The sequence below is a fragment of the Allobosea sp. CCNWLY174 genome (assembly GCF_037120455.1).
Lineage (GTDB): Bacteria > Pseudomonadota > Alphaproteobacteria > Rhizobiales > Beijerinckiaceae > Allobosea > Allobosea lupini.
On sequence record NZ_JBBBBQ010000013.1, the window covers coordinates 1 to 114,276 of the forward strand.

The 114,276-nt window shown below is 63.1% G+C and carries 104 protein-coding genes and 5 pseudogenes (1 of these 109 only partly in view); 56 read left to right on the forward strand and 53 right to left on the reverse strand.

The annotated features are described in order from the left end of the window. Positions 1-231: 231 nt before the first annotated feature. From V7S63_RS26180 to V7S63_RS26190, 3 genes are all read right to left on the reverse strand, one after another. A complete protein-coding gene (locus tag V7S63_RS26180; protein ID WP_336532449.1) occupies positions 232-858 on the reverse strand; it encodes an acyl-homoserine-lactone synthase in 627 nt (208 codons plus the stop codon). Positions 859-927: 69 nt separating this feature from the next. Continuing rightward, positions 928-1,656, reverse strand: a complete 729-nt coding sequence (locus V7S63_RS26185; RefSeq protein WP_336532450.1) for a helix-turn-helix transcriptional regulator — start codon at positions 1,654-1,656, stop codon at positions 928-930. 147 nt (positions 1,657-1,803) lie between these two features. Further along, the gene (locus V7S63_RS26190; protein ID WP_336532451.1) at positions 1,804-2,070 is read right to left on the reverse strand and encodes a helix-turn-helix domain-containing protein; all 267 of its coding nucleotides are present in this window, start codon (positions 2,068-2,070) and stop codon (positions 1,804-1,806) included. Positions 2,071-2,271: 201 nt separating this feature from the next. Between V7S63_RS26190 and V7S63_RS26195 the strand changes: the two genes are divergently transcribed. Further along, the gene (locus V7S63_RS26195; RefSeq protein WP_442896525.1) at positions 2,272-3,564 is read left to right on the forward strand and encodes a threonine synthase; all 1,293 of its coding nucleotides are present in this window, start codon (positions 2,272-2,274) and stop codon (positions 3,562-3,564) included. Positions 3,565-3,584: 20 nt separating this feature from the next. On the opposite strand, the gene V7S63_RS26200 is transcribed toward V7S63_RS26195, so the two are convergent. Further along, entirely contained in the window at positions 3,585-4,637 is a 1,053-nt protein-coding gene (locus V7S63_RS26200; RefSeq protein WP_336532452.1) for a PLP-dependent cysteine synthase family protein, read from the reverse strand. After that, positions 4,631-5,569 carry a GHMP family kinase ATP-binding protein gene (locus V7S63_RS26205; protein ID WP_336532453.1) on the reverse strand — a complete coding sequence of 313 codons (939 nt, stop codon included), beginning with the start codon at positions 5,567-5,569 and terminating at the stop codon, positions 4,631-4,633. Before V7S63_RS26205 ends, V7S63_RS26200 begins: the two co-directional genes overlap by 7 nt. A gap of 306 nt (positions 5,570-5,875) precedes the next feature. Between V7S63_RS26205 and V7S63_RS26210 the strand changes: the two genes are divergently transcribed. Beyond that, positions 5,876-6,193: a helix-turn-helix domain-containing protein gene (locus V7S63_RS26210; RefSeq protein ID WP_336532454.1), complete on the forward strand. Its 318-nt coding sequence runs from the start codon at positions 5,876-5,878 to the stop codon at positions 6,191-6,193. 409 nt (positions 6,194-6,602) lie between these two features. Here the strand turns inward: V7S63_RS26210 and V7S63_RS26215 are convergent, their stop codons facing one another. The 17 genes from V7S63_RS26215 to V7S63_RS26295 all read right to left on the reverse strand — a co-directional run bounded on the left by V7S63_RS26215 (position 6,603) and on the right by V7S63_RS26295 (position 21,445). Then, positions 6,603-7,100 carry an RES family NAD+ phosphorylase gene (locus tag V7S63_RS26215; protein ID WP_336532455.1) on the reverse strand — a complete coding sequence of 166 codons (498 nt, stop codon included), beginning with the start codon at positions 7,098-7,100 and terminating at the stop codon, positions 6,603-6,605. A gap of 10 nt (positions 7,101-7,110) precedes the next feature. Further along, positions 7,111-7,461, reverse strand: coding sequence for an antitoxin Xre/MbcA/ParS toxin-binding domain-containing protein (locus tag V7S63_RS26220; protein ID WP_336532456.1), 351 nt, complete (start codon positions 7,459-7,461; stop codon positions 7,111-7,113). A gap of 297 nt (positions 7,462-7,758) precedes the next feature. Next, the gene (locus V7S63_RS26225) at positions 7,759-8,715 is read right to left on the reverse strand and encodes an LPD7 domain-containing protein (protein WP_336532457.1); all 957 of its coding nucleotides are present in this window, start codon (positions 8,713-8,715) and stop codon (positions 7,759-7,761) included. After that, positions 8,705-10,543 (reverse strand): type IV secretory system conjugative DNA transfer family protein, encoded by a 1,839-nt coding sequence (locus V7S63_RS26230; protein ID WP_336532458.1) that lies wholly within the window; start codon positions 10,541-10,543, stop codon positions 8,705-8,707. Before V7S63_RS26230 ends, V7S63_RS26225 begins: the two co-directional genes overlap by 11 nt. A gap of 64 nt (positions 10,544-10,607) precedes the next feature. Further along, entirely contained in the window at positions 10,608-11,579 is a 972-nt protein-coding gene (gene virB11 / locus V7S63_RS26235; RefSeq protein WP_336532544.1) for a P-type DNA transfer ATPase VirB11, read from the reverse strand. A gap of 119 nt (positions 11,580-11,698) precedes the next feature. After that, positions 11,699-12,868 (reverse strand): type IV secretion system protein VirB10, encoded by a 1,170-nt coding sequence (virB10, locus tag V7S63_RS26240; protein WP_336532545.1) that lies wholly within the window; start codon positions 12,866-12,868, stop codon positions 11,699-11,701. A 10-nt stretch (positions 12,869-12,878) separates the two neighbouring features. Continuing rightward, complete coding sequence (virB9, locus tag V7S63_RS26245; protein ID WP_336532459.1) at positions 12,879-13,736, reverse strand: P-type conjugative transfer protein VirB9; 858 nt, start codon at positions 13,734-13,736, stop codon at positions 12,879-12,881. After that, positions 13,733-14,404 (reverse strand): VirB8 family type IV secretion system protein, encoded by a 672-nt coding sequence (locus V7S63_RS26250; protein WP_336532460.1) that lies wholly within the window; start codon positions 14,402-14,404, stop codon positions 13,733-13,735. Before V7S63_RS26250 ends, virB9 begins: the two co-directional genes overlap by 4 nt. After that, entirely contained in the window at positions 14,397-14,684 is a 288-nt protein-coding gene (locus V7S63_RS26255) for a type IV secretion pathway protein (protein ID WP_336532461.1), read from the reverse strand. The genes V7S63_RS26250 and V7S63_RS26255 overlap by 8 nt, the downstream gene beginning before the upstream one ends. Before the next feature lie 72 nt (positions 14,685-14,756). Next, positions 14,757-15,719, reverse strand: a complete 963-nt coding sequence (locus V7S63_RS26260; RefSeq protein ID WP_336532462.1) for a TrbL/VirB6 family protein — start codon at positions 15,717-15,719, stop codon at positions 14,757-14,759. Positions 15,720-15,725: 6 nt separating this feature from the next. Beyond that, on the reverse strand, positions 15,726-16,025 hold the full coding sequence (locus V7S63_RS26265; RefSeq protein WP_336532463.1) for a hypothetical protein: 300 nt from the start codon (positions 16,023-16,025) through the stop codon (positions 15,726-15,728). After that, a complete protein-coding gene (virB5, locus tag V7S63_RS26270) occupies positions 16,022-16,714 on the reverse strand; it encodes a P-type DNA transfer protein VirB5 (protein ID WP_336532464.1) in 693 nt (230 codons plus the stop codon). The genes V7S63_RS26265 and virB5 overlap by 4 nt, the downstream gene beginning before the upstream one ends. After that, on the reverse strand, positions 16,711-19,080 hold the full coding sequence (locus V7S63_RS26275) for a VirB4 family type IV secretion/conjugal transfer ATPase (RefSeq protein ID WP_336532465.1): 2,370 nt from the start codon (positions 19,078-19,080) through the stop codon (positions 16,711-16,713). Before V7S63_RS26275 ends, virB5 begins: the two co-directional genes overlap by 4 nt. After that, positions 19,073-19,414 (reverse strand): VirB3 family type IV secretion system protein, encoded by a 342-nt coding sequence (locus V7S63_RS26280; protein WP_091840149.1) that lies wholly within the window; start codon positions 19,412-19,414, stop codon positions 19,073-19,075. The genes V7S63_RS26275 and V7S63_RS26280 overlap by 8 nt, the downstream gene beginning before the upstream one ends. Positions 19,415-19,426: 12 nt before the next feature. Continuing rightward, complete coding sequence (locus V7S63_RS26285) at positions 19,427-19,723, reverse strand: TrbC/VirB2 family protein (protein ID WP_091840151.1); 297 nt, start codon at positions 19,721-19,723, stop codon at positions 19,427-19,429. 74 nt (positions 19,724-19,797) lie between these two features. Next, positions 19,798-20,355: a type IV secretion protein gene (locus tag V7S63_RS26290; protein ID WP_336532466.1), complete on the reverse strand. Its 558-nt coding sequence runs from the start codon at positions 20,353-20,355 to the stop codon at positions 19,798-19,800. Between the two features lie 454 nt (positions 20,356-20,809). Beyond that, positions 20,810-21,445, reverse strand: a complete 636-nt coding sequence (locus tag V7S63_RS26295) for an acyl-homoserine-lactone synthase (protein ID WP_336532467.1) — start codon at positions 21,443-21,445, stop codon at positions 20,810-20,812. A 206-nt stretch (positions 21,446-21,651) separates the two neighbouring features. On the opposite strand from V7S63_RS26295, the gene V7S63_RS26300 reads away from it, so the two are divergent. The 5 genes from V7S63_RS26300 to V7S63_RS26320 all read left to right on the forward strand — a co-directional run bounded on the left by V7S63_RS26300 (position 21,652) and on the right by V7S63_RS26320 (position 27,272). After that, positions 21,652-22,377, forward strand: a complete 726-nt coding sequence (locus V7S63_RS26300; RefSeq protein ID WP_091840159.1) for a helix-turn-helix transcriptional regulator — start codon at positions 21,652-21,654, stop codon at positions 22,375-22,377. An 871-nt stretch (positions 22,378-23,248) separates the two neighbouring features. After that, a complete protein-coding gene (gene repA / locus V7S63_RS26305; RefSeq protein WP_091840160.1) occupies positions 23,249-24,457 on the forward strand; it encodes a plasmid partitioning protein RepA in 1,209 nt (402 codons plus the stop codon). Then, a complete protein-coding gene (gene repB, locus V7S63_RS26310) occupies positions 24,454-25,455 on the forward strand; it encodes a plasmid partitioning protein RepB (protein ID WP_336532468.1) in 1,002 nt (333 codons plus the stop codon). The genes repA and repB overlap by 4 nt, the downstream gene beginning before the upstream one ends. A 213-nt stretch (positions 25,456-25,668) precedes the next feature. Further along, complete coding sequence (gene repC, locus V7S63_RS26315) at positions 25,669-26,898, forward strand: plasmid replication protein RepC (protein ID WP_336532469.1); 1,230 nt, start codon at positions 25,669-25,671, stop codon at positions 26,896-26,898. Further along, on the forward strand, positions 26,895-27,272 hold the full coding sequence (locus tag V7S63_RS26320; protein ID WP_336532470.1) for a hypothetical protein: 378 nt from the start codon (positions 26,895-26,897) through the stop codon (positions 27,270-27,272). Before repC ends, V7S63_RS26320 begins: the two co-directional genes overlap by 4 nt. Before the next feature lie 610 nt (positions 27,273-27,882). On the opposite strand, the gene V7S63_RS26325 is transcribed toward V7S63_RS26320, so the two are convergent. Then, a complete protein-coding gene (locus V7S63_RS26325; RefSeq protein WP_336532471.1) occupies positions 27,883-29,049 on the reverse strand; it encodes a tyrosine-type recombinase/integrase in 1,167 nt (388 codons plus the stop codon). A 96-nt stretch (positions 29,050-29,145) separates the two neighbouring features. On the opposite strand from V7S63_RS26325, the gene V7S63_RS26330 reads away from it, so the two are divergent. The 9 genes and pseudogenes from V7S63_RS26330 to V7S63_RS26370 all read left to right on the forward strand — a co-directional run bounded on the left by V7S63_RS26330 (position 29,146) and on the right by V7S63_RS26370 (position 36,411). After that, a complete protein-coding gene (locus V7S63_RS26330) occupies positions 29,146-29,442 on the forward strand; it encodes a nucleotidyltransferase family protein (protein ID WP_336532472.1) in 297 nt (98 codons plus the stop codon). Positions 29,443-29,474: 32 nt separating this feature from the next. Beyond that, positions 29,475-29,786, forward strand: a pseudogene (locus V7S63_RS26335) (HepT-like ribonuclease domain-containing protein). A 294-nt stretch (positions 29,787-30,080) separates the two neighbouring features. Next, positions 30,081-31,262, forward strand: a complete 1,182-nt coding sequence (locus V7S63_RS26340; protein ID WP_336532473.1) for an RHE_PE00001 family protein — start codon at positions 30,081-30,083, stop codon at positions 31,260-31,262. A gap of 161 nt (positions 31,263-31,423) precedes the next feature. Then, positions 31,424-31,855 (forward strand): DUF2384 domain-containing protein, encoded by a 432-nt coding sequence (locus tag V7S63_RS26345; protein ID WP_336532474.1) that lies wholly within the window; start codon positions 31,424-31,426, stop codon positions 31,853-31,855. Next, positions 31,852-32,334, forward strand: a complete 483-nt coding sequence (locus V7S63_RS26350; protein WP_336532475.1) for an RES family NAD+ phosphorylase — start codon at positions 31,852-31,854, stop codon at positions 32,332-32,334. The genes V7S63_RS26345 and V7S63_RS26350 overlap by 4 nt, the downstream gene beginning before the upstream one ends. Positions 32,335-32,892: 558 nt before the next feature. Further along, positions 32,893-34,218, forward strand: coding sequence for a PQQ-dependent sugar dehydrogenase (locus tag V7S63_RS26355; RefSeq protein WP_336532546.1), 1,326 nt, complete (start codon positions 32,893-32,895; stop codon positions 34,216-34,218). 100 nt (positions 34,219-34,318) lie between these two features. Next, complete coding sequence (locus V7S63_RS26360) at positions 34,319-35,317, forward strand: L,D-transpeptidase family protein (protein ID WP_336532476.1); 999 nt, start codon at positions 34,319-34,321, stop codon at positions 35,315-35,317. A 34-nt stretch (positions 35,318-35,351) separates the two neighbouring features. Next, a complete protein-coding gene (locus tag V7S63_RS26365) occupies positions 35,352-36,113 on the forward strand; it encodes an extensin-like domain-containing protein (protein WP_336532477.1) in 762 nt (253 codons plus the stop codon). Positions 36,114-36,249: 136 nt separating this feature from the next. After that, positions 36,250-36,411 (forward strand): hypothetical protein, encoded by a 162-nt coding sequence (locus V7S63_RS26370; RefSeq protein WP_336532478.1) that lies wholly within the window; start codon positions 36,250-36,252, stop codon positions 36,409-36,411. A gap of 18 nt (positions 36,412-36,429) precedes the next feature. Here the strand turns inward: V7S63_RS26370 and V7S63_RS26375 are convergent, their stop codons facing one another. After that, positions 36,430-37,710 carry a DUF763 domain-containing protein gene (locus tag V7S63_RS26375; protein WP_336532479.1) on the reverse strand — a complete coding sequence of 427 codons (1,281 nt, stop codon included), beginning with the start codon at positions 37,708-37,710 and terminating at the stop codon, positions 36,430-36,432. Positions 37,711-37,854: 144 nt separating this feature from the next. Here V7S63_RS26375 and V7S63_RS26380 point away from each other — a divergent pair, with 144 nt between their 5' ends. The 5 genes and pseudogenes from V7S63_RS26380 (at position 37,855) to V7S63_RS26400 (ending at position 40,009) form a co-directional block, all read left to right on the forward strand. After that, complete coding sequence (locus V7S63_RS26380) at positions 37,855-38,088, forward strand: DUF2171 domain-containing protein (protein WP_336532480.1); 234 nt, start codon at positions 37,855-37,857, stop codon at positions 38,086-38,088. A gap of 64 nt (positions 38,089-38,152) precedes the next feature. Further along, positions 38,153-38,422, forward strand: coding sequence for a GNAT family N-acetyltransferase (locus tag V7S63_RS26385; protein WP_336532481.1), 270 nt, complete (start codon positions 38,153-38,155; stop codon positions 38,420-38,422). Positions 38,423-38,479: 57 nt separating this feature from the next. Further along, positions 38,480-38,647: pseudogene (locus tag V7S63_RS26390) on the forward strand (DUF3008 family protein); the annotation flags it as partial. A gap of 484 nt (positions 38,648-39,131) precedes the next feature. After that, positions 39,132-39,719, forward strand: coding sequence for a hypothetical protein (locus tag V7S63_RS26395; RefSeq protein ID WP_336532482.1), 588 nt, complete (start codon positions 39,132-39,134; stop codon positions 39,717-39,719). A gap of 107 nt (positions 39,720-39,826) precedes the next feature. Beyond that, entirely contained in the window at positions 39,827-40,009 is a 183-nt protein-coding gene (locus tag V7S63_RS26400; protein ID WP_336532483.1) for a type II toxin-antitoxin system VapB family antitoxin, read from the forward strand. A 111-nt stretch (positions 40,010-40,120) separates the two neighbouring features. Here the strand turns inward: V7S63_RS26400 and V7S63_RS26405 are convergent, their stop codons facing one another. Next, the gene (locus V7S63_RS26405; protein ID WP_336532484.1) at positions 40,121-40,597 is read right to left on the reverse strand and encodes a type II toxin-antitoxin system VapC family toxin; all 477 of its coding nucleotides are present in this window, start codon (positions 40,595-40,597) and stop codon (positions 40,121-40,123) included. Further along, positions 40,594-40,860, reverse strand: coding sequence for a type II toxin-antitoxin system Phd/YefM family antitoxin (locus tag V7S63_RS26410; protein WP_091842642.1), 267 nt, complete (start codon positions 40,858-40,860; stop codon positions 40,594-40,596). Before V7S63_RS26410 ends, V7S63_RS26405 begins: the two co-directional genes overlap by 4 nt. Before the next feature lie 286 nt (positions 40,861-41,146). Here V7S63_RS26410 and V7S63_RS26415 point away from each other — a divergent pair, with 286 nt between their 5' ends. From V7S63_RS26415 to V7S63_RS26445, 7 genes are all read left to right on the forward strand, one after another. Then, on the forward strand, positions 41,147-42,073 hold the full coding sequence (locus tag V7S63_RS26415; RefSeq protein WP_336532485.1) for an ArdC family protein: 927 nt from the start codon (positions 41,147-41,149) through the stop codon (positions 42,071-42,073). A gap of 352 nt (positions 42,074-42,425) precedes the next feature. After that, positions 42,426-42,680: a DUF736 domain-containing protein gene (locus tag V7S63_RS26420; RefSeq protein WP_336532486.1), complete on the forward strand. Its 255-nt coding sequence runs from the start codon at positions 42,426-42,428 to the stop codon at positions 42,678-42,680. A gap of 534 nt (positions 42,681-43,214) precedes the next feature. Next, positions 43,215-43,421, forward strand: coding sequence for a hypothetical protein (locus V7S63_RS26425; RefSeq protein ID WP_091842635.1), 207 nt, complete (start codon positions 43,215-43,217; stop codon positions 43,419-43,421). A 209-nt stretch (positions 43,422-43,630) separates the two neighbouring features. Beyond that, positions 43,631-44,374, forward strand: a complete 744-nt coding sequence (locus V7S63_RS26430) for a ParA family protein (RefSeq protein WP_336532487.1) — start codon at positions 43,631-43,633, stop codon at positions 44,372-44,374. A 4-nt stretch (positions 44,375-44,378) separates the two neighbouring features. Then, entirely contained in the window at positions 44,379-45,329 is a 951-nt protein-coding gene (locus V7S63_RS26435) for a ParB/RepB/Spo0J family partition protein (protein WP_336532488.1), read from the forward strand. A 287-nt stretch (positions 45,330-45,616) separates the two neighbouring features. Continuing rightward, the gene (locus V7S63_RS26440) at positions 45,617-46,126 is read left to right on the forward strand and encodes a plasmid mobilization protein (RefSeq protein WP_336532489.1); all 510 of its coding nucleotides are present in this window, start codon (positions 45,617-45,619) and stop codon (positions 46,124-46,126) included. Further along, a complete protein-coding gene (locus V7S63_RS26445; protein ID WP_336532490.1) occupies positions 46,126-47,184 on the forward strand; it encodes a relaxase/mobilization nuclease domain-containing protein in 1,059 nt (352 codons plus the stop codon). Before V7S63_RS26440 ends, V7S63_RS26445 begins: the two co-directional genes overlap by 1 nt. Positions 47,185-47,196: 12 nt before the next feature. Here V7S63_RS26445 and V7S63_RS26450 read toward each other — a convergent pair whose 3' ends face one another. The 3 genes and pseudogenes from V7S63_RS26450 to V7S63_RS26460 form a co-directional block, all read right to left on the reverse strand. Then, positions 47,197-47,379: a hypothetical protein gene (locus V7S63_RS26450; protein ID WP_336532491.1), complete on the reverse strand. Its 183-nt coding sequence runs from the start codon at positions 47,377-47,379 to the stop codon at positions 47,197-47,199. A 25-nt stretch (positions 47,380-47,404) separates the two neighbouring features. Further along, positions 47,405-47,625, reverse strand: a pseudogene (locus V7S63_RS26455) (IS5/IS1182 family transposase); the annotation flags it as partial. A 54-nt stretch (positions 47,626-47,679) separates the two neighbouring features. Beyond that, entirely contained in the window at positions 47,680-48,189 is a 510-nt protein-coding gene (locus V7S63_RS26460; RefSeq protein ID WP_336532492.1) for a MarR family winged helix-turn-helix transcriptional regulator, read from the reverse strand. 145 nt (positions 48,190-48,334) lie between these two features. Here V7S63_RS26460 and V7S63_RS26465 point away from each other — a divergent pair, with 145 nt between their 5' ends. The 8 genes from V7S63_RS26465 to treZ all read left to right on the forward strand — a co-directional run bounded on the left by V7S63_RS26465 (position 48,335) and on the right by treZ (position 63,421). Beyond that, entirely contained in the window at positions 48,335-49,120 is a 786-nt protein-coding gene (locus V7S63_RS26465; protein ID WP_336532493.1) for an alpha/beta fold hydrolase, read from the forward strand. 60 nt (positions 49,121-49,180) lie between these two features. After that, the gene (locus V7S63_RS26470) at positions 49,181-50,797 is read left to right on the forward strand and encodes a GMC family oxidoreductase (protein WP_336532494.1); all 1,617 of its coding nucleotides are present in this window, start codon (positions 49,181-49,183) and stop codon (positions 50,795-50,797) included. Positions 50,798-51,399: 602 nt separating this feature from the next. Then, entirely contained in the window at positions 51,400-52,026 is a 627-nt protein-coding gene (locus tag V7S63_RS26475) for a hypothetical protein (protein WP_336532495.1), read from the forward strand. Between the two features lie 707 nt (positions 52,027-52,733). Next, on the forward strand, positions 52,734-52,970 hold the full coding sequence (locus V7S63_RS26480; protein ID WP_336532496.1) for a hypothetical protein: 237 nt from the start codon (positions 52,734-52,736) through the stop codon (positions 52,968-52,970). Next, entirely contained in the window at positions 52,957-56,166 is a 3,210-nt protein-coding gene (locus V7S63_RS26485; protein WP_336532497.1) for an alpha-1,4-glucan--maltose-1-phosphate maltosyltransferase, read from the forward strand. Before V7S63_RS26480 ends, V7S63_RS26485 begins: the two co-directional genes overlap by 14 nt. Before the next feature lie 14 nt (positions 56,167-56,180). Beyond that, entirely contained in the window at positions 56,181-59,444 is a 3,264-nt protein-coding gene (gene treS, locus V7S63_RS26490; protein ID WP_336532547.1) for a maltose alpha-D-glucosyltransferase, read from the forward strand. 16 nt (positions 59,445-59,460) lie between these two features. After that, positions 59,461-61,632, forward strand: a complete 2,172-nt coding sequence (gene glgB / locus V7S63_RS26495; RefSeq protein WP_336532498.1) for a 1,4-alpha-glucan branching protein GlgB — start codon at positions 59,461-59,463, stop codon at positions 61,630-61,632. 31 nt (positions 61,633-61,663) lie between these two features. After that, positions 61,664-63,421: a malto-oligosyltrehalose trehalohydrolase gene (treZ, locus tag V7S63_RS26500; protein WP_336532499.1), complete on the forward strand. Its 1,758-nt coding sequence runs from the start codon at positions 61,664-61,666 to the stop codon at positions 63,419-63,421. A gap of 5 nt (positions 63,422-63,426) precedes the next feature. Here treZ and treY read toward each other — a convergent pair whose 3' ends face one another. After that, positions 63,427-65,985: a malto-oligosyltrehalose synthase gene (gene treY, locus V7S63_RS26505; protein WP_336532548.1), complete on the reverse strand. Its 2,559-nt coding sequence runs from the start codon at positions 65,983-65,985 to the stop codon at positions 63,427-63,429. 171 nt (positions 65,986-66,156) lie between these two features. On the opposite strand from treY, the gene V7S63_RS26510 reads away from it, so the two are divergent. Beyond that, complete coding sequence (locus V7S63_RS26510; protein WP_336532500.1) at positions 66,157-66,363, forward strand: hypothetical protein; 207 nt, start codon at positions 66,157-66,159, stop codon at positions 66,361-66,363. 8 nt (positions 66,364-66,371) lie between these two features. On the opposite strand, the gene malQ is transcribed toward V7S63_RS26510, so the two are convergent. Further along, the gene (gene malQ, locus V7S63_RS26515; RefSeq protein WP_336532501.1) at positions 66,372-68,420 is read right to left on the reverse strand and encodes a 4-alpha-glucanotransferase; all 2,049 of its coding nucleotides are present in this window, start codon (positions 68,418-68,420) and stop codon (positions 66,372-66,374) included. A gap of 219 nt (positions 68,421-68,639) precedes the next feature. Here malQ and V7S63_RS26520 point away from each other — a divergent pair, with 219 nt between their 5' ends. Further along, positions 68,640-68,849, forward strand: coding sequence for a DUF2934 domain-containing protein (locus tag V7S63_RS26520; protein ID WP_336532502.1), 210 nt, complete (start codon positions 68,640-68,642; stop codon positions 68,847-68,849). A 74-nt stretch (positions 68,850-68,923) separates the two neighbouring features. Here V7S63_RS26520 and glgA read toward each other — a convergent pair whose 3' ends face one another. Next, positions 68,924-70,456, reverse strand: coding sequence for a glycogen synthase GlgA (gene glgA, locus V7S63_RS26525; RefSeq protein WP_336532503.1), 1,533 nt, complete (start codon positions 70,454-70,456; stop codon positions 68,924-68,926). Positions 70,457-70,651: 195 nt separating this feature from the next. On the opposite strand from glgA, the gene glgX (V7S63_RS26530) reads away from it, so the two are divergent. Further along, positions 70,652-72,730 carry a glycogen debranching protein GlgX gene (gene glgX, locus V7S63_RS26530; RefSeq protein ID WP_336532504.1) on the forward strand — a complete coding sequence of 693 codons (2,079 nt, stop codon included), beginning with the start codon at positions 70,652-70,654 and terminating at the stop codon, positions 72,728-72,730. Between the two features lie 19 nt (positions 72,731-72,749). On the opposite strand, the gene glgX (V7S63_RS26535) is transcribed toward glgX (V7S63_RS26530), so the two are convergent. The 4 genes from glgX (V7S63_RS26535) to V7S63_RS26550 all read right to left on the reverse strand — a co-directional run bounded on the left by glgX (V7S63_RS26535) (position 72,750) and on the right by V7S63_RS26550 (position 78,945). Further along, complete coding sequence (gene glgX, locus V7S63_RS26535) at positions 72,750-74,696, reverse strand: glycogen debranching protein GlgX (protein ID WP_336532505.1); 1,947 nt, start codon at positions 74,694-74,696, stop codon at positions 72,750-72,752. Between the two features lie 32 nt (positions 74,697-74,728). Then, positions 74,729-77,197, reverse strand: coding sequence for a glycogen/starch/alpha-glucan phosphorylase (locus V7S63_RS26540; protein ID WP_336532506.1), 2,469 nt, complete (start codon positions 77,195-77,197; stop codon positions 74,729-74,731). Positions 77,198-77,399: 202 nt separating this feature from the next. Further along, the gene (locus tag V7S63_RS26545) at positions 77,400-78,476 is read right to left on the reverse strand and encodes a 5-(carboxyamino)imidazole ribonucleotide synthase (protein WP_336532549.1); all 1,077 of its coding nucleotides are present in this window, start codon (positions 78,474-78,476) and stop codon (positions 77,400-77,402) included. Between the two features lie 214 nt (positions 78,477-78,690). Beyond that, the gene (locus tag V7S63_RS26550; RefSeq protein ID WP_336532507.1) at positions 78,691-78,945 is read right to left on the reverse strand and encodes a hypothetical protein; all 255 of its coding nucleotides are present in this window, start codon (positions 78,943-78,945) and stop codon (positions 78,691-78,693) included. A 218-nt stretch (positions 78,946-79,163) separates the two neighbouring features. Here V7S63_RS26550 and V7S63_RS26555 point away from each other — a divergent pair, with 218 nt between their 5' ends. Both V7S63_RS26555 and V7S63_RS26560 read left to right on the forward strand, forming a co-directional pair. After that, entirely contained in the window at positions 79,164-79,730 is a 567-nt protein-coding gene (locus V7S63_RS26555; protein ID WP_336532508.1) for a peptidase S14, read from the forward strand. A 212-nt stretch (positions 79,731-79,942) separates the two neighbouring features. Further along, positions 79,943-80,230 (forward strand): DUF6894 family protein, encoded by a 288-nt coding sequence (locus tag V7S63_RS26560; RefSeq protein ID WP_336532509.1) that lies wholly within the window; start codon positions 79,943-79,945, stop codon positions 80,228-80,230. Between the two features lie 695 nt (positions 80,231-80,925). Here the strand turns inward: V7S63_RS26560 and V7S63_RS26565 are convergent. The 3 genes from V7S63_RS26565 to V7S63_RS26575 all read right to left on the reverse strand — a co-directional run bounded on the left by V7S63_RS26565 (position 80,926) and on the right by V7S63_RS26575 (position 83,936). Next, positions 80,926-81,399: a hypothetical protein gene (locus V7S63_RS26565; RefSeq protein ID WP_336532550.1), complete on the reverse strand. Its 474-nt coding sequence runs from the start codon at positions 81,397-81,399 to the stop codon at positions 80,926-80,928. A gap of 144 nt (positions 81,400-81,543) precedes the next feature. Then, complete coding sequence (locus V7S63_RS26570; protein WP_336532510.1) at positions 81,544-83,043, reverse strand: MFS transporter; 1,500 nt, start codon at positions 83,041-83,043, stop codon at positions 81,544-81,546. Continuing rightward, positions 83,040-83,936: an oxidoreductase gene (locus tag V7S63_RS26575; protein ID WP_336532511.1), complete on the reverse strand. Its 897-nt coding sequence runs from the start codon at positions 83,934-83,936 to the stop codon at positions 83,040-83,042. The genes V7S63_RS26570 and V7S63_RS26575 overlap by 4 nt, the downstream gene beginning before the upstream one ends. 163 nt (positions 83,937-84,099) lie before the next feature. Here V7S63_RS26575 and V7S63_RS26580 point away from each other — a divergent pair, with 163 nt between their 5' ends. Further along, complete coding sequence (locus V7S63_RS26580) at positions 84,100-84,966, forward strand: LysR family transcriptional regulator (RefSeq protein WP_336532512.1); 867 nt, start codon at positions 84,100-84,102, stop codon at positions 84,964-84,966. Between the two features lie 403 nt (positions 84,967-85,369). Here the strand turns inward: V7S63_RS26580 and V7S63_RS26585 are convergent, their stop codons facing one another. After that, positions 85,370-86,539 (reverse strand): sugar ABC transporter substrate-binding protein, encoded by a 1,170-nt coding sequence (locus V7S63_RS26585; protein ID WP_336532513.1) that lies wholly within the window; start codon positions 86,537-86,539, stop codon positions 85,370-85,372. Beyond that, the gene (locus V7S63_RS26590) at positions 86,539-87,828 is read right to left on the reverse strand and encodes a sensor histidine kinase (protein ID WP_336532514.1); all 1,290 of its coding nucleotides are present in this window, start codon (positions 87,826-87,828) and stop codon (positions 86,539-86,541) included. Before V7S63_RS26590 ends, V7S63_RS26585 begins: the two co-directional genes overlap by 1 nt. Before the next feature lie 222 nt (positions 87,829-88,050). Here V7S63_RS26590 and bigR point away from each other — a divergent pair, with 222 nt between their 5' ends. The 10 genes and pseudogenes from bigR (at position 88,051) to V7S63_RS26640 (ending at position 96,490) form a co-directional block, all read left to right on the forward strand. Beyond that, the gene (bigR, locus tag V7S63_RS26595; RefSeq protein ID WP_336532515.1) at positions 88,051-88,383 is read left to right on the forward strand and encodes a sulfite-sensing transcriptional repressor BigR; all 333 of its coding nucleotides are present in this window, start codon (positions 88,051-88,053) and stop codon (positions 88,381-88,383) included. After that, the gene (locus V7S63_RS26600) at positions 88,380-88,790 is read left to right on the forward strand and encodes a YeeE/YedE family protein (RefSeq protein ID WP_336532516.1); all 411 of its coding nucleotides are present in this window, start codon (positions 88,380-88,382) and stop codon (positions 88,788-88,790) included. Before bigR ends, V7S63_RS26600 begins: the two co-directional genes overlap by 4 nt. Then, positions 88,787-89,240 (forward strand): annotated as a pseudogene (locus tag V7S63_RS26605) (DUF6691 family protein). Before V7S63_RS26600 ends, V7S63_RS26605 begins: the two are co-directional and overlap by 4 nt. 154 nt (positions 89,241-89,394) lie before the next feature. Continuing rightward, positions 89,395-89,730, forward strand: a complete 336-nt coding sequence (locus tag V7S63_RS26610) for a helix-turn-helix domain-containing protein (protein WP_336532517.1) — start codon at positions 89,395-89,397, stop codon at positions 89,728-89,730. After that, complete coding sequence (locus V7S63_RS26615; RefSeq protein WP_336532518.1) at positions 89,723-90,970, forward strand: type II toxin-antitoxin system HipA family toxin; 1,248 nt, start codon at positions 89,723-89,725, stop codon at positions 90,968-90,970. Before V7S63_RS26610 ends, V7S63_RS26615 begins: the two co-directional genes overlap by 8 nt. 129 nt (positions 90,971-91,099) lie before the next feature. Then, positions 91,100-91,312: a hypothetical protein gene (locus V7S63_RS26620; RefSeq protein WP_336532519.1), complete on the forward strand. Its 213-nt coding sequence runs from the start codon at positions 91,100-91,102 to the stop codon at positions 91,310-91,312. A gap of 881 nt (positions 91,313-92,193) precedes the next feature. After that, positions 92,194-92,915 (forward strand): annotated as a pseudogene (locus V7S63_RS26625) (IS5 family transposase). Between the two features lie 18 nt (positions 92,916-92,933). Further along, positions 92,934-93,452, forward strand: a complete 519-nt coding sequence (locus V7S63_RS26630; protein ID WP_336532520.1) for a DUF1697 domain-containing protein — start codon at positions 92,934-92,936, stop codon at positions 93,450-93,452. Between the two features lie 314 nt (positions 93,453-93,766). Further along, positions 93,767-95,413, forward strand: coding sequence for an ethylbenzene dehydrogenase-related protein (locus tag V7S63_RS26635; protein ID WP_336532521.1), 1,647 nt, complete (start codon positions 93,767-93,769; stop codon positions 95,411-95,413). Between the two features lie 36 nt (positions 95,414-95,449). Continuing rightward, entirely contained in the window at positions 95,450-96,490 is a 1,041-nt protein-coding gene (locus V7S63_RS26640; protein ID WP_336532522.1) for a 2Fe-2S iron-sulfur cluster-binding protein, read from the forward strand. A 9-nt stretch (positions 96,491-96,499) separates the two neighbouring features. Here the strand turns inward: V7S63_RS26640 and V7S63_RS26645 are convergent, their stop codons facing one another. Beyond that, positions 96,500-97,258 (reverse strand): PstS family phosphate ABC transporter substrate-binding protein, encoded by a 759-nt coding sequence (locus V7S63_RS26645; protein ID WP_244544026.1) that lies wholly within the window; start codon positions 97,256-97,258, stop codon positions 96,500-96,502. Positions 97,259-97,586: 328 nt separating this feature from the next. Here V7S63_RS26645 and V7S63_RS26650 point away from each other — a divergent pair, with 328 nt between their 5' ends. Next, positions 97,587-100,109: a putative bifunctional diguanylate cyclase/phosphodiesterase gene (locus V7S63_RS26650; RefSeq protein WP_336532523.1), complete on the forward strand. Its 2,523-nt coding sequence runs from the start codon at positions 97,587-97,589 to the stop codon at positions 100,107-100,109. Between the two features lie 41 nt (positions 100,110-100,150). Here V7S63_RS26650 and V7S63_RS28770 read toward each other — a convergent pair whose 3' ends face one another. The 7 genes from V7S63_RS28770 to V7S63_RS26680 all read right to left on the reverse strand — a co-directional run bounded on the left by V7S63_RS28770 (position 100,151) and on the right by V7S63_RS26680 (position 107,089). Continuing rightward, positions 100,151-100,546 (reverse strand): DJ-1/PfpI family protein, encoded by a 396-nt coding sequence (locus tag V7S63_RS28770; protein WP_442896526.1) that lies wholly within the window; start codon positions 100,544-100,546, stop codon positions 100,151-100,153. Between the two features lie 104 nt (positions 100,547-100,650). Next, entirely contained in the window at positions 100,651-102,882 is a 2,232-nt protein-coding gene (locus V7S63_RS26655) for a xanthine dehydrogenase family protein molybdopterin-binding subunit (RefSeq protein WP_336532524.1), read from the reverse strand. After that, positions 102,879-103,868 (reverse strand): FAD binding domain-containing protein, encoded by a 990-nt coding sequence (locus V7S63_RS26660; RefSeq protein WP_336532525.1) that lies wholly within the window; start codon positions 103,866-103,868, stop codon positions 102,879-102,881. The genes V7S63_RS26655 and V7S63_RS26660 overlap by 4 nt, the downstream gene beginning before the upstream one ends. After that, positions 103,865-104,407: a 2Fe-2S iron-sulfur cluster-binding protein gene (locus tag V7S63_RS26665; RefSeq protein WP_244544028.1), complete on the reverse strand. Its 543-nt coding sequence runs from the start codon at positions 104,405-104,407 to the stop codon at positions 103,865-103,867. The genes V7S63_RS26660 and V7S63_RS26665 overlap by 4 nt, the downstream gene beginning before the upstream one ends. Before the next feature lie 46 nt (positions 104,408-104,453). Continuing rightward, entirely contained in the window at positions 104,454-104,960 is a 507-nt protein-coding gene (locus V7S63_RS26670) for a nuclear transport factor 2 family protein (RefSeq protein WP_091841910.1), read from the reverse strand. Between the two features lie 104 nt (positions 104,961-105,064). After that, complete coding sequence (locus tag V7S63_RS26675; RefSeq protein ID WP_336532526.1) at positions 105,065-105,994, reverse strand: LysR family transcriptional regulator; 930 nt, start codon at positions 105,992-105,994, stop codon at positions 105,065-105,067. A 105-nt stretch (positions 105,995-106,099) separates the two neighbouring features. Then, positions 106,100-107,089 (reverse strand): aldo/keto reductase, encoded by a 990-nt coding sequence (locus V7S63_RS26680; RefSeq protein ID WP_336532527.1) that lies wholly within the window; start codon positions 107,087-107,089, stop codon positions 106,100-106,102. 145 nt (positions 107,090-107,234) lie between these two features. On the opposite strand from V7S63_RS26680, the gene V7S63_RS26685 reads away from it, so the two are divergent. After that, the gene (locus tag V7S63_RS26685) at positions 107,235-108,128 is read left to right on the forward strand and encodes a LysR family transcriptional regulator (RefSeq protein WP_336532528.1); all 894 of its coding nucleotides are present in this window, start codon (positions 107,235-107,237) and stop codon (positions 108,126-108,128) included. Positions 108,129-108,167: 39 nt separating this feature from the next. On the opposite strand, the gene V7S63_RS26690 is transcribed toward V7S63_RS26685, so the two are convergent. The 4 genes from V7S63_RS26690 to V7S63_RS26705 all read right to left on the reverse strand — a co-directional run bounded on the left by V7S63_RS26690 (position 108,168) and on the right by V7S63_RS26705 (position 113,376). Then, complete coding sequence (locus V7S63_RS26690; RefSeq protein WP_336532529.1) at positions 108,168-108,557, reverse strand: YciI-like protein; 390 nt, start codon at positions 108,555-108,557, stop codon at positions 108,168-108,170. Positions 108,558-108,866: 309 nt separating this feature from the next. Then, the gene (locus V7S63_RS26695) at positions 108,867-109,088 is read right to left on the reverse strand and encodes a cyclic nucleotide-binding domain-containing protein (RefSeq protein ID WP_336532530.1); all 222 of its coding nucleotides are present in this window, start codon (positions 109,086-109,088) and stop codon (positions 108,867-108,869) included. Further along, positions 109,088-112,255: an efflux RND transporter permease subunit gene (locus V7S63_RS26700; protein ID WP_336532531.1), complete on the reverse strand. Its 3,168-nt coding sequence runs from the start codon at positions 112,253-112,255 to the stop codon at positions 109,088-109,090. Before V7S63_RS26700 ends, V7S63_RS26695 begins: the two co-directional genes overlap by 1 nt. Beyond that, positions 112,252-113,376: an efflux RND transporter periplasmic adaptor subunit gene (locus tag V7S63_RS26705; RefSeq protein ID WP_336532551.1), complete on the reverse strand. Its 1,125-nt coding sequence runs from the start codon at positions 113,374-113,376 to the stop codon at positions 112,252-112,254. Before V7S63_RS26705 ends, V7S63_RS26700 begins: the two co-directional genes overlap by 4 nt. Positions 113,377-113,454: 78 nt before the next feature. On the opposite strand from V7S63_RS26705, the gene V7S63_RS26710 reads away from it, so the two are divergent. Both V7S63_RS26710 and V7S63_RS26715 read left to right on the forward strand, forming a co-directional pair. Continuing rightward, positions 113,455-114,063 carry a TetR/AcrR family transcriptional regulator gene (locus tag V7S63_RS26710; protein WP_091841995.1) on the forward strand — a complete coding sequence of 203 codons (609 nt, stop codon included), beginning with the start codon at positions 113,455-113,457 and terminating at the stop codon, positions 114,061-114,063. Continuing rightward, positions 114,060-114,276, forward strand: the 5' portion of a protein-coding gene (locus V7S63_RS26715) for a hypothetical protein (RefSeq protein WP_336532532.1). Its footprint extends 8 nt past the window's final position; 217 of the gene's 225 nt are visible here — the first part of the coding sequence; it begins with the start codon at positions 114,060-114,062; its stop codon lies off the right edge, out of view. The genes V7S63_RS26710 and V7S63_RS26715 overlap by 4 nt, the downstream gene beginning before the upstream one ends.

The window sequence follows — 114,276 nt, forward strand, 5'->3', positions numbered from 1 at the left end:
AACACCCGATTCCTGCTCCTTCAGGATCGCGATGATCTGTTCTTCCGAGAAGCGGCTGCGTTTCATGTCCTGGTCCTGTTGCGGGGCCAGAACGAACTTCGAACTGGATTAGGACCGAGGGGCAACGTCACCACCCGTCTCGCAGCGACCGGCGCTTGTGGCTTCAGGCTGACGATGGAATTCCGCAAGGGGACCAACCTACCGAGACGGTTGCCTGCGGAGCGCGACAAATCAGGCTGTCGTCGCGGCTTCAGCGAGTATCGGCTCCCGGATGCCATAGACGCGCCTGGTATTCGCGATCGCTTCCGGCGTGACGTCGATCAACAGCGCGATGACGTCGCCGTCCTCATGCTGTAGGACTTTCCCCAGTTCAGTAATGCTCCACCCAAACGCACGCAGGCGTTTTGGCCAGAATGTCTCACAGACGACGCTGATCTGCCGAATGCCGAGTTTGTGGGCAACCTCCAGCACGCCGCACAACAAGATGCCGGCAACCGGAGGCGATCTGCCGCCACGATGCAAAGCGGGGCTGATGAAGAAGCGCGTCCATTCGAAGATGTCTGGCGCCCGCGGGGGTCCGGCGGGCGCGAGCTCAGGAAATACGTTGCCGAGAAGGTGGGGCTGCAGCGTCGGGACAAGGCGCGACCCGCCGACGATTTTGCCGAGGCTGTCGAGTGCCAGCAAGTAGACGGCGTGCTCGGTGTCGAACGCATCCATCTCGATATTGATGGGCCGCGCCAGTGCGCGCCATTGACGCCGTCTGACGTAAATATCATAGCGGATACGAAAGTATCGCTCCAGCTTGAGTCTGAATTTTTTCCTGTCGGCCCAAGTGACCACCTGGATTTGGACAACCATGGTCCCTCCCTACAAGGCAGGAGGGTAGGTCAGCGCCAGCAGGCGCCGCGTGCCGAGATTCCGGTATTGTCAGATCTGAATCTCATCCCTGCGCAGAGCCTTCACAACAGCGTGGACGACGTTGATTGCGTCGAGCTTGTCGCGGATGTTGCGCTGGTGGCTCTCGACGGTATGGGTCGTGATCCCGAGAATGCAAGCGATGTCCTCTGTCGTTTTGCCCTGGGCGCTCCACTGCAACAGTTCGCGCTCCCGCGGGGTCAAAGGCGAGCCCTCCTCGCTGTCTGGGTTGTTCCCGAAGTTGCTGACCTTGCGATACACGTGGACACAGAGCGTTTCGATCAGGGGCATCGAACCGGGTGGAATCTCGATCCGGTCGCTCGCTGCCGTCACGACCGCTGGGCCGGCCAGCGGGACATGGATTGGCACACAGATTCCATCTTTCATGCCAAATTCGGCTGCCTCGTCCATGACGAGACGGGCACGCGGTGTCAAACCACCAGCGGGCAATTGATGCCAGAGAAACGGCTCTGCGCTAAGGCGGCTGCGTGCGGCGCAAGGATCGTGAGGAAAGTGCCCTTCTGACTCGTAGCGTGTGAACCACTCGCTCGCCCATCCGTCATGCAGGATCGCACGATGCCACTCGCTGTCGTGAGGGACCGGCAATCCCGTGATCAGAAAACTGTGCAGGCCAAAACGCTGGAGAATCCCTTCAAATATTTCGAGGGCGCGCTCAGACGAGCATGCGGCGTCGATGTCGGATATCGTCGCGAAAAGCTCCAGAACGGCAGCGTTCGTCATCCATAGACCTCGGCGGGTCCCTCCAGCGCCAAATTCAACCTAAGCGTGTTTCACAACGCGCTTCAATGCGCTGCACGCCGATTGTCTATCATAGGAGTCAGTGCTGGCTCCATTCCTGGGCCGACGGCAGATCGGAAAGACTGAAAGTCAGTCGGCTTGGGGCTGGGCGAGCCGCTTGGCTGAACGTCTAGGTCGTCGCTCCGCAGCCCTTCCAGTGATCAGATCCTCGGGCTCAACGCCCAGTGCTCGCGCAAAGATTTCCAACGTATCCAGCGTGGCGTTACGCCGTCCGGCTTCCACGCTGCTGATATACGCCCGCGTGCGCCCCGAGATGAACGACAACTGCTCCTGCGAGAGCTTTCTCTCCCTTCGGAGTCGCTGGACGTTCAGACCAAAAACAGCGCGAAGTTTCATCGTACGAACGGTGCGGCGATGTGCACTATAGTGCGACACACTTTAGTGCACATTCCGCATTGACAGGGCGGTCATCGACTGTTTGAACCGCATAGCGATCGAACGATCCTGCTCGGGGGAATTGCGATGGCCGGCCAACCTGTTAGCAGAGTCTCGGGAGGTTGCTTGGACCCGAGCTTTCACCATCGACCAAAGCTGGAGATCGAGCATGCGAAGCGGCCCGCAGGGTCGGGTGCTGCGACCCCTGTTGGGTTCACCTGCATCCGCTGCTGCGCGTCCTACCCGCCGAGCATCGCAATCGATTCCAGAGGCTGCCCGGCCTGCCGGGACGCTGCGCCCGCCAATTTCAAGCCTGTCTACGCTTCGCCCGTTGATCCGTGCTCGATCGCACCAAACGCGCCGCGATCCCTCTGGCGCTATGCCCACTCGCTACCATGCTCGCCAAAGAACGCCGTTTCGCTCGGCGAGGGGCAGACGCCGCTGGTCAAAGCTGCCCGGATCGGCCCTGCGTTGGGAACCCGAAACCTCTTCATCAAGGATGAGGGCCGAAACCCGACCTGGTCGCACAAGGACAGGTTCTCGACGGTTGCGGTGTCACTCGCGCGCTCGCAAGGGGCAAAGGTCGTGGCGACGGCCTCATCGGGCAATGCCGGAGCCTCCTTGGCCGCCTACGCCGCACGTGCGGGACTGGCCTGTGTTGTCGCCACGTTTGGCGGCTCGGCCACCGCGATGCTGGCCCAGATCCGGAAATACGGCGCAACCGTTTTGCCGCTGGCCAACAAAATGGAGCGCTGGACCCTGCTTGCCGAAGCCGCGACCCGTTATGGCTGGTTCGTCGCGTCGCCCTATCATGCGCCCGTCATTGGCAGTCACCCCCTTGCCATCGAGGGCTACAAGACCATCGCATATGAAATCGTGGAGCAGTCGGGCGGCATCGCTCCCGACTGGTGCATTTTGCCGGTCTGCTACGGCGACGCCCTGTTCGGTGTCTGGAGGGGGTTTCAGGACCTGTACGCGCATGGCGCGATCTCCCGACTGCCCAGGTTGGTGGCAGCCGAGGTGCATGGCTCGCTGGCACAGGCGCTCGTTACCGGCAGTGACACGCTCGAAGAGCGCAGCCCGGCATTCGACAGCCTCGCCGTCTCGATCGGCGCGCCACGCAGCACTTATCAGGCGCTGAAAGCTTTGCGCGAGTCCTCCGGCCGCGCCGTGCCGTTGAGCAATGACGGGCTTGTGGAGATGCAGGAGCGCCTTGCCCGTGATGAAGGGATTTTCGCCGAACTGGCGTCGGTCACACCGCTTCTCGCCCTGGCGCGACTGCGTGAAGAGGGCGTCATAGCGCCCGATGATCATGTGGTGGCAGTCGTTACCGCCAGCGGGTTGAAGGATCTGGATCGATCGGCCGGCAAAGTTGAACATGAGACGATCTTTCGTTCGACCGACGAGGCCTGGGACTGGCTTGGGCGCAACGCCGCCGCGGTGATGGTTCGGTGAAAGGTTCGCGGCCCTAGGGATCAGTGAGAGCCACCTTCAATCTCGACTTCGTCATGGACGATCTGGTTCAGGCTCCGCCTCGCCCATTTGAGCCATGTCCAGTCCGTCTCGGAGCCAGGCTTGACCCTCGTAAGTTCTCGGGGCTCGGACGGCGGCGAGCAGGGCCAGCCAGGTAACGAGGCAAGCCACGTATCATCGAAGACCGTCGCCGCGTAGCGGTGACCCTCGTCCGGCATGATGACCGCGATCCGGGCGCCGGGCCGAGAGCGCGCAGCCCATCTGCCAACCAAGGCCGCCGCCGCGCTGGTCGGCCCCTGAAAGATGCCATGCTCGCGAAGCATGCGGCGAGCCTCGCTGAATGCCGGATAGGCCCCGACCCAGTGGACTTCGTCGATCAGCTCGTGCTGGAGGTTGCCAGGCAGGATGCTGTTGCCGAGACCGCGCAACAACCGCTTGCCGGCAGGGTGTCCAAAAAGGACGCTTCTGTGCGTGTCGACCGCGATGACGACGAGATGCGGAAAGATGGTGCGTAGAAACAGTCCCGTCCCGCAAAGCGACCCGCCGCTTCCGACACAGCCGACAAGACAGTCGATCTCGCCGACCGTCTGAACGAGTTGCTCGGCCAGCCGGGCATAGGCGAGCGCGTTTCCCGGATTGTCATATTGCCGCGGCCAAAAGCAGTAGGGCTCCTCGCGGCGAATGTGCTCGAGCCGCTTTAGGCGGCCCGCTTGATCACCGTTGCCGGCACGGTCCTCCGTGATGATCAACTGCACGCCCAACCAATCGAGGCGCGCCTTATAGTTCGCGTCGATCAGGCTTGAGGCCGTGACCAGGGTGAGCCGGTATCCGCGCGCTGCCGACAGCAGGGCAAGAGCCATGCCGAATGTGCCGGATGTGGACTCGACAATGCGCATTCCGGCCTCGAAAGCGCCGTCGGCGACCGCGCGGTCCAGTATATAGCGCGCCGGCATGAGCTTCATCAGCGGGAAGGCTGCCGCGATCAGATTTGGAGCCAGCGCCGCCATGCGAGGCGTTTCCAGCGCGCGGAAATAATCACCATCCAGGGTTACCATGTCGCGCCATCGTCGTTGATCTGGTGAAACTCGACATCGTGGAAGCCGCAGTTCCGCACCGAGACCGCAACGCTTTGCGCACGCTGTCGCAAGTTTGTGCCGGCGTGGTCGAAGAGAATGCCGAGCAGGGAGCCGCTATGCGCCACCTGAACGCCGCATGCGCCGGCGCCTTTCGCGATGTCGATGACTTGCTCGAGACGCCGTTTGGGCAGATGCCGCTGGCTGAGCACCGCGCTAGCGGTCGCCGCTCGTCCAAGGCAATTGGGATCCTGATGGCGGACCGCATAGGCGATCAGCGCGCGCAGAACACGGAACTGCTGTATCTCGATACTGTCATAGCGTGCAGGCGGCAGCGCGAGCGTGTCGATCGGCCGTCCTCCCACCGCCTTGAATCCGACCAGCAACAGAGGAGGTAACGAGCCGCCGAAATCCTCCAGGACGGCTCCCTCTCGCTGCGCGAAGAGAACGGCGTGCTCATTGAAGGCGAGAGCATCGCTGGCGCGTTCGGCGGCGACCGCGAGCTGGCTGACACGAGAAGGCTGCAACTGGACAGCGTGGGCTGCCGCCACGGCGCGAATGGCGGCGACGACATCCGCAGTGGATGAGCCGTAACCATGACCAATTGGGATGTTGCTCTGGATTTGCAGGAAGCCTCCTGCTGCAACGCCCAGATGGCTTAGCGTCTTGCGAGCCGCCAAGCCCGCCTTGATTTTGTCGCCGGGGTGCGTGGTGAGCTCAGGCGTCGCCGCACAGGTGAACGTCGCCGTCGATACCAACCTCGTGAGGGGGAGGGTGACCAAGCCGCGATGCAGTCGCCCGTGCCGGTCTTCGAAGACCCCTTGAACCAGCTCGCCATGATGGCCGCTTGCAGCCCCGACGCCGATCCTTCGCGACGGCTTGCCATTCTGTGCGGTTTTGGAGACTTCGGCCACGACGCGCTCCCAACGATCAGCATCTGAGTAGGGGTGGCTTTGGTGATGCAAATCTGCCTTCAGTAAATTCCGCCATTGACTCAAGGCCGACCGCCGCCGGCCGGCTGCTTAGGCGACAAAAGCCGATCGCCGTAGTGTCTTCCGGTATCAATTTCGTCGGAGGGGAGGGCGTCATACTCGTTTTATTGATCTGTTAACGTATCATTTTGTGTCACATGATCTGTATACGGATCAATCGTTTTGACGCATAAGAAAGATACCTATACGTATCAAGCCATCCGCGGACGAAACGTATAGGTTTCCATAATGTCATCGGAGTCGGCGGCCCTGCTGGAGATAGGTCGCCTGCTGAAGCAAACGCGGCATGCCGCGTCGTTGACGCAAGAGCAGGTCGCCGACCTCGCCGGCATATCGCGCCCCCGCTATCGCGATATTGAAACGGGCGTGGCCGCGGCGCGCGCCAACACCTTGATAAACATCACCCGCGCCCTGGGCCTGGAGATCATGCTGATCCCGCAAGCCATGGTTCCTGTCGTCAAATCCTTGCTACAGCCGCATGCCGACGAAGATCTGCCTGCGTTCGCTCCTCAACCCGAGGAGGGCGATCGTGGCTCTGAGGTCTGATGGGCTGGTAGCCCTCTCTTCTCTTAACGTCCTCTAACGCGAGCTGAAGGTTGGAACGATCGTCAAGACGCCAGGCGACTTCATCGCCTTCGCACGCTCTGACGCTCGCCCGGTATCATGCATTCCAGCTCGCCCAGACGAAGACTAGATCGGGCTACCAGTTGCCGGTCATGCCGCTCGGCGCTATGGCCCCTTTGTGCTGTGCTCGGCGATTTCGCGGGCGAGCAAGCGCGCTATCGTATGCGCCTCGCGGATACCCCACGCTGCCTTGTGTCCTCCGGACGCGCGACGGGACGCGTTCGCATTCGACGCCGAACCTGCCGAGAAGCGTCGGCAGCTAGCGGCGATCGAGGCCGACCTCGCGCAAGGTTGGAAAAGTCCCCGTGCCTTGGGTCGCGGCCTAGGCGATTTATCGCGAGAGCCGGTTCTCGTCGTCGATCAGAATGAGGCGGGTAGGGGCAGCGTCACCCCATCTCCAGAGCACGAGGTTCAAATCGTCTGCACTCGATCCGGCCGCAAAACTTCTGACGAGCAGGCCGGCATAGCCGGCGGTGATGAGACGCCGGGCAAATGCTTGCGGTCGTGCCTCCCGGTTCGCCTTCATCTGATCACGCCATGTCGTGTCCGCGAGGGCGGAGGCGTCCATAGCCTCTGTCGCGAGCGCCACTTCGTCGCGACAATCGAAGATGTTCTCGATGTCCGCCTCGTACGCAACGAGCGTCGTTGGCTGCAGGTTGCCGGCCTGATTGGCTTCCCTCAGGGCGGTCATGATCGTCAAGGATGTGTAGAGCGCCGGCACGCCCTTCGGATTGAACCGACCGCCGTACAATTGCGCGCCACGCCCTGACAGCGGTTCGCGCGCGAAAATCGGATTCAGTGCGCGAAACAGCGGCCCGCGATAGATCATCGTGTCAGGCTCAGGCGTGGACGCCGGCGTCCACCGCATCGATATAGTCGAGCACGTCTTCGGCGCGGCCGGCGCGAACCAGCTGCATCGCGGTCTGACCGGAAAAGCCTGAAAGCGGCTCGGAGCGATACCAAGCATAGGCCATCAGCGCGGACCCGAACCTCGGCTCGGTCTTATTGATGATCTCGACCATCTCGCGCAGACGGCGCTGGGTTCGTTCCGACCGGACGCGCTCCTTGCGCTGGATGGCATCCTTGCCCAGGCCGGCCGTCCGGGCGACCTCTTCGCTGGTCGTGCGAAAGGCGTCGGCGATCTTGCGCGGTGCGAAAAACCCGTCATCGGAATACTGGACAAGACTCATCTGGCCCTCCTGAGACATTCAGCCTCTCATAATGACGCAATATAGCGTCAGTCGCGGCGTCATTCAACGAAGAGTGGGATGGCAATAAGCGGGAGGGAATCCGCTTCGTGCAGAGGCCCATAATTCGCATAAGGAAGATTATGGAACTTCAAAGCAAAGCGATACGCTGAGCTTTTCTACCCGCCAGACCAGCGGCTTTGGACAGCTGCGCCAAAGATCGCCCATGTCGAAGGCATGGAATGGCAGTACCCCGATTTGGATGTCAGCCGGACCACCGCGTGCTATAGACCGAGAGTATCATCGATCCCAACCGGCCCCCTGCGAGTTCGGATGGCTCTTGCGCGTTGAATCAGCACTCGACCTCTCTTGCATCTCGCGCGTGCTTAATTCAGCGAGCTTGAACTTGTTGCCGCGCTCGAGCTCCTGAGCGATCCGGTCCTTCGCAAAAGCCAAAATCGGCTGTCGTAAAGCCGGATCTCGAACCGCCTTGGTCAGAGCTCCCTCGATCGCCGCCATTTGAGAACGCGCAGCTTTGACGACGTCGTCATCTCCGTGCCGGCGACGGTGGGCCGATCGAAAGATGTCGGCGCGGCGTTGGCCGGCAGAACGCAATGGTCGATCAGGTGTCGACGATAGAAGGGGAAGTGCGTCAATTTTGAAGGCCGACCCGTTGGTCGGAGGGACGGCCGACACGGCCTGGGACGGTTGAGCAGCGCGTTGCTGGGATTGTGGTTGGCTCCGCGCCGGATCGACATCCGCCTTGGTCCGCAACGACAGCGCGGCCCGGTCAACAGGATCGGGCTCATAACCGCGCACCGCCAATCCGCGCACGGAAGCCTCGATCCAACCCGTCCGTCGGAACTCGTGCGACCCAAGAAGCTCAACCTCCGTCCATCCTCGATGCTGCGCCACCGAAACCATATCGCGAACGACGCCAGCGTCTTCGAGCCGAGTCGCCAGGCGGTCGGTCGAGACCTTGAACGCCAGGTACTCGCCGCGCGGATCGACATAGATCTTCGCCACGTCGCCCGCGCCTGCTTCCGCGACATAGTATTTTCGGCGCAGCCGCTCCGGCATTCCGCTTTCAGACTGGCGCTCTGTCTCGCCGCCAAGATCGAATTGAGCCTGACCGGATTGTGTTTCGCCCTGCGGTGCGCTTGCAGCGCCTCGAGGCGACGACCTGCCAGCGCCCGCATCCCTCTCTCGGCCCCGTTCGATCGTGAACTCGCTCTGATCCTGACGGTCACCTTGCAAGGCGCATCTCCTTCATCGATCCGCCGGTCTCCTTGGTTGAAATGATCGCGGCGTCGATAACCTGCGAGCACCAGTTCTTGAGCTCATCCTCGGACAGCCCCTCCAGATCGACCGGCACATCGCCGAAATCAAACGTCGCATCGTCGGGGATCAACGACGGATCGGCTATCTCCTCATCCGTCATCGGCCGTGTCCGAAACGTCGCCTGAAGCTCGGCGACGGCAGATTTCAGCTCAGTGATCTCGCTCGCCAGCAGCATATTGGAGGGGCCGCGATTGGGCGCGATGACCGGTGGCGCCTTCAGACGCGCGGTGAACGCGGCGTCCTCGTAGTAGATGATCTTGTCGCAGATGATCGGCGGCACACTGGTCGCCAGAATGAATGCCTTCGATGGGGGGATCAGCTTGAGCTCCTGCGGCAGCATCAATGCGCGGCGCTGATCCGAGACCGACTCGCTGCGCTTGCCCGCCGACAGCCCCCAAGGCCGCGAGCGGCTTTTCGCCTGAACCGTATCGTAGCCGATCCGCTCGGACAGCTCGTTAGCGACATCCTGTTCCTTGGGAGCGAACACGACCTCGATCGCGTGGTTGGTCATGATGGTCTTGGCGAGGTCAGGGCCATAGATCGCCCGCAACTGCGCCGGGCTTTGAATGATGGTGAGCAGGCGAATCCCGTAGCCGGCGACGAAGGCGACGGATTTGGCGAGCACGCCGACATGGCCGAGCGCCGGGAACTCATCGAGCAGCAACAGGACGCGTCTGTTCAGCTTCGGGTTCTGCTCAGGCAGTTCCCTGCTGTTCAGATCGATGACCTGCTGGAAGAACAGGTTTAGCAGCGGCGCCATGCGGTCGAGATTGTCCGGCGTCACTCCAAGGAAGATCGATATCGGTCTGGCGCGCAGCTCGCGCAGATCAAAATCGTTTGCAGATGTCGCCGCGTCGATGCGCGGATTGAGCCAGAGGCCCAGCCTCGCCGTCGTGGTCTTTCGGACCGAGTTCATGGTGTTCTCGGACGCCGACAGAAAATCGTTCAGCGCCCCGATGCAATGCGATGACAGCGGCGCCGAGCTCTTGGCGCGCTCCTTCATCGCGGCCAGGAAATGCGCCTTCAGGTCGCTCGAGGCCGAGAGCTGTCGCAGGATTTCGCCAATTGTCAGCGGTAGGCCAGGTGTCTCGGCAACGTAACCGCCGATTGCGACGAAAGCCGAGCGGGCGGTCTCGAACCAGAACGGGTCGGCCCGGTTCTCGGCCGGGAATAGCATGACCGCGATGCGCTGGAGATCGTCGTAAAGGTCGACAGGATCGCGGCGCACATAAGCGAGTGGATTGTAGCGCGCGGTGCGACCCTGCTCGTCGAGGGGATCAAACAGGAAGATCGCCTGCCCGCTCGCCTCCCGGAAACCGGCGGTGCGGTCAAAGTTCTCCTTCTTGACGTCGAGCGCGACGACGGAATCCGGCCAGTTCAGCAGGTTCGGGATCACATAACTGACACCCTTCCCCGATCGCGTCGGGGCATAGGCCATGACGTGCTCAGGCCCGCCAAAGCAAAGAAACTTTCCGTCTTTCCGACCGAGCAGGATCCCCCGCTTGGACCTCAGACCTGCTTTGCGGATGTCGCGCTCGGTGGCAAAGCGAGCTTCGCCATGCAGCGGCCGTGGCCTTCTTCGCAGGATAAGACCAATGAGTCCGAAGGCTGCGATCGTCCCGGCCAGCGTGCCAAACGTAATCCAGCGATCGAGGCGCTCGTTTGTTCCGTAATGCGGCCAGGCAATCGCAAGCTCGTTCCAGTGGAATGCGCCATCGTGGTTGCGCAGGCCGAGCAGCAGCACGTTGGAGCCGACGAACAGGAAGATGGCGATGCCGGCAAGCGTGAGCGCAATCCGGAGCACCGCCCTACGCGCTGGCGAGGCGCTTTCGAACGGGGTCATAGTCGATCTCCGTGATGCGGAAGCGGCCTTGCTCGCGTTTCATCTGGATGACGATGTCAACGGTCTGGCGCAGCAGATTGCGGATGTCGTCGCGCGCCAGGTCCCGGCCCTCGGCGCTCTCCTTCACCAGCAAGGTCAACTGCTCGAAGGCGAGACGTGCCGAGTCGGCATGGACTGTCGTGATCGAGCCTGGATGCCCCGAGTTCACGTTGCGTAGATAGAAGAACGCCGTGCCGTCGCGCAGCTCCTGCAGCAGGATGCGATCGGGACGCATGCGCAGGCACGATTCAAGCAGCTCGCGTGGGCCGACCTTGGCGAGGCCTTGCCCGTCCTTGGCGTAGAGCAGTCGGACATGATTGGACTGCGGCACGACAAGTTCGGCCGTGTCCTCGATGGTGACAAGGCGCTCGGTCGCCGGAATCTGTGCGATCAGACCTTTTGACAGCGTTGTCTTGCCTGAGCCTGTTGCGCCTGAGATGACAATGTTGCGGCGGCTGCGAACGGCTAGAGTCAGGAATTCGCGCCAGTGCGCGGCATCGCGCAGGCGCAGCAGCTCCGTTTCGTCGTCAGAGAGATCATCGCTCGTGACGCGGATGTCGGAGAACAGGTTGCGCTCCTCAAAATCCTCGAGGGTCATGGTGACGGTCGACGGCTTTCGGATGGCCAGGCTGACGGTCCCCGCCGGTACTGCCGGTGGTACGACGATCTGGCAACGCTCCTCGCCCGGGAGCGTCGTCGAGACGATCGGATGATCTAGACCGATGTCCTGCCGCGTGTAGCCTGCGGCGGCCGTCGCCAGATGCATCAGATGCGTGTGGCTCAGATCGTGAAGTTCATGCCGATGCCAGCCGCCCGGTCCTTCCGTGAACACCTCGCCCGGGCGGTTGACGACGATCTCGGTGAGGTCCGCCTGCGACAGGAATGGCGCGAGCGGCATGAGATATCGTTCCAGCACGATGCGGCTGGCGTGCCGTTCGGAAGCGGTCGGAGCCGTCGGCGTGGCCCGTGCAACGATAACTTCGCATTGGGCTTCCACAGGCGAAGGCGCGAGCGCGGTCATGGCTTTGTAACCCGCGAGCCGGCAGCCACGCCGGCATCGAAGCCCGGCACAGTGCGATCCAAAATCCGCGCGCGGCTTTCGATCCGCTTCAGATCGTAGACTGAGGAGAAGTCGAGATCGCGAGCGACGAAGATGGTGACGCGCTCGCCCTGATTTTTGTTCAGGGTCGGGGGAATGTCGATGGAGCGCTCGACGGCGATGCCGGCGGCCGTATTGGCCGCGCCCGACGTGTTGCGGATCTCGATATCGGCATCGTCGAGCTGTTTGCGGCCGATCGCGGCCGCGTCGCTGACGACCGAGAGCAGAAGTGCTGCGCCAAAGCGCTCCCAAAAATGGGTGTCGATCTCGCCGTCGAAGCCGGCACGGCCGAGCGCGTCGGTCGCAGGCGACGCAAGCGCCACGATGACACCGGTCGGGGTTTTTGCCCTCGTCCAAAGCACGAACATGCGCTTGGAGCCCTTCCGGACCTGGCCGCGATACTCGCCGACGATCTGGGTGCCCTTCTCCATCAGTACGACATGGCCGGAGTCCGACAGGACATCGCGCAGCACAATGCAGGAGACGAACCCCGGCACATCCGACGACATTGCCGTCTCAAGCACGCATGGAATCGCCGTACCTTGAGTCACCACGAGATTGCGGTTGGGCAGGCGAGCGGCGCGCACGCCTTCGATCGACGTTGCCCTGAGCTTGTCGGCAAGGTCGTTCCGAGGTTCTCCTGCTACTGCCAACAGAGGCGATCCGGGCAATGAGACCCCCTGCCCTGCCCCGTCGCCGCCCGGAGCTCCGCGGCCAGGCCGGTTGAAGGCGAGCACCGGCGCGCGCCGGGCACTTTCCATCAGCTTATCGGTCTGCGGCGCAGCGGCGGCCGGCGCGAGCTGAGGCGGCAGGACTGGCACGGCAGCCTGCTGAACCGGGGCCGGCATTGGCGCCTCGCGAGCAGGCTCGAATGCAGTGGTCTGGCGGATGATCGGTTTTGTGGAGCCCTGCTCGACAGGCTTTTCCGATTTCCAGGTGCTCCAGATCACGAGGACTGAGAACGCGATCAGCGCAGCCGCACCGATACCGCGCTTGGCGAGCGCCCGGCCCGAACCCTCGACAGGTCCTGAGACGGGAGTGATGCCGCGCTCGCCTTCTACGCCGGAAGGCGCCGTCTGATCAGCCATGACCTGCTCCTCAGCGGCGCCGTGGCGCGGGTTGCTTTTGGGTCCGAGCGATGCTCGGGCTCGTCGTGCCAGTGCCTGGGCTCCTGCCGACGGCGTCAAAGGCCTCGTTGAAGATGCAGAGCACCTCATTGCCGCGGCGCAGCCGGAACTCGCGCGCGGTGGCATGGACAACGACAAGCTCGCCTCGGACATCCTTCGGGACGAGGCTCTCGGCGCCATCGGAGCCGACCATGGAGATCGCCGGAACTTCGCGATTGCCGGCGAAGCGGAAGCTCGTGACCTTGCCGTCGTCAAAAACGCTGTCGGGCTCTAGATCGGCTGCACCCTGCGCTGAGAACCGCCAATTGCGCGCGCCGTACTGCTGGTGGAGATCGAACGTCTGCTCGATCACAACCCCCTCGCGCTGCTGGCCACGCGCTTCGGTCTCGGCGCGACGCCGGTCGGCTTCGTCGGCCGGGTAAGAGTACTTCACGACAAAATAGCTCTCCTTGAGCGAAGCTTCCGCGATCGCGAGCTCGAACTGGTAAGAGCGCTTGCGACCGTCGCGCCGCGTCGTCACGACCTGCAGATTGGTCGGCGGATGCTTTTCACGGGGCTTCAGGAATAGGATCGAGCCGGCCGGCGCGACCTCCCAGGCGATCGAGTCGCCGATCGCGACATGGGCGATTTCCTCATCCTCGGCAAAAATAACCTGCGTGGACGCCCGGATCACGCCATTGACCTTGACGACATTGGCGGGGTCATACGCAACGAAGCGCACCCGCTCGTCGCGCGCCCCTGCGGTCGGGAGTTGCAAGGCAAGGGACGGCAGTCCAATGCTGATCGCCAGGACCAGCCCGCACCAGATTGCGATGGCGCGGCGGCTCATGGCGCGACCTCCGGATCTGCGCGGTATTCCGAGACGAGGAAGCCGAGCGGGTTGATCAGGCGATCGGTCGAGGAGACCGGCGCGTTGACATAGGCGAAGGTCAGGGTCGCGATCCAATGCGTGACCTTGACCTCCTCGCCCTTGCGGCTTTCCTTGAGGAACCGGACAGAGGCGAGGTTGTCGGCCAGCAGCGAGATCGCCTTTATCCGCACCTCGGCAACGCCGAAGCGGCCATGCAGAACCTGCGGGCTTTCGGGGTTCGAGCCGCGATAGACGGCAGCGAAACGGGCCTGCTCTGACTGCGACGACAGCAGCGCCACCGTCTGGAAATTCCTGGCGGCCTCGGCCTGACTGAATCCCTCGCGCGCGCGGACATAGCGGCCGAGGAAGTACTTCGTGACCGCCTCGTCGTAGGTTCGCGGGGACGAGCCGAGGGCCGAGACTGTCTCGACGATGCCGGTTGCGTTATCGACGCGTATGACGAAAGGCTCGACGGTCTTCAGTGGCGCAAGCGCCGCAATCGCGCCGACGGCGGCTGTCGCGAGCACGCAGGCTGCCGTTGCCACGAACCAGGCCAGCCGCTTCGACCGTTGCGCCGTTAGCAGCAGATCCTGCTCCCAGCGCCGGGCATTGTCGAAGTAGTCCTTCAGGTCGTCGGGCCTAACCATGGCGCGGGGCCTCGCCACAGGCTCGGAACGACCGCGCGATGTCGAAGGCGGACTGGGCTGTGGCAACCTGGCCGATGCCGCGGGCAGGCAGCTCTTGCTGGGACTGGCCGAGCCGTTTGACGACAGGCGTGTCAGGCTGCGTCGCAGCCGGGGGCGTAGCTTCCCAATCCCACAGCGACCGGTTGAGAGGGCGTTTTGCCGAACCGTCGCAGGACGGCGCGCCCTTGTTCATGGCGGCACAGCCCGTCACGGTTATGGCCAGCAAGACGCTGGTGATCACGCGACATCTCATTGAACAAGTCCTTCTTCGCCTCATCGGGCGGATGCTGGTGTTCCTGTTATGCGGGTGAATTCAGACGCGCCTGATCTCGCCGCCCTGGCGACGGGCGCGGATGCGGGTTGCTGCGCGATAGGCGGCGGCCTGTGCGCCGGCATACGCGCCAACGGCAGCCGAAGCGGCGTTTGCTGTAATGGCACTGGTGACGACGCGAGCGGCCAGCGACGCGCCGCCGCCGGCAAGGCCTCCAGCGATTGCAGGAAGTTGCAAGGCGATGTAGGCGGCAAGGCCGAGGACCGCGCTAATTGCGACAGCACCTACCATGAGGCCACCGCCGGTCGTCGTACCGGCCCCGTATTTCTCGACGAAGTTTTGTACCGACGTCAGCATAAGCCCGACCAGCGCCACTACAAGCACGTGCAAAATGACAAAATTCGCGACCTGACGCGTCCAGGCTTCTGTGAAGGGTCGCGTGGCATCGAATAATGCGAGCGCAATGAAGATCGGCCCGAGCGCTATGACGACCGCTAATCCGATCTTGGCATAGAGCAGGATGGCGAACTGCAGGAAACCCGAGACGGCGGTAAAAACCGCAAGTATTGCCGCAATCAGGGCTGGCGCGATTGTGGTCAGGCCGGCCTGTTCATAGATCTTCTGCGACACTTCGATGCCTTTGGTAAGGAGGCGATCAAAAGGTTGTCCGGAGGACGTGTCTAGCGCGGTTCCGGCCAAAGCGTTCCCGATCTCTTTTGGCAACGACGTGAAGAAGAGGTTGGTCACGTACTGCTGGAACGAGCTTGCATTTGAGGCGAGGAGCACGATCAGGACGAGCCTCATCGCTCGCCAGGCAAACTCCTGGATTGGCTCGGCGATCGCCCCGCGCATGACGGCAAAGCCGTACAACACGACATAGAGCAGCACGGCAACTCGCAACGGACCGTCGACAAAAGACGCGAGGTTCGAGACCGACGTCGACACGAACGTCGTAATCGGCTGTTCGAATTCTTTGAGGAAGTCGTCGAAAATTGTGATCGCCATGTCTGATCACTGCTTCAAAGAACCGAGTGCACGCGCCCAGTCGAGCATCAGAACGCGCCCGTGTGCCAGGCCCGCATCGATACGCGGCGGTTTGCCGCGCTGATTACTTGGAATGGACCGACATGGCTTCCATGTGCCTTCCAGCGCATCTGGGTTTCCGAGTAACCAGGCAGTTGTCGGAGTCGCGGCACGCTTCAGGAGCAGCTGGGGCCCGCTGTCATTGCTGAGCGGCGTCCCGTCGAATTGCTCGACGCAGCCATTGAGCAGACGTAAAACGGCCAGCGAATCTGCCGAGAGCGATCTCATTGCAGCGCCGCCTTCATCTCGTCGACAAGTTGCCGCTCGCGCTCTTTCTGCCGCTGACCGTCCATGTCGCTCCGCGCCTGCTGCACCATGGCCAGCCCCTGCATGCGCAGCACCTCGTTCTGCAGGAGCGCCTGCTCCGCCTGAATGCGCGCAGAGAGATCCAGCACGTCCTTGGCGTCCCTGGACCCTGTGATCTTCTGGCGGAGTTCTTCCAACCCATCGATACGTTTTGATGCCGTGTCGTAGACGCTTTGGCCGATCGAATGCTTCGCGCCGGTCTGGCGCGCGATGCGGTCGAGCTCGGTGCGATAGAACGAATTCGCATCGCCGCCCTGATAGGCGCGATTCTGATCGAGATAGCGATCGACGAGGCCAGCAAGCGATCCGCCGCCGCCCGAGACCAGCTTCTCGATCTCGCCAAACTCTTTCGGCAGGTTTTTCCGGAATTCATCGCTGCTCAAAAGCGAGGCGACATCGTTGACGTCCGTCAGCTTGTTGAAGCTTTCGTAGAGCTGCTTGGCCTGAGTCAGCTGCGCTTTCATCATTTCGATTTGCTCGGCCAGCTTGCCGATCTGCTCGACATGTTTTGCGATCGCGCTGGCGTCGAACACCGGAACGCCTTGCTGGGCGACGCTGAGTGCGGGCAATCCAGCCAGTGCTGCGGCAATTAGCAGGCGAGATACTCTCATCGGTCGATCCTTCTCTCGGCATGGAAGCGGGGCAGGAACGCTTCGGGGTTGTCTCCGACCTCGGCGCGGATGCGGTCGAGCAGCTCGACGGTCTCGGTGCGGCCCGACAGCACGGCGAGCGCCTCATTCATGCCGCCGAGGTCGAGCTCGGCGACGACGGACTGGCCGTTCTGTTTGACCAGGAAGCGCCGGCTCTCGGCCGACAGCTCTTCTTTGATCAGCCGGAACTCGGTTTCAGTGAGATGGAAGCCATCGACATAGTCCGAGCGCGTGCCGCGCGGGTTCGGCATGAAGATTTGCGTCGGGCACTGTTCGACGATGGTGTGGGCAATTGGAGACGCCAGCGCATCGCGCGGCGATTGCGTCCCGAAGACCATGACGCCGTTCTGCTTTCGGATCGTCTTGAGCTTGTCGTTGGCGAGCGCTCGAAAGGCGTCGTCGCCGAGCGCCTTCCAGAATTCGTCGATGTCGATGATGATGCGGCGGCCGTCGATGAGCTGCTCGACGCGATGGAACAGCACCATCATCAGCGGCGTGCGCACGACCGGATGTTCGAGCACGTCGGTCATGTCGAAGCCGATGAAGTCGGCGTCTAACGCGATCGCGTCCTCGTCAGCATCGAGGACCCAGCCGAGCGCAGAGCCGTTGCACCATCGTTCGAGCCGGGCACCAATCCCCTCGCGATCTTGTTGTCCGAGAAACGCGCGCAGCGCCGATAGCGAGCGCTCCTCACGCGACAGGGCGCGCATGGCCTCGAGGCTGGAATCGATGCGCTCTTCATCGACGGCGGAGAGCGCCCTGCCCTCGACCGTGACGAGCTTGCGAACGAGCTCTCCGAGGAAAGCAAGATTAGCCGGCGTCAGCTCGAGCGCCTTCAACGGCGCGCAACCGGTTGGTACGCCATTCTTGAGCGTGAGATAGGTGCCGCCCGAAGCGCGCACGAAGATTTCGGCGCCGCGGTCCTTGTCGAACATAACGCGTTGGCAGCCAAATCTTTCCGCCTCGGCGAGCAGGAAGTTTTGCAGCACTGTTTTACCAGAGCCTGACGGGCCGCAAATGAAGGTGTTGCCCAGGTCGCCGGCATGGAATGAGAAATGATAGGGTGAGCCCGAGGCCGTCTTCAGCATGGCGGCCGATGGTCCCCAATGATTTTCGTTAGCCTTACCGGTCGGATGGCTATGGAACGGCGATAGCGCCGCAAAATTGCGCGAGGTAATCGCGCCCGATCGGGCCCGGTGGTTGAACAGGCCCGGCATCTGCGCCCAGTATGCGGCCTCAAGACCGAGATCTTCGCGCGCGACGACCGCGCCGGCCTCGGCTAAAACTCGGCGCGCTTGAGCCATTGTCTCGAGCAGCACTTTTGGGTTTTCGGCGCGCACCAGCAGCGAGAGATGATGTTCGCCCATGACAAAGCGGTTGGATTCAAGATCGTCCAGCGCATCGGTCAGGTCGTCGATCTGGGAAGCCGCGACGTCCTGGGTTGAGACGAGCTGATTTTGCTTGCGCGTCAGCACGGTTTTGGCGTCCGCCTTCGACAGGAAGGCGAAGCTCTGCGAAAGCACGAACTCGAACGGAACTGAGAGCAGGCCGTTCAGCATGCCGGGCTTGGTCGAGGCCGGATAATCCTTCAGGCCGAACATGCCAGCATAAAGCGAGCCGCCGGCCGCGCGAACCTCGATCGCTTCGCGGCCGAAGATGACGCGGTTGGTGTAGATGGCCGAACCGATCCGACCTTGAGGCAAGGCTGTCGGGAAATCCTCGCTCGATGCCAGCAGATGCAGGAGTCGCATCGGTTCCGAAAACAGCATGCCGTCATGCTCGACGAGGCCCAGCTTTTTTGGACCGTAGCGATCGAGCGCAGCCGAGATGTCTCGTGCGGCATCATCCAGCCGCTTCAAGGCGGCGGCCTCGACCTCCCCTCCCCTGCCGCGCGCCTGATTGAGCCGGGAAATGAAGCCGGCTGCGGCTTCCGCACGATCTCGACCGGGATGGACGACGATCGTGAGGTAGAGCTCGTTGCGGAACAGCTGCGCACCCCGGAGGGCCTCGCGATACCCGGCGTCGAGATCGCGCGCGAAAGCGGAGAAGAACACACCATCGGGATAGGACGCGTCCCGCCGCCGGATCAGATGCGCCCAGAGTGCGAGCCGGTCGTCGGCGAGATTGCGCAGTGTGAGATTGAGCTTGCCGTGAAGGTCGTTGAGATCACGGACATCGGCCGTCTCAAAGGCGATGCCATCGAGACGGATCGTCGTCATCAAAGCCCGCGTCGAGAGGCTGACGACGGTCTCCGTCACGTGTCGAACGTAGGGTAGGTGAACGTTCGGGTCGATCTCGCGAGCTCTCATGCGCGTAGCGTCAGCCATGGTCGATCTCGCGGTTTTTGAAGCGGCGAAGGAGGTGCAAGGGCGTCGGTGATGACCCACCCCAGACCGCGCCATTGCGTGCGCGTCCGCGAGTTTCCAACCAAGCGACGATCAGTCTGAACTGGTTGGGATCATGCCGGCAGATTGCGCGGCAAATCAGATGGATGGGCAGGGCGGCCAGGCCATAGACGATCGAACCTGCCACCAAGAAGAGGATACAGGAGGCCATCACGTTGATGGCCATCGCCTCCATGGTCACGCCCGCAATCATCGCTGGCCTGGTGCAGGCGAGAAACAGCGTATCCTCGATCAGGCGTTCGGGTTCGCTCGTCATCGCGGCCGCGTCTCAGCTGCCGCCGGTCAAGGTCGAGACGATTTCGGACGCGCCGAATACGATGGCCACGCCGAGCACGACATAAGCCGCCTTGCGCAGATCGAGATAGCCGAACATCCAGGCGATGCCGACGATGATCACCGCGAGCGTCGCCAAGAGGCGCGCGACATTGCCGGTCAGCATCGTGACGATGTTTTGCAGCACGCCCTCGATATTGGCGGTCTGGGCGAGCGCCGGTTCGACGGCGAAGAGAAAAAGCACTGCAGCCATGCCGGCCGGCGTGGTGAGTGTGCGAAGTGGCACAGGCATAGGGTATCTCCTGGACAGGCGTGTCTTGATGCCGCACGGTGGGATGCGGTCGGATGGAAGCGGTTCTGCGGAGGTCAGCGGCTGTAGACCAACAGCGACGCGCCTCGGTGTGCGCCATAGACGCTCCAGGATGGCGGATCCTTAGCGGATGCGATCTGCTCTTGCTGGGATGACGCCTCGCGTTGTCGATCGGCCTCCGGAGCCGGTTTGCGCGGCGCCGTGCCGGCGTTCCGAACAAATTTGAACGATGCGATCGCCTGCTCTCGGGCTGCCTCATCGGAGGCGCCTCGGGCGACGAGCCGCGCCTGGCGCTCCTGAAACACGCGCCCCACGCCAGCAATATGTGGGCACGGCTCGAACGCTGTGGTCACGGTGAGCCCGGCTGCCTTGAGATCTTCATCGCCAAGTTGCGCCAGGCCGATCCGAACGTGTTGCCCTGCCATGGTCGCTTCGCTGGCGAGCGCGATCGCCTCAGGCTTCGTACCTGCAAGGATCCGGATCGGTCGCTTGCCTGCAATGGTGACGAGCAAGGGCTCGAACTCGCTCGCCTGTAGAATGATCGCGGCGACGGGTTTCGCCAGGGCTGAGGGTGCACAACGCTCGATCAATGTCGCAATGTCGGCGGACTCCATTAGAGCCGGATCCATGTGCTGGGCCCGTCTGATCCTGCCACCTCCATGACATTGGGGTGCGCGCGATATTGGACCGCTTGAATGTCATGAGGCTGGCAGGCTTCGTCTCCTCGCTCGCAATCGCGAAGGAGCTTGCTTGAGACGCAGGCAATAAGCGCTGCACCATCGCACTCAAGTTCATGGGCAATGTATCCGTCCTGGGATGCTTCAGATGGATCAGAGCCGATCGGCCAAGTGCTCGCTCCTGTGACTGCACATACGAAAAAGCCCCCTCCCCGCCTGAGATGCGGCCAGAGCCAGGTCACGGGTGGAACGCAAGCAGAGTATTGGGTCGGCCCTCCAGGAGCAGCGAGGCATAGCAACCCAGCGTAGCCCCATTTGTGGGCGGATGCCGGGCCGATCAACGTACTGGCGATTGCGCCAGCGAGCGTCATCCGGAGCATGCGAAACTCGGTCATGCTGCAAACGGCAGTGCCATCTTCAGCGGAAGGACTGGCCCGCTCAGACCGCCATTGCGGCGGATCGCATGCAGCGCATCGTCCTCAATCGGCAACAGCCCGGCGACGGCAGCTGTCGACCCAATCCGTCGCGGGCGCCCGATACGCCGCAAGCTCCACCCGGCCCTTCTAAGAATGCGCTCCATTCGCAGATCGGTGACTGTTGCGATCGACTTGAGCCCGCGCGCAGTGCTCCACTCGAGCATGGCGGCAAGCAGCATGAACGTGGCTTGCCGCAGTCCGCCCTCCGTTGTAGCGGCCGTTGATCCGGTATCGACGCAAAAGCGCGAGCTTTCCACGATGGAATCGGATCGCGGCGCATTGGCGCCATCCAGCAGCTCCGGGAAGGTTTCGGCCAGCATGTTCGGCGCCGTCGTCGGCAACAGCCTAACGCAACCGAGCACCGTGCCGCGATCGACGACGACAAGGTAGGTCGCATCCTGCGTGTCATAGCGATCCTTCTCGAAATCGCCCCTTGTTGAAACCGACCAGTCGAGCCGGTCCTTGAAGACTTTCCGTCGCAGCCGATGCATGTCCCTGAGCAGCGAGCGATTGGCGCCATCTCCGGCGCGGGTCAGTTCGACGACCTGCATCGTCACCTCCGAATCGCGTTGATCTGGAGGCCAATCGATCAGAGGCGAGCTGTCATCGAACCTGTCGAATCTGACAGGTCAGATTAGAGTTTCCCTTTAAAGTTGTGGTCGCTGTTGCCACATGCCGATGCGACGACATGGTCTCGTTATCCGCCAAAAATGTTCGAGCCGCGTGAACCAAGGCGCCGTAACACCACGGAGGCCAGATGAAATCGGTAGAAATCGCCTATCAGGAACTGGTCGACGGCCTGCATTCATCGACCGCAGAAGCGGAGTTCGGGCGTGTCGGCCAACGCATCGCCGAGAGGCTAGGCTTCCGGTACTTCGCCTATCTAGGCTTTTCCGAGGCTGATCCGGTTTTGATCTCGTCTTATCCCAAGCGCTGGAGCGAGCATTATTTTACCGAGGGTTACCAGGACGTTGATCCCGTGGTTGCCTTTGCCCGAAGCAGGCGCTCCACAATGCGCTGGACCCGCGAATCTGCAAGTCGCTTCCCGCTGCGGGCCCAAAAGCGGCTCTTTGACGATGCCGATGAATTTGGCATCCGCCATGGCGTCACGGTCGCTATCGCGGCCGGCTTCGGCCGTTTCGCCGCCTTCACTTTCGCGGTCGACGAGGTCAGTTCAGCGCATGGAAGGATGGTCACGGAAGCAAACGACATCGTCCAGTTGATCGGGCTGACATTCCACGCTCACGCCATTGCGAAACTGGAGCCGCCATTGCCGATCGTTGAAGCCGAGCCGCTGACCCAGCGCGAGCGAGAATGCCTGGCATGGGCCGCTCGTGGCAAATCGATGGAAGCGACGGCTACGATCATGGGTATCACGCCACGTGTCGTGAAGTTTCATCTCGACAACGCGCGAGCCAATCTCGGTGCGGAGACCCTGCCGCAGGCGGTGGCGATCGCGCTTCGGGGGCGAACGATCTTGTGAACCGTTCGGCACCTGCGATTTGCGAGGTGTCGGTTGCGGGATAGCGCATTCAGCCGTCGTGATAAGTCTCGCCCATGGATGATCGCTGGCGTGCGGTGACATCGTCAAGTCCCGATCAGGAGGCAAACCACGCAGGTCGCTCACAGCTGAGACAGGTTTGGGTATCTGTCTGCCCTGCCCTATCGATGCAGCGTTCGATCTGAGGGAAGACGATGAGGTCTTGATCCAGGCTCCTGGGCACGCACGCAGTTGGCGTGGAATGGGATTGGGGGCGATAAGAGCTCTGGAGCGCATCCGCTCATTGCGCCAACCACGCCCACTTGGCTGTCGTGTTGATTGCTACGTCGCCAATGACCAAGGGCGCGCGGGTCCGCCGGTCCGATACGTTGCTATTCGCCTTGGCGGGCAATCCGCGATCGGCTTGCGCAGCGTATGTGCGCGTGCTGGCCTGGACGAGTTCGCCAGCGGGGGGCGCTGTCCGCAACCTTAGGGGAACGCTGGCCATCTTCAACGCTATGCGCAGGATGGCGCCGAGCCCAGCGTCGCTGGAACAGCGGTTTGACAGGATACGGGCGAGTAGTACATCGCCATGGAGCTTTTCGCCGCGGGGTCGCAGTGTTCGACGGCAACGTTGGGCTCGCGTCTCCCGACGATGCCACCGAAGGGCGGTCGTCGGGGACTGTGTTCATCTGTTGCCTATGGCAATAGCGCGAGGCCAGCGTCGATCCATCGTTGTCTGCAGACAACACGGCCTTTAGAGTTAATGGCCGGTTAACCTTAAATTTCTTGCCACCAAGTCAGAATCATGGCGTGTTCCTGAGACGGAAAGAGAGCGTCTGACGCCCTCAATCCGTCTTGAGCGAGAAACAACATGACTGCGGCTGCTCCCTCACCACAACTTGAACTCGCGTCGTCGCGAGTGTCGCGCCATGCGGTCGCGCTCTCGAACCAACTCCGCTCCTTGGGGACATCGCTGTTTCCTCCGTCGGCACGCAAGTCGCTGCGCTCCTTCACGTCAGGCGAAGTGTCCCGGATTGTCGGAGTCTCGGACGGCTATCTTCGTCAGCTGTCGATTGACGGCCTCGGCCCTGCCCCCGCAATCGGATCGGCTGGCCGCAGATCGTACACCCTCGGCCAGATTAACGAGTTGCGCGACTATCTGAGCTCCGCTCGTCCGCGCGAGGCCTTGCAGTTCTCGCCCGGCCGACGAAACGGCGAAAAGCTGCAGATAATCACGGTCGCGAATTTTAAAGGCGGTTCCGCCAAAACGACGACGGCGCTTTATCTGACGCAATTTCTCGCCCTTCAAGGGTTCAAGGTCCTGGCAATCGACCTTGATCCCCAAGCGTCGCTGTCAGCGATGTTCGGCTACCAGCCCGAATTCGACATCCCCGAGAACGCCACGCTCTATGGGGCGATTCGATACGATGATCTGCGCAGACCAATGAAAGAGGTCGTTCGCGAAACATATTTTGAAGGCGTCGGGCTTGTGCCCGGAAATCTGGAACTGATGGAGTTTGAGCACCATACGCCGCGCGCCATGCTAGACCGCGGTGTAAGAGGCCATGAGCTGTTCTTTCGCCGCGTCGCAGGCGCCATCGATCAGGTTGCCGATCAGTTCGACGTCGTCGTCATCGATTGCCCTCCGCAGCTCGGCTATCTGACCATGGGGGCATTGAACGCTGCGACGGCGATGTTGGTGACGATTCATCCCCAGATGGTCGACGTCGCTTCGATGAGTCAGTTCCTGCTGATGACGTCCGATCTGATGGCTATCATCGAGAACGCAGGCGGACGTCTCGACTATGATTTCATCCGCTATGTCGTAACGCGGCATGATCCGAACGATGTACCGGAAGCGCAGATCGTCGCTTTGCTACGAAATTTGTTCGGTGACGACGTGCTCAAGGCAACAGCCTGGAAATCGACCGCAATCGCGAACTCGGGCCTTACAAAGCAATCGCTCTACGAGCTGGATCGTGGCTCGGTCGGTCGCGCAGCTTATGACCGAGCGCTGGAATCGGTTGATTCGGTGAACGCAGAGATCGTGACCCTCATGAAAGAGGTCTGGGGCCGATGAACAAGCGCTCCGATGCGATCAAATCGCTTTTCGCCAGCACCCCATCATCCGTGTTGTCTGCAGACAACACGGCGTCAGCGCTGCCACGGGTTGCCTCAGGCTCGATACGCTCGCTGCAGAACACGTTCTCGGATGTCGAACGCGAGAATGAAGAGCTTCGCCGGCGGATGGGAGAGGGGCAGGCGATTGTTGAAATCGCCCCCGAGTTGATCACGCCCTCGCCCTTTCGCGACCGGTTCGACGATCAGGATGCCCAGTCGTTCGAAGCGCTGAAAGAGTCAATCCGCGAGCAAGGGCAAGCTGTCCCGGTGCTTTTGCGCGAAGAGCCGGCCAATTCAGGCCGTTACCAGATTGCATACGGCCACCGCCGAGTGCGCGCCGTGCGCGAGCTCGGCCTCCCTGTAAAGGCAGTCATTCGGCCATTGTCCGATGCCGACCTTGCGGTTGCCCAAGGGCTTGAGAATGCGGCGCGCGAAGATCTGACCTTCATCGAGCGCGCTGCCTTTGCCCTTCGACTCGAGGATGCTGGCCACGACCGGCTCGTCACGCAGCGAGCTCTGGCGATCGACCGGGCGGAGGCTTCGAAACTGATCGCTGTTGCCCGCGGTATCCCGGCTGATCTCGTGGCGGTGATCGGTCGTGCCCCAGCAATTGGGCGTGGGCGATGGCTTACGCTTGTTGATGCACTGTCCAAGCCAGGTTCGGAGAAGCGCGTTGCGCGGAAGGTTGCAGAGCCAGAATTTAAGAGCCTGCAGTCAAATGACCGGTTTCTTGCGGTTCTCGCCGCCGCCTCGGCCAAAGCTAACGAAGCTGGCGCGGGAGGAGAAACATACCGGATTGTGGCCGTCGCCGACACGGAGGTGGCACGCGTAGCGACCTCACGAACTCGTACGGTTATTTCGATTGGGCATGATGCGAACGGCGATGCCTTCGCCGCCTTCATCGAAGGAAAGCTTCCAGAATTGTTCGCGGCATTCAAGGCGAACCGTTCAGGATGACACCGCAGAGCCGTTGGCTCTGAACTCCGCAACCACCGAAGGATAAGGCATCGGCGAAAGAAAAAAGGCCCCCGAAACGGAGTTCCGGAAGCCCTTCTCTTAGTGTGGCAACTGTGAGAATCGCACTTCCTCGAATCACCGTCAAGAGTCTCGTGTGAGATTCAGCGCCGTTTCGGCGAGCAGGATTTCTTTGCCCTGAACGAGGCAGGGATCATGGAACCACGACTCTCGACGACGCCCTTTGGGCGGCGATCGCTGACGCTTGCCCATGTAGCAAGCCAAGCGAACGCAAAAACGCGGCCGCCTGAGAAGGCTGTCCACAAATGGAATATCTTCCGGGCCATCTGCACGGCCAAGAGCGCGCTTGGCGTGACAGAGCGTGCTTTGGCTGTTTTGGACGCGCTGTTGTCGTTCCACCCCGAAACGGTCCTCACAGGCGAGGGCCTCATTGTTTTCCCGTCGAACCAGCAGCTCTCCTTGCGGGCTCATGGCATGCCGATGGCGACGCTTAGACGCCACCTGGCGGCACTGGTCGATGCCGGCTTGATCGTCCGACGCGACAGCCCCAATGGAAAGCGCTACGCCCGCAAGAGCAGGGCAGGGGAGATCGAATTTGCCTTTGGCTTCGACCTGGCGCCGCTCGTCGTGCGCGCGGAAGAATTCGAGGCCCTGGCGGCTGAGGTAGAGGCCGAGGCTCGGGCGCTGCGCCTGGTGCGCGAACGCATCACGATCTGTCGGCGCGACATCGCCAAAATGATCGCAACGGGGATCGAGGAGGGCGTCCCAAGCCGGCTCGCGGGGCAGGGCCCGGCCGAGTGGGCGGAGATCCACCAGATCTATCGCGCTATCATGGCGCGGGTTCCGCGCAGCCCGACGCTCCTGACGCTCGAGCCGATCGCGGAGGAGCTTTCTCTGCTGGCCGACGAAATTCTCAACATCCTGGAATCTCATATCAAAATTCAAAATATGAGCGGCAATGAGTCTCATATTGAGCGTCACAAACAGAATTCAAATCCAGACACCCTTCCTGATCTTGAACCATGCTTTCCAGAAAGCAGGGGGGTCGACGTGGCGCTTGTACCGGAACCGAAGCGGGTGCCGGAAGGGTCGTTCCCTCTCGGGATGGTTTTGGACGCATGTCCCGACCTGATCGATTATTCTAAGGGTGGGATCGCGAACTGGCGCGACTTTCTGGCGACCGTCGCGGTGGTTCGGCCGATGCTCGGGATCAGTCCCAGCGCCTGGGAGGATGCGATCGGCGTCATGGACGAGGTTCAGGCCTCGATCGTGGTCGCCGCCATCCTGCAACGCGGCGAAGCGATTTCGAGTGCCGGCGGCTATTTGCGCGAGCTTACGCGTAAGGCGCAGGCGAACGAATTCTCACTTGGCCCAATGCTGATGGCGCTAATCGGCAGCCGTAAACGCGAGAAAAAGCGGGCGTGACGGCGATGCCTCGCAGCCAGGCTGGGGTGGAACGGGGTCTTGTGGTCGCCGCCGCAAGCGCCTTTGATAACGGCATGGCAAAGCTATCGCGTACGATCGTCACCATCTTGCTCGCAGGTCGCCACCGCGCTGTCGGCGGACGGATTTTGCGCGAGCGCGCGGCCAATCTGGCGCTGATCGCGAAAGCATACAGCCGTGCTGAGCTGGAGGCCGAAAGGGGTCTCGGGCCGGCGCGCGCGACAGAGGTCGAGCATTGGCTGTCAGGGCAGGGGCTGTCGTTACGTCTTGAGCAAGAACATTCGGCCTCGGCTGTCGCTGGTGCCGCGGCGGCCCGTGTCGGTATTGCGGAGAAAGCGCCTGGCTCGGAGGTGTGATGACGGATATTAGCTTCTGCCCAGCAACAATGTGCCCGCTCTTCGCGGCCGACGATCGCAATTCAGCGGTGTGTTTAATGCACCCTGTGAGCGCGACGGGTGTCGCTGGTTCGATCGACAGATTTGTCAGGCCGGTCTCGTGGCAATTGGTGAGGTTGCGGTGGCCTCGGCTGGCAAGAGCGCTTGGCCACAGCTGACAGATCCGATGCGTCGTCGCGAATTCGATTGCGCGAGGGCGCATGAATGTTCGTGGCAACGGCAATCGCAGGGCGGATAGTGTGCTCCGCGTCGCGCCTTGGCGCATGGGCTCGATCCCCGAGCCTGTCGCTAACCCGCACCGGTTCGATGGTCGCTATCATAAGCACAGCGAGAATTCGGGTGCGCTGCACCTTCTCTCGCAAGTGGGTTCCGACCTGATCGCCGATAGAGACGAGGTTGATGATGACGATCCTGAGCAGACCAGGTTTGAACGAGACCTCCGCCAGCAGCCACAGCTCGTCTTCGGAGCGGTCGTAGTCGCTGCCGTCAGACGCGGCCCGGGAACAGCCTTGGCCGCTTGCGCGACTTAGTCGAGCTGACCGCGGTAGCATTGTCGTTGATCTTGAGGTCTTTAGATCCCCAGTCTTGCGGCTTTTCCGAGTGCCTGGTCAGCATCGTTATAGTAGCGAGTCGCCTGTTGGACCGAACGATGCTGGGACTGTCGCATGGCTGCAGGTAGGGCCACGCCGTTGCGCGCCGCTTCAGTCAAGTAGCCCGAGCGCAGGCCGTGGGCAGAGAATTCGACCGGATCGAGCCCGGCCATGGCACAGCGGCGTTTCAGGATCAGGTTGATAGCCTGGGGCGTCAGTGCTCGGTCATCGATCGCCTCCCAGCGGTCGATCGCCCGGAACAGCGCGCCTTTGGTGATATCCGCCCGCTCAATCCATTCGCGCAAAGCCGTAACAGGTGTCCCGATCAGCAGCACGCTTGAATCATCGTCGTCGGCTTGGCCGATTTTGGTTCGGCCCAGAGCGATTGCCATGCACGGAACTAGCGGCGAATGTGGATCCTTCGGATCGAGCTGCACATCGGGCTCAATTGTCAGCTGCTCAAGGCGCAACCGCGCCACCTCGCTGCGCCGACGCCCGCCCGAGGCGAATGCGACCAGCAGGATGGCGAGATCACGCGTATCGGCGAGACGGTCTGACGCGCAGGTTGCGATCAGACGCTGGAGAATGTCGCGTGTCACCGCGCGCTTGCTCTTGCGCCGGCGCGGTTTTGCGCTGGCCCTGACTGCGAGGCGGACGCCGGTCCGGATCGCCGGCGTGGTCAGCGGGCTCTCGAGCCCCCTCCAGCGATGCAGGGTTGCCCAGTGTGCCAGGCGGCGCTTGACCGTCGAGGACGCGTGGGGCCCTTCGCTGCGCAATTGGCCAGCGGAGCGCAAGGCACTCTCGACGTTGACCGGCATGCCGTGGCTTGCGTCATCGGCTCGCTTCGCCGGATCCCAGAGGTGATGGGCGACGAATTTCAACACTAATGCCTCCGGCGCCGGCCAGGGCAGGGGCGAACCTGTCGACGCGAGCACCCAGGCTTCCAGATAGGCCAGATCCGAGGCGAGCGCGCGCAACGAATTTTCGCCCATGCCCTCGCGAGCTAGATGGCGCAGCGTCTCGACGTCGTCGTCGGTCAGGATCGTGGCAAGTTTGTCGCGGCGCTCCATAGGCAGGATGCTGGCGAGAGCATCGAGCTGGAGGGCGCGGCGGGTTTCGGTGTCGCCGAGAGCAAGGATGTCGTTCATGGCGGATCGTTCCGTGCCGGCCGAGGACCAATTGTCGAGAATGGACGGGGATCCGCCATGATTCCGCTCTCGACGACTTTGGTGTAGAAGTGATCCATGACCCGCGACCAAGCCATTGCCGAGATCGCTGTCAGCGCCGCCGCCTTGCGCGCTCGCGGCGTTGAGGCGGCGTATCTTTTCGGATCGACCGCGCGTGGCGAGGCACGTCCCGATAGCGATCTCGACGTTTTCATCGACGTGGCGCCGGATGCAAAGTTCTCGCTGCTCGATTTGGCCGGCGTGCACCGTGTTTTGAACGAGTCGATCGAGCGCAAGGTTGACGTGACCACGCGCGAAAGTCTGCATCCCAAACTGCGCAGTGAGATCGAGCGGGCCGCCGTGCACGTGTTTTGATAGCGCGCCGGATCGACGTTGTTCTCGAGGAGATGCTGGCCGCTATCGACGCGGTAGATGGGGCCGTCGGTGGACGCAGCCAGGCGGCGTTCCAGGCTGATGCATGTCTTCAACTCGGTGTCGAGCGGGCTTTGGAGATCATCTCCGAGGCGGTCCGCCATCTCCCCGAAGAGATTTTGGCGACGCAGCCAGACATTCGCTGAGCGGATGTGCGCGCGCTGGGCAACTTGATCCGCCACGAGTACTGGCGCGTCGATTCCAAGATCGTTTGGCGGATCGTCAAGGATGATCTTCCGCCCCTGCGCTCCGCGATCGCGGATATGCTCCTGCATCAGTCGAGCTGAACAGCTCCGCTTTAGGGCCGGAGCAGTGGCGCCGATCAGCGACTGTTCGCGCAACTCCCTCAATTCGCCCACCACCTGTCGGCCGATTTCGTCGCCCGGACGCCTGGCTGACGGCGCCGGAGGGCATTTGCAGCGCCATAATCGCCGATTTTCAGATCTGCGTCTATCACTATCGATAAGAGGTAATTATCGATAGTGATTGATATGTTCAAGCTTGTGTCTACGTGAAACAAGGTAGTGGCCATTTGGGTTGGGTATGTTAGCTAATGAGGCATGAATTCAACCGGTTATGATATGTCGCGCGCGGTGCGCCAGGAGTTGGTTTCGGACTGCGCCGCAGGCGCCGAAGCCGCGGCGATCGCGCTTGCCCGCTGCGACGAACGCCTGGCCCGCGTCGAGCCCGTCCTGGCTGAAGGAGCCCGTCAGCGCGGCCACGCCTTCGAGGCCCAGGCCCTGATCGGGCTCAGCGGCGGCCTGTGCCCGCTCGAGGACCTTTGCTTGCACGACGCCCGCATGGATGTGCGCAGCCCGACGCGTGAGATCACGCGCGCTGCGGCCATGCTCGACGAGCGTCGGCGCCTGGCCCGGCGCGAGCCGGCCGAGATCCTGAACCCGACCGCGCTGCGGCAGCGGCTTAGCATCACCGAGGCGCCGGAGCCGGAACGCACGGGCAGGGAGGCGACCGCATCGGGGACCGCGAAACAGATCGCGGCACCCTGGGACCGGATCGACCTTGAAGATGATGATGACGGCCAGGTCGATGAGGATGATCTCGACCGGCAGGAGGAGGACGATCACGGCGATCCGGCCTTTGCCGACATCGACGCCTTGCTGGCGCGGACGCGAAAGAAGCTCGACGCCTGGAACGATCTCTCCTCCGATGCGGGCCGCATGAATCTGACCCTGCGCGATCCCGCCTATGACGCCGCCGGGCGGCTCGCGCGCTGGCTCACCGTCCTGGAGGAGGGCAGGGGGCTGCCGGCGGCGCTGGCGGCCGCGCTCGCGCTCGATGCCTGGCTTTGGCTCGAACCCTCCGAACGCGCAGGCGAACTCGGTTTCGCGCTCGCGGCGACCGTGTTGCGGCAGCGGGGATTAGGTTCGGCGCATTTGCCGATGGTCGGGCTCGGGCTGAGGCGGGGAAAGTTCAGGTGGAGCCCGCACCAGGCGCTCAGTGCCCGGGTCGCGGGGCTGCTCGACGCACTCACTGAGGCGTCGGCGTTTGGCCAGGCCGATCTCGATCGGTTGTCGCTGGCGCGGACCGCGATGCTGCGGAAGTGTGAAAATAGAAGGGGGAATTCGAAGCTAACCGAGCTGGTCGGTCTGTTCGTGGCGTCGCCGCTGGTCACGGTGCAGTTGGCGGCGGCGCGGTTGCACGTCACGCCGCAGGCGGTCGAGGCCATGCTAAAGCAGCTCGGCGGCAGCCTTCCGCGCGAGCTGACCGGGCGGAAGCGCTATCGCGCTTGGGGAATTTTGTAGGCTGCGAGCCATTTTCAGTCTGCCGACGGTGATTTTCGATAAGCGGCTCCCGAACGGTGCCGATCATTCCGATCGAAAATCCAGAGCACGCCGGCATCCTCGGTGCTTGCAAGGCGCCTCACATGAGGTGAGATAATGCCTCAATTGATCTGGAGGCGAAAATGCTGGCATTCGGAGCAGTCGCGGATGTCCTCGGACTTTCAGCAAATGAGATTGCCGCACGCTCGCCGTTCGGCTTGATGTCGCGCATCGAAGATGGACTACCGGTCGGAGCGCTCGATCGGATGGCCCGCCTTTTGGCGCCGAGCGACGCCCAGTTCAAGTATCGCCTCGTTCCCAAGGCCACCTATGAGCGGCGCAAGACGGCGCTCCGGCTCTCGTCGGACGAAGGCACCCGGCTGGCCAGGGTAGCACGGGTCTGGAGCTTGGCTCTCGATGTCTGGCAGACCGAAACGGAGGCGCGCGAGTTTCTGTTTCGATCGCACCCGATGCTGGAAGATAGGCGTCCGATCGACGTGGTCATTCAAAACGAGATCGGCGCTGAACTGGTGCTGGATATACTGGGCGGCCTGAAATACGGCAGCGCTGCGTGACGGCTCAGCGGCTCGATGGCACGCTGTTCAGTTTCCGGATAGGTGACCCGAACGGCACTTATCCTATCTTCGATGCCACCGCTTCGACGATCGGGCCCGGACGATGGAACACGCCCGGAAGCCCCCTCATCTACAGCAGTGAGCACTATTCGACGGCGCTCTTGGAGAAGCTCGTCCAGGGCAGCGGGCGTCTGCCGCCGAACCAGCATCATATCGAGATCACGCTGCCTAGGGGACTGTCGTACGAGGTTTTCTCACCTTCATCCCTGGCAGGCTGGGACAGCATGCCGGCGACGGCAAGCAAAGAATTTGGCGCGCAGTGGTGCCAGCAGCGCCGAAGCGCGATTTTGATCGTGCCGAGCGTGGTGGCGCGGCTTAACCGCAACGTGCTGATCAACCCAGCGCATTCGGAATTTGGGACGATCACAGCGAGCCTGCATGAGCCCGTCTATTGGGATCGGCGGCTTTTTGGATCGTGAGGCCGGATCGGGACGTGGACCGCGCGTATTCTGGAGTTGGCCCATTGCTGGCGCCAAGAGAGTCCGCTTTCAAGCAGCCTACTTACGCTGGCAATGGCTCTTAGCTGACGTCCGGTGCGTCCGCTCTCTTGCGATTTAGCTTCGCGCATGGGGATGACAAGGGTTCGCCATGGGAGCCAATGCCACAGTCCCACGGCATGAGCTGTTTACGTCGATCATGGGAATGAAAACTGCGCGGTATCCGGGCAGGCGCCGCTTTGTAACGCCCGATCTCGTCAACGAAAGGGGATAGCGCGGCCCGTCCAGACGTCACGGCTAGACCATGTGGACAAGGCGCGCTTGCCAGTTCGAGCACGCCGACACCGCCAGCACTGAGCCGGTAACGTGCTTCGCCGCATCTGAGATTTGCAGATTTTCCAAGCCGCGCCTTCCCCCCTGCTGCGACAACCAATAGCCGTTGCCCTGGTTCCGCCTCGCCCTGAAACGCAATCGCTTTCGAACCTGTGCACGCTCGCCACGTTGGCTTCAAATGATCCCTGCCTGGATACGGAGGCCGACATGACGCACTCCCACAAACTAGTTTTCCTCGTTGGCGTCGCCGCTTCGGCGCTGGCACTCACCGCCTGCAGTGACAAACCGCTGCCCGAAGAAGCGGGCTATGGACAGAGCCCGACCCTGCCGGAGCCGAAATCCTCTTGGCTGCCGACGATCAAGGTTGCCAAGGCCATTGGTTGGAAGGAAGGCGAAAAGCCGACGCCGCTCGCTGGGGGACAGGTCACCGCCTTCGCGACCGGACTTCAGCATCCGCGCTGGCTTTACGAGTTGCCCAATGGCGACGTTCTCGTCGCAGAGAGCGACGCCCCGCCCAAGCCCGAGGAAAAGAAGGGCGGCGTCCGCGCCTGGGTGCAGGGACTTTTCATGCAGCGCGCCGGATCCCAGACCCCTAGCGCCAATCGCCTCAGCCTGTTGCGGGATGCCGACGGCGATGGCGTCGCGGAGACGAAAATCGTCTATCTTGAAAACCTGACCTCGCCGTTCGGCATGGCGCTGGTCGGCGATCAGCTCTACATCGCCAATGCCGACGCGGTGGTGCGCGTGCCCTATGTTGCGGGCGAGACCAAGAACGCCGCCAAGCCCGTGAAAGTGGCGGAACTGCCGGCGGGTCGCAACCATCACTGGACCAAGAGCCTTATTGCGGCTTCCGATGGCTCGCGCCTCTACGTCGGCGTCGGCTCCAATTCCAATGTGGCTGAGAATGGCATGGCTGAAGAGGAGAACCGCGCAGCGGTGCTGGAGATCGATCCGCAGAGCGGTGCCAGCCGGCTCTTTGCGAGCGGGCTGCGCAATCCGGTCGGCATCGACTGGAATCCGGCAACGAAGGAGCTCTGGGTCGCCGTGAACGAGCGCGACGAGATCGGCGACGACCTCGTGCCGGACTACATCACTTCGGTAAAGCGGGATGGCTTTTACGGTTGGCCCTACAGCTACTACGGTCAGCATGTCGACAAGCGCGTCGAGCCGCCGCGGCCGGAGCTCGTAGCGAAGGCGATGAAGCCGGACTACGCGCTCGGCTCCCATACCGCCTCGCTGGGGATGACCTTCGTCAAGGACGGTCGACTGGGGCAAAGCTATCAGGGCGGCGCGTTCATCGGACAGCACGGGTCATGGAATCGGGCCCGCCCTGTCGGGTACCGGGTGATCTTCGTGCCCTTCGTCGACGGCAAGCCGTCCGATATGCCGAAGCCTGTCCTTACGGGCTTCCTGAACGACAAGGGCGAGGCGCGCGGACGGCCCGTCGGTGTGCTGGTAGACCAGCGCGCCGGCCTGCTGGTTGCCGACGATGTTGGGAACGCGATCTGGCGGCTGACGGCTCCGACCAGCTGATGTGACTTAAAGGCGCGCCGGCCAGCCCGGCGCGCCCGGCGGAACATCCGGTCTGGCTGTCCGTATAGCTTCGCGAACGCCGTTGTCGTCGGAGCCCCAGATGAAATCCGCCCATTCGATCAAGCCTGCCGGGCTCGCTGCGATCGCGATCGTGGTCATGGCTATCTGGGCGTGGCCGGCAATGGCGATAACGGCAACAGAGATCAATTCCGTCACTTTCGCGGACCGGAACAAGACAGTCGAACCCGGCCCCAATCCGTTCATTGTCAAGGCACAGGTTCTCCTCAGCCGTCGCAGCGTCTCGCCTGGGGTCATCGATGGCATCGACGGCGAGAATTTTCGCAAGGCGGTCGCCCAGTTCCGGCGGCAGGAAAGGCTCCCTGACGGCGAGGAGATCGACGAGCTTGCGTGGCTGAGCCTGGGCGGCGAGACGGCGAACGACGTGATCGCCGAGTACGCGCTGACCGACAAGGATGCCTCCTACGACTTCGTCGACGCCATCCCGCGCGACTACGCCAAGCAGGCGAGGATGAAGCGCCTCTCCTACACGAGCCCGCAGGAGATGCTGGGCGAGCGCTTCCACATGAGCGAGACGCTGCTCGCCGCGCTCAATCCTCGACAGGCGTTCTCACAAGCTGGGACACGCATCGCCGTAGCGTCCGGCCGTCGTTCGCCCGAAAAGGGCGCTGCTCTCCGGGTGGACGCGATCAAGAGCACGGGGATGGTCATGGTGTTCGGCGCCGACGACGTGGTGCTCGCAAGCTACCCGGCGACGATCGGCAGCGAGGACACCCCCTCGCCATCCGGTGAGTACACGATCGAGCGCATCGCCCGGAATCCGAACTACACCTACGACCCCGAGAAAAACTTTCAGCAGGGCAAGAACACCGAGACGCTGACGCTTCCGCCCGGCCCCAACGGCCCGGTCGGTACGGTCTGGATCGCCCTGTCGAAGCCGACCTTCGGAATTCACGGCACGCCCGAGCCGGCAAAGGTCAGCAAGACCAACTCGCATGGCTGCATCCGCCTAACCAACTGGGATGCAGAGGAGCTTGCCGATCTCGTCAAGGCGGGTGTTGCGGTGCGCTTCTTGGAATAGCAGCATGTGGAGGCGAGCGGGTCGGGCGGTCGCAATGGCGCTTTGCGCGGCTTGTCTGAGCGCCGCCGCCGATGCGCCGGCGCGCGATCGCGCCCGCAGCGCAAATACCATCGACCCAGCGATTCTGGCCCCCTTGCCGCCACCGCGTCCCGCCGAACTGTCCCCGAGTAAACCTGCGGGGGCTGATACGGCGACGGCGAAGACGCCACCCGCACCCGCCGAGCCGGAAGGGCCTATCGGCCCGCCCGGCTGCTTTGCGACCTTCTTCGAGCGCGGCGGCATCGCCTTGCCGGCCGCGTCCGACGCGGGCACCCGCGACTGCGCCATCGCCGAGCCCGTTTCGTTTCGCGCCGTCGCCATGCCGGACGGCTCCCAGGTCGAACTGGACAGCGCCATTACGGTCGCCTGCGCCTTCGCCATCGAGATCCTTGATTGGGTCCGCAGCGACCTGCCCGGCATCGTCTCCCGAGAGAAGGGCAAACTGGCCCGGCTGACCGGAGTCGGCGGCCATGCCTGCCGGCCGCGTAACGGTGTGGCCGGCGCCCCTATCAGCGAACATGCGACGGGGAATGCGATGGATATCGGTGGCCTGCGCTTGGACGACGGCAGGATCTTAAGTCTCGTCGGTACCGAACCATCGACTCGCGCGCTGCGCGAGGCGCTTAAGACGAGCACCTGCGCGCGCTTCAGGACCGTTCTCGGCCCCGGCTCCGACGCTTCGCATAAGGATCACCTGCACCTCGACATGAGGCAGCGGCCACGCGACTACAAGATCTGCCAGTGGGACATCGAATGACGCGCAAGCCTCGGCCTCTCGACGGCTCCAGCAAGGACGATCCGCAATGCCCGTGATCGACGATCTCGAGAACCGCTACGGCCTAGGGCCGATCACCGTCTAGATCCGGCATCACGTGAAGCGCGGCGGCGAACTTATGGCGACCTATGAGACGGAGTATCCGTCCTGGCGCGAGGCGATGGTCGCGATCGCGAGTGATCTGCGTGAGGGGCGCGTCGAGGCGAACAAGGTTGCAGGGAAGCCCGTCGCGGCGGAGTACTTGGCAGCGCTTAAGGATCACGCGCCCGATTCGGCCTGAGGCTCGTCCCCTAGATATTCACTGGCGTTCCGCGTGCCGCCTTGATCGAACGCCCTCTTCGAGCGCCGGCTGCTCCCAGCCGAAGACGCTGCGTCCGCCATACTCCGCAGAACGACGGCGTTCATCGGCGACATACTCGTCCAGCGTCGGACCTGTCGCGCCGCGCTCGAGCCGCCGGCTCTCTTGATCGAGGCGAGCGATCGCGGCCAGACGGTCATCCTGCCCAAGCTTTGCGCGGTCGACGGCGGAACGAAGGACGTTGATGGTCTGATCGTAGACCTTGGTTGGCACCGCAAAGGGTTGGCGATCCTTGCCGCCATGGGCGAGCGAGAAGCGGGCCGGATCCGTGAAACGGCAAGCCGCACCGTGCACCACCTCGGCCACCATCGCGAGCGAGCGGACCGTGCGGGCGCCTACCCCGGGGACCAGCAGCAATTCAGAAAAATCGCCAGGCGCGCTGTCGGCCGCGGCTGCGAGCGCGCCATGCAGCCGCCGCGCGATCACATCCTTTGGCCGAACATCATGATGGGCCGGCATCACCAGATGAGGCAGGGCAAGCTGTTCCTGAGACAGCGCTGCCGGCGCGCGGTCGCGTTCCAGTGCCGTGAACTCCCGAACGATGGCATCCGGTCCGATGCCGCGCAGCATCTCGACCTGGCTGTCTCGGGCCAAGGCTGCGCGCGCGTCGGTGAGGTTGATGATCCGGCCCTGGCTCTGCCCGTCGATCGCGGCATGGGGCGCCTCGACGAAGCTGCCGAGCCCTTCGGATTGCCAATGATAGCGCCGGGCGAGCCCGCCATCGCCATTCATGCCCTGCTGTACCACGACCCACTGGCCGTCATCGGCGACGATGAAGCCGTGCAGATAGAGATCGAATCCGTCCTGAACAGCCGCACTGTCGACCTTCGCGACGAGCCGGCTCGCCTTGGCCAGCGCCACCCCGTCGAAGCCGACTTCGGCGCCGATCCGCTCGAGCTCGGCCGGCGTCTGCCGCGAATGGCTGCCGCGCCCGCCGCAGACATGCATCCCGAGTTCGCGCGACAAAGGCGCCAAGCCGCGCTTCAGCGCCCCGATGACGCTCGTCGTAACGCCTGAGGAGTGCCAGTCCATGCCCATCACCGCGCCGAATGACTGGAACCAGAACGGGTGGGCGAGGCGCCGCAGCAACTCCTCGCGGCCGTAGTGATGGATAATCGCTTCGCAGATGACCGCGCCCAGCCGCGTCATGCGCTGCCCGAGCCAGGCCGGGACGCGACCGTGATGCAAGGGCAGATCGGCGCTGCCAGATCGACGAGTCATAGCATATCCCGAGAACGAAAAGAGAACTCAGTTTATAGTGGCATACGACCGGCATCGCCAGAGCGAACATGCCAGCCTTCGCAATCGGAACATGCGTGATCCCGCCCAGTTTCCTTCGCGGGACAAAAGTCAGGGAGACGTACGATGTTCGACATCCAGAAGATCAAGGAAGGCCTTGAGGTGGTTGGCTCCGACAACGCTCACCTCGGCACGGTGGACCATTTCTCTGGAACGCAGCTCAAGCTGAAGAAGAACGATGCCGGCTCAGGCGGCTCCCATCATTATTTGAGCACGGACCTGATCGCGGATGTCGGCGAGAAGATCGTTCTGACCGTCTCGGCTGACGAAGCGCGCCAGCAATGGGCTCCCACGGACTGATATCATCGGATCCATGATAGCGAAGGACGAAGGCGGACGGCTCTGTCGCCGAACCCGTTCGCGAATGTCGTCGAGCGGCCGGCCAGGGGTCGCTTCGAGATGGTTCAATAGCGGCGTCGCATTCGCCGCCTTCAGGCAGCAGGGCGACAAGCTGATCTTGACGCATACCGAGGTTCCCGCCGCATATGGCGGTCTGGAACTGGCTTCACTGCTCGTCGATGGTCTCTTTCAGCAAGCGAGAGGCTTCGGCCGGCAAGTCGTTCCCGCGTGCTCCTTCGTGACCGACTGGGCCCGCCGCCATCCCGAATTCGCCGATGTCGTCGCCTCACGCTGAGCAAGCCGCAGGCCGTTGAAGGTTCGGTTTGCGCTGGGCATGGCCAGGAGAACCGAGATGCCCGCTACGTCAACAGCTCAGCAGAAGGCGGCCGGCGCCGCCTTGGCCGTCAAGCGCGGCGACATCAAAAAGAGCGAACTCAACGGCGCCTCCAAATCGACGGAGAAGTCGATGCCGGAGAAAGAGCTCGACGAGCTCGCCTCGACCAAGCGCAAGGGCAAGCGCGCTGTCGCGCAAACTTTCGCGGCAAAACCAGGCCATCGCCGCCCATCACGCGCGTCAGCAGATTGCGCTTTCGCCCGCGGCGTGACCGAGCGATGCGGGCGGGCGTTGCAGGTCCGTCAGATCCGAGGCATTCGGCGGCGCATGGCTGCGAGGCCCCTAATGTCCGTATCGGTCGCGTCACTGACGCAAGACGGGCTGGCCCTCGTCCTCTCGGGTTTGCTGCGGTCTAAACCGTCGGCCAGGCGCTTCAAGGCCGCGTGCCGCGCCGCGTGGCGGCCGGCCTTCGCCGATCTTGCGGACGAGGCCCGGCGTCCTTCGCAAGGGCTTGTGCCCTGCTTGGCCGCAAGCCTCGTCCGCTCGCCTGGCAAAGGCCGGACCTGTGAAGCGCCAGGGCTTTCGACGGTTCGGGTCGACCGCACCCGAGGGGACGACGGCCAAGCGCCGATCCCGCTCCGAGGGCGCAACCGAAGAAAGGACTTTTTCCATGGCCAAGACCGCACATTCACCCCGCCAGACCGCCCGCGTCGTGCCGCTCCGCAAAAGCACGACCATCGAAGTGACACGGCTCGCCTGCCCCGACACGCAGCAGGCGATCCTGATCTCCGAGAGTTTTGGGCTCCCGGTCCTCGACGGCGACGGCATCCGCGACCTGCACGAGCGGCTGATCGTGGAGACGGCAGCCAGCCTGCAGGAAGGGCTTGGTGAGAGGGCGATGCAGATTCACCTGCAGCGCATCGTCGGGGCTTATGTCGGTTCGGCCCATGGCGCCGGACAGTTCTACTCCCGCGCTGTCACCGAGGCCCGCGACGCCACTGCCAAATCGGCCTGCGATGCTCGCGACGAGGATGTCGATGGCCCGGTCGGCTTCGACGGCCCTGCCCAGCGCAAGCGAGAATTCGCGGCCGACATGGGCGTCCAGGCCCACGCGCTGCTGATGGCGGCCGAGGGCGCTGTCGCGGCTTACGAGCAGGTCATCGGCGAACGGTGGAAGCCCTTCGAGCGAGCGGCTGAGACGACAGGTCCATCCGTCGATCGCAAGGCGGCAGCAGCTCAAACGGCGGCGTTCGGTTGAGCTTCAGGTGAGCGGGGCGCGCAGCCCCGCTCACCATCCTCATTCGGTCGCGACCTCTGCGCTCAGATGCTGATGGCCCGTTGCAGACACCCCAGATAGAATTCAGCATGTCCATTACAATTGATGATCCCGAAACCGAGGCACTGACGACCCAGCTCGCGAAGATGACCGGCTTGAGCGTCAACGATGCCGTGGCGTTAGCCGTGGGGAAGCCATGGCGCGGCGGCGCACAGCGGAATCGCCTCGCCAAACTGCCGAGCGGCTACGGGAACAGCACGGCATCGCGATGAGCGATACGGCGAGAACGCCGCTTGCACGCGAGGCTTTTGACGAGATGTGGAGACGGGGCTGAACCCGATCCTTCGCCGGTCGCGTATCGCTGCTTGAGCGCAGCCGCTGGATTAACGCACCGACCTTTGTCCGCGAGGTGTAAGCGGAAACCGTTCCGGGTCATCGTTCCACGGATCGAACACCACGGCGCCGGTTGCGCCGAAATCCTTGGCATTGCGTGTCACGAGATAGATATCGTGCTCAATTGCGGTCGCGGCCAGCATCGTGTCGATGACCGGCGGCGGATGACCGCTCGTCCGCCTGATCTCTCCCGAGATCCGCCCCCAGGCCAGCACAACCGGGTTGCTGACCGTAAGCATCCGATCATTGAATCGTTGCGCGAGGGCGTTGCGAGCGGCCTTGTATCTCGGCCGGTCGGGATGATCGGGGCCCAAGTTGAAAATCCCCTTGTCGTATTCGGCCAAAGTCAGGACGCTGATAAAGAAGCTTTCCTCTTGCTGGTTGCGCGCCCACTTCTTGACTGACGGCGCGCCGTTGGGATTGATCAGCGCAGCGACGACGTTGGTGTCGAGAAGCCAGCCCTTCAAAGTTCGACGTCCCGCCCGAAATCCGCTTCGCGGCGGAGGTCGAGCCCATCGAGATGCAGGCTCTCCATGAATTCGACGAAGGGCGCCTGCGGTTTCTGCGGAACCAGACGGTCGAACTCCTCGACGCTCACGACCACAACCGCGTCATGTCCGCGTACGCTGACGCGCTGGGGACCATCCGTGCGGGCGTGACGCACGACTTCGCTGAAGCGCGCCTTGGCGTCTTCGAGCTTCCATCGTCCCTTGGGCAATGCCTTGACCATTCGCGCAGCTCTTCTCGCGACGATATTCGACCTAGTCAGATAGTCAGAATATAGCGGCTATCGCCCGCCGGCGCCAGTCCTCTTAAGCGAGATATGATGCCGGTTGCGACTGGCCGACCGCGACCCGTCTCGGCCGACGGTCTTGGCGGTATGGCGTCGGCTGCAACGGCTTTGCCGTCTTCCACTTCGTTCCAGCCCTTCGGGTGCAGCCATCGCCTGCTCCCCGGCTTTTCGACCTCCGTGACGGGGTCGCGATCGGCGCGACCTCCACGATGGAGGTTGGATCATGAGCAGGTCAGACAAGAAGCCGCGCGCGGACATCTATGCGCGGATCACCGACAGGATCGTCGCCGATCTGGAGAAAGGCGTGCGTCCCTGGATGCAACCGTGGCGCTCAGGCAACGGCAGCGGAAGCGTGACGCGGCCGCTGCGGCATAACGGCCTGCCTTATAGCGGTATGAATGTGCTTTTGCTCTGGTCGGAAGCCGCGGCGCGTGGATACGCCTCGCCGGTCTGGATGAGGTTCAAGCAGGCGCTCGAACTCGGCGGCGCAGTCCGCAAGGGCGAGACCGGCGCGACGGTTGTCTTCGCCAGCCGCTTCAAGAAGACCGAAACCGATGCGTCGGGTGATGCGGTCAATCGTGAGATCCCGTTCCTCAAATCCTACACGGTCTTCAACGCCGAGCAGATCGACTGCTTGCCGGCCCAGGAACGCGGGCAATCAGAACCGTCGCGCGATCCGATCGAGCGGATCGACCAGGCCGATCGATTCTTCGCCGCGACCGGCGCCGTCATCCGACATGGCGGCGACCGCGCCTACTACTCCCCAGCGACCGACCATATTCAGATGCCGCACGTCTTTACGTTTCGCGATGGGGGTTCCTATATCGCGACGCTGAGCCATGAGGCGACGCATTGGACGGCCGCAGGGCATCGCGCGAACCGTGATCTCAGCCGCTACGGCAAGGATCGGAGCGCGCGGGCGCGTGAGGAGCTGATCGTGGAACTCGGAAGCTGCTTCCTCTGCGCCGATCTTGGCAATGCGCCGGAGCTGGAGCCGCGTCCAGATCACGCCAGCTATCTCGCTTCCTGGCTCGCGGTTCTGTCCAGCGACAAGCGCTTCATCTTTGCGGCTGCGGCGCATGCGCAGCGAGCCGTCACCTATCTCCACGGGCTTCAGCCGCAGACCAGCTCGATCGCGGAGGCCGCATGAGTGGTCGAGCTCGATGTTGCCGGATGCAGTTCGGGATCAATGCAGGACGCTACCACCATGCGTTCCATGGCTGCTTACAAGCGCCTTGCGTCCACTGCGTCCTCGTTGGGCATGTCTGACCGGAGGCCGTCGTCGCTGGCGCGCCGTCTCGCTCTTACACCAGCAACGGCCATCCGCGACTTTCTTCCCCTGGTCCCTGCGGTCCCATTCCTCGCGGGACAATAAAGCCGCTCCTAGCCGTCCTCCACTGCGTTACGGTCCCTTCAGGATGCAGGTCGAGCGCCTCCGGTCTTTCGACTGCCATCGAGGCCGCGATGGGCGATAGCCTCGAGCAACCAGAAGGAACTACGACATGGCGATCATCGGCAGCTTCACCTCGAACGGCGACGGCTTCAACGGCACGATCAAGACCCTCAACCTCAACGTCAAAGCCAAGATGGTGCGCCCGGAGCGGTCATCGGAGAAGGGCACGGCCTTCCGCATCCTCGCAGGCGCTGTCGAGTTTGGCGCGGCCTGGCAGAAGACCTCGGACGAGGGGCGCGACTATCTCTCGGTCAAGCTCGACGATCCGAGCTTTCCGGCTCCCATCTACGCAAACCTGATCTAGGTCGAAGGCACGGAAGGCCTCCAGCTCATCTGGTCTCGCCCGAACCGCAACTGACCCCAGTGCAAGATGGCCCCGCCGTGAGGCGGGGCCAATCCACCCGCTCCGCGACCGTTTGGCGAAAACCAACCCGCCCTTCCACTTCGTCAGTCCCCTTGTTGGTTCGAACCACAGCCGATCCTTAGGTGCCGTCAGCGCTCGGATTGTGATTCAAACAACCGCCGCCTCGCTGAACGTGCGGGCAGCGGCTCGTGGTTCAACCACATCCGGGAGCTGTTGGTTCAAACCACACTTCGGCCTTCGCGCGATCTGAACGGTGCAGCCGCCCTGGTGCTTCCCGCGTGAACTGGAGGGGCTCTCTGGTTGTGCCATGGTACGGCCGGCGGAGCCCGCCTCAAGGACGCGCGGTACCCCCAAAATGCTTCGCATTTCGGCTCCCCCACGGGCCGCCTCTGGCGGTCGGCTTACGCCGATCCTTGACCCGGTCTCCACCGACGCGTGGCGCGCCTTCGTCCACTCGAGACGAAGGAGGTTCTCATGACCATGCCGATCGATCAGCAGATTGCCGAACTCAAGGCCGAGCTGGCCAATGCCTGCCTGACAACGCGCGAGCGCCGCGAGGCGAAGCGCGAGCTTGAATTCCTGATCGAGCAAGACCGCAGCGATGCGGAGACGGGGTACTTCGCGGATGTCGAGGGTTGCGCCGCAGTCCACGCCGCGGAGCTCGCCGCTCTGCCATTCTGAAAATCACGATCCGAGACGGTCGGTCTGACGCCATGCGCGTCGGGCCGGCCTTTTTGTGTGTCGCCTGGCCTGCGCTTGCTGCGCTGCGCGCCGGCCCGGGCGTCTTTGACCTCTCGCCGATTTGGTTTGAACCACACCGTCACGTCATCGCCGCGATCTCCGCCCACAACACGCTCTGATTGAATTTGTCGGGACACTATCGCGTTCGCATGAAGACCATCGTGATCAACAACCAGAAGGGCGGCGTCGGCAAGACCACGCTGGCCGTGCATCTCGCCTGGCACCTGTCCGAAACTGGCGGCCGCGTGCTGCTAATTGACGCCGATGCTCAGGGCAACGCCACCGATACGATGAAGCGTCATCGTGGTGAGGTGACTGCTGCCGCGTTGTTTCGACAGGGCAGGGCGCCAGTCACTGGCGGCGTCGACGGGATCACGCTCGCGGCTTCTGACAGCTCCCTCACCGATGTCGATCGCGGCGATGCCGCGGGCATCCAGCAGTTCCGCGACAACCTGCAGGCTGGCAGCGCGGCGTTCGATGTCTGCGTCATCGATACGCCGCCATCTCTGGGCTTGCGCAGCGTGGCCGCGCTGGTTGCAGCGAGCCATGTGCTGTCGCCTATCTATCTCGAGGATTATTCCGTGAAGGGCGTGAAGGGCCTGCTCCAGACCGTGATCGGCGTGCAGAAGCGCTATGGCCGATCCGACTTGAAGTTTCTCGGACTGCTGCCGTCGAACTTCAACACGAAGTCGCCGCGTCAGCGAGCGCATCTCGACCAGCTCTTGCGCGAGGCCGGGAGATACGTTTTTCCAGGCCACATCGTTGCACGTGACGGCTATGCGGAAGCGGTCGCCGAGGGCATGCCCGTCTGGAAGCTGAAGAAGCGCTCGGCGCAGGACGCCGGTCGCGAGATCCGTGTCGTGCTGTCGCGCATCGTCGAGCAGATGGGTTGATGGCATGGCGCTGGATCTGAGCTTCAAGGACCTGGCGGATGTCGCCGCGGATGGAACGTCAGATGGCCGGCCGCTCAAGGTGGCTCTGGAGCTTATCGACGAGGATCCCGATCAACCGCGTCGGGAGTTTCCGGAGGACGAACTGCAGCACCTTGCTGCGTCAATCCGGATTGATGGTATTCTCCAGCCGATCGTGGTCAGGCACTCAGAGCAGGCCGGGCGCTTCGTCATCGTCATGGGCGCGCGGCGCTACCGTGCGGCGAAGCTCGCCGAGCTGGTAGAGGCGCCTGTCTTCGTTCAGGACGCCGCTGGGGCGAACCCTTACGCGCAGATGGTCGAGAACATTCAGCGCGACGATCTCAAGCCCAGCGAGATCGCGCGCTTCATCACGGCGCGGCTCGAGGCTGGCGAAAATCAGACCGAGATTGCACGGAGGCTGGGCAAACCGCGCGACTGGGTTTCGCGCTATGCGGCGGTGCAGAAGATGCCGGGCTTCTTGCAGGACAAGCTCGCCGCCAGTTCGATCCGTGCGGTCTACGAGCTCTACCAGGCGTGGCGGCAGCAGCCATCTGACGTGGAGCGAGCAGTTAAGGAGCGCGATGCGTTCACTGACGCGCAGGCCCGAGAGTTTGCATCCGCTGTCCGGTCGCCCGTCGAGCCAGCGGCAGCGCCCGACACCGCAGCAGGGGATGGGGCCAAAGATGCCCGAGCGCCAGAGAAAGATCGCGCATCGGCTCGCGAGAAGCCATCCTCAAATTCACCAACAGCGCCGTCTGGAATGGGCAAGAAGGGCAAGCCGGTTGTGCGGGTGTGCGCCGCCAAGCGCAGAGGAATGCTGGTCCTCCATGCAGGCGCTGATGTCGGACGGGGGTACGCCCGCGTCACCTTTGATGACGGGGGAAGCGAGGATGTGCCTGTTGGCGAGTTGCGGATCGAGGCAGTGTTGATCGGCTAAGCAACTCGGCCTCCCGTGTCGTTTTCCAAAGTGTGGTTTGAACCACGTCTCTCCCGCAGTGACCTGTTCTCTCCACAGCGTCCTTTTCGTGACGGTTCGCTGTGAGCAGTTCCCATCTAGCAGCGGTGACGTCTTCGCGAATCGTTAGCCGAGGTGGATAGTTGAGAGTGTTTGGGTTCTTTTCTAGTGCAGGATAGGCTTGCCGCCAGCGATTTATTACACCACTTTGGCCTATCGACGTGCTTCGCCGCGTCCATGGTTCTCGTCACTGCCGAGAGGAAGTCTAGATGCCGACGCTGACGTTGCGGGTTTCGGACGAGCTGGCGCTGCAGTTCGCGGCTTTAGCGGCGACTGAGGGCGGCAAGTCGGCGCTGATCCGCCGGTTACTCGAGAGCGCCGTCGGTGCGCCGGAAACGAAGCGCGGACCGGTCGCCGTCGGCACGCCTCAGAAGGTAACGGTGCGCTTCCGTGAGAGCGAACTTCGTCAACTCGGCGAGCTCGCAGCGGCGCGAGGGATGACGCGGACGCAGTGGATCACGTCACTGGTGCGATCGCGCTTGGGCGCGCCAGTGCAGCAGTCGGATGGCGAGCGCGAGGAACTGCGCTCGATCGCGCGTGAGCTGAATCGGATCGGCGGCAACATCAACCAGATCGCGCGGGCTGCGAACACCGGGGAGAGCGAAAATACGGGGGACTCCATGCCTGGGCTGGACGAAGCTCGCCTCGCGCTCGAAGCGCTGCAAGGTGAACTGAAAGGCGTGGTGGATCGGACGAGCACCTATTGGGAGGGCCGGTGATGAGCGGGAAGCATGCACAAGAGCTGCTCGATGATTTGCCGCCGATCTCCTATGTCTGGCAGACGCCGGTTCGGCGGCCGCGCGTGTCGGAGGCGGATATTCCTGATCCGGTCGCGCCGCAGCGCGTCACGCCGGCGATGCGGGCGCGGCTCGAACGGATCGTCGGTCGCGCGCCGGAGGTCATGGTCAAGATCACCGGGCGCACCAAGGACGCCGGGCACCTCAAGTCGCATCTGGAATACATCATGCGCAATGGCGAGCTGACGGCGGAGACCGAGCAGGGATCGCTCATGCAGGGCAGAGAGGGACTCAAGGACCTGCAGTCGCGCTGGACTGAAGACGCGGTGCTCGACGACAAGCGCCGCCGCGACGGCTCAGTCTCGGTCAATATCATCCTGTCGATGCCGCCGGGAACAGATCCTATGGCGGTGAAGGACGCCGTGCGGGCGTTTGCGATCGAGACCTTTGGAACGAACCACGACTACGTTTTCGTCCAGCATCTCGACGACAAGCATCCGCATGTGCATCTGACAGTTCGGTCACAGGGCTACAATCGTAAACGGCTGAACCCGCGAAAGTCCGATTTGGCGACCTGGCGCGAGCGGTTCGCTGCTGAGCTTCGATTGCGGGGCGTAGCAGCCGAGGCGACGCCGCGGCGGACGAGAGGCAAGGTGCGCAAGCACGACAAGGGGACGGTGGTGGCGCTTCGGCGTCGCGGTGTGGTGCCGGAAGCCGACAAGGGAGCGCGGGACGATGTTGTTCAAGCTGCCAAAGGCGGTGCCTCGGGCCCGCGTCCCTGGGAATTCAAAGTGCGCGAGCGGCAGGCAAAGATCAGGGCCAGATATCTCGCTCACGCGAAGGAACTTGACCTGAGCGGAAAGGGCAGCGATCGAGCGCTGGCGACGAAGGTGCGGGAGTTCGTTGCCAAGATGCCCAACCCGGAAACGCGGCGGGAACAGCTGAAGCGTGAGTTAGCTGCCACTGCCGTACGAGGGCGGTTGAGCCGGGATCAGGCAGCAGATCGTCAAGGCCAAAGTGAACCCGTGAAGCGGCAATAAGCCAAGCGACATCTATCTGAACGCGGAGGCGTAGCGCGACACAGCATCGGCAACGATGATTTTGTCGGTTCTGACAACGAACATCGTTGCCCCACGCGCGAGCCAATCGTTGCGCTGGCGGCCGGCTTCGACCGGGTCGTGATTGAACACCGGGGCCATCACCGGCACGCGGTTGGCCTGGGCGGCGGCGAGCATTCGGTCAATCGCCGCGCGCGCCTCGGGAGCGGGCGAAGCTGCCGTCGCTGCGCTGGGACTTGTCGAACTCCGGGATATGCGGCTCGATGCCACGCTCGTGCACCAACCAGGCGAGGGTTTCGGCCGAGCCGTAGGGCGCTGTCGGCGGCGAGCTTGGCCGGCCAGAGGCCGAAGCGCTCCTGCGTCCGGTCGAGCATGGTGCGGGCCGATCCGAACTTGAGCCTGCCGAATGGCGCGACTGGCCTCACCGGGACCGAGTACGTCATCGATGGCGGGACCGTGCGACGGTCTAGGTGAAGCTCACGACGACGTTGTGCTCTCCGGGGCGGCGACCGGCCCCGGCGCTGCCCCTGCCGCGCCGCCGGCATGGCGGTAGATCGCGTCGGGAAGCTGCCTGACCAGGCGATTGAGCTCGGCGAGGTGGCCGGGCGTCTCCCCGGAGGCCAGGAGCAGTTTTTCGTTCAGGCAGCCCGCACGGAAGCGAAGGCTGTCGCCGTCCGGGGTGAGCGCGATGATCACCTGGCGCTCGTTCTCGGGATTGCGGGTGCGATGCAGCAGGCCGGCTGCTTCCATCCGCTTGAGCAGCGGCGTCAGCGTACTGGACTCCAGGGCCAGTTGCTGGGCGATGCCGCCGACGGTCTGGGCATCCTCGCGCCAGAGCACGTTGAGCACGAGATACTGCGGGTAGGTCAGGCCGAGGTCATCGAGCAGAGGCTTATAGGCCCGCTGGATCGCGATCTCCGCGGAGTAGATCGAGAAGCAGAGCTGATCCTCCAGCGGGACTGGCGGAGCGGTAGTGGCTTCGGTCATCGGCGGGCCTCCCGTTACGGTTCACGGAACCGTGATCTCGAAAACATATATCGCGACAAATGTCAGATTGACAAGGATGGCGGTAATCGGCACAACTGTTATCGCAATAACAATTAGCGCCACAATCAATCAAAGGAACGCTGTCATGCCCAAGTCCATCCGCAACACCCTTCTCGCCGCAGCCGCTATCGGCAGCCTGTCGCAAGCCGCTCTCGCCCAGCCCGCAACCACGGCGCAGCCTGCCAAGAACGTCGTCCTGGTTCACGGCGCTTTCGCGGACGGATCGGGATGGCGGGGCGTTTATGACCTGCTGACGGCGCGCGGCTATCGCGTGACGATCGTCCAGAACCCGCTGACCTCGCTCGAAGAAGACGTCGGAGCCACCAAGCGGGCACTCGACCGGCAGGACGGCCCCACGATCCTCGTCGGCCATTCCTGGGGCGGCACTGTCATCACGGAAGCTGGCGTCGATCCGAAGGTCACAGGGCTCGTCTACGTCTCGGCTCTGTCTCCGGATGCCGGCGAGACGACGGCCCAGCAATACGAAGGCTTTGCCCCGGCGACCGAGTTCGTACTCGACAAGACGCAGGACGGCTTCGCCTTCGTCGACCGCGCCAAGTTCAAGGCCGGCTTCGCCCACGATGCCAGCGACGCCGATGCCGCCTTCATGCGGGACTCGCAGGTGCCCATCAACCTGTCCGCCTTCGGCACCAAGCTGAAGAACGCCGCCTGGCGGACCAAGCCGAGCTGGGCTGTGATCGCCAGCGAGGACAAGGCTTTCGACCAGGCGATGCTCGACCACATGGCCAAGCGCATCGGCGCCAAGATCACGAAGGTCTCGGCCAGTCATGCACTCTTCATGACCCAGCCGAAGGTCGTGGCCGATGTGATCGACCAGGCCGCTCGGCAGGCGGCGCCTGCCGCAAAGTAACCGGCCAGCCGCATTCAGCTGCTCTCAGGGCAGCCCCAAGCAATCAAGAAGGACCGAACGATGACTGACAATCACGCTCCTGGCGACGCCGGGGGTTTCGAACGACGCGCGCGCGAAAATCAGGCTGAACGCCGCGCCAATCTCCAATCGACCTACGACTTCATCATCTGCGGAGCCGGCTCGGCAGGATCCGTGATCGCGCGTCGCCTGGCCGACAACTCGGCCTGTAGTGTTCTGCTGATCGAGGCCGGGCCGGATGACGAAGCGGAGTCAGTGCTCAACCCTTCTCTGTGGCCCACCAATCTCGGCTCGGACCGCGACTGGGGATTCCAGGCCGAGCCCAATCCGCATCTGGACGGCCGGGCGCTCTCGATGTCGATGGGCAAGGGCCTTGGCGGCGGCTCCAGCGTAAACGTCATGGTCTGGGCCCGCGGCCATCGCAGCGACTGGGACCACTTCGCCGCCGAGACGAGCGATGCCGGCTGGAGCTACCGCTCGGTGCTCGACATCTATCGCAATATCGAGAACTGGCAGGGCAAGCCGGATCCGGAATACCGGGGCACCACCGGCCCGGTCTGGATTCAGCCCGCGAAGGATCCAAGCCCCATCGCCAGCGCCCTGCTCGATGCGGCAGAAGGCCTCGGCATTCCCCGCTTCGATCATCCCAATGGCGCGATGATGGAGGGCGAGGGCGGGGTTGCCTACTCCGACATGCTGGTTCGGGAGGGTAAGCGGCACTCCCTCTACCGGGCCTATGTCCGGCCGATTGCCGATCGCCCGAACCTGACGATCCTCACCGAGACGAACGTACGGCGAATTCTGTTCGACGGTCGCCGCGCCGCCGGCGTCGAGATCGAACGCGCCGGCACGATCACAGCGGTCTGGGCAGGAACAGAGATCGTGATCTCGACCGGCGCGATCAATACGCCCAAGCTGCTGATGCTGTCAGGGATCGGCGATCGCGACGAGCTTAGGCAGCTTGGCATTCCTGTCGTCCAACACCTTCCCGGTGTCGGCCGCAATCTGCAGGATCACGTCTCCTTCGGGTGCACTTGGGAATACCGTGAGCCGATTCCTCCGCGCAACAGTGGCAGCGAGGCGAAACTCTACTGGAAAAGCAGTCCCGACCTCCCCGAGCCGGACTTGCTCTTCTGTCAGGTGGAGTTCCCAGTACCGAGTGAGCGGACGGCAAAGCTGGCGGTGCCGGCCCATGGCTGGACGATGTTCGCCGGACTTGCTCGGCCCTACAGCCGCGGCCGGATCCGCCTGAAATCTGCCGATCCCAGCACCATGCCCATCGTCGATGCCAACATGCTGTCGGATCCGCGCGACCTGGAAGCGGCTCGCGCCTGTGTGAAGCTCAGCCGGGAGATCGGTCGCAGCCAAGCCTTCCAACCCTTCGTTAGGGGTGAGCGTATCCCCGGCGACGATCGGTCAGTCGACGACTCGTTCATTCGGGACGCAGCGGTGACCTACTGGCATCAATGCGGCACTGCGAAGATGGGGTCCGATGACATGTCGGTGGTGGACGCCAAGCTCGCGGTTCACGGGATCACAGGCCTTCGGATTGCCGATGGCTCGGTACTGCCGCGCGTCACGACCGGCAACACCATGGCCCCCTGCGCCGTTATCGGCGAGCGCGCTTCCGACATCTTGCGGCGGCAGTACGGGCTGTAGGCCGAACTTCCTAATCAAACCATGCTGACGCGCGCTGGCCGCGCTTCAGCAACCACTAAGTGGCGCTGGGGCGCGCATCTCCGGGCAATTCCGTTCGATGGACCGGCCGCGATGCGCCGATTGCGTCAAAAAGGTCAGTGGCAATACTTCGTGTGAAATCGTCCGGTCGGCGCGTAAAATTCGTGTCTGCGCTGACAGCCAGGTCCGTCGTAGAGGGATTTTCCCGAAGAATTGAAGAACCATTTTCCCCGAGCGCTGGGTGTGCCTCATCCCTGGCCGCATGCGCCTGCGCCAGGACGACACGGCCTCGCTTAATATCCTCGCCCGTCGCGCGTGTATGCATTCGGAGACCCTGCCGTGCCCCAAGTTCCGGGTATTGCTAAGAGGCTTTTGCGTCGATCGACTTTTCAACTTGGCCAGGGGGCAACTGACTTGAAGAATATTGCCTTTGATAAGTTGGACTGCTGAGACCTGCCGGATTAATTCGAGAAGCGGGCTCTGTGGTTGCTAATGAGCTGACGGATCGATCGCCACTCGGCATCCTCGGCGGATTGCTTCATCAACGTCCAATCATCTATCCTGCTGCCGAAGAGGGGAGGCAGATGAGCGAGTATGATTGGCGCGGCTATATCGACGTAACGGATATCCCGCTGGCGCGCCTGGTGGTCGAAGCGTTCCGGCTCTCGTTGCCCGTTGGCCGAGGCTACGAAGCCCCATTCATGCGAGCGCTTTCGGAGGAAGAAGCATTACAATCAGTCCAATATCACACTAATTGTGCCAGCGTAGACTATATTTACGGCCGCGCGGTTAAGCTGTTGGTTAGATTTGATCACAATACAGGCCGAGCGTACCTACCAGTGGAGTGGCCCTATCATAACTCTGAACAGCTTAGCCGACTGATTGAACGTGCTGGGCTGCATGACGTTCAACCAGATCTCCTTTATGCCTCCAAACACGCTCTGGAGAGGGTGAAAGATGAAGAGGATAGCGCACGCAAGCGCGATCTGATTGTTCTTGTTGAACTGGCCGAACGTATGGGTCGAAGCCGTTTTGATCGCGTACTTGTAGATGCAACTTCGGCTTGGGGCATCGCCGCGATGCCTCATTTACTCTCAGCGGTGCGTCAGGGCTGGGCGCGTACAACCGATTACAAGCTGTTCTCGCTAACCGATGCCGGTCGAACTGTTTGCGCCCAGGCTATCAAGAAAGCGGGCGGCGCCGCCGATTGATCGATCTCAAGCTAGGCGGCTGCGGCGCTGGACTCAGCACAAACCGCCGGTACGAGTGACCCCCGCGGTGATGTCTGAGATCGGGCCCACGGGCCGTCGTTGCATCGACTGCTCGCCGGTGGCCCGCAGTTTCAACGTTCGGAAGATGAACGCGAGCACGCGGCTTGAGCCGTTCGCCTACTGGCCGGAGCCCGCGACCGGTGTGGTTCCCGGCTCCCTGGTTGTATCGCCAATGGCAATCGGATCGGCGCACACGATCGCGCCAGCCCGAAGGACCCGATTCGAAACGTGGGTTTTGTATTCTTCCCATGTCCCGATCGGCGCTTGGCACGCTCCGCAACACACGGTCGCCGAAGCGTACAACGAGCTGGGCAGCGAGACGGCAGGCGAGCCACAGAACTGACATTCAAAATCTCGGTGCACGCTCATGCAGACCTCCCTCGCGACGCTTTATACGCGCGATCATGGGATGGGTTCCCACTCGGACTACAGAGCGCACAACGCGCCACAAATGCTGGCGCTAAAGCGGTGCCGATCGAAATTCCCAAGCACGCGCAGCCATCACGCTCTGGAGGCTTCGCCGGACGTCAGCTTCTGCAATCCTACTTCGTCGGAGTGGGAGCGGCGTTACCGCCTTCGCTCGCCTCTATGGGCTGATTGCCTCGCCCGCAGGAGTTGTCGAGCACATCTCGGCCTTGGCGACGATGATGCCGGCCGACGCCTACGACCTCATCCGCGAGCAGGCCTTGAAACTGACGGCCCAAGGCTATGGCAAGCTGCTGCTCGCGATTAAAGCGGCTGCCAGCTGCCCGACCGGGGATAAGGAACACGGCCAGCGTAGTTACGCGCCCCAAGCTGACGATGCGAGGCCAGAAACAAGACGTCTTCGTTTGGAACTCCCTCGGGACCTGCCGGTTCTTCTGAGGTGGCATGATCGAGGATGATGTGCAAAGCGGCTCAGCTGGAACTCCGCGGATATACTATCTGCATCCGACGCTCGGTGGCGGACCTGAGACCTGGGATGGCCATCTCCTACGCGCTCAGCGATTGGGGTTTTCTCATATCCTTTTGGCGTGGCCCTTCTCTGCATCGGACGATCTTTTTCTGACCCATGACATTGATTCAATCGCCGGGCAGCCGGCGTCCGGCGTGCTTGACAGGCTGAACAGCCACTGTCGGGCACACGGCCTGCAGCTCTGGATCGATGTTGCTATTGATCGCGCTGACGGTACGGGCCCCTTCGTCGCACAGCACGAGGACTGGTGGCACGAGGCCGCCGCGGCCAATCTCGATCCTCGCACGATCCATCGCCAGCATGAGCAAACCGTCCGATTTGTCGATGAAGCTGTGCGCCGGGAACTGACTTTGTTTTGGCAGGATCGCTTGCTGCGATGGCAGCGGGCAGGGATCAGCGGTATCCGCTGCCATAACGCGGCCGAGCTCGATCTCGAGTTCTGGCAGGACATCCTCCAGCCGGCGCAGGACGCGCAGGGGTCCTTTGCTGCCTTTGGGTGGATGCCAGGGCGGCCGCGGCCAGACCTGGTCGAGGCTACCAAGGCTTTCCAATACCTGCCCTCGTCTGTGGCGTGGTGGACGGGCGGTGAACACTGGCTGATGCAAGAGTACAACGATCTTGCGGGAAGCGCGCCATTGATCGGCTTTCCGGAGGACCCGTTCGGCGGACGCATCACCGAGCCGGCCGCCATCAATCTCGATCGTCGGCACAGCCTTGCGGTGAGTGCGGCTGCACTGCTGGCCGACGGGTGGCTCATGCCGATGGGGTTCGAATTCGAAATGGAAGCGCCCTTCATCGAAGCCCGTCGAGAGGATTTTGAGGAAGCCTCCTCGCACAGGACGGACGAACTGCAAGAGCAGATCAGGGCGCTCAACCGGGCTGTCGCGACAAATTCGGCCGCTGCCATACGGTCTATGCGAGGGCTGGAACTCCGCAGCGATTTCGCTGCGATTGTGCGTGTCGAGGATGAGCGCCCGGCTCGGCTCGTTTTACTCAATCGAGATCCGATCAACGCGTGCGAGCCCGATATGGATCGGCTGGCGGCAAAGGTCGAGGCGAGGCCACAGGGGACGAATGTCGACCGTCGTTTGCCTTCGGCTACGGGCAGTCAAATCGCGCTCTCAAAGACCCGGCCGGTACAGAACGAGACCGTCATGCCACCGCAGGAGTGGATGGGTCTCCATGCCGACAGGTTGGCTATCGAGGCCGTGACACCAGCGGTCGACAATGGCCGCTTTGCGGCCAAGCGCACGGTTGGTGACGTCGTCGCGGTCGAGGCCGACATCTTCAGCGATGGTCATGACGTGCTTGCGGCCGAGCTGCGCTGGCGCGCCGTCGATGAGAGCGAATGGTCGCGCGCGCCGATGCGCTTGCTGGTCAACGATCGCTGGCGCGGCGAATTTCCGCTGCTGCGGACGGGCCGCCATGTCTTTGCGATCATGGCCTGGTGGAGCGAATTTGGCACATTCCGGCGCGATCTTGGCAAGAAGCACGCGGCCGGCGTGCCGATCGCGCTGGAGCTCCGGGAAGGGCGGCTGATCCTCGAAAAATTTGCCGCAACCGCACCAGCTGCCGACAGGCCGGTCATCGAGCGGCACCTGCAGCAGCTCGTCGGAGCAGACAGCGATCAGGTCGCCAACCTGCTCTCGGACGAGCTCGGGCTCGCAATGGAGCGCGCCGATCCACGGCCCCATACCATCCGCTCCGAGATATACCCGGTCGATGCCGATCGCGAGGCCGCCTCGTTTTCAAGCTGGTACGAACTCTTTCCGCGCTCGATCACCGACGATCCCGCGCACCATGGCACGTTTCGAAATGTCATCGGCCGCCTCCCGGCGATCAAGGCGATGGGCTTCGACGTGCTCTATTTCCCGCCGATCCACCCGATAGGCACGACCAATCGCAAGGGCCGAAATAATACGCTGACACCAGCGCCTGATGATCCCGGCAGCCCCTATGCCATCGGCTCGCCGGAAGGCGGCCACGACGCCATCCATCCGGAACTCGGCACGCCAGAGGATTTCCGCGCTCTGGTCGAGGCGGCGGCGAAGCACGGGCTCGAGCTAGCGCTTGACTTCGCGATCCAATGTTCGCCCGACCACCCCTGGCTCCGCGAGCATCCTGACTGGTTCCAATGGCGGCCGGATGGCTCGATGCGTTATGCCGAGAACCCGCCGAAGAAGTATCAGGATATCGTCAATGTCGACTTCTATGGGCCTGGCGCGATTCCCGGCCTCTGGCTGGCCCTGCGCGACGTTGTCCAGCATTGGGTCGATCAGGGCGTTCGCATCTTCCGGGTCGATAATCCGCACACCAAGCCATTCCCGTTTTGGGAATGGCTGATCTCCGATATCCGTTCACGCGATCCGGGCGTCATTTTCCTGTCGGAAGCGTTTACACGACCCAAGGTGATGTATCGCCTCGGCAAAGTCGGCTTCACCCAGTCTTATACTTACTTCACCTGGCGCAACAGCAAAGCTGAGCTGACGGAATATCTGACGCAGCTCAACGAAGCGCCGGTGCGGGACCTGTTTCGGCCGCACTTCTTCGTCAACACCCCCGATATCAATCCGGCTTTTCTGCAGAGCTCAGGGCGGCCGGGCTTTCTGATCCGCGCGGCGCTGGCTGCGACATTGTCCGGCCTGTGGGGGGTCTATTCCGGCTTCGAGCTTTGCGAGGCCGCGGCGATCCCTGGCAAGGAGGAATATCTCGACAGTGAAAAATACGAGATCAAGCCGCGGGATTGGCAGGCGCCGGGCAACATCATCGCGGAGATTACCCGGCTCAACCAGTTGCGGCGCAGCCATCCAGCGCTGCAAAGCCATCTCGGCCTGACCTTCTACAATGCGGCGGACGACAACATTCTGTACTTCGGCAAGCGCGTCGGCAGCGCATCCGAGATCATCCTAGTCGCGATCAATCTCGACCCGTTCGGCGTGCATGGCGCCTCGATCGAGGTTCCGCTCTGGGAATTCGGACTGCCGGATCACGGCACCGTCGCCGTTGAGAACCTGATGCGCGGCGCCCGCTTCGACTGGCATGGCAAATGGCAGACGATCCGGCTCGATCCGCAGGACACGCCCTTTGCGATCTGGCGCATCACGCCCGGGAGCAGGTTTCAATGATGGATGCGAGCCTTATTCAGACCGTCGCGGCGGACGCGGCCGATCCGCAATGGTACAAGGATGCGGTGGTCTACCAGCTCCATGTGAAGTCGTTCTTCGACGCGAACGGCGACGGTATCGGCGATTTTCCGGGGCTCATGGCCAAGCTGGACTACATCGTCGAGCTCGGCGCAACCGCCATCTGGCTGCTACCGTTCTATCCTTCGCCCCGCCTCGACGACGGTTACGACATCTCCGAGTACAAGGCCGTCCACCCCGACTATGGCACGGCCGCAGATGTCAGGCGTTTCATTCGCGCGGCCCATGAGCGGGGGCTGCGCGTCATCACCGAACTCGTCATCAACCACACCTCGGACCAGCACCCCTGGTTTCAGCGGGCGCGGCTGGCCAGGCCGGGCTCGGCGCACCGGAACTTTTATGTCTGGTCCGACGACGACAAGCTCTACTCCGGCACGCGCATCATCTTCCTCGACACCGAGCGCTCGAACTGGACCTGGGATCCGGTGGCGAAGGCCTATTTCTGGCACCGCTTCTATTCGCATCAGCCAGACCTCAACTTCGACAACCCTGCCGTTCTCAAAGCGGTTCTGGGGGTGATGAAGTTCTGGCTCGAACTCGGCGTCGACGGCCTTCGTCTCGATGCAGTCCCCTACCTGATCGAGCGCGACGGCACTTCGAACGAGAATCTGCCGGAGACGCACGACATCTTGCGGAAGATCAGGGCCGAGCTCGACGCCACCTTTCCCAACCGCATGCTGCTGGCCGAGGCCAATATGTGGCCGGAAGACACCCAGGCCTATTTTGGCGCCGGCGACGAATGCCACATGGCGTTCCATTTCCCGCTGATGCCGCGGATGTACATGGCGATCGCGCAGGAGGATCGCTTTCCGATAACCGACATCATGCGGCAGACACCGGATATTCCGGAGAATTGCCAATGGGCGATCTTCCTGCGCAACCATGACGAGTTGACGCTCGAAATGGTCACGGACAAGGAGCGCGACTATCTCTGGAACTTCTACGCGTCGGACAGGCGCGCACGCATCAATCTCGGAATCCGGCGAAGGCTGGCGCCGCTGCTCGAACGCGACAGGCGCCGGGTCGAGCTGATGACCAATCTGCTGTTGTCGATGCCGGGTACGCCAGTGATCTATTACGGCGACGAGCTCGGCATGGGCGACAACATCTTCCTTGGCGATCGCGACGGCGTGCGCACGCCGATGCAGTGGTCGCCGGACCGCAATGGCGGCTTTTCGGTGGCCGATCCCGCCAGCCTCGTGCTGCCGCCGATCATGGACCCGCTCTATGGCTTCAGCGCCGTGAATGTCGAGGCGCAGACCCGCGATCGCCATTCCCTGCTGAACTGGACCAGGCGCATCCTGGCCGTCCGCAAAGAACACAAGGCTTTCGGCCGCGGGACGCTGCGCTTCCTCTATCCGAAGAATCGCAAGGCTTTCGCGTATCTGCGAGAGCATGACGGCGAAACGATACTTTGCGTCTCCAACCTCTCGCGCTCGGCGCAGGCTTTCGAGCTCGACCTATCGGAGTTTGCCGGCCGCCATCCCGTCGAGATGCTCGGCAATTCGGTCTTTCCTGCCATCGGTCAGCTCACCTATCTGCTGACACTGCCGCCCTACAGCTTCTACTGGTTTCTCCTGGTGGAAGGTGCGCAGGCTCCGTCTTGGCATGCGCAGGCGCCGGAGCCGATGCCCGACTACACGACCTTCGTGCTGCGCGGCGGGCCTGACGAGATGATCACGCCGCAGCACCGGCGCGAATTCGAGACCAATATCCTGCCGCCCTACCTCGCCAAGCGACGCTGGTTCGCGGCCAAGGACCAAAAGCTCGACAGCGCGCGCGTGGCGCTGACGGCGCGCATTGGCCCCAATCGGGAGATGGCGCTCGTTGCGGTCGAGGCGACGCATGGCGGCGGCGGCGAGCGCTATCTTCTGCCGCTCGGCATCAGCTGGGATGAGGAGGTCACCACAGCGCTGCAGCAGCAACTCGCTCTTGCGCGCGTGCGCCGCGGTCGGCGTACCGGATTTCTCACTGATGCCTTCGCATTGCCGGGCTTCATTCATGAACTGCTTCGCCTCCTCAAGGCGGGCGCGGAAGTCAGGAGTGCGTCGGGAGTGGTGTCATTCAAGCCGACAGCGGCGTTTGGCGCCGTCGAGATCGTGCCGGAGGATCCAGTGCGGTGGCTTTCGGCCGAACAGTCGAACTCCTCCGTCGTCGTCGATCACAAGGTGATGCTGAAACTGTTCCGGAGGCTCGCGCCTGGCCGCCATCCAGAGGCGGAGATGATGCGCGCGCTGACCGAGCGCGGCTTTGCCAACGCGCCGGCTCAGCTGGGCGAGATTGTCCACGTGCCGGAGGAGGGCGAGGAGGAGGTGCTAGGCGTCGTCCAGGCGTTCATCCCGGGCGAGGGTGATGCCTGGGATTGGGCGGCGTCCTATTTGGGCCGGGTTCTCGACGAGCTCTCGCGCGAGGGCGCCGATCTCGCCGACCTGCTTTCGACCTTTGAGAGCTTTGCCGCTATCCTCGGGCGCCGCCTCGGCGAGATGCATGTCGCACTGTCGCAGCCGACCGACGACGGCGCTTTCGCCCCGGTTTCGGCCGACGACGCACAGGTCGAGCGCTGGGTGAAGCGGATCGAGGGTCGCGTCCTGACGGCTTGCGAAAATCTCGGCCGACAGCGTCATCAGTTCGGCGAGGACGAACGGGTCCTGGCCGACAGCGTCCTGTCGCGCCAGAATGCCTTGGTCGCTCTGGTGAAGCGGCTGTGCAAGGCCGGGCGAGGAAGCCTGCTTCATCGTATCCACGGCGACTTTCATCTCGGCCAGACCCTGGTTTCGAGCGGCGACGTCATGATCATCGATTTCGAGGGCGAGCCTTCGCAGCCGCTGGCGGAGCGCCGGGCCAAGGACAGCGGCTGGCGCGATGTCGCCGGCATTCTGCGCTCGTTCGATTATGCGCTCGAGGCAGCACGCCGCAGCCCTGCCGCGGCAAGCCACGACGGCGCATATGCCACCCTTGCGGCCGCGTTCAGGGAGAGAATGCCTCAGGCGCTGTTGCAAGCCTATTCAGAGGCGACCGCCGAACGGCGCGGCGATGGGTCCAAGGATGATAGAGCATTGCTCGATCTGTTCATGGTCGAGAAGGCCGCCTACGAGATCAATTACGAGGTTAGCAACCGGCCTGACTGGCTCGGCGTCCCCTTGCGGGGGTTGACCGACCTCATCGACCGATTGCTGAGCGGGAAAGCTGCGAATGAGTAATCGGACACTGGAGCGGATGCCGCCGCTGGATCCGGAGATCGCGGCAGCCCTGGCGCGCGGGCAATTTGGTGATCCCTTCGCTGTGCTCGGCCCGCACCCGGGCCCTGACGGAAGGTTCGTGCGCGTATTCGTGCCCGGCGCCCAGTCCGTCGCGGTGATGCAAGGCGAACACCGCGAGCGGATTGAACTGTCCACCCGCGATGCGGCCGGGCTCTTCGAGGGCCCGATCGGGGAAGGCGCCTACCTGCTCGCAATCTCCTGGCCGGGTGGCGAGCAAATCACTGAGGACCCTTATGCCTTCGGCCCTATGCTAGGAGATTTAGATCTCCATCTGATCGGCGAGGGCCGGCATCAGCGGCTCGCGGATGTGCTCGGTTCCAATCTTGCGATGGTGGACGGCGTGCCTGGCGTGCGTTTCGCTGTCTGGGCTCCCAATGCCAGCCGAGTGTCCGTGATCGGCGGTTTCAACAGCTGGGACGGGCGACGCCATGTCATGCGGCGGCGCGGCGGCAGCGGCATCTGGGAACTTTTCATACCGCGGCTCGGCAGCGGCGAACTGTACAAATACGAGATCGTCGACCGGCACGGCCAAGTCTTGCCGCATAAGGCAGACCCGGTGGCGCGGACGGCCGAGCGCCAGCCGGGCACGGCTTCCGTCGTGCCGCGGCAGCCCTCCCATGTCTGGCGCGATGACGCATGGATGAGATCGCGCGCCGCGCGGCATAAGGAGACGTCCCCCATCTCGATCTACGAGCTACACGCCAGCTCATGGACGCATGCTTCGGACGGAACGACGCTAGACTGGCGCGGTCTGGCGGCTCGACTGGTTCCCTATGCGAAGGAGATGGGCTTCACTCATGTCGAGCTCTTGCCCGTGGCGGAGCATCCGTTCACAGGGTCTTGGGGCTATCAGCCGCTCGGCCTCTTCGCTCCGACCCGGCGTTTCGGCGATCCGGAGGACTTCGCGATCTTCGTCGACGCCTGCCACCAAGAGGGCATCGGCGTGATTGTCGACTGGGTGCCGGCGCATTTCCCTTCCGACGCGCATGGCCTGGCGCGCTTCGACGGAACCGCGCTCTACGAGCACGAGGATCCCACCGAGGGGTTCCACAAGGACTGGAACACGCTGATCTACAATTTCGGTCGCCGCGAGGTCGCAGGCTTCCTGATCGGCAGCGCGCTGCACTGGCTCGAGCATTTTCATGTCGACGGCCTGCGGGTCGATGCCGTGGCCTCGATGCTCTACCGCGACTACAGCCGCAATCCCGGCGAATGGCGGCCGAACATCCACGGCGGACGCGAAAATCTCGAGGCTATCGACTTCCTGCGCCATCTCAATGAGGTGGTGGTGGAGCGGCATCCCGGCGCCATCATGATCGCTGAGGAATCGACGGCCTGGCCCGGCGTCACGCGTCCGACCGGCGAGGGCGGCCTCGGCTTCCACTACAAGTGGAACATGGGCTGGATGCACGATACGCTGCACTATCAGGCACGCGATCCGATCCATCGCAGGCACCATCATCATGAGATGACCTTCGGCCTGGTGTATGCCTTCGCCGAGCACTTCGTCCTGCCGCTTTCGCACGACGAGGTGGTGCACGGCAAAGGCTCGCTGCTCGGCAAGATGCCAGGCGACCGCTGGACCAAGCTGGCCGGGCTGCGCGCCTACTTCTCGTTCATGTGGACGCACCCGGGCAAGAAGCTGCTGTTCATGGGCGGCGAGATCGCCCAGGAGCGCGAGTGGAACCACGACGGCGAAATCGATTGGGACCTGCTCCAGGATCCCGGCCATGCGGGCGTGCAGCGCCTGATCAGGGATCTCAACCGCATTTACCGCGAGCATGCGGCGCTGCACGCCACCGACTCCGACCCGAATGGCTTCCGATGGGTGGTGCAGGACGATCGCGACAACAGTGTCTTCGCTTTTGTCCGCCAGAGGCCTGGCTCTCCGACGGTGCTCGTGGTGGCGAACCTGACACCTGTGCCACGATCGGGCTACCGGCTGGGCGTGCCGGGGGCGGGCACGTGGCGCGAAGCGCTCAACAGCGACTCGGCCTTCTACGGCGGCTCCGGTGTCGGGAATGGCGGCGGTGTCCGGGCGATGGATGCAGCCAGTCACGGCTATCCGGCCAGCCTCGATCTCGTATTGCCGCCGCTTGCGACGCTGGTTTTCGTCGCCGAGACGTGAGTCGGTGCGCCCATGAAGCGAGAGGTTAGCCATGCTCGATGCCAGTCATGACATCGCTGCCGCATCCCCAAGCGCGATACCTCGCTTCGGGGCGTGGCGAGAGAAGAACGAAGCCGTTTTCCGGATCTGGGCGCCGGCCATCGCAAGACTCTCAATCGAGATCGATGGATCTGCCGGGGTGGCAATGGCTCCGCTCGCCAATGGCTGGCATGAATACCGCGCAGATCTCCCCTTCGGAACGCGCTATCGCTATCGGCTGCCTGACGGCACCGCCATACCTGATCCGGCCTCGCGCCGGCAGGAGGGCGGCGTCCATGGCGAAAGCGTGTTGGTCTCGCCGGACGATCATGTCTGGCGCTGCCCCGACTGGCGCGGCCGGCCCTGGCGGGAGACGATCCTCTACGAGCTGCATGTCGGCCTGCTCGGCGGCTTCGTCGGGGTCGAGCGCGAACTGCCGTGGCTGGCGGAATTGGGCATCACGGCGATCGAACTGATGCCGATCGCCGATTTTCCCGGCAGCCGGAACTGGGGCTATGACGGCGTGCTGCAATTCGCGCCCGCTGCGGCCTACGGCAGCGCGGCTGAGCTCAAAAGCCTGATCGACCGGGCTCATGAGCTCGGCCTCAGCGTTTTTCTCGATGTTGTGTTCAACCATTTCGGTCCTGATGGCTGCTATCTGCACACCCATTCGCCGGAGTTCTTCAAAGCCGGAAGCCAGACGCCCTGGGGGGCTGGCATCGACTTCGATCGGCCCGAGGTTCGCGCCTTCTATCGGGCTTGCGCGGTTCAATGGCTCGACGAGTTCCGCTTCGACGGGCTGAGGTTTGATGCGGTCCACGCCATTCCCTCCGCCGAGTTCCTGCTCGAGCTCGAGCAGGACATTCGCGCGGCACTGCCGCGCGAGCGGCACATTCATCTCGTCGTCGAGAACGAGGACAATGACGCCGATCTACTCGGCGCCTATGACGCGCAATGGAACGACGATTTTCATCACGCCGTGCATGTCCTGCTGACCGGCGAGACGCAAACCTATTATGCAAGCTTCGCGCCGGCGCCTTTGCGCCATCTCGCCCGGATCCTCGAGAGCGGCTTTGCCTTCCAGGGCGAGGTAACGCCGAGCCGGGGGCGGCCGCGCGGGAAGCCGAGCGGCCATCTCGCGCCGAGCCGCTTCGTCAATTGCCTGCAGAACCACGACCAGATCGGGAACCGGCTTTTCGGCGAGCGACTGCTCGCTCTGGCGGAGCCTGCCAAGGTCAAGGTCGCAGCAGCGCTGCTGCTGCTCAATCCGCAGATACCAATGCTGTTCATGGGCGAGGAGCACGGCAGCCGCACGCCTTTCTATTACTTCACCGACCACAACGAAGAGTTGGCCCAGGCGGTCCGCGAAGGGCGCAAGCGCGAATTCGCGCATGACGACCATGGCAGCGACCCGCTGGCGCTCGATCCGAACGCAGCCGACACCTTTGAAGCCTCGCGACCGCAGCCGGGCGAGGATGCGCCTGATTGGCTCGCACTCTATCGCGAACTGATCGGAGTCCGGCGCGGCCTGATCGTACCCGATCTCGACAATTGCCGCAGCACGGGCGCCGTGCTGCTCGGCGCGCAGGCGCTGAAGGCGAGCTGGCGCCTCGGCAGCCGCTCGCTCGTTCTGTTCGCGAATTTTGGCGAGGAGGCGGTCAAAGCACCAGCGCCCGCCGGCCGAGCGATCTTCTCGCTTGGAATTGCCGGCCTCGAAACCGATGCGGTGCAACTCGAGGGTCCGTCGTTCCTGGCTCTTCTGTCCGACTGACGACGCTATCGTTCGGCGATCGCGATGCGGCAGGGAAAATCACTGCCGGCCGCCCCCGGCGCCAAAGCATGACCGGACACTGAGCCACCGATGAGCGGCGTCCATTCGCCGCCGACAGCCGGCAGTTCGATCGCCGTGTCCTGCCACCACGCAGACGGAAGCGTCAGCGTCGGCGAGACCATCGCGGCGCATCGCAGCGGCGCGACGACGAGAATAGCGGCATCCTGCGTCTCGCGCACGAAGGCGACGACATCATCCTGCCGCGTGCCCGTGATCGACAGCGGACGATAAGGTGACCCGATAAAGAGATCCGGCTTTGCACGCCTCGCCTGGAGGAGCCGATGCAGCACCTGCTGCTTGAGCCGGCCGTCGCGCCAACGATGGCGGAGCATGTTCTCGTCCGCTTCCGATCCCAGCGCCTGTATGCGCGCTGGGAAGTCGACCGGCCGGCGATTGTCCGGGTCGACCATGCTCAGATCCCAGAACTCGGTGCCCTGATAGGTATCAGGCACGCCCGGCGCCGTGCATTGCAGGATCATCTGCACGATGCCGTTGAGCGCAGCGGCCGGCGCGATAGTCCCGACATAATCCTCGATCGATCGAAGGAACGTCGCGCTGCGCGAGGCATCGAGCGCGGCTCGCAGGAATAGCTCCGCAACCTGCTCATAGCTTTCGTTGGGAGAGAGCCATCCGGTCTTCAGCTTCGCCTCGCGCAAGGCCTTGCGCCACCAAGCGCTGAGCCGATCGGCGAATTCGCCGGCCACGGCCGAGCCATCAAGTGGCCAGCTGCCAACGAGCATCTGGTAGAATTGGTATTCGTCGCCCCTATCGAGCTCGGCCCGGCGGATGGCATCGTTGACGGCGAACCAGCCCTCCACCGTTTCTCGCCAGCGCTGCGCATCCTCGCTGATCACGGCGAGGCGTGCGCGGACATCGGCGCCGCGCTTGTGGTCGTGGGTGGCGAGGGCCAGCATCGAGTGCGGCTGGGCCTCGACCCGCTCTCGCATCAGGTCGTGGAATTCCGTGACAGACAGCGACAGCCGCGCCGCGTCGAAGCCGACGTCGTTGCGCGAGAGCAGGCGCCCATACCGATAGAAGGCGGTATCCTCGACGCTGCGTGCAGCCAATGGCGAGGTCAACTGGTTGAAACGTTGCACGGCCGCAGCGCGAAGGTCGGCCGGAAGCTCGGACTCGCGGCCGGTCATCGCCGCGCCGATGAAGTCGAGGGCGAGATGTTCCGCCTGCGGCTGCGCCCGCGTCGTTTCGAGCGCGTCCTGGAAGAACGGCCCGGGATCTTCGATCCCATCCGCGCCGATCAGATAGGTGCGGTAACTGTGCATGTTGCAGACCAGCGCCGCCGTCGCCCGCCGCATGGCGCCGCGCGGAATGTCGACGTCGCGGCCGGCGGCCGCCGCCAGCGCCATGAGCCGGTCGACGACATATTCGAGCTGCCCCTCGAAGCCGTGTTCGAGGACCTCGCGCCGGGCACTCTGCTCCTCGTCGGAGAAGGCGGCCGGCCGGCCGCTGACCTCGGACCAGAGCGACGCCAGGGCCGGTTCGGCGCGGCCGTCATGGAGCAGGGCCGCGACCTGGTCCATGAAATCATAGCCGGTGGTGCCGTCAACGCCCCAATCGGCGGGGAGATGCTCGCCGGGCGCCAGGATCTTCTCTACGATTAGCCAGGCCGGGCCTGGTGTCGCCCAGCTCGGACGGCGTGGCGACAAGGTTTCCAGCCGCGCGCGCAGTTTCGCGCAATAGCCCGCAGGATCGGACAGCCCGTCGACATGGTCGATCCGAAGGCCGTCGATCAACCCTTCTTCGTAGAATGCGAAAGCGAGGCGATGAGCCGCCTCGAACGCGTCCGGTTCTTCGATGCGGATACCAGCAAGCTGTGTGACCTCGAAGAAGCGACGCCAGTTCAGTCGGTCGGAGGCGTTGCGCCAGTAGTCGAGATGGTAATGCTGGCGCTCGATCAGGGCACGGAGACTTTCACCGTCCCACTCGGCTTCGGCGCCTCCGGCCGCCCGGATTTCGGCATCGTCTTCCTCGCGCACGGGAAACAGATGCTCGCTATAACGCAAGGCAAAGCCCTGCCGGGACGGGTCGTCGACCAGCGCGATCTTGCCCTGATCGAGTGCATCGCCAAAGGGCTCGCCAAGAAACGGCAGATGGATCCGCCCGGCGAGGACCGGATCGCCCTCATCGAAATCGACGTCAAACCAGGTTGCAAAGACGCTGCCTCGCCCCCGCTTGAGCAGGTCCAGCCACATGGCATTATCATCGCCGCCCACCGCCACATGGTTCGGCACGATATCGAGGATGATGCCGATGCCTTCGCAGCGGAACGCCTCGGCCATCGCGCGAAAACCCTTGGCGCCGCCAAGCTCGGGATTGATCTCGTCGTAGCTAATGACGTCGTAGCCGTGCAGCGAACCGGCACGCGCCGCAAGAATGGGCGACGAATAGACATGGCTGATGCCGAGCTGCCGCAGATAGCCGGCAAGATCGCAGGCCTTCGAAAACGGAAAGTCGCGGTGAAACTGGAGGCGGTAGGTCGAGACCACCGCGTTGAGTTGGTCCAAGGTGATTCTCCCGGCTCGAGCGGCGTCGATGCCCGCGCCTCGTCAACGTTCGAGATCAGCGGCGGTTCGGCCGCTTCCGCAGCGGTCAAAAAATCAGCGGCGGCGGGCGGAACCGCATGCGCATGGCCGCGTTTGCGCATCGGAGGTGCTCCGATGGATATTGCGCCGATCAGGTCGCCCCTCGACATGCAGCGGGTTGAGATGCGGATCGCAGCCCTGGCCGCAGTCGAGAGAGGTGTTGTCGAAGAGCTCGAATATGGCGCGTTGCAGGACGCCATCGAGCACTATCGCTGCATCACAGACTGGCCTCCCGCACAGGTAAAGGCAGAGTGGAGCGGACGGGCTGCCATCGAAGTCTAATCGCATCGTCAGCCGGCTTTACCAAGCTGACCAAGCCTGCGCGCAACCACCGGATCCTCGAGCAGGTCGGTTGCATTCCCGGCCAGCCGATGTCGCCAGTTGGGCTTCTCAACCGTCGTTCCGGGAACATTCGGCTGCGTCCGAATCCCCAGCGCGTCTTCGACCGGCAGGATCTTCAACGCACAGGGTGTCGCTGCGACATAGCGCACCGCCGCATCCACGACGGGGCCTGTATCGTCAGGCGCCGGCCGATCGCCTTCAGCGATGCCGGCATCACGGAAGGCGCCCCAGAGGATGCCGCGATCCCAGTCGCGAACCGCCTGATGATCGATCTCGCCGTCTGACGGATCGATATCCGAGCCCGCCCACCAACCCGCGGTCGGCACCAAGTCGTGCGTGCTGGTCATCGCGACCGCCTGTGCGTCCCAGTCCTTCGGCGGCACATAGCCATTCTGCGTCCGCTCGAAGCGGAGAACCCGCATCCCGCCGATGCCCTGATCGCTCAGCTGCTCGCGGAAGCCGTAAGGCAAGGTGCCCAGGTCCTCGCCGATCACGATGGCCCGGTGCCGCCAGGACTCGAGCGCGATCAGACGGAACAGCGTCTCGGACGGGAAGCTGACATAGGCGCCCTCGAGCGCGCCGGCGCCTTCCGGGATGAGCCAGAGCCGGCTCATGCCCATCACATGGTCGATGCGGATGCCGCCAACATGGCGCAGGCTCGCCCGCAACGTCTCGATGAAGGGTGCATAGCCGCTCGCCGCCAGCCCAAGCGGGGAGAAGGTGGTTAGCCCCCAGTTCTGGCCATCGATCGCGTAGTAGTCGGGCGGCGCGCCGATCGTAAGGCCGATCAGCACATCGCTTGGCCGGCTCCAGGCATGGCTGCCGGCGCCATCCATGCCGATGGCGAGATCGGCGATGAGACCGACCTTCATGCCGGCCTCGCGGCAGGCTTGCTGCGCGCCCGCATAGGAGCGGGCGGACAGCCATTGCAGGAAAATCTGGTGATCGATCTCCTCGGCGTGGCTCGCAGCGAAGGCGGCAACCTCGGCGCTCGCGGCGTCGCGATAATGCGCCGGCCAGTCGCGCCAATGCAGGGCTGTCGGGTCGCGTTCGCGCTGAGCGGCGTGGAGCAGTTCGAAAGCCGCATGGTCCCGCAGCAAGGGCGACGCGTCGTCAAGGAAGCGCTCGAAATCCTGGCGTGCCTCGATCGTATCGGACGAGTTCCTCAGGCTCAGGAACAGCGCTTTCAACAGACGCTGACGCAGGGGCGTCGCCTCTAGCCAATCGATTTCGGACAGGACCGACAGACGCTCCATCTCCTCGCCCAATCCGCTGCGCGCAACGACGTCGCGGATGTAGGCCTCGGGCAATGCTGCCGCCGGATCGGCATGGAGCGGGTTGTAGAACAGCCGCGTCGAGGGAGAATAGGGGCTGAACTGCTCGGGCAGCGCGCCATAGAGTGCGTGCACCGGGCTGATCGCCAGGGCATCGGCACCTTTGTCAGCCGCCGCCCGGCCGAGTCCGGCGACCCCGGCAAAATTACCGATGCCACCATCGAGCCCGCTGCGAAGGGAATAGATCTGGGCAGCGAGACCCCAGCCGGCGTGACCGCCAGCCAGGTCCCCGTACGTCACGCAACGGCTTGGGGCGACCGCCACGGTCACATCACCTTCCGCCAGATGAACGATATGGTAGCCCGGCTCCTCGAACGGCGGCAGGATCGCTCCCTCGCTACCGCTTGCCTGAGGCGACACCGTGCGCCGCCCGCCCTTTTCGAGTGTCACTTCAATCTCGCCGGTTCCCTTTCGCGCAAACGGCAGCGTGATCGGCAGCCCGACGCGCGAGACGATGAAACGCGATGCGGATCCGGCCTCTCGCATCGAGACGATCTGCAGCGAATCGGCGATGGCCGCACCTGTGTCGGCCGGGAGCCCGATCGCCAGGAGAATGGCGCGCAGACTTGCTGGTGAAACCTGGTGGATGGCGCCGGCCTGGTCCGTCCAATCGGGCGCTACCCCTGCTCGGATCGCGAGTTCACGAAGGCTTTCGTCTGTCATCGGTCGCTAAGCCGCCTCGGGAGAGATATCATTGAAAGCCTGTGAGCAACGCCAAATCGCCGCTCCGGACCATGCCTGTCGCAACGCAGCAAAGGTACTCGCCGTTCCCCGCTGACGCGATCGAGCCTCAACGCACCTTTGCGGAACTTGGGAGGTCTGTGGCGGTTGTTTGAAGCGTCTGATGCAGCCGGGAGATAGCTTATGAGTCGGGACAAACTCGTGAGGGATACAGCCTATGCCATCTGGGAGGCCGAGGGTCGTCCCGATGGCCGCGATTTCGAGCATTGGCGCCTGGCAGAGGAACGCGTCTCGCGCGGCGAGGCGGAGCAGGGCAAGTCCAAGACTGGGGCTGCTGCGAAGGGACGTAGCAAGAAGGTGTCGGTCGACAAGCCTGCTGCGACGAAAGAACGGTCGAAGAAGGCCGTGTAGTTGAGAATAGGCGGGCCTCCGAGCCCGCAATTCTGTTTTGGTTTCGCCCCAGCGCGCCGCCTGCGAAAAGTGCTTTAGCCTCCAAGCGCCCGGGCATACACCGAAGCGTAGTTGAAGCTCGGACGCCGCCAGTCGAAACGCTTGGACATTGCCTGGTCGCGCATCAGCCTGAATGCTCGTTTCGAGCGGAAGGCATCGAGAGCGCGGCGCACCGCAGCCGATAGTCCCGCCCCGCTCAACGACGAGAACAGGAAGCCTGAAACGCCGTCCTCGATCGTGTCGACCAGGCCACCCGTGCGATAGGCGATCGGAAGCGCACCAGCCCGCTGCGCATACATCTGGCTCAGGCCGCAAGGTTCGAACCGGGACGGCATCAGCAGAAAATCGCTGGCAGCGAACAGCCGCCGTGCCTCGGCATCGTCAAAGCCGATCCGCGCTGCGACTGCATGGGGATGGCGCTTTGCCAGATGCGCGACCGCCTCTTCCAGACGCGATTCACCCTGACCCGTGACGACGAGCTGGCCGCCTGCGGCAACGATCGTCGCGGCCGCCTCGATCGACAGATCAATGCCTTTTTGATGGACGAGGCGAGAGATGATCGAAAAGAGCGGGCCTTTCGATTCCGGAAGTGCGAATGCGTTGCGGATCGCAGTCGCATTCCGGCGCTTCCACTGCCGGACCATCTGCTCGTTCGTAGCCCCGCCTCTGATCAGCGTATCCCAGCTGGCGTCGATGCCGTTGACAATGCCGGTCAGATGACCTGCCTCCATCCGGCTTCTGAGCAGCCCGTCGAGACCGCAGCCATGCTCGGGGGTGGTGATCTCTCTCGCATAGGTCTGGCTCACGGTGGTGACGTGAGAGCCGTAGAATATGCCGGCCTTGAGGAATGAAAGCATGCCGTGGAACTCGGCGCCGTCGACGCTGAATGCCTGGTCAGGGATGGCAAGAGCGGCCATCCGTCGAGGCTCGAACAGACCTTGATAGGCGAGATTGTGGATCGTCAGGATCGTCGGCGTCGACACGTCTTTCCAGCGCAGATAGCCGGCGGTGAGCCCGGACGGCCAGTCGTTGATGTGCAGGATGTCGGGTTTCCAGTTGGGATCGGCCTCGCCAGCCGCAATCTCCGCTGCAGCAAGTGACAGGCGGGCGAACCGGATGTCGTTATCGGCGAATTCGCTGCCGCCGAACGGCCCGTAAGGAGAACCGGAGCGATCATAAAGCTCGTCACAGAGCACGGTGTAGATCGTCAGACCATCGGACGTCGCAAAGCGGCCAAGCGACCAGGGCGGCAGTTCGGCAGTGCCCGGCATCTGGCGCACGACCTCCATCACCGGCCTTGCGCTGCGGACCTGGCGGAAGCCTGGAATCAGGACGCGGACGTCGCAATGGGAGCGCATCTGCCGCGGCAGAGCGGCAGAGACCTCACCCAGGCCTCCGGCCTTGATAAAGTCGCTCATCTCGGACGTCACGAAAAGCAGCTTGGTTGTGCCTGGAAGCGGAGATGGGATGTCCTGCGGGTCGTCCTTGACCGCCTGGGCGTAGTGAAGTGCATGCGCCGATGTCGAGGACGCGGTCCTCGTTTCAGCAAGCTTCAGACTATCGGCCATTACAGGGTTCCCAGACTGCCAACCCGCAACCGGCACGCCGGTCGCTGGTTCCATGATGCAGTGCAAAATTCTCATGCAATCTTGGGGCCGATCTGGAACTGCCGGCCTCCTGCCACGTTCCCCTTGGCGCGACATCGCGTAAGGCGGATTGTCGAGAATTGGCCGTTTGCGCCAGCATCCAAGGACAATCACGACATGTCGCAAGATCAGATCGAGGTCAGGCCTGGCTCCCCAGTCGAGCTCGGGGCGAACTTCGATGGCGAGGGTACCAATTTTGCGCTGTTCTCGGCCTATGCCGATCGTGTCGAGCTATGCCTGTTTGATGACAGCGGCAAGACAGAGACGGCGCGCATAACGCTTCCGGAGTATACGGACGAAATCTTTCATGGCTATTTGCCGGGAATTCGTCCCGGGCAGCGCTATGGCTACCGCGTGCATGGCCGGTTTGCACCGGAAGAGGGGCACCGCTTCAATTCTCACAAGCTCCTGCTCGACCCTTACGCTCGCGAATTCGCAGGCAGCCTCGACTGGAACGATGCCCATTACGGCTATGATCTAAACGCCGGCGAGAATCGCGATCTCAGCTTCAGCGAGCTCGATAGCGCGCCGTTCATGCCCAAATGCGTCGTCTGCGACTGGAAGGCCGATCCTGAGTCTCCGGCCAAGCCGCTCGTTCCCTGGGACCGAACCGTCTTCTATGAAACGCATGTCCGCGGCTTCACCCAGCTCCATCCGGCCGTGCCGGAGGCCGAACGCGGCACCTTCGACGGGTTGCGTCATGACCAGGTGATCGACTACATCCGCAGCCTCGGCGTCACCTCGGTCGAGCTGCTGCCGGTTCACGCCTATCTCGACGACCATCACCTGATCTCGAAGGGCCTCTCGAATTATTGGGGCTACAACAGTATCGGCTTCTTCGCGCCGATGCAGCGCTATGAAGGCAGGGCAGGTCTAACCTCGTTCCGCCAGATGGTCCGGGCCTTTCACGACGCCGGGCTCGAGGTCATCCTCGACGTGGTCTACAACCATACCGCGGAAGGCAACGAGCTCGGGCCGACGCTCTCGTTCAAGGGCATCGACAACTTCTCCTACTATCGGACAATGCCAGAGGAACCGCGCTACTACATCAACGACACCGGTACCGGGAACACCGTCAACACCAGCCATCCGCGCGTGCTGCAGCTGGTGATGGATTCCTTGCGCTATTGGGTCGAGGTGATGGAGGTCGACGGCTTCCGCTTCGACCTCGGCACCATTCTCGGTCGCGAGCCGCATGGCTTCGATCCGCGCGGCGGCTTTTTCGACGCGATCGGGCAGGATCCAGTGCTACGCAAGGTCAAACTCATCGGCGAACCCTGGGACATTGGTCCGGGCGGGTATCAGGTCGGGGGTTTCCCGCCGGGCTGGGCCGAATGGAACGACAAGTACCGGGACACGATCCGCGCCTATTGGAAGGGCGAGGAAGGTAGCATCCGTGACCTCGCGGCGCGGATCACCGGGTCGGGGGACGTTTACGACCAACGCGGACGGCGGCCCTGGGCGACCGTGAACTTCATCACCGCCCATGACGGCTTCACGCTGAACGATCTGGTTTCGTACAACGACAAGCACAACGAGGCGAATGGCGAGGACAACAAGGATGGCCACGGCCATAACCTGTCCTTCAACCACGGCACCGAGGGACCAACCGATGATCCCGGCATCCTCACCGTCCGCCAGCGCCAGAAGCGCAACATGCTTGCGACACTACTCCTGTCGCATGGGACGCCGATGTTGCTCGCTGGCGACGAGCATGGGCATTCCAACCATGGCAACAACAATGTCTATGCCCAGGACAACGAGACGGCCTGGATGCGCTGGGAAGAGATCGGCGCCAGGGACCAGAAGCTCAGCGACTTCGTCCGGCGCGTCCTGCAGTTGCGGGCCGAGCATCCCATCTTCCGCCGCGCCTCGTTCCGCGACGGCTGCCTGCTGCGCTGGATCAACCCGGCTGGCGGCGAGCAGCAGGAAGAGCATTGGGACGACCCCGGTGTCCTCGCGATCGGGCTGTTGATGCATATGCCGGATGTCGAGTCGGGCGGCGACGAGGCGCTCATGCTGTTCAATGCCTTCGATGGCGAGGTCGTCTTCAAGATCCCGCCGCGCGTAAAGAGCGGGTCCTGGTCGGTGGTGCTGGACACCGAGACCGGCCCGAATTCGGACGAAGGCCGCAAGGGCCTCAAGGCCGATCAGGAGATCACGCTTTCGCCGCGCTCGCTGATCGTCCTGATGTAGTCGCCGATATGGCCCGGCGTCAGCCGGGCCGCCAAATGCTTACGCTGCGCGCCGGCAGATCCTCGGCTGCGTCCGCCGAGCACAGCAGCCGGACCCAACCTTGCTCGGCCTGCGCGAGGCGCGCGCCGACCCGGCTCCGGTTGATCGCGACGAGCACGTCGTCCGCCCGATCGCGGAGCAGCAGGCAGACTAGGTCCAGGCTTCGCCAGTCCTCGTCCGCTATGGGCGAACCGTCCGGCTTCAGCCATCGCGCATCGGGCGGATCGCCGGCGCCACTGAGAAATCCGTTACGTGACAGCAAAGGCAATTCTCGGCGAAGGCGTGAGAGATCAGCGGTGAAGGCGATCAGGCTTTCGTCGGCATTGGCCCAGTCGATCCAAGTCGTCTCGTTGTCCTGGGCATAGGCATTGTTGTTGCCGTGCTGCGTGCGACCGAGCTCATCACCGGCAGTCAGCATCGGGATTCCGCGTGACGCGAACAGCGTTGCGAGCAGGGCTCGGACATCGCGGGCGCGATGCGCTGTGACCTCCGGCTCGTCCGTCCGGCCTTCCAGGCCGTTGTTCCAGCTGTGGCTGTCGTTGTCGCCGTCGCGATTGCTCTCGCCATTGGCCTCGTTGTGCTTGGCGGCGTAGCTGACGAGGTCGCCGAGCGTGAAGCCGTCATGGGCCGCGACGAAGTTGATGCTGGCATGAGGCCCCCGATGCTGCGCAGCGAACAGGTCGGACGAGCCGAAAAGCCGCGTCGCGAGCGCGCCGGCCATGCCGGCATCGCCGCGCCAGAAGCGGCGGACGTCGTCGCGGAAACGCCCGTTCCATTCGGCGAAAGGAAAAGGGAATTCGCCGAGCCGGTAGCCGCCCGGACCAATATCCCAGGGTTCCGCGATCAAAACGGCTTGCGAGAGCGCCGGATCCTGCAGGATCGCCGCAAGGAGCGGCGCGTCAGGCGTAAAGCCGGCCGCCGTCCTGCCCATCACCGTCGCCAGATCGAACCGGAACCCGGCGACGCCCAGGCTCAGCCAGCACCGAAGGGCATCCATCGCCAGCCGCACCACCGGCGCACGATCGAGCGCCAGCGTATGGCCGCAGCCAGTGTCGTTGACGAGACGTCCGGGATCGTCCTGCGCATGGCGATAATAGACGGCATTGTCGAGGCCGCGCAGCGAGATCGTCGCGCCCAGTTCGTCACTCTCGGCAGTGTGGTTCAGGACGATGTCAAGGAGGACGCCGATGCCAGCCTGCGCATAGGCGGTGCAGAGCTTGCGCAGGTCATCAACCCCGCCCGGAGCGAGCCGCGGATCGAGCGCGAAGAAGTTGACGGGGTTGTAGCCCCAGCCATTGCGCAGCCCCATTGGCGGCAGATGGCGCTCGTCCATCCATGCCGCGATCGGCATGAGCTCGACATGGCTGACGCCGAGACGGCGCAGATGATCGATGATGCGAGGTTCGCTCAGCGCGGCGAGCGTTCCGCGTAGCGTCTCCGGTACCGCCGGGTGGCGCATGCTGAACGCCTTCGCAGCGATCTCGTAGATGAAGCTCGGCTGTGCCGACTCGACGAAGAGCGGTGCGTTCTGCGCAACAACGATGCAGCGCGGCACGAAATCGGCCGTCTCCTCGCCATGCTGCGCGAGCCGCGAGTCCCAGTGGAATGGTCGGTCGATTGCCCTGGCGTAGGGATCGACCAGCAGCTTCGCCGGATCGAAGCGATGGCCGCGATGCGGCTGCCACGGCCCTTCGGCCCGCAAGCCATAGCGTAGGCCGGGGCCGGCGCCAGGAAGCAGACCGTGATGGAGGTCACCGCTGCGGCAGGGCAGCGGCAATCGCGCGGTCTCGACCTCGCCGCTGTCGTCGAAGAGCGAAACCAGCACGCGCTCGCCATTTTGCGAGAACACGGCAAAGGCGACCCCATCTGCCGTCGCGGTCGCCCCGAGCTGCGGCGGTAGCCGGCAGTGGATCAGCTCTGCCGTCACCGCTGCATCGCCAGATCGCGCGGGCGCAAGGGTCAGGCCTGCGTCGGCTGGCCGAACGGCACGTGCCAGATGCGCTCGGCGTATTCGCCGATTGCCCGGTCCGCGCTGAACCAGGCGCAATGGGCCGTATTGGCGACCGACATATGCCACCATCGCGCGGGATCGGCCCAGAGCGCATCGACCCGTCGCTGCGCCTGGTGATAGCTCTCGAAATCGCGCAGCACCATGAACCAGTCGTTCAGGCGCAGACCTTCGACAAGATCGGCATAGCGGTCACGCTCGCCCGGCGAATAGGCGCCGCCGGCGACAGCGTCGAGGACACCTTCAAGATGTGGCGTTGCGCGAATGATTTCGGCGCTCGGTCGCGGATTGCGCTTGGCTATCTCGACCTCGTCCGCGGTCATGCCGAAGATCACGATATTATCGGCGCCGACGCGCTCGCCGATCTCGATGTTGGCACCGTCGAGGGTTCCGATCGTGACCGCGCCGTTCAGTGCGAACTTCATGTTGCCGGTACCGGAAGCCTCCATACCGGCGGTGGAGATCTGTTCGGAGAGATCGGCTGCCGGGATGATCAGCTCGGCGAGGCTGACATTGTAGTTCGGCAGGAACACGACCTTGAGCCGGTCACGCGTGGTGATGTCATTGTTCACCACGGCGGCGACGTCGTTGATGAGGTTGATGATCGATTTGGCGGTGGTGTAGTTCGAGGCGGCCTTGCCGGCGAAGACCTTCACACGCGGGGGCCAGTCGCGATAGGGCTCGGCCCGGATGGCGTTGTAGAGCGCGATCGTCTCGAGGATGTTGAGCAGCTGGCGCTTGTACTCGTGGATGCGCTTGATCTGCACATCGAAGAGCGCCTGAGGATCGACGACGACGCCGCAGTCCTGTCGGATAATCTTGGCCAGCCTGAGCTTGTTGTCGCGGCGGATGGCGGCGAGCCGCTCGTGAATCGCGCCATCGTCGGCATGAGCGCCGAACTGCCGGATCAGGCCGATGTCATCCGCAACCTTGTCGCCGCAGATGAGCTGCAGCAATCGCGACAGGCCGGGATTGGCGTTGAGCAGCCAGCGCCGCGGCGTGATGCCATTGGTGACGTTCGTGATCCGCTCCGGGAAGGTGCGGTGCAATTGGGCGAACACCGTCTCCTTCATCAGGTTGGAGTGAAGGGCCGAGACGCCGTTGACCGTGTGGGAGCCGACGAAGGCGAGATGCGCCATGCGCACGCGTCGGCCGTGATGTTCGTCGATCAGCGACAGGCTCGCCAGGTCGGCGTCGGGCGAACGGCGGCGCACCGCGTCGAGGAAGCGCGCATTGATGCCGAAGATGATCTGCATATGCCGCGGCAGCAGGCGCTCGACCAACGCGACCGGCCAGGTCTCCAGCGCTTCCGGCAGCAGGGTGTGGTTGGTGTAGGAGATCGTCGCATTGGTGATCTCCCAGGCTTTCTCCCAATTGAACTTATGCTCGTCGAGAAGGAGCCGCATAAGCTCCGCGACAGCGAGCGAGGGGTGCGTATCGTTGAGTTGGATCGCCGCCTTCTCGGGCAGATTTTCGAGGCTGCCGAACTGCCGATGGTGACGATGGACCAGGTCCTGCAGCGAGGCCGAGGTGAAGAAGAACTCCTGCCGGAGGCGCAATTCCTGCCCGGCCGGCGTCGAGTCGTTGGGGTAAAGGACTTTCGAGATCGCTTCGGCGCGATTGCGCTCTGCGACGGCGCCGACAAGATCGCCCTTGTTGAAAGCGTCGAGGGAGAGCGGATGCACGGCGCGGGCGCGCCATAGCCGCAGCGTTGTCGAATCGCGGCCGCGCCAACCTACAACCGGGGTGTCGTACGCGACCGCAAACACCGTTTCCTCAGGTGTCCAGATAACCTGATCTGGCCCGCTCGCCGGGACCGAACCGCCGAAGCCGATTCGATAGGACGCCTCGCGCCGCTCGAACTCCCAGGGATTGCGGAATGACAGCCAGTCCTCCGGCCGCTCGATCTGCCGGCCGTTCTCGATGCCCTGCTTGAACAGGCCATGATCGTAGCGAATTCCGTAGCCGAGCGCCGGGACGCCGGTGGAGGCCATCGCCTCCATATAGCAGGCGGCCAGACGGCCGAGGCCTCCGTTGCCGAGAGCAGCATCGGGTTCAATGGTCTCGATCTCCGGCAAGTCGACGCCGAGCTCACGCATGGCCCGCGTCATGGGCTCGGTCAGCCCGAGATTGTTGAGCGTGTCGGCCAGCGAGCGGCCGATTAAGAACTCGAGCGAGAGGTAGTAGACTCGCTTGCGGCCTGTGGCGTAGCTCTCCCTCGTGCTTGCCTGCCAGACATCGATCGCATGGTCGCGGGTCGCCAGGATCCCTGCGGTCAGCCAGTCATGTGCTTGGGCGGCGGCGGGAGTCTTGCCTAGCGAATACGTGAGTTTGCGCAGGATTTCGGACTTCAAACGATCGACTTGATCGTCCGGCTCGAAATGGACGGCTGCGGTCCGCTTGTCGGATAGATCGTTCAACCGCGATGTTCCTCTGCCTTGGAGAAGGTGTCGGCCAATGGCGCTGGTTGCCGGGCGTGAGTCTAGGAGATGAGGATGCGATCGCCAAGGGTGCGTGTTGCCCAGCTAAGGGCATTTGGACTGACGTGTGCCGGAATGCCCGACGGGCGATCTCCGTGATTGTGTCGACGCTGCGCATCGGCCGCGCCTCGACAGTAAACGATTATCGCACCCGCGTGACATGACCCATTTTCCTCCCAGGGCGGGTTTCGCGTTTGCCATAGAGGTGCAAATGCGTGTTCGGTTCTCCAAGAAAATCGAGCCAGCGCTCGGTCGCATCGCCGACAATGTTCTCCATTTCGATGGTTCCTCGCCGCGCGACGGATCCTAGCGGCAGACCGCAAATGGCCCGCACATGCTGCTGGAATTGAGATGTGTTCGCTCCGTCGATCGTCCAATGAGCCGAATTGTGGACGCGCGGCGCGATCTCGTTGATGATGATACGTTCACCGGAACCGTCGCTGGTAACGAACATTTCGACTGCAATGACACCAACATATTGCAAGGCGTCGGCAATTTTCCTCGCAGCAGAAATCGCGATCTCTGCTGTTTTATTCTGAATATTCGCAGGTACATACGTGAACTGTAGGATGTGGTCGCGATGTACATTCTCGCAGATATCGAATGCGCAGAACTCTCCTACAGCGTTGCGCGCGGCCACAACCGAGATTTCGCGAGTAAATGGAATATAGGCTTCCAGAATCGCGGGAGCCCCAGACATTTCGTCAAAGGCTCGATTAAGACCGTCGTTGGCCTCGATCTTGATTTGGCCCTTGCCGTCGTAGCCAAAACGTCTGGTCTTCAAAATGCAAGGCGAACCTAAAATTTGAACGCCGTGCGAGAGATCTTCTATGGTGTCGATGGCGTGGAAGGAGGCAACCGGCAAATTCAGGCCAGCAATGAATTCTTTCTCCAGCAGGCGATCCTGGGTGGTTTCCAACGCATCGGAATTCGGATGGAGCGGACGTCGACTTGCCAGTAACGCTGCTGTCTTGGCAGGAACATTCTCGAATTCATAGGTGATGATGTCGACGCTGTCTGCGAACGCCGCGAGAGCGACCTCGTCATCGTACTCGGCCTGCGTAACCTGAGCTGCAACGTCGCCCGCGGGGCAGTGCGGTTCCGGCGTAAAAATGTGGCTGGAGATTGCAAGCTCGGCGGCTGAAAGCGCGATCATGCGCGCCAATTGACCGCCACCCACGATGCCTAACCTGCTTCCAGGACCAAAGACATTCGGCATCGACTTCACTGCAAGCTCCTGCGTGACTGACTGGCTCGGATGATTCAGCCTTCGCATCTGCTCCAGGCTGACCCGAACAGCGTGTAGCTAACGCTCCGCGGTTGCGCCAGGCAAACCAGTATGAAGCCCACCGCTTGGTGTACGGACTGGTCCAACGAAAAGCCACCCTGCTTACGGACGTAGACCAGATGTTCCGGTTTCGCGATCGTCATCCCTATAAGGCGATCAATGAAGCTGCGTATTGCGACCGGAACAAGAAATCATGCGATAGCGAGACCCGCTGGAGCGAGATTTCGAGGAGATCGCGGATCTGGCCGCCCCGCTTTGTAAATCCTATCGTGCTTGCCAGCCGAGTTGCCTGCACTTCTGCGCCAAGGTCATGCTGGACGCCGATTTCATCATTGTGCGAGACGCTACGAGGGATCCGCGCTTCAATTGCAATCCGTTGGTTGGCGAGTTGCTTGCTCATCTTGCTTCCTGTGGGCGCACCCGCTGCCAGCTCTGGGACGACACGCAGAGCGATGCAGAGAAATGGCGGGCGATCGCAGGCGTACTCCCATTCGACGCGCGCCTAGAACTTGGTCAACTGCTCAAATTGTTTCACCTGCGGAACACGCTCGATGCTCGCCCGTTGCAGCGCAGCATTCCGCAGCAGGGGCTTCCATGACCACCGACCAAAACCAAACCATGCTTCGTCCGCTCGTCAGCGCGGATTTCGCCAACCCCGCCGTCCTCCTGGCTGGCGCAGTGGACTATTCGATGTACGCATTCTTCAGGGACAGGCTGATGGCGGCCCCTTCTTCCGGCCTGGTCGTGATCGAGCTCAGCACCCTCGGCGGCGATCCCGAGGTCGCACGCATGATGGGCGAGGACATCCGTTTCAACAGCGAGATGTCACCGGAGCGCAGACTCGTCTTCCTCGGGAAGGCGGCAATCTATTCGGCAGGGGCAACCTTCATGAGCTTCTTCGCTCGCCAGAACCGTTACCTCACCCGCGGCACTCGTCTGATGATCCATGAGCGCAAGCTCGCGGCACAGGTCACCTTGGACGGGCCGCTCACCACCGTGGTCGCCAGCCTGAAGGCGAAGCTTCACGAGATCGAGCATTCGGTGAAGATCCAGAACGAAGGCTTCCAGAACCTGATTTCTGGCTCTTCGGTGACGATGGAAGAGTTGCTGCCGAAGGCAACCGAGAACTGGTACATCGAGGCGAACGACGCCGTCTCGATGGGGCTCGTCGAGGGCGTGATCTAATGCTCCCTCCATGCTGGCGGGATCGCCGGGCTCTCTAGCGTGTTCCTCCGGGATGATTGAAGGCGAGTGCCCTCAACCACGGCTGATCTGACGCAAAGGCCCATCGTGGGCTCGCGCGGGGCCTCTCGCTAGAAAAGAGAATCAAGCTGGCGAGGAACTGCTCTTGCCTCTTGCCGTTCGATAGAATGGAACGGGATCGAGGACGCAGCGAGATGCCTACCTACAACGTGCGCATGGACGTCGGCGAGGGGCCGGACCAGGGTGAGCTGATGGACTTTGCCGATGCAGATGCTGCCTGCCACGACGCACAAGTGGCTATGGCAGAGGCGGCTAAGGAGAAGGTGCCTGGAACCGATAAGGCTCATTTGGCAGTCGAGATCGATGACATGGATGGTGCCACGGTCTTTCGGGGCGAGATGGACTTCACGGGTCGAAAAGGGTGCGTTGCGGACCCGATCGATGAAGCTGCCGCACAGTCGCCGATCGGACCCCGCGAGTGAATGAGCAAGCCCGTAGCCTTGGTCGTGGAGGAGAAACCGATCCTTGTTTTTTTCACGCCATTTCCTAGGTCAAAGACGCGAGTTATGAGGTATTGGAGGCGCGGAGCGACGCCGAGGAGGTCGCGATGCTTGAGAACCGCGACGGCGGCCGAGCCAACTTTACCACCGTAAACACGCCGGGTTCGATAGACGGCATGCGGCGGTCCGTAAGCGTTGACCCCGTCGTGATCATCGTCGCCTATGGGCGCCTCAAGCCGAGAGCCGGCGATGTGCCGGAGAACGTCTCCTTCATTGCCGACCCATGTAACGACCGATGCACGCGTTTGAAGACGCCCCCGGCCTATTGTTGTTTGTTATGCGTTAGGGCCTCAAGGTGGCGGCCGCTGCGGCGCTAGCGATTCTGAACGCAGCGACGCAGCCGGTGTCGCACTGCGTGGTCGAGTGATGCGCCATTAACCCACCAGTCGAGCGGATTCTTCCCGCGGCCCGTTACTCAGTCTTGTGTTCGAGAAATTTAGAATACTCGCACCCTTTGAGTCCGATGGCTCACCCCCGCTGTGCAAACTTGGGTGAATGGTGGAGCTAACACCGAGCTGGAAACAATCTGGACCGGTGAGTTCCTGGCGTGAGGTGCCTTCAGCCAAACGGAATCGATCGCAATCGAGGCGGCTTACCGCCGAGGAGCCTGTCCCGTGTCAGCTCTGTCTGCGCAATTGGACGATCTGAGCGGTCAGTCCGACGACGAGCATGACAAAGAGGCCGGCCAAGGCGCCCAACAGAAGCGGCGACTTTGGATCGGTCACCAAGGGGTGACCGTCCGGAACGCGTCGAAGCGTCTCGCTGACGCTTGGCACCATGAGAAGAAATGCGGTGAGGGTCAGAAATATCGTTTCAAGGTATGTGGCGCCACGGCCGAAACCCGAAACGTGCCCGACGCTATAGCCAGCGACCAGCAGAAGGATCGTCGCCGCGCCGATGCCGTAGCTTATTGGCTCACGTGCAACCAGAAACACCGTTGTCGCGCCAATCAGCATTGAAGCGAAATAGAGGGCTCCGGGCACAGATCGCGGCACGATCCGGCCGTGTCGGGCAAACATGTAGATGGCGAGCGGAATGGCAGGCAAGCTGCCGAGCGTATGCACCCAGCCTAGTGGCGAAATTCCAAACATGAAGTTGTCCTGTTTTTCCGATCTGATGCGATAGATGATCCCGATCGACCGGCATCGCGGTTGTGGAGGAGCCGCGGTTCTCGGCTCCAATGGGGCCTTGATCATTGCCGACATCCGGCTCTGAGCATGCATTGTGGACGGTTCTCAAACCTGCCGCTGCACCTCATCATGCAAAGGAGGCGCTTGCGCTTGCCGGACGAGCGCGATGCTGAGAGCTACGCTTCCTGCGAGACAGAAGGCGATGCAAAGGATGGCTACAATGAGCGCCTGCGCGATGGCGGCCGGATCTGTCCGGGCGCCGAGCACCTCGAAGAAGATCCCGCCGATCACGGCGACGCTGAGAGCCGTACTGACTTGGAGAGTCGAGCTGACAATGCCGGCGATCATGCCGGATAGGGCTGGCGCGACTCGGCCCGTTACCATCCGCATCAGGGTCGGCAGCGCCAGCCCCTGCCCGAAACCGATGACGAACAGGAGGGCGGCAAGCGGCATCGGATCGGGATGCGTGCCAGTCGTTGTCGCCATGATGAGCCCAGCGAGACCCAGGAACCCGGCGACTTCAAGCCCCATGCCGATTGGATTGACATAGGCGCCGCAGTACCGTCGAAAAAAAGGCGTCGACAGCGGCCCGAGCAGGAATCCGGCGCCAAACGGCAGGAAGATGAAGCCCGCCTGCAGCGCAGTCATATGCAGCGCCTCCTGCAAATAGACAGAGAGCAGCTGGAAAAAGCTGCCGATCGAATAAAACAACAGCGCGATCAGCAGCGCGTGGCCCAGTCCCGGTTCCCGCAAGGCGACCGGGTCTAGCAACGGGGCACCGCCCGCTCGTGCCAGCCGGGCCTCATGACGCCAGAACAGCCACGCCAACAGCGGTACGCCGACGAGCGACAGCCTGGACCAGAGGGGCCACCCAGCTTCGCGCCCCTCGATCAACGGCACGAGCAGCGCGCCGAGCGTCAGCATCGAGAGCACCGTGCCGCCGAGATCCAGCCGGCGTGCGTCGCGCGCGCGCGTCTCTTTCAGCAGAGGAATGCCGAACAGGAGGACCAGCAGCGCGATCGGCGAGTTGACCAGGAAGATTGCCCGCCACCCCAGCCCCATGAAATCCAGCGCGATCAGGACGCCGCCCAAAGCCTGCCCGACCACCGCAGCCAATCCGAAAATCGCACCATAGATGCCAAGGGCGAGCGGCTTCTCCTTCTCCGGGAAAATCGCCTGCACCGAAGCGAGCGCCTGGGGCGCAATCATGGCGGCAGTTACGCCCTGCAATGCGCGGCCGGTGACCAGCACCCAGGGCGACCAGGCGAGGCCGCACAGCGTCGAGGCGGCGGCAAACCCGATCAGGCCGAGAAAGAACACACGGCCGCGACCGAACAGATCGCCGAGCCGCCCACCGGTCGTCAGCGTCACGGCATAGAGCGCGGCATAGGATGAAATGACGAGCTGCTCGGCGGAGGAGGAGGCTCCCCATTCCCCCCGGATCGAGGGGAGCGCCACATTGACGATGAAGAAGTCGAGCGGCGGCAGGAACGCGCCGACGAGCAGGATGACGAACATCGTCCAGCGCCGCGGCTCGGGCTGGGCGTCGCCGTCTCGCACCATGGCGACGTTGAGGGCTGTAGCTTCACATGTCGGGGCACTCATGAGTGGATGTCCGCTCTCGAGCCTGAGCTTTGCTGCCACCGATCAAGCCAGGCCGCCTCGTCCTGGGCGTCGAAGTCGGTTGCGATGGAGATGTCGCGCCAGGCGGTGATGTCGGCGCGGAACGACTCCAACTTTTGCTCTGCTACCGCGTAAGCCCGCGGCCCGATTGGAAGGTGCAGCGGCGGATGCTCCGCATCTACGGCCCGCAGCATCACGGCGACGGCCTTCGCCGGGTCGCCTGCCTGCCTGCCGTTATTCGTCTGCCGGTATTGGCGTCTCGCTGGCACGGTCTCGGCATAGGCAGCGATCTCCTGCGCCGCCGTGAGCATCGAGCGCCCGAGGAATTCGGTGCGGAAGGGACCGGGCTCGACGATGAGCACGCGCACGCCGAGCGGACGAAGCTCTTGCGCGAGCGCTTCGGATAGCCCCTCCACCGCAAACTTGCTCGCATTGTAGAAGCCGAAGCCGGCAGAGCCGGCAATCCCGGCACCGGAAGAGAGATTGACGATGCGGGCCCCGGCACGTTTGCGCAGCGCCGGCAGGGCGGCCCGGGTCGTCTCAATCAGGCCGAAGAGGTTCACCTCGAACATCGGCCGGTATTCGCCGGGCTCACCCTCTTCGATCGCGCCGATAAAGCCGAAGCCGGCATTGTTGACGAGAACGTCGAGACCGCCGAACGTGCTTTCGGCCAGATCCACGGCCTTTGCGGCGTCGCCGGCGCGCGTGACGTCCAGCGAAATGCTGCGTACCGTCTCGGGATAGCGTCCGCCCAAAGACTTTAGGCTTTCCGTCGAACGGGCGGTGGCGACGAGCCGATCACCTCGCGCGGCTACGGCCTCAGCAAGCTGCCGGCCCAAGCCCGACGAGCATCCGGTGATCAGCCAGGTTTTCATCATGTCCTCCTTCAGCGCCTAGGTCGGGGCGCGGCGTGAACCCGCCGCCATGAGCGGCCGGCGCGCTTTTCGTCTCCAGCGGGATGGGGGGAAGATAGGTGGTTGGATTTGTGCGAGAACTGACATTACCGTACGATCTCTGTTCAGTTTCGTGGGTGCAGCGATGGAGTGGAGCGATGTCAGGATCTTTCTGGCCATAGCTCGTACCGGCACGCTGGGTGCTGCCGCTCGCGCGCTTCATCTGAGCCATCCCACGGTCGGACGCCGCCTTCGGGCTCTAGAACAGGCTACGGGCCAAACACTCTTTCAGAGAACGGCCGACGGTTTTATTCCGACGGAAGAAGGCAACGCCGTCATTGCCTTGGCGGAACAGATGGAAGACGGCGCTCTGGCCATCGAGCGGCGGCTCGCCGGACAGGAGCAAGCCCTTCACGGCACCTTGCGCATATCGTCGGCCGACTGGTTCGGCGCCTACGTCCTCCCGCCGATCATCGACAATTACGCAAAGGTCTATCCGCAGGTCGATCTGGAAATTCTCACTGGCACCCGCCTGTTCAGCCTGGCGCAGCGCGAGGCTGACATCGCTTTCCGGATCGTCCCGTTCGACAGTCCGGACGTCGTGCAGCGACGACTGGTCCGTCTACCCTATGGCGTCTACGTCGCGGCAGGCTCACCCGAGCCGGTCTATGGCGATGGCGCCGGCTTCCGGCTCATCACCCACGACACGTCGACGGGCCAATTCCCTGATATTGCCTGGCTTACCGAGAGTTTTCCGAACGCGAAGCCGCTTCTCCGGTCGAACAATCGCAACGTACAGGGGCGGATGAGCCGCCAGGGCATTGGCATCGCCGTCCTGCCACAGGTAGTCGGAAGCCAGATAGTGGGTCTTCGTAAGCTTGATCTGCCGGCAGAACCACCCTCACGGGACATCTGGATGGGATATCATCGGGACATCCGGCGCCTTCAGCGGCTGCGGGCCTTCATCAACGTCGTGACCGATCATATTGCGAAGACACCACTTCAAATGTGAATGCTGCCTTGAAAACTGCGACCGTCCCGGCACCTACTGACGGGCACCTGTTTTTCATCCAGAGCGTCCTGGGTAATTCCATTCGCGTTGCGTTGATACCGGCCATTGCCCCATCGCTCAACGCCGACGTCAGCTTCGACCTTAGAGGCTGTCGCGCGAGCACAACCCAGATTTCGGCGGAACGGGCCTGCATGCGCGCCTGAACATCCAGACACTGCCGATCGTTGACGTTACTGGTGACAGCGCGAGCGAATGGGCGGTGCAAGGCATGCCGAACAGCGTTATCGTTCCCAAGCCTTCGCGTGTGTTCAGATCGCCGCCGCACTAGAGAACATAATCAACGCAGCCGATCCGCTGCCGTCGCAGCCGCTGGCCACGGAAATTTCATAGGTCCCATCGCAGCTTACTTCATTTCCGACGACCAACCGAAATCGACGAATTCGCTGCGGGAATCGTAGCAGATGTTACCATAAGAACGCAGATAGGCGTCGCGCCGGCTGGGATCTTGATAGACTGCAGCGGGATCTGCGAGATCGGCTTCGAAACCTAAGAGACTTTCCCGCGTCAAGGCTGTCGGGAGAATGTCGAGGCCCTGCGGCACGGATTTGCCCTCCAGCCAGTCGGCCGCATGCTGCGCGAGCGCATAGCCGAAGATCGGTGACGCCAGGCTTATGCTCGCCTTGTACGGCCCAGCCTTGCGCATCTCGGCCAGTGCTTCCGGCTCGCCATCGATCCCGCCAATGAACTGATCGTCACGGGCAAGCCTGGCTTCGCGCAGAGCCGCGAGCGCACCGAGAACGACGGTATCCGCTCCGAGGACGACGTCGATGCGCGAATGCGCCAGCAGAACAGTCCGCATCGTTGCCTCGCCGCCGGCCTTGTCGACCGTCCGGGGCGAAATATCGGCGATGATCCGCACGCCGGGGACTGTTTTCAGCGAAGCGCGGATGGCCACGAAGCGCTGCGCCAAAAACTGGTTGGTATCGTGCGTCAGCAGCACGACGCGAGCCTCACCGCCCAACTTGGTTTTAATGTAGGCCGCAGCGGCGTCGCCCAGCGCCTTGCCTGTCGCCAGTTGGGGCGCATTCAGGATCGTCGTTGCCGGGGGTGGTACGATCGATCCGACATAGCCCCCTTGGGCGATGAATCGTCGGACCACCGGCGCCAGCGTCGCAACGTCGATGGGAGCGGCAATGAGTGCGCCGGTGCGATCCGCGATTGCGCGCTGGACATGCTCGACCATCGTCGCGGGGTTGTTGTCGGCAAGCGCTATTTCGAAAGCGAGCCCCCGCTGCTGAGCTGCCAAGGCCATCCCCCGCGCCGCGCCCTGGACGAACTCTCGGTTGTTGTCCTGAGCGAAGACCAGAGTCTTCCTCAATCCAGGAGGCGCCGCGCAGCGCGCCGCATTACGATCGAAGCTTCCGAAGACGCGCGGCGCTGTGATCCCGCGCGGCGCCTCCTGCGCCCAGCTGCGGGAGGGGAGGGCCATACCCAGCCCGATCGCTCCAAGCACCGTCCGGCGCGACACATTCATGGAGGTCTCTCGTTCCTTCATCCACAGCTTCGATTTCATCAGGCCGGCTCGAGTGACATCACGAGGCGGGCTTCCGTACCGGGACTTCGGTTCGAATAATCGACTTCCGCCTTGAGCGAGCGCGCGATCGTCGTCACGATCTTGGAGCCGACACCGGTACCGCGCGCTGGCGTGCCCGCCGACATGCCGATGCCATCGTCCTGGACTGCCACGAGGAGCTTGTGGTCCTGCTTGCGAGCAAGCACACGAACCTCGCCCGGCTGGCCCTCATAGGCGTACTTGACCGCGTTGGTCACCCATTCGGTGACAACGATGCCCAGGCTGATGATGGCGTTGGTCGGAACGCGGACCGGCTCGATATCATGCTTTATCGTTGCGCCGAACCCGCCCGACGTCAGCGTCTGCTCCAACTGGTCCAGCAAGGCGGTCATATAAGTGTCCATCGCAACCGAAGTCACGTCTCCAGACGTGTAGAGATGCTTGTGGATTTCGGCGACGGCCTGGATGCGGGCGCTCGTCTCGTCGAGAGCCTCCTTAGCCACCTTGTCCGGAATGGCCTGCCGCTGCAGGCGGATCAGTGCGCTTACGAACGACAGATTGTTGGCGACCCGGTGGTTGACTTCGGTCAGCAGCACTTCTGCCCGGTCGCGAGCGCGGACGAGATCGTCGGTCCGCTCGGCAACCCTGATTTCCAGGCTGGCATTGGCTTTGGAAAGGTCGTCGCGGGCCTGAACAATCTCGCGCGTGTAGCGCGTGTAGGTGATCAGGACTCCGACCATGACGCCCAGGATCATGAGGCTCGCCAGAACGGTCCCGACGCGCAGCGCGAAGATGTTGGCCGTCTGGGTGCGAAGCCGGTCGGTCAGATTGTCTTCCGCCTCGATCACGATCGCCGAGAGGAAAACCTGTATTTCGTCCATCAGGGCCTTGCCCTGATTGTTGCTGATCGTGGCAGCCGCGCTTGCGATACCGCCCGCATCGCTTTCGCTCACGGACTTGTCCAGTTCGGTGATCCGCTGTTCGACCAGCAGTTTCAGCCGCGGCAGCATCGCCTGGAAGCGGGCGCTCGAGGCGAGGTCCAGCGTCAGCTGCGCGGTTTCATCCTGTGCGACTAGCTTGGCGTTCTCATATGGCGCCAGATAGATCTGGTTGCTGGTGAGGATGTAGCCCCTCTGACTCGATTCAGCTGCGAGAAGCGCTTCGCGGATGCTGACGGCGCGGTTGCGCAGCAAGCGTTGCGCGTCGACCATTCCGGCGTCGACCTGCGCTCTCTGGCTCAACCACACGGTCGCGCCGACGAGGCCCAGCAAGGCCACGGCGCCGATCATCAGGAAGATTAAGGTGGAGGTGATGAGGTATCGTCGTGAAATCGGCATTCCAGCGCGCCTTCGTTCCTAGCGCGGCAATCCCAAATGGGATGCGATGGGTCAGCCGTCCACGCATCGATAGCGCAGCGGAAATTTAGCCGCAATGCCTGCAAGAGCAACGAATTTCCGTGAGCAACATTCCGCTCGATTCGCTCGCTTGTGCAGCCTGGGACAGAACCTCTCATGACACAGCCACTGAGGCGCTCCATGCGCCTGATCGAGCTTTCAAGCCGGGCGGCCGAGGTCGCAGCCCTAGTCAAGACGCTCGCCAACCGCAACCGGCTGATGGTCGTCTGCACGCTGGTCGAGTGGGAGTATTCGGTCGGCCAGATCGAGGACGAACTCGGCATCCACCAGCCGACGCTCTCGCAGCAACTCACCGTGCTGCGCGAGGCCGGTATCGTCGAGACCCGACGCGAAGCCAAGCAGATCTTCTATCGCCTGACGGAGCAGAAGGTCGCCCATCTCGTCGCGGCACTGCACGCCATATTCTGCGCAGAGGACCCCGCGCCATGACGCCATTTTGGCATTCGCTCCTGGGAGGCATGCTGATTGGCCTCTCGGCCTCCCTGCTCCTGCTCCTCAACGGCCGCGTCGCCGGCATCAGCGGTATTCTCGGCAGGCTGGCGCAGGGCACGCAACTGCCTGCCAACGCCGCCTTCGTCATCGGGTTGATCCTCGGCCCGCTGATCTACCGCCTTGCTGCGGGCACGTGGCCGGCCGTGACCATCACGACGTCGCTCCCGGTCATCGCACTGGCCGGGCTGCTCGTTGGATTTGGCACACGCATGGGCTCAGGATGCACCAGCGGCCACGGCATTGTCGGTCTCGCCCGGCTGTCGCCGCGCTCGATCGCGGCTGTGGTCACCTTCCTCGGCGCAGGGATCATAACCGTCACGCTAATGAGGCTCGTCTCGCCATGAAGCGATGGATGCAAATCCTGACCGCGCTTGCCTCAGGCGCCATCTTCGGCCTCGGCCTGTCGCTGTCTGACATGCTCGATCCCATGCGCGTGCGCGGCTTCCTTGATGTTACCGGCACGTGGGACCCGAGCCTGGCTTTCGTGCTCGGCGGGGCCGTCCTCATTGCCTCTGCCGGGATGGTCGTGCGCCGGCGGCTGCGGCGGCCCGCGTTCGACGACGCCTTCCACCTGCCGGCAATCACGCCGATCGACAGCCGCCAAGTTCTGGGCTCTGCCATTTTCGGCATCGGCTGGGGCATGGCAGGTCTTTGCCCCGGCCCGGCCCTGGCCTGGCTCGCTAGGGCTCGCCCCGGTCGCGATCTTCGTCATTGCGATGCTCGTCGGCATGAAGGTTCATGACCGATCCCTCGCAGGCCGAGCCTTCGCGCCACGCATCGGAACGACGCCGTGACGGCGCAGATCCCCATCGCGATAGGCTCGGGAAGCCTAGTTGGCTTCATGCCTCGCCTCCTCGGTAGCAGCAGCTCCACGCTTTCTATCAGGCTGGTGGCGGATTGTAATCTTCGTGCTACATATCTGTCCAATCTGCAGTGCGAAGGTAGCAAATGCCTACTCCACATATCCCTCCAGCGGCCGTGCGCCGCACCCTGCGGAAGCTCGGCGCGGATATCCACGACGCCCGCCGCCGCCGCAAGCTGCCTATGGCGGTCGTGGCGGAGCGTGCTTTCACATCGCGCTCGACCCTGCAGAGGGTCGAGGCCGGCGATGCCAATGTGAGCATCGGCATCTATGCCGGCGTCCTCCATGCCCTCAGTTTACTCGAAGCGCTGGGCCAAATCGCCGATATCAGCAATGACAGCGTCGGACAGGCACTGGCCAGTGCCGATCTGCCCAAACACGTTCATCTCAAGCGGCCAACCGGATCGTCCCGCGATGGCTAACTTCGAGGTGCACGTCGAGCTGCAAGGTCGCACACGCCCAATCGGATTGGCGCGGAGCAATCGCGTCCGCGGCGCAGAGACTATTCTCTTCGAGTATGACGATGCTTGGCTTTCGGATCCGGATCGCTTCTCGCTGGAGCCGGCGCTTGCATTGACGCGCGGCGCGTTCGCTCCTCCTTCTGGACTTGCAACCTTCGGCTCAATCGGCGACTCCGCACCAGATACGTGGGGCCGCCGCCTTATGCAGCGCGCCGAGCGCCGCTTCGCCGACCGCGAGGGCCGCGCAGTCCGCACGCTCGCAGAAAGCAACTATCTGCTCGGGGTCGCAGACGAGACGAGGCTAGGTGCATTACGGTTTCGGTGGGTCGGCGAAGAGGCCTTCCAGGCGCCGATCAGCGCCGGCGTACCGGCCCTGATCGAGCTGGGCCGTCTGCTTCAGATCACCGAGCGGATTCTCCGGGACGAGGAAACGGACGAAGACCTTCAATTGATCTTCGCGCCCGGCTCCTCCCTGGGCGGTGCGCGGCCGAAGGCTTCGCTCATCGACCCGCATGGCCATCTCTCCATCGCCAAGTTTCCTAAGGAGACCGACGACTACAGCGTGGAAACCTGGGAGGAGATCGCGCTGCGGTTGGCCGGTCAAGCCGGCATCGTCACCCCAAAACACGAACTTGTCGAAGTGGCCGGCAAGTCAGTGATGCTGTCGCGACGCTTCGATCGCAATGGCGCGATCCGCATCCCGTTCCTGTCGGCAATGGCGATGATGGGCGCCAGGGACGGCGAGCGTGGCAGCTACCCCGAGATCGTCGACACCCTGGCCAGGCATGGCGCGCAGGGAAAGACGGACGCCCACGCACTCTATCGGCGTGTCGCCTTCAATGTGCTGATCTCCAACGTCGACGATCACCTGCGCAACCACGGTTTTCTCTGGCTCGGCAAGGCGGGGTGGTCCCTCGCGCCCGCCTATGACCTCAATCCGGTGCCCACCGATCTCAAGGCGCGCGTGCTGACGACGAATATCAACCTCGATGAGGGCACCTGCTCGCTCGATCTGCTCGAACAGGCATCGGAATACTTCGCACTGACGCTGGCGCAGGCCCGAGCGATCATCAAAGAGGTCGCCACCGTGACCGCGACATGGCGCAAGACCGCGAAGGCCGTCGGCGCTCGGTCGGTCGAGATTACTCGCATGGCCAGCGCCTTCGAGCACGACGATCTCACGCGGGCGCTGGCGCTATGACTCGGACTTTTCTTTGATAGCTTCGATCCGCCAGCCGCCCGTCCGGGTTCTGGCTCCCCGTCAATCTGGACGTCTCCGGGACCCTCGGCATCTCGAGGCTCGGATCGGCTTCGCTTCGGAGCCGCACAGATGGGGATCGACGGCGACCATCCCAATCTCCACATCATTGCGCCCGGCGGCGCCACGTCGAAGGGCAGGCCGTGGGCATCGACGAGCCATTCCAGCACCGGCCCGATCTACTCGGTCAGGCGCGCCACAACCGCCGGATCGGGCTCCCCCTTGGCCTCGGCCATGATGTCGGAAGCGATCACGCTCAAATCAAAGCGGGCCGCGTCGATTTAGAAAAAAGGCCGGCGTCCCAAAGGGAGCCGGCCAAGGGGAAGCCAAGGCGATATGCCAAAGCCTCAGGGGAACGGAAGTGACCAGCTACCAGCGGGAGAGCCCGGAGCGGTCGGCGGACCGTTCGCCCGATATGGGGAATTTCTTAGCGTCCGCAATCCGCTATTTTGATGACCGACTCATGCTTAACGCGCGCGGCAACGCTTGTGCCAGTCCAATCTCGATCGAACCGAACTGCACTCGTTACGATGCCCTGCTGGTCGCCCTGCGGCGGCCGCGGTAACGGGGGTATCGCGGGCAAGGCAAATGTGGCGCACTGCAGGGTAATTCCAGTAAAGGAAACGGCTTCCTATTCTCAGAGCGCTGCATCTCAACGCAAGTTGTGAACGCAGGCATGACGCGTACCTATAATGAGACTGCGAGGGATGGACAGACGACCTCTGCTTGCTGTAGGGAATGCATTCAAAGATACATCTTTATGCAGTTGGCGATGACAATGCCGAAATGCTCAAGGAATAAATATCGCTCAGATAAATCTGCTGATAGTCCCTCAATCGTTATTGATATTGCGACACATCGGGTGCTGCGTAGGATTTTAGGTCTATCGCAGGAGGATATTACGCAAATCGATCTTCATCTCGCTGTCGAGGCTGGCCTGCTAAAAAGGCCCTCCAGCCAGATGGCCCTGACCGCGGATGATCGTTAACATCGTCGAGTCGTGCCTTCGGGCGACGGGTTTGTTGCCGCACGGCGACGGCACGACGTAGCTTGGTCATTTCCAATCCCTAGGGTATAAACTCAATCAGCGTCTTGAGATCGCTGCATTTGGTTGATTCCGTAGCCTTTATCGATGAAGGCGCGGCATGGCGAGATCGCTGTTTTGACTGTCGGACGAGGCATGGGCGCGGATCTAGCCACACCTTCCGACGAACCAGCCCGGCGCGCGTCGTGTCGATGATCGACGGGTGATCTCGGGCATCATCCACATGCTCAGATGCGGCGGACGTTGGCAGGATTGCCCGCCGGAGTACGGGCCGGCGACCACCTCTACGACCGCTGGAATCGTTGGAGCCGGCGCGGGCTGTGGCATCGGCTGTTCGCGTCGCTGTCAGCGCAAGGACAACTCGGAGTTGGGCATGTTCGACTCAACCTATATGAAGGCGCATCCTCGGCGCATGGTGGAAAAACGGGGGCGAAGGCGCAGGCGATCGGCGTCTCGCGCGGCGGCCAGACCACCAAAATCCACGCCGTCTGCGATCTTCTCGGCCGTCCCGTCGCGCTGACGCAACACCTCCGATATCAAGGCGGCGGAGCTTCTCAAGGAGCACGTCACCGGCTTCCGCCGCCTCGTGGCGGATCGCGGGTATGACGCCAATCAGTTCCGGGGCTTCCTGAAGCAAGCCGGCACGATCCCGTCATCCCTGGCCGCATTTACCGCAAGCGGCGCATCCGCCAAGACGAACAACGCTACAAGGGTCGCTGGCTGATCGAGGCGATGTTCTGCCGCCTTAAGGACTTCCGCCGCGTGGCGACCCGCTACGACAAGCTGGCGCCCAACTTCGCCTCAGCCGTTGCGCTCGCCGCCGTCTTGGCTTTCTGGTGTTGATCGACCGGAAGGACAGCCATGACAGCCTTCATCGCCCTGCTGCGCGCCGTCAACGTCGGCGGGACCGGCAAGCTGCCCATGAGCAACCTGAGGGACCTTTGCCAAAAGGCAGGCCTCGGATTGGTCCGGACCTACATCGCCTCCGGCAACGTCGTCTTTGCGAGCGACGCTACGGAAGCTGAGGTCAAGGCGCTACTTGAAGAGCAGCTTCGCGCTTACGCCGGAAAGCCGATCGGCGTGCTCGTTCGGACAGCGAAGGAGTTGGCCGCCGTGTCGGCCGGTAATCCCTTCCCGACGGCCTCGCCCAACCGCACGGTGGTGATCTTCCTCGACCAGCCTCCGCATCCTGGCACGTTGGCGGGCATCACAGGGCAGGACGGTGAAGAGGTGAGCGTCGGGGTTCGCGAGATCTACGTCCACTACGGCGACAAAATGGGTCGCTCCAAGCTCAGCATTCCTCACGCCGCGGCAGGAACGGCGCGGAACATGAACACGGTCGCCGCCCTGGTCACCATGGCGACTACGCCGCCCGATTGAGTCTGAACCCTAGGCTGCTTCATAGTTGCAGCCCCAGATTTGCTATCAGATGTCGACTGCTTGGGCGCAGTCTGACCGAGAGGCCCGCGCGTGGACCCTACCGAACCGCCGACACTTGCGGTATACTCTTTGCACCGATGTTGACAACGTAGAATACTGTCCTTCCAAAAAGAGGCTACGCCGGGATGAACGAGCCTATCGGAGGGAACGCAACTTTCGGGTCGACACCGGTAGTTGTCACGGATCCTGTACGGCCGCCAGTGCCGAGACAAGAAAATGTGTCTTCCAGCTTACCGAGCAGCGATGTCGGTACGTTGGTACTGCACTGGATCTCCGTGATCGCGGTGGTGACGAGCCTAGTCACAGGCATCAGAATTTCGGCCGACGCGCTGGATGCCGTCGTCTCGAAATGGATGGAACCAATCTTGCCTCAAGGAGAGATTTGGAGCGTCCATATTTGGGCCGGTCTGGCGCTGTTTGCGACGTCGACCGCCTATTTGATCTACATGGCGACAAGCGGGCTGTCCGCGCGCATTTCGGCCCGGAGGCTATCGCCGTTGAGGATGCGAGCCCCTGCCAAACTCCGGTGGCTGAGCGTCAACGTCTTGCTCCATTGGCTGCTCTACGGGCTGGTGGTGGCCCTGACGATCACCGGGGTGCTGCTCTATCTTGGTTTCGGCGGGTGGGTCGTCACCGTACATCTTGCGGCAGCCTTCGGCACGTTGGCTTACACCTTGGCCCATATAATCGCGCATTTCGGATATGGCGGCTGGCGCCAGTGGCTGCGCATCTTCCGGCCGGCCCGGCTCGCGCCCTCCGTAGGCCAGCGCAGCCGCTACCCGTTGCTCATCGCCTCGTTCGTCGCCGTTCCGACCGCCGTCGCCATCGCCGCGCTAGACTATGAGAGTCGCGACGAACTTCTCGTGCAGACGACGACGGACATGCCGACCCTCGACGGCACCACTGACGATGTCGCATGGCGATCCGCGCGCCCCGTCCGGGTCAGGACGTCCCAGGGCGCGAATCTCGGCGGGACCGGCGAGTCCACCGTCGAGATCCGGGCGGTCCGGGACGCGAACAAGATCTATTTCGCGTTCAAGTGGCAGGACCCGACCCGCTCCCTCGCACGTCTGCCGATGATCAAGCGAGAGGACGGATGGCGATTGGTCGGTCACGATGGCGATCGTGCCGACGTCGTGGATTTCTACGAGGACAAGCTCGCCGTCATCTTCTCGGCGAGCGACGCATTCGCCGGCGGCGGCGCGACGCATCTCGGCCCGAAGCCGCTTCCCGACCGGCCATCGTCCCTGAACGAGCGCGGCCTGCATTACACCACCGACGGCTCGTATATCGACATGTGGCAGTGGAAGGCTTCGCGCGGAGGTCTGATCGGCTACATGGACGACCAATATATCGGTCCCCCCAGGGAAGCGACCGCCGACGAGGCGGCCAAGCGCGCACGCTATCAGGGCGGGTACTGGAACGACCCGGGCCGGACCTTCTACAGCTATAATTTCGGGTTCGAAGGCCCCGGCGGCTACAAGGGTCCCGTCTCCCCAAAGCGCTTGCCGAAAAACCCGGAGGCCGCGGCACGCGCGATCGGGACATTCGACCCGACCAATGCCGATCTGAGCCAGGACGAGGGCAGCATCTGGTGGCTGACCGAGGCGGAGAGTGTGCCCTACACGATTGAGGCGGATGCCCGATTCCCCGTCGGTAGCATCATGCCCGGCGTTCTGATCCAGGGCGACTACGAGGGCGATCGTGGTGATATCCGCGCCGGCGCTCGGTGGAAGGACGGATACTGGACTGTAGAAGCGTCCCGGAACCTGAGCACGGCGAGCCGCTACGATGCCGACTTCACTGGAAAGAGCCCCCTGTACATGTGGGTGTCCGTCTTCGACCATAACCAGACTCGGCACACGCGCCATGTCAGGCCGGTTGAGGTCAGGCTGCGCTAGACTGCGCATGGTGAAAGTCTTGTCCCAAAGGTCCCGATGAAACGGACGGCGTCGCTCGTTATCAATGCCAAGAAGATCTCAGCCACCACGGGCCAGACCGTGCTGGACGCCGCGATGGGCGCGGGCATCTTCATTCCACATGATTGTTCGTCGGGCCAATGCGACACCTGCCGCGTTCGGGTCTACGACGGCGTCGTGGATGATCGAGGCACGCGTCGTGGCGCTACCGTGCTTGCTTGCCAAACGCGGGTCACGGGCGACGCCGTCCTCGAGTTCGACGCCGTGCCGGAGCCGATCAAGGTTCCGGCGATCCTGACGGGCATCACACCTCTTTCGCCGGCTATCCTGGAACTTGCGATCGGGCTTCACAAAAGCTTGCCCTTTTTGCCCGGACAGTACGTGAAATGCGCCTTCGGCGGCTTTCCGGGGCGGGACTACAGCCCCACCCAACGCGTCGACGGAACCGGCGCGATCGATGAATTGATCGTCCACGTCAGGCGACTGCGCGATGGGGTGGTGTCATCCCGGCTAGGCACCAGTATCGGCATCGGCCACAAGGTGACGGTCCACGGACCCTTCGGCAGCGCGTTCCATCGCCTGGGCGAGGGTCGGATCGTCCTGGTCGCCACCGGCACGGGATGGGCTCCGGTCTGGGCCATTGCGCGAGCGTCGCGGTTTCGGCAGCCCGATCGCGAGATGGTGGTCGTCGTCGGCGCTCGCGCTGTCGAGGACATCTATATGAGGGAGTCGCTGGAATGGTTGGCCGCGACAGGGGTTCGGACGGTCATCGCAACCGCCAGCGCGCCGGTGACCCGAGATGGAGACGGCGTCTTATCTGGTCGCGTAACCGACCATCTCCCGATCTTCACCGCCGAGGACACGGTCTATGCAGCCGGTAATCCATCGATGGTTGCAGCGGTGCAGGCGCTCTCCCATGAGGCCGGCGCGACATGCCACTGCGATCCGTTCACCGCATCGCCGGTGCAGCAATCGATCGGACGGCGGTTGCTCTCGTTCCTGAAGCGACCCGGCATTGCCGAACCGGGCCCCACCACGGCGGCGGGCCAACAGGGGTGAAGCAACAGTTCAGTTTGCCGCCGGCAGGGCGCCGTAGCTTCGGATGATCTCTGCTGCCTCTCCCGCCCTGGAGAAGGCGATGAACTTGGACACATCGTTTGGCAGACCTTCCGGGCGGTAGACATAGGCGAGTTCGCCGGTGCTCGGATAGCCGGGCTGCGACGGATGATGGCCGTCGATTTCCAGGACTGTGGTGCCGATGTCGAGTATCTTGCTGTACGGACCAAAGCCGATGGCCCCATCGGTCAAGCGCACGCTTTCGACGGCCTCCTGCGTTGAAACCGCAGTCTTCGACCGTTCCGTGATCTCAAGGTTCTTCCAACCGGGCATGTTGGCACGCAGCGTCGTCAGCGTGCTGTCGGCATCCTCCCGGCGGACGACCCGAATGCGGATATCCATACCTCCGACCTCCTTCCAGTTCGAGATTTGGCCGGAGTAGATCGCCGCAAGCTGCACCGTATCGAGCCGCGATATCCCTGCACTCGGATGCACGAAGAAGGCGCTTGGGATCTTCGCGACAGGCACGTAGGCCAACCCTCTCGCGCGCTCGGCGTCGCTGAGCGGCCGGGCTACGCGCGCCAGGCGGGCCGCTCCCGATCCGACCGCGGCGATTCCGCCGCCTGAACCGATGCTAGGCGGGATCCGCACCTCGATCGACGGCTCCATTTGGCGAAAGCGAGCTGCGACAGCTTGCAGCATCTCGATGCCGTCGCCGGTTCCTACGACGGATAGCTCTTCTGCAGGTAACGCAGCCGAGCTCGTCAGCATAAGCACTACTAGCGGTAGATATCGCATGGCTCGTTCTCTGCGGTTGGAAACGTGAGCCTACCAGCTGCCCCGTAAACGATTGCTAACCGTAGCCGCGAAACATGGTCGCGTTCCTTTGGAGCATAAGATTTTACCTTGACTTCATGCTTTGTCCCTAACATCGCGCGGTACGAGGATCAAAGAGGGCGGCCTGGTGCCGGAGAAATCCCATAGTAAACCGATGGAGGTCTCGCCGAAGAGGGTGGAGATCGCCGGAGGACTGTGGGCGACAGGCTACCGTCTGATATCGCATGCGGCATCACGAGGATCCCTGTGGTTGCGCGCGCGAATGTCGGACACCCATGTCGGGGCGCACCTTGCGTGGGTCGTGCTTTTGACCGGCGCGTTGGCATTTGCGGCTATTGGCGTCGTCTCTCTCATTCGTCTGAGGGCCGACGCGGAGGAACAGGCGACCGCACTGGCCCAGCTATCGCGTCAGCAGCTTGCTCGGAAGCTCGATGGGGAGGCGCGTCTGGCCGAAGCCAGGTTGCGGGTCTTGTTCGACGAAGCGCACCGCCAGACGCGATATCTCTCGCAGCGACAAGACGTCGTAAAGGCCATCGTCTCGGCAAACTCGGTCGCCATGCAGCTTCTGCTGCACCCTGCGAGCGTCACGGGCGAGCTCGATGCGTTTCTTGTCAGCGATCCGGCCGGAAACATTATAGGATCGAGCCGAACGACCGACCTCCTTGTCGCTCGGGAGGCGATCGCGCGATTGGGACTCGACGATCGTATCGTTTCGGTTCTGACCGATAATCGCCGAAGCGAAAGGAGGTCAGATCGGACGACTTTGCGCGTGATGCCCGACGACGATCGCGCCATCGGCATGCCACTGGGAAGGACGATTGCACATTTCGCCATAGAGCCGGTTTTCGACGATTTCGGCGACGTGGCAGGGGTGTTGATCGGCATCCGTTCGCTGGCTCCTTCAGAGGCCACGTTCGAGAAATTTTCCAGCATCGTGAATGCCGGTGTACTCGTGAAGGATGGAGACCTCACCCTTTCCTCGGGCGGTCTCCCCACCTTCAATTTCCATGCAACGACGGCATTAGCTGACGACGAGCTGATATCCGGCTCCGGTGGCAACCGCGTTGGCCGCTGTGCGGCCCACGAGCTCGGCCTCCTTGTCTGTACCCACGTCGAGGCTTCGGAAGTCCAGGAAGCTCAGCAACAGATGCTTCGCGTGAGCGAGCGACAAGCCGGCGCCCTCTTTACGTGGTTCCTCGTGCTCGCGGCGGGCTCGCTTGGCATTCTCGTGTCTGTGGTACTGGTAGCCGTTAGGCAGGTCACACGAGGCTTGCCGCAGCTCGCATCGGCTGCTGCGTCCGTTGCGCGAGGAGACCTCGACGTGCCGTTCCGCGCCATCGGCGTCGGTGAGGTGCGCAGCCTGGGGCAAGCCTTCGAGGTCATGCTCGCGAACCTGCGCGAGAGCCTCGGCCGGACGCGAACGCTGGCATTCTTCGATCCGGTAACTGGTCTGCCCAACCGTGCCAGCTTGCGGATCGATGGGACGGAGGCGCTGACGTCACGGAGGTCTGACGTCGTATTCCTATTCATCGATCTCGATCGCTTCAAATCGATCAACGACACTTTCGGCCACAAGTCCGGCGACATGCTATTGGGAGCGCTGGCTCAGAGGCTCGCCAACTTCTTCGATAGTCGGGTCCGATCGAATGAGATTAACGCCTTCCGCGTCGGCAGGCTCGGCGGCGACGAATTCCTCGCGATCCTCGATCTCACCGCGACCGAGGCGCGGCTACAACGCCTTGTAGAGGACCTCATCCGGCGTCTTGGCGAAAACTTCGTCATCGGCTCGTCGCACATGACGGTCGGAGCAAGCGTAGGTATCGCCATCGCTGGTCGCGACGGCGCTACATACGACGATCTGCTGATCAGTTCCGATGTAGCCATGTATGAGGCCAAGCGCTCCGGCCGAGATTCATACGCGTTTTTCACTGCGAAGGCGGCTGCGCTGATGCAGGAGCGGCTTGCAATCGAGAAGGAGCTGCGCGTTGCCTTGAGCGAGCAGACCCTGAACCTGCTGTACCAGCCGCTTTTCTCCTTGCGGGATGGCACCATCGTGGGCGCCGAGGCGCTAGTGCGCTGGCGCCATCCGACGATGGGGGACATTCCACCAGGAAAGTTCATCGGGATCGCCGAGGATGCGGGTCTGATATCCGAGCTTGGGCAGTTCGTGCTGGAGCGGGCGGTCACCGAGACGGCTGCGCTAGTGCGCGACAGCAGCGACCTCAGAATCGCAGTGAACGTGTCGGTCCTTCAATTAGAAGATCCGACCTTCGCAAACCGGATCGAGGCTTGCTTGGCCAGGGCCGACTTCCCACTCGACCGGCTCGAAATCGAGATTACGGAATCGGTCGCGATGCGCGACTCCGACGTAGTCCAGCGGCAGATCGTCGATCTGAGACGAGCGGGGGTTCATTTCTCGCTGGACGATTTCGGCACGGGGTATTCGAACCTTTCCATGCTGGCGCGGTTACCGGTCGATACGCTCAAGATCGACCGATCCTTGGTCGCCGGCATACATCATAGCGTCGAACAGCAGGCGATCGTCAGAACCATCCTGGCGCTGTCGCAGTCAATGGGTTTTGCTTCTATAGTGGAGGGCGTGGAAGCCGCCGAAGAACGCGATTTTGTTATCGCAGCCGGTGCGGATATCGCGCAGGGATTTTTCTTCAGCCGCCCTGTGTCGTTCGACATGCTCAAAGGCATGCAACTGACACGAGCACTAAGCAGGGTTACCGATCGTTCGGAAAACGGCGTTGGTCGGCCCAAGGCAGCCTCGAGCCGCTAGCCGGTTACGAAAGAGTACTGCACGGCAACGCTCTTAGCCGATTAGCGCGAGGCTGTGGACAGTGACCACCATCTTGCAATCCATTTCATCGACTGTGCGGAGCCGGCTTTGGCAAGCAGGGCGGCGCCCGTACAGACAGATGCCATCCAAGCGGCTCGTTTGGATTGCCGGCGCGAGAGAGCGAGCGTGGCCAGATTATCGACCTCTCGACGCGTGCCTTGCCCGCCCGGCACGGGCAGACCATCCATCTGCGGTGCCGCAGCGAAGCTGGAGTGAACGCCGGCCGGCAAGCCTTGGGATGACGTGAGGCCGGCACCGCTCTTCGAGACACTACGAGTTCGTAATCCGGCAGACGCCCGAGCGCCTGTACGGGGCCAAAGACGTCGAGCGTCTCTAACTGCTCGAACAGCACCATACCGATCGTGCGCGATTGGGATGGACTTGTCGTCGTCAGGTTGGGCTTGGTGATGTCGCCTCGCTGATTACCCACCCTGTCACATGCGACCCGCATCCGACAGGGCAGCAATGCTCGCTGCGCCCGTCACTCAGCGATGGCCGGAAGGCCGGGCAGAAGTTTGTCCAGCGTGATCGGGAACTGCCGCACTCGCACGCCTGTGGCGTTGTAGACGGCGTTGGCGATTGCAGCGCCGGCACCGCAGACACCCAGCTCCCCGACGCCTTTGGCATGCAGCGGATTGGCGACAAGGTCGCGTTCTTCCAGGAACTGGATGTCGATGGCAGGAATGTCGGCGTGAGCCGGCACATGATACTCGCCGAGATCGCGATTGACGATCTTACCGGTTCTTGGATCGTGGACCAGTTCCTCAGTCAGCGCGCCGCCGATGCCGAACACCACGCCGCCGATTGCCTGCGATATCGCGGTTTGGAGATTGAGGATACGACCTGCGGCGAAGACGCTGGTCCAGCGCGAAACTCGCACTTCGCCCGTAACCGCATTCACTCTGACCTCACAGAAATGCGCGCCATAAGAGGTTTGGTTGAAGCGCTGGTTGCTTTCTCCGGGCTCGGTCGCTCCCTCCGCCGAAAGCCCGTTGCCGACGAGCTCGGTGATGGGCCGGCTGATACCGGGAGCCGTGAGGATGCCATCCGTCAGAGTCACCGCATCGACACATGCGCCGGCGGCGGCGGCTAGGCGGGCGCGCAGTTCGGCGCAGGCCGCATACAGTGCTGAGCCGCTGGTCGTCGCGCCCCAGCTGCCACCCGAGCCTGCACTACGCGGATCGTCGGTATCACCGAGGCGGACCTCGACCTGCTTCAACGGCACGCCGAGCAGATCCGCCGCGATCTGCGCCAAGATGGTGTAGGTGCCGGTGCCGATATCGGTCATCTCGGTTTCGACCACGACCCGGCCGTCGCCTTGGATCGTCGCGCGAACCCTGCTGGGGCCGAAGAGATTGCCGCGCGCCGCTGCCGCAACGCCGTGCCCGACAAGCCAATCTCCATCGCGCATCTGGCCCGGGCTGGTGTTGCGCCTCTCCCAGCCGAACCGCGCCGCACCCTGGCGGAGGCAGTCAACGAGCGCACGGCTCGAAAACGGCATATCCATCTCGGGGTGGCTTTTGGGCTCGTTGCGCAGCCGCAGCTCGATCGGGTCAAGGCTCAGCGCTTCGGCAAGTTCGTCCATCGCGCATTCGAGCGTCAGCAGCCCGACGGCCTCGCCGGGCGCCCGCATTGACACCGCGAGCTGCTTGTTGGTGCGGACGACCTTGTGATCGACCACCCTGTTCTCGCCTGCATAAAGCAGATGCGTGGCCAGTCCCGCCGGCTCGAAGAAGACCTCGCCTTCAAGTTGGTCGGTGATGGTCTCATGCTGCACGAGGGTGAGCCGCCCGTCGCTGTTCGCGCCAAGTCGTATGCGCTGACGGGTCATCGGGCGCCGTCCGGTGGTCTCGAAAACCTGCTGGCGGGTCATGACAACCTTCACCGGCCGGCCGAGCTGCTGCGCGGCGATGGCCGCGGCCACCGCTTCGGGCATGACTCCCAGTTTGCCGCCGAAGCCGCCGCCGACGAACGGCGACAGCACCCTGATCTGCGAGGGCGGAAGGCCCATCACCGTCGCAAGCTGATCGCGCGTGACGACCGGTGACTGGTAGGAGCCATGGAGCGTGAGTCGCCCCTCCTTCCAGATCGCAACCGAAGCATGGGGCTCCATCGCCGCATGGTTCTGGCTCGGCGTTTCCCACACCGTGTCGACAAGAGCCTGGGCTTCGCCGGCCGCCCGCTCCACATCGCCCTGCTCGGTATGGATCAGGAACAGGCCGAAGATATCATCGGTTGGGGGCAGGGCGCTATCGCGGGCTGCCATCATGTCGAAGACGCCCGGCTGTGACTCGAAAGAGACGCGCACGCATAGTGACGCAGCACGCGCACGCTCCAGACTGTCCGCCACGACGAGCCCAATCGGTTGCCCGAAATAGGCAACCTCCTCGACGCCCTGCACGGGCGCGGCATCCCCTCCGAAGTCGCCGGCATTGCGGATCATCCGCTCATCGCGGATCACCGCAAGAACGCCCGGCATCGCCAGCGCAGCGGTCGCATCGACCAAGCTGATGCGGCCACACCCGACCGGCGCGCGCAGAAGCACGCCATGCAAGACTTCCTCCGGGAAATGTTCGGCAGCATAGCGTGCAGCCCCCGAGACCTTCCGCGGCCCGTCGATCCTCGCGATCTCCCTGCCGATCGTGGGCATGGGGCTTTCGTCGAGCAGGCTGTGCTCGAAGGGCGCGTCCATCTTCACGCTTGCGTCCATCATGGCTCGGCTCCGGTCAGCTTGGTGAGGCAGGAAACCAGCGTTCGCCGCAGCAAGGGGACCTTAAAGTCGTTGCCGCCATGGCCGTTCGCCTCGGCGAGTACCACGTCGGCGCAGCGTTCGAAGAGCGCGGCTGATGGTGCCTGGCCGACCAGCAGTGCCTCCGCCTCGCGATTGCGCCACGGCATGGGGCCGACGCCGCCGAAGGCGAGCGCAGCCTCGGTGATCCGCTCTTCCTCCACGGAGACGACAGCGGCCACCGAAACGAGCGCAAAGGCATAGGAGGCGCGGTCTCGCACCTTGCGATAGCTTTGCTGTCTGGCAGGGGGAGGCGGCAGCACCACTGCGGTGATCAACTCGCCCGGCGCAAGACGATGGTCGACATGCGGCGTCTCGCCGGGCAGGCGGTAGAGCGCTTCGAGCGTGTGCGATCCCGTTTGGCCATCCGACAGCCTTGTCTCGACGCGGGCATCGAGGACCCTCATGGCGACGGCCATGTCGGAAGGATGGGAGGCGATGCAATGCGCCGAGGTTCCCAGTATCGCCATGATGCGGTTGAAACCGCCGATCGCGCTGCATCCCGCACCGGGCTCGCGTTTGTTGCAAGGGGAGGCCGGGTCGTAGAAAAAGTAGCAGCGCGTCCGTTGCAGCAGATTGCCCGCGGTCGTCGCCTTGTTGCGCAACTGCCCCGATGCTCCCGCGAGGATCGCCTGGGAGAGAACGGGATAGCGCTGCCGAACCAGCGGATGCGCCGCGAGCGCTGCATTCGTCACCAGCGCGCCGATCCGCAGCCCGCCCCCAGGTGTCTCCGTCACCTCTCGCAGATCCAGAGCTCCGATATCGACAAGGTGCCGGGGCCGCTCGATGCCGAGTTTCATCAGATCGAGCAGGTTAGTGCCGCCGGCGATGAAGCGCGCTCCGGGGCGCTCGGTCGCCGCCTGCAGCGCCGCCGTCTCGTCGGCGGGACGGATATAGTCGAAGGCGATCACGTGTCCGCTCCTTCGTGAATGGCGTAATGCTCGATCGCTTCGACGATGCGCGGGTAGGCGGCACAACGGCAGAGATTGCCACTCATCCGTTCACGGATCTCGGCGGCGTCGATCGCCGATGCTGCGCCGGCATGGTCTCCAAGATGGCTCGGCCACCCTTTGCGCCATTCGCCCAGCATGCCGATGGCGGAGCAGATCTGCCCCGAGGTGCAATAACCGCACTGGAAGCCGTCTTTTGCCACGAAGGCGGCCTGGAGAGGATGAAGCTTGTGTGCCGTGCCCAGCCCTTCGATGGTCGTGATCTCGTCGGCCTGGTGCATGACTGCCAACGAGAGGCAGCTGTTGATGCGCCGGCCATCGACCAAAACTGTACAGGCCCCGCACTGGCCGTGGTCGCAGCCCTTCTTGGTGCCGGTCAGTTGAAGATGTTCGCGCAGCGCGTCGAGCAACGTCACGCGCGCATCCAGTTTGAGGTCGTGCCGCGTACCATTGACGCTGAGCGTCACGGCAGCGCCGGAATCCGCTTCGATCCAGGACAAGTCGTGCCTCCTCTGCAGGCGATTGGGAAAGGGTACTGGGTGCCGGTCAGCGCGCGGGTGCGGGCAGCGCGAGGGCTGCCTTGAAGCTAGGAATGTCGAGAAAGGCCGTGACAGCGACGACCCGGTCGTCCTTGACGGTCATGATCCAGAGATAGCTGTTTCTGTAAGTCGTACCGTCGAAGAGCTCGGCGCTGCCGTCCCAATGGACCAGCACATCCTCGCCATCCGCCCAAATCCTGCGGACGACTGGCTTCAGCGGCGTCGTCAGCCTGGCGGCGAGCGGACGGGCCGCGCCGGCCAGCAGCTCCTCGCGGCTATGATAGGTCCGCGCGATCTCCGGATCCGAGCCGATGATCTGCCAACGAGCGTCGTCCGTCAGGAGGCTGAAGACATCGCCGTTCCCGCTTGCCCAGCGCTCGAAGGCAGTTGAGATCACCTTACGATTTCTCTCCTCGACCGGTGACGCCGTGCTGCCGATACCCTGGGCTCTTGGCTGCTCAGGCGCCGCAAGAAGCAGTGTGCCAGCAAGAACCATTGCCATGCGGAATGCCATCGTTGCCGTCTCCGTGTTTGCTGCGGATACGGGCGATAATGCCTGAGCGGCGGGTCAGGTTCGTCTCCGAAACGTCTTGTCAGCGAGGACGCGAGGTCAACATCTCAGCCGGTGAGGCGCCCGAAATCGTGCTCGAAGATGAAGCGCTTGAAGGCCTGGACAGCAGGTGTCGGCCGGGCCGTCCTCGGCGAATAAAGAAAGGCTGGCCAGAGATGATGGTTCCAGTCCGGCAGGACCTCGACGAGCCGGCCGGTGCGCAGATGGTCGATGACCAAGAAGTCCAGCAGCCGGACGATCCCGACATGGGTCAGCGCAGCCCCCACCAGCAGCGGGGCATCGTTGACGACGAGCCCGCATGCAGGCTCGACCAGCCGGCGCTCGCCGGCTTCATTCAGGAAGAGCCAGCGATAGGGCTTGCCCGTGACGTCGTTCAGCAGACGAACGCAACTGTGGCCTTCCTCGACGTCGTCGGGCGTCTCTGGCATGCCGTGCTCGGCGAGATAGGCGGGCGAGGCACAGGTGATGATGCGGCTCTGCAGGACGGCCCGCTTCTCCAGCCCATGTGACTCCGGTTCCCCGAAGCGAATGGCCACGTCGATGCCTTCGACGAGAAGGTTGTCGATCCGATCCCGAACCAGAAGGTCGATCCGCAGCCGCGGATGCGCGGCGAGCAGAGTCGGCAAGACCGGCATCAGCAGTGCCGGGCCAAACGCGGCGTCGGTAGAAACGCGGAGCCGGCCGCGAATCTCAGCCGGAGAGGTCGGTGCCGCGATGACGCCGAGCCGCTCCAGCAAAGGCGTGACCTCTTCGAGAAACCCGCGACCCTGGTCGGTCAGCTTGAGCGCCCGGCTGGTCCGGTCGAAAAGCCGCATGCCGGTTCGGTCTTCCAGCCGTGCGATGGACTTGCCTACCCCGGAGCGTGACAGCCCGACCTGGTCCGCCGCTCGGGCATAGCTTCCGGTGTTGGCCACCGCCACGAAGACGGTGATGCCTGCGATGATCCTTCCGTCAAACAACATGGCCTGGTCCCCCAATGCCGCCCTCATTGACGCGTGCAGCAGTATGGAAGTCGACGATCGGCCGATTTGGCGAGCGATGGTCGCAATTTTTAGCAGCGCTGCCGAGGCTGGCAGATTAGCTCAGCGGTTCACCATGGCGAGTGCGGCCGTGCCATAGCGCTCTCCGGAGACCGCGAAGGCTGTGAGTGCGCCATCAAGCCGCTTCACATCATCTGGGGAGAGCTTGAGACCGTCGGAACGGAGGTTTTCTTCGAGGTAGCTTCGCCGCTTCGTTCCCGGGATCGGAACGATGTCATTCTTCCGCTGAAGCAGCCAAGCTAGCGCCACCTGGCCCGCAGTGGCTCCATGAGGCTCGGCGATCTCTCGCACCAGATTGGCGATTCGCATATTGGCGTCGAAGTTCTCGCCCTGAAGGCGCGGATCGCCCTTCGCGCGAAAATCCTGGGCCGGATAGTCTTCGGCCCGCTTGGCTGTGCCTGTGAGAAAGCCCCGGCCCAGGGGGCTAAAGGGAACAAGGCCGATCCCAAGCTCCTGAAGAAGTGGGATGATCTCGTCATCGAGATTCCGTTCCCAGATCGAGTATTCACTTTGCAGGGCCGTGATCGGCTGCACCGCATGCGCCCGACGAATGGTGTCGGCGCCCGCCTCGGACAAGCCGAAATAAAGGACCTTCCCTTCGGCAATCAGGTCCTTGACCGTTCCGGCAACGTCTTCGATCGGCGTAGCCGGGTCGACACGGTGCTGATAGAGCAGCTCGATACGGTCAGTTTGGAGGCGCTTCAAAGAAGCGTCGACGACTTCGCGGATATGCTGTGGCCTGCTGTCGGCTCCCGCGAACAGGCCCTTGCCGATCACGAACCCGAACTTCGTCGCGATCTGCACCTGCTCGCGCCGCCCCTTGAGCGCCCGCCCGAGCAGCTCCTCGTTGGTGAATGGGCCGTATACCTCGGCCGTATCGAAGAAGGTACAGCCGAGTTCGATTGCGCGATGAATGGTTGCGATCGACTCCGCATCATCCGGTTGGCCATAGGCATGACTCATCCCCATGCATCCCAGACCGAGCGCCGAAACCTCCAGGCCCTGCCGGCCAAGCTTACGACGTGTCAGCATTTCCGCTTTCCAATTCCCAGTGTCGACGATGTGGTGACGGGGTTGCAGGCGATGCGCACGCGCCGCCACTGCGAAAAGCTCGTCCCGTCCCGCTTGGAAAACAATGGGCGATCATGGAAGATGGTCCGCCGATTCTGGAAAATGCATGGACTGGAACGATCTGCGATATTTCCTCGCCGTGGCACGGACGGGCAGCCTTACGCTGGCTTCGTCCAATCTCGGTGCGAGCCAGTCGACGGTCAGCCGGCGGATTGCGGAGCTTGAGAAGAGCATCGGCGCCAGCCTCTTTCGAAGGCATCAGACCGGCTATTTCCTGACCGATACGGGGCAGGAGGTCCTACGCCATGCCGAGTTGGTCGAGGACAGCGTCATGGCGCTTGAAAGAGCCGCCGCGGGACTCGACCGAAGCCCGGTGGGGACGGTGCGGCTGGCCACATCCGACAACCTGGCCACCGACCTTGTCATCCCAGCTCTTCCGGCGTTCAAGGAGCGATATCCCGGAATCTGCCTAGAAATTCTGACCAGTACAGCGACGGCAGAACTTGAACGACGAGAAGCGGACATCGCCCTTCGCGTCGTGAGACCGTTGCGCGGGAACCTGAAAATCCGGCGGGTCGGGCATATGACCTATTCGGTCTATGGCAGCAGGGATTATGTCGAGCGCCATCCGGCCCAGGCTGGCGAGCCGCTTGGGGGCCGCTATGCGATCGCCTGGGACGCGTCCCACGCCCATCTGCCGGCTGCAACATGGCTGGCTCGGGAGCATCCCGGCTGCCGGATCGCCATGATCACCACCAGCCTCGCCACGCAGATTGCCGCCGTACGGGCTGGCCTCGGCCTTGCCGTCATTCCGGATTTTCTCACTGTGAACGAGGACTTCGTCCGCGTGATTCCGCCCGAGCGGATGTTCAGCGCAGAGGTCTGGCTGGTTACCCACGCCGACCTTGCCGCGTCCGCTCGCATCCGGGCGCTGGCGGATTTCCTGTGCGCCGAGGTGATGCAACGCAATCGCGACCTTCGCCTACCCGAGTTGGCTTAGGCCGGACGGCATCTGGCGCCTGGACCGGCAGACGCGTCGTCAGTTCGGCCGCATCTTCGAGGAGGCATCCTCGCCTACGACGGTGGCCCACTCACGAATGCGCCACTCCCGAACGAGACCATTGTTGATATAGGGATCGTCCTTCACGAACCGCTCGACGATCTCCGGGCTATCTCCCTTGAAGAGAATGACACCCGTATCCAGGGGATCGGTCAGTGCTCCTGCCAAAACCAGCTCTCCGCGCGAAGCGGCGGCCCAGGCCTTCTTCAGATGTTCATCCCGAAACTCCGGCCGGCGGGCCTCGTAGCTGTCTGAGAATGCAAGGAAGAGAACATAGTGTTTCACGGCATTGTTGCTCCTCATGCAATGTTCGGTCTGAGCGGAGGCACGCAGGCCACGAAAGCGCTTGCTGGCGCCATCAAAGGCCACCTTCGCGCGCCTTCAGAAAACTTGGTCAGATCAGGTTTGTCCAAAACCCTTGCTCTAAATGGGCGCTAAACATTACACCGCCCAAGGCGTGCGTCAGACGCCAATTTGTCGGTGCAGTGCGGACGATAGGTACGTAACTAGCGATTTCGCCCTTCTTAGTCCGTGTCACAATTCGCCGATCCGAAGCATTTGGCGCCCCACAAGCCTAACCCTTGCGGACTGATAGGACGCCGAGCTCGAAGTATTGGTAGCACCAACTGCGGCCATTAAGGCCAGTGCGCCCGAACCAGGCATCGGTTGGGCAACATGCTACCTGACGCTATTGTTCAAATCTGCGCCCTGTGGCAGCGGTCGCACCAGCGCAATCAATCCGTGTTCGACGCGACGAAGCTGCTCAATGGCGTCGCCTTTGCGGAACAGCGTTTCGCCTGCCGCCAGACAGCGTTCGCGACCGTGCTCGACCCAGAATTCCTGCAGTGCGAAGTCGGACATGATCATGATCATGTTCTGTCCCGCGATTGCCAGCCGCATCATACCATTTCGCGTTGCTCCTGCAGCGCCTCAAGGTCGGCGGAGCGTTCACTCGACGTGCCATGCACCGCTGCGGGCAACGGTCTGCGGCCCGAGTGTGCCTCATGGCTCCGGTTGGCCGGGGTCGGAGAGATTCTGAACCAGGCAGCGTAGAGAGCCGGTAGGAACAGCAGGATCAGCACGGTGCCGATGGCCGTCCCGCCGATCAGGGTGTAGGCCATCGAGCCCCAAAACACCGAGTGGGTCAATGGAATGAAGGCAAGAACTGCCGCAAGAGCGGTGAGAATGACGGGTCGCGTCCGCTGCACCGTCGCCTCGATGACCGCACGGTAGTCGTCTAGCCCTGCGGCCCTGTTCTCCTCGATCTGGTCGGTCAGGATCAGCGTGTTACGCATGAGGATGCCGGCCAGGCCGATGAGGCCCAGGATCGCGTTGAATCCGAATGGCTGGTTGAAGGCGAGCAGCGTCGGAACGACGCCGATTAGACCGAGCGGCGCGGTGAACAGCACCATCGTCATCATCGAGAACGACCGCACCTGGAGCATGACCACGATCAGTGTTATGGCGATCATCAGCGGGAAGATTTTCGCCAGCGCGTCGTTGGCCTTGGCCGCTTCTTCGATCGAGCCGCCCATGTCGATGCGGTAGCCCGCTGGAAGCGACGCGATCAGCGGCTGGAGCGCGGTCAGGACCTGCTTGGAGACTTCCGGAGGCTGGGTCGCTTCGTTGATCTCCGAGCGCACCGTGATCGTGGGCACGCGATCGCGGCGCTTCAGCATCGGCTCCTCGAAGCGGATTTCCGAATGCCCGATCTGATCGAGCGGAATCTGGCGACCATCGCGGCTGATCAGGGAGAAATCCGCGAGCCGCGTCGGATCGAGGCGCTCGGGGCCGGCGCTGCGCGCCACGACGGACACATTGCGGATGCCCTCGCGAACCTGCGTGACGGCGACACCGCTGAGCAGGAACTGAAGCTGCTGGCTGACCTGCGCCGGAGAGAGTCCGATGAGATTGAGCCTGTCCTGGTCCGGCACGAAGCGCAGGACGGGCGTGCGGTTCCCCCAGTCGCGGTTGGCTTCCCGGACGTCGGGCACGCCGCGCATGATCTCTAGAGCACGCTCGGAGATCGCATAGAGCTGCGCCGGATCAGGGCCGGTCACGCGGAATTCGACCGGGAACACTGAGGGCGGGCCAAACACGAACTGCGTCGCGCGGACATATGCTTCGGGCGCCAGCCCCTGCGAGATGGCTTGCCGGAGGCGTTGCTTCAGCGCCTCGCGGGTGCCTGCATCCGGCGTCAGAACGACGATCTTGGCGAAGGCCGGGTCGGGGAGCTCGGGCGACAGTGCCAGGAAGAAGCGCGGCGCGCCCTGGCCGACATAGCTCGTCACAATCTTGGCTTCGGGCTGCTTGTCGAGCCAGCGCTCGATCTTCGCGACCGCCGCCGTCGTCGTCTCGATGCTGCTGCCCTCAGGCAGACGCACCTCGACGAGCACCTCGGGTCGGTCCGAGGTCGGAAAGAACTGCTGCTTCAGGCCGCCCATCCCGACGCCGGACACCACGAAGGCGACGGCGACGACCGCGCAGGTCAGAACCTTATGATCGACCGCGTAGGTGATGAGTGTGCGTAGGCGGCGGTAGTTTGGCGTGTCGTAGATCGCCGCGTGGCCGCCGGGAACCGGCTTGATCTCTGGCAGCATCTTGACGCCGAGATAGGGCGTGAAAACCACCGCGACGATCCATGAGACGATCAGGGCGAAGCCGACGACCCAGAAGATGTTGCCGGCATACTCGCCGGCCGTCGAAGGGGCGAAGCCGACCGGCAGGAAGCCGGCGATCGTGACAAGCGTACCTGAGAGCATCGGCGCCGCGGTATGGCTCCAGGCATAGGCCGCGGCTTTGATGCGATCCATGCCCTCCTCCATTTTTACCACCATCACCTCGATGGCGATGATGGCGTCGTCGACGAGAAGCCCGAGCGCGAGGATGAGCGCACCCAGCGTGATCCGGTCGAAGAAGCGGCCGGTTTCCAGCATGATGAAAAACACAACGGCCAGCGTCAGCGGGATCGCAGCCGCCACCACGATGCCGACGCGCCAGCCGAGGCTGAGCAGGCTGACGAGAAGCACGACGCCAAGCGCCATCGCGAACTTCGTCATGAACTCGTCCACGGCCGAGGCGATGTTGACGGCCTGGTCGGTCACCTTCTCCAGCGAGATGCCGAGCGGCAGCGCCCGGCCGATGGCCGCCGTCCTGGCGTCGAGCGCCTTGCCGAGAGCCAGCCCGTCCCAGCCGTCCTGCATGACGGCGGCGAGTATCAGGCTGGCTTCCCCGTGGTGCCGGATGATGAAACCGGGCGGATCTTCATAGCCGCGCCGGACATCGGCGATGTCGGACAGCTTGAGCGTGCGGCCGCCGGCGACGATGGGCGTGTCGGCGATCGCGCGAATGCTGTCATAGGCGCCATCGACGCGGATAAAGACGCGCGGTCCTTTTGTCTCGACGGTGCCCGCCGGCGTCACCGTGTTCTGACGCTGCAGAGCCGAAACGACGTCCTGGACAGAGATGCCGAGCGTTGCCAGCCGCTCATGGGAGAATTCGACGAAGATCTGCTCGGGACGCTCACCCAGAATATTGACCTTCTTGACGCCAGGAACGTGGAGGAGATCCTGCCGGATGACCTCGGCCTGCCGGGCCAGCTCCCGCATCGGCAGGCCTTTCGCCTTGAGAGCGTAGAGGGCAAAGCTGACATCGGCGTATTCATCGTTGACGAAGGGGCCGAGCACGCCCTGCGGCAGGTTCTTGGCCTCGTCGGAGAGCTTCTTACGGGCCTGGTAGAACTCTTCCTGCACGCGCCCGGGCGGGGTGGAATCCTTCAGGTTGACGGTGAGGTACGCGAAGCTCGGTCGTGTCGTCGTCTCGACACGATCGTACCAGGCCAGTTCCTGGAGCCGCTTCTCAAGGGGTTCGGCAACTAGATCCTGCATCTCGCGGGCCGTCGCGCCCGGCCAAATGGAGGTGACCGTCAGGGTCTTGATCGTGAAGCTCGGATCCTCCGCGCGCCCGAGCTTGACGAACGCATAAGCGCCGGCAGCAATGAGCAGCATGATCGTGAACAGGGTCACCGCCCGCTCGCGGACGGCGATGGCTGAGAGATTCAGGCTCATCGCGAGGCCGCCTCGGTGCTGGAGGACGGCCTTACCCGCTGGCCTTCGCGCAGGAGGTGCGCTCCCAGCGATACGATCCGACGGCCGGCCTCGAGCCCGGAGACGATGGCTGTATCGCCGGTCACACGGACTAAGCGCACCGGCTGGAAGGTGACGAGCGACCCCGCGTCGTCCAGGCGCCAGACGCCGGTCTTGTGTCCATCGTCGAGGACCGCACCAAGAGGCACCTCCATGTCGGCTGCCGCCCCACTCGCCGCGATGCCGATCGTGATGGTCGCGCCGAGTGGCGCTGCAGCGGCATCGCCGTCGAGGATGTAGCGGGCTTCGTACGTCCGGGTTTGCGGATCGGCGGAATCCGACAATTGCCGCAACATCGCCCTTATACTCCGACCGGAGGAGCCATAGAGCGCTGCCTGCGCGACTGACCCGATCGCTGGCCGCATCGTTTCGGGCAACGCCACCACCGCCTCCCGTGGCCCGGCCTGAGCGAGCCGGATCACGACCTGCCCAGCCGCCACGACCTGGCCGGGCTCGCCCGACGTATCCACGACCACGCCGTCCGCATCGGCAACGAGGATGGCGTAGCCGAGTTCGTTCTCGGCGACTCTCGCCTCCGCATCGGTCGCGGCAGCCTGCGCGGTCGCGGTGTCCAATGCTGCCTTGGCCTGTTCGTAACGCTGGGGGCTGGCGGCGAAGCCGTGTTTGACCAGGACCGCGTAGCGCGCCTCATCCGCCTTGGCCTGGGTCAGCACAGCGCGGGCGGCCGCAGCGGCATTGCGCTTTGCGGTCAGGGCCCAGCGCAGATCGGTCTCGTCGATCCGCAGGAGCGGCTGCCCGGCTTTCACTGGCTGCCCTACGTTGACCAGCCGCTCGACGATCTTCCCGGGAACACGGAACCCGAGATTGCTCTGAACCCGAGCCGCGATGACACCGGTGAAGCGCCTCTCCGCGCGGACGACAGGGTTGGCGATCGAGACAAGCACGGTCGGTGCATCCTGGCGCGGATCGACCTTTACGGAGGCTGCGGATCTCGGCCCCACCAACATGATGGCGCCGGCGATGCCTGCGGCTGCGAGGGTCACGGCACCCGCCGCCAAAGCGAGTTTGAATCTTCGAGACATGAACCACACCAAAATAGATTGTGTTCGAAATCTATGCTGTATATAGAGTTCGAACGCAATCTAATTTTGAGGTTCGGGATGCGCGTGTCACGGCAACAGGCGGCGGAGAACAGGAAGCGGGTGATCGAGACGGCCAGCCGGCTGTTTCGCGAGAACGGCTTCGACGGCATCGGCCTGAAGGACCTGATGGCGGGAGCAGGCCTGACACAAGGCGGCTTCTACAAGCAGTTTGCGTCGAAGGACGAGTTGGTCGCTCTGGCGACGCGTCGCGCGCTGGAGAGCGTTTCCGAGCGCTGGTCGAAGGCGGCGGCGACGCGGCCGGACGATAGCTTGCGGGCGGTGAGCGAGTTCTATCTGAGCCAAGGCCACTCCGCCGAGCGCGCCGATGGCTGCCCGATCGTTGCGCTGGGGTCCGACGCGGCGCGGCAGGGTCCCCAAGTCAAAGCCGTCTTTGAGGCTGGGATGCTCGGCTATCTCGACATGGTCACTGGATGGCTCGGCGAGGGACACGAAGACGAGGCGATGGTCGTGCTTTCGACGATGGTCGGCGCGCTGCTCCTGTCGAGGGCCGTGAACGACGAAACTCTGGCACGGCGCTTTCTGGAGACGGCTGCCGCCAGCGTGACCAGCGAGGATGTCGGGCGCCAGGGCCACGCGGCCGTTGTCGAGCCGGAGCGGATGCAATGAAGGCTCCCCCTGCGGATTTGAGTCGTCCGGGCCCTTTTCCACGCGTGGGCGACCGCCTCGCTGCCAGCGCGGCTCGTAATGTCACCAGCGATATCGTCATTCTGCTAGCGGGTCTTGCCGCGATTGAGACGCTTGCCACGAACATCATCCTGCCGGCCTTCCCGCGGATGGGGACCGAGCTCGGGCTGACCGGCGCTCAACTCGACGGAGGCA

Excerpts from the sequence above, each read along its gene's own strand:
- V7S63_RS26180 (WP_336532449.1), bottom strand. The coding sequence starts at position 858 with ATGGTTGTCCAAATCCAGGTGGTCACTTGGGCCGACAGGAAAAAATTC.
- V7S63_RS26185 (WP_336532450.1), bottom strand. The coding sequence starts at position 1,656 with ATGACGAACGCTGCCGTTCTGGAGCTTTTCGCGACGATATCCGACATC.
- V7S63_RS26190 (WP_336532451.1), bottom strand. The coding sequence starts at position 2,070 with ATGAAACTTCGCGCTGTTTTTGGTCTGAACGTCCAGCGACTCCGAAGG.
- V7S63_RS26200 (WP_336532452.1), bottom strand. The coding sequence starts at position 4,637 with ATGGTAACCCTGGATGGTGATTATTTCCGCGCGCTGGAAACGCCTCGC.
- V7S63_RS26210 (WP_336532454.1), top strand. The coding sequence starts at position 5,876 with ATGTCATCGGAGTCGGCGGCCCTGCTGGAGATAGGTCGCCTGCTGAAG.
- V7S63_RS26215 (WP_336532455.1), bottom strand. The coding sequence starts at position 7,100 with ATGATCTATCGCGGGCCGCTGTTTCGCGCACTGAATCCGATTTTCGCG.
- V7S63_RS26220 (WP_336532456.1), bottom strand. The coding sequence starts at position 7,461 with ATGAGTCTTGTCCAGTATTCCGATGACGGGTTTTTCGCACCGCGCAAG.
- virB11 (WP_336532544.1), bottom strand. The coding sequence starts at position 11,579 with ATGCCGCTCGCGCCATTCCTGTCGCAGGCGGACCTCACCGAGATCGTC.
- virB10 (WP_336532545.1), bottom strand. The coding sequence starts at position 12,868 with ATGGCTGATCAGACGGCGCCTTCCGGCGTAGAAGGCGAGCGCGGCATC.
- virB9 (WP_336532459.1), bottom strand. The coding sequence starts at position 13,736 with ATGAGCCGCCGCGCCATCGCAATCTGGTGCGGGCTGGTCCTGGCGATC.
- V7S63_RS26250 (WP_336532460.1), bottom strand. The coding sequence starts at position 14,404 with ATGGTTAGGCCCGACGACCTGAAGGACTACTTCGACAATGCCCGGCGC.
- V7S63_RS26260 (WP_336532462.1), bottom strand. The coding sequence starts at position 15,719 with ATGGCGATCACAATTTTCGACGACTTCCTCAAAGAATTCGAACAGCCG.
- V7S63_RS26265 (WP_336532463.1), bottom strand. The coding sequence starts at position 16,025 with ATGAGATCGCTCTCGGCAGATTCGCTGGCCGTTTTACGTCTGCTCAAT.
- virB5 (WP_336532464.1), bottom strand. The coding sequence starts at position 16,714 with ATGAGAGTATCTCGCCTGCTAATTGCCGCAGCACTGGCTGGATTGCCC.
- V7S63_RS26275 (WP_336532465.1), bottom strand. The coding sequence starts at position 19,080 with ATGGCTGACGCTACGCGCATGAGAGCTCGCGAGATCGACCCGAACGTT.
- V7S63_RS26280 (WP_091840149.1), bottom strand. The coding sequence starts at position 19,414 with ATGACGAGCGAACCCGAACGCCTGATCGAGGATACGCTGTTTCTCGCC.
- V7S63_RS26285 (WP_091840151.1), bottom strand. The coding sequence starts at position 19,723 with ATGCCTGTGCCACTTCGCACACTCACCACGCCGGCCGGCATGGCTGCA.
- V7S63_RS26290 (WP_336532466.1), bottom strand. The coding sequence starts at position 20,355 with ATGGAGTCCGCCGACATTGCGACATTGATCGAGCGTTGTGCACCCTCA.
- V7S63_RS26295 (WP_336532467.1), bottom strand. The coding sequence starts at position 21,445 with ATGCAGGTCGTCGAACTGACCCGCGCCGGAGATGGCGCCAATCGCTCG.
- V7S63_RS26300 (WP_091840159.1), top strand. The coding sequence starts at position 21,652 with ATGAAATCGGTAGAAATCGCCTATCAGGAACTGGTCGACGGCCTGCAT.
- repA (WP_091840160.1), top strand. The coding sequence starts at position 23,249 with ATGACTGCGGCTGCTCCCTCACCACAACTTGAACTCGCGTCGTCGCGA.
- repB (WP_336532468.1), top strand. The coding sequence starts at position 24,454 with ATGAACAAGCGCTCCGATGCGATCAAATCGCTTTTCGCCAGCACCCCA.
- repC (WP_336532469.1), top strand. The coding sequence starts at position 25,669 with ATGGAACCACGACTCTCGACGACGCCCTTTGGGCGGCGATCGCTGACG.
- V7S63_RS26325 (WP_336532471.1), bottom strand. The coding sequence starts at position 29,049 with ATGAACGACATCCTTGCTCTCGGCGACACCGAAACCCGCCGCGCCCTC.
- V7S63_RS26330 (WP_336532472.1), top strand. The coding sequence starts at position 29,146 with ATGACCCGCGACCAAGCCATTGCCGAGATCGCTGTCAGCGCCGCCGCC.
- V7S63_RS26340 (WP_336532473.1), top strand. The coding sequence starts at position 30,081 with ATGTCGCGCGCGGTGCGCCAGGAGTTGGTTTCGGACTGCGCCGCAGGC.
- V7S63_RS26345 (WP_336532474.1), top strand. The coding sequence starts at position 31,424 with ATGCTGGCATTCGGAGCAGTCGCGGATGTCCTCGGACTTTCAGCAAAT.
- V7S63_RS26355 (WP_336532546.1), top strand. The coding sequence starts at position 32,893 with ATGACGCACTCCCACAAACTAGTTTTCCTCGTTGGCGTCGCCGCTTCG.
- V7S63_RS26360 (WP_336532476.1), top strand. The coding sequence starts at position 34,319 with ATGAAATCCGCCCATTCGATCAAGCCTGCCGGGCTCGCTGCGATCGCG.
- V7S63_RS26365 (WP_336532477.1), top strand. The coding sequence starts at position 35,352 with ATGGCGCTTTGCGCGGCTTGTCTGAGCGCCGCCGCCGATGCGCCGGCG.
- V7S63_RS26370 (WP_336532478.1), top strand. The coding sequence starts at position 36,250 with ATGGCGACCTATGAGACGGAGTATCCGTCCTGGCGCGAGGCGATGGTC.
- V7S63_RS26375 (WP_336532479.1), bottom strand. The coding sequence starts at position 37,710 with ATGACTCGTCGATCTGGCAGCGCCGATCTGCCCTTGCATCACGGTCGC.
- V7S63_RS26380 (WP_336532480.1), top strand. The coding sequence starts at position 37,855 with ATGTTCGACATCCAGAAGATCAAGGAAGGCCTTGAGGTGGTTGGCTCC.
- V7S63_RS26385 (WP_336532481.1), top strand. The coding sequence starts at position 38,153 with ATGTCGTCGAGCGGCCGGCCAGGGGTCGCTTCGAGATGGTTCAATAGC.
- V7S63_RS26395 (WP_336532482.1), top strand. The coding sequence starts at position 39,132 with ATGGCCAAGACCGCACATTCACCCCGCCAGACCGCCCGCGTCGTGCCG.
- V7S63_RS26400 (WP_336532483.1), top strand. The coding sequence starts at position 39,827 with ATGTCCATTACAATTGATGATCCCGAAACCGAGGCACTGACGACCCAG.
- V7S63_RS26410 (WP_091842642.1), bottom strand. The coding sequence starts at position 40,860 with ATGGTCAAGGCATTGCCCAAGGGACGATGGAAGCTCGAAGACGCCAAG.
- V7S63_RS26415 (WP_336532485.1), top strand. The coding sequence starts at position 41,147 with ATGAGCAGGTCAGACAAGAAGCCGCGCGCGGACATCTATGCGCGGATC.
- V7S63_RS26420 (WP_336532486.1), top strand. The coding sequence starts at position 42,426 with ATGGCGATCATCGGCAGCTTCACCTCGAACGGCGACGGCTTCAACGGC.
- V7S63_RS26425 (WP_091842635.1), top strand. The coding sequence starts at position 43,215 with ATGACCATGCCGATCGATCAGCAGATTGCCGAACTCAAGGCCGAGCTG.
- V7S63_RS26430 (WP_336532487.1), top strand. The coding sequence starts at position 43,631 with ATGAAGACCATCGTGATCAACAACCAGAAGGGCGGCGTCGGCAAGACC.
- V7S63_RS26435 (WP_336532488.1), top strand. The coding sequence starts at position 44,379 with ATGGCGCTGGATCTGAGCTTCAAGGACCTGGCGGATGTCGCCGCGGAT.
- V7S63_RS26440 (WP_336532489.1), top strand. The coding sequence starts at position 45,617 with ATGCCGACGCTGACGTTGCGGGTTTCGGACGAGCTGGCGCTGCAGTTC.
- V7S63_RS26445 (WP_336532490.1), top strand. The coding sequence starts at position 46,126 with ATGAGCGGGAAGCATGCACAAGAGCTGCTCGATGATTTGCCGCCGATC.
- V7S63_RS26450 (WP_336532491.1), bottom strand. The coding sequence starts at position 47,379 with ATGCTCGCCGCCGCCCAGGCCAACCGCGTGCCGGTGATGGCCCCGGTG.
- V7S63_RS26460 (WP_336532492.1), bottom strand. The coding sequence starts at position 48,189 with ATGACCGAAGCCACTACCGCTCCGCCAGTCCCGCTGGAGGATCAGCTC.
- V7S63_RS26465 (WP_336532493.1), top strand. The coding sequence starts at position 48,335 with ATGCCCAAGTCCATCCGCAACACCCTTCTCGCCGCAGCCGCTATCGGC.
- V7S63_RS26470 (WP_336532494.1), top strand. The coding sequence starts at position 49,181 with ATGACTGACAATCACGCTCCTGGCGACGCCGGGGGTTTCGAACGACGC.
- V7S63_RS26475 (WP_336532495.1), top strand. The coding sequence starts at position 51,400 with ATGAGCGAGTATGATTGGCGCGGCTATATCGACGTAACGGATATCCCG.
- V7S63_RS26480 (WP_336532496.1), top strand. The coding sequence starts at position 52,734 with ATGCCGGCCGACGCCTACGACCTCATCCGCGAGCAGGCCTTGAAACTG.
- V7S63_RS26485 (WP_336532497.1), top strand. The coding sequence starts at position 52,957 with ATGATCGAGGATGATGTGCAAAGCGGCTCAGCTGGAACTCCGCGGATA.
- glgB (WP_336532498.1), top strand. The coding sequence starts at position 59,461 with ATGCCGCCGCTGGATCCGGAGATCGCGGCAGCCCTGGCGCGCGGGCAA.
- treZ (WP_336532499.1), top strand. The coding sequence starts at position 61,664 with ATGCTCGATGCCAGTCATGACATCGCTGCCGCATCCCCAAGCGCGATA.
- V7S63_RS26510 (WP_336532500.1), top strand. The coding sequence starts at position 66,157 with ATGGATATTGCGCCGATCAGGTCGCCCCTCGACATGCAGCGGGTTGAG.
- malQ (WP_336532501.1), bottom strand. The coding sequence starts at position 68,420 with ATGACAGACGAAAGCCTTCGTGAACTCGCGATCCGAGCAGGGGTAGCG.
- glgA (WP_336532503.1), bottom strand. The coding sequence starts at position 70,456 with ATGGCCGATAGTCTGAAGCTTGCTGAAACGAGGACCGCGTCCTCGACA.
- glgX (WP_336532504.1), top strand. The coding sequence starts at position 70,652 with ATGTCGCAAGATCAGATCGAGGTCAGGCCTGGCTCCCCAGTCGAGCTC.
- V7S63_RS26545 (WP_336532549.1), bottom strand. The coding sequence starts at position 78,476 with ATGCCGAATGTCTTTGGTCCTGGAAGCAGGTTAGGCATCGTGGGTGGC.
- V7S63_RS26550 (WP_336532507.1), bottom strand. The coding sequence starts at position 78,945 with ATGAGCAAGCAACTCGCCAACCAACGGATTGCAATTGAAGCGCGGATC.
- V7S63_RS26555 (WP_336532508.1), top strand. The coding sequence starts at position 79,164 with ATGCTTCGTCCGCTCGTCAGCGCGGATTTCGCCAACCCCGCCGTCCTC.
- V7S63_RS26560 (WP_336532509.1), top strand. The coding sequence starts at position 79,943 with ATGCCTACCTACAACGTGCGCATGGACGTCGGCGAGGGGCCGGACCAG.
- V7S63_RS26565 (WP_336532550.1), bottom strand. The coding sequence starts at position 81,399 with ATGTTTGGAATTTCGCCACTAGGCTGGGTGCATACGCTCGGCAGCTTG.
- V7S63_RS26570 (WP_336532510.1), bottom strand. The coding sequence starts at position 83,043 with ATGAGTGCCCCGACATGTGAAGCTACAGCCCTCAACGTCGCCATGGTG.
- V7S63_RS26575 (WP_336532511.1), bottom strand. The coding sequence starts at position 83,936 with ATGAAAACCTGGCTGATCACCGGATGCTCGTCGGGCTTGGGCCGGCAG.
- V7S63_RS26580 (WP_336532512.1), top strand. The coding sequence starts at position 84,100 with ATGGAGTGGAGCGATGTCAGGATCTTTCTGGCCATAGCTCGTACCGGC.
- V7S63_RS26585 (WP_336532513.1), bottom strand. The coding sequence starts at position 86,539 with ATGAAATCGAAGCTGTGGATGAAGGAACGAGAGACCTCCATGAATGTG.
- V7S63_RS26590 (WP_336532514.1), bottom strand. The coding sequence starts at position 87,828 with ATGATCGGCGCCGTGGCCTTGCTGGGCCTCGTCGGCGCGACCGTGTGG.
- bigR (WP_336532515.1), top strand. The coding sequence starts at position 88,051 with ATGACACAGCCACTGAGGCGCTCCATGCGCCTGATCGAGCTTTCAAGC.
- V7S63_RS26600 (WP_336532516.1), top strand. The coding sequence starts at position 88,380 with ATGACGCCATTTTGGCATTCGCTCCTGGGAGGCATGCTGATTGGCCTC.
- V7S63_RS26610 (WP_336532517.1), top strand. The coding sequence starts at position 89,395 with ATGCCTACTCCACATATCCCTCCAGCGGCCGTGCGCCGCACCCTGCGG.
- V7S63_RS26615 (WP_336532518.1), top strand. The coding sequence starts at position 89,723 with ATGGCTAACTTCGAGGTGCACGTCGAGCTGCAAGGTCGCACACGCCCA.
- V7S63_RS26620 (WP_336532519.1), top strand. The coding sequence starts at position 91,100 with ATGGGGATCGACGGCGACCATCCCAATCTCCACATCATTGCGCCCGGC.
- V7S63_RS26630 (WP_336532520.1), top strand. The coding sequence starts at position 92,934 with ATGACAGCCTTCATCGCCCTGCTGCGCGCCGTCAACGTCGGCGGGACC.
- V7S63_RS26640 (WP_336532522.1), top strand. The coding sequence starts at position 95,450 with ATGAAACGGACGGCGTCGCTCGTTATCAATGCCAAGAAGATCTCAGCC.
- V7S63_RS26645 (WP_244544026.1), bottom strand. The coding sequence starts at position 97,258 with ATGCTGACGAGCTCGGCTGCGTTACCTGCAGAAGAGCTATCCGTCGTA.
- V7S63_RS26650 (WP_336532523.1), top strand. The coding sequence starts at position 97,587 with ATGTCGGACACCCATGTCGGGGCGCACCTTGCGTGGGTCGTGCTTTTG.
- V7S63_RS26655 (WP_336532524.1), bottom strand. The coding sequence starts at position 102,882 with ATGATGGACGCAAGCGTGAAGATGGACGCGCCCTTCGAGCACAGCCTG.
- V7S63_RS26670 (WP_091841910.1), bottom strand. The coding sequence starts at position 104,960 with ATGGCATTCCGCATGGCAATGGTTCTTGCTGGCACACTGCTTCTTGCG.
- V7S63_RS26680 (WP_336532527.1), bottom strand. The coding sequence starts at position 107,089 with ATGCTGACACGTCGTAAGCTTGGCCGGCAGGGCCTGGAGGTTTCGGCG.
- V7S63_RS26685 (WP_336532528.1), top strand. The coding sequence starts at position 107,235 with ATGGACTGGAACGATCTGCGATATTTCCTCGCCGTGGCACGGACGGGC.
- V7S63_RS26695 (WP_336532530.1), bottom strand. The coding sequence starts at position 109,088 with ATGCGGCTGGCAATCGCGGGACAGAACATGATCATGATCATGTCCGAC.
- V7S63_RS26700 (WP_336532531.1), bottom strand. The coding sequence starts at position 112,255 with ATGAGCCTGAATCTCTCAGCCATCGCCGTCCGCGAGCGGGCGGTGACC.
- V7S63_RS26705 (WP_336532551.1), bottom strand. The coding sequence starts at position 113,376 with ATGTCTCGAAGATTCAAACTCGCTTTGGCGGCGGGTGCCGTGACCCTC.
- V7S63_RS26710 (WP_091841995.1), top strand. The coding sequence starts at position 113,455 with ATGCGCGTGTCACGGCAACAGGCGGCGGAGAACAGGAAGCGGGTGATC.